Here is a 90,718-nt window from a genome sequence, read left to right as displayed (position 1 = left end):
GGGAGCGCGCCCGCCCGGACCGGCGGCAGCCGCCGGCACCCCGCGCCGACCAGCAGCGCCGCCGCGCACACCTCAGCGGTCGGCGGCCCCTCGGCCACCGCGCCCCCGCCGGCCGCCACCAGCGCCGTGCCCACCAGCGACAGCGCCGCCACCGCGACCCCCAGCCCGAGCACGTGCCGGGGGAACCGCCGCCGCAGCACCGCCAGGACCGCCGCCGCCGACCCGGAGGGCGACGCGAACGAGCCCACCACCGTCGCGAGCGTGCCCGGCGGACCGGGCGACCGCACCTGCCACACCAGGTCCACCGCGACGGCCGCGACCAGGACGGCGAGCTCGGTGACGAGCACGCCGCGCCTGGCCTGCGGTCCGGTCGAGGTCATCCGCGGATCATCCAACCCGGCCTGGCCGGGCGACTAGCGGGCCCGCCGGAAGTGCGCGGAGGAGGAGGGGAGGTAGGACAGCACCAGGGCGAGCACCGCGACGGCGGCGCCGGCGTACCCGACCCGGGTGTTGCCGTCGCCGGTGACCACCGCGGCCACCTGGAGCGCGGTGAAGACGGTCAGCGTCACCCGCGCCCAGTTGCGCCCGGCCTTGAGCTTGAACGACAGCCAGAGGTAGACGAGCGCGATGAGCACGGCCGTGCCGAGCACCGTGGCCTGGCCCAGGGTGACCGCCGAGCCCACCTGGTCCTCGGTGAACCCGGGGTTGGACCGGCGCACCGCGTCGGCCGGTTCCGCCTCCATGCCCAGCACGACCAGACCGCCGGCCAGCGCGGAGACCGCGGAGACCAGGAAGCCGAAGAACGCGGCGACGAGCGTGGCCGGGGGAGCCGTGGTGCCCTGTGTCGCAGTCATGAGCGGAACGTAGGACGCTCCGGGGGGTGGGTGCACCCCATCGGGCAGCGTTCTCGTACTTTCGGCCGAGGTCGCCGTTTAACCCTGTCCACGCAGGGTAAAACATCTTCACCCGTGCGCGCGCGTTTTGGCACGGTAGGCCCGCTCCGGCGGGCCGGGGCCGGGGTGTGCGGAACCGTTGAGCAAACCAGCGTCCGCGCGCCCCGGCCCCCCTGGCCCCGCTCCACCGGTCCTGCCCACCGCGGCGAACGGCCCGTGCGCTAGTGTCCTGAGCCGCGACGGGCGTGTTCAGCAGCGCAGCATCCCGACGGACCACTCCCGTCGTCCCGGTCGGTCGCGGCCGGGACGCGGTGGACCACCTCCGGGGGGACGCACCGAATGACACACGACGTACTGGCGCTCGCCGGCGCGCTGGCCGAGATGGCCCGGCTCAACGACGACGAGGCGTACGAGGCGACCGCCCGCCACTTCCTCGACCACCTGGTCGCGTCCGTCCCGGGGTGCGACCTCGCCTTCATCTCGGTCGGCCGCGAGGACGGGGGGTTCGAGGTCGTCGCGACCACCGGCGAGCCCCCGGTGAGCCAGGCCGACCCCGCCACGGACGGCGGCCCGCTGCTCGACGTGCTGCGCTACCGCGAGCCGCGGCGGATCGAGGACACCCGCGACGACGACCGGTGGCCGCTGTTCACCGCCCGCCTCGCGCTCCGGGAGTTCCGCGGCTGCCTGGTCCTGCCGGTGCCCTCGCAGCGCCCGCCCCACGCCGCGGTGACGCTGCTCAGCCGCGAGCCGCACCTGTTCGACGACCACGCCTACGACATCATCCTGCTGATCACCCTGCACGCCGGGGTGGCGTTCGACAACGCCCAGCTCTTCCACGACAGCCGTCGCCTGGTGGAGAACCTGACCACGGCCCTGGGCACCCGGCACACCATCGGCCTCGCGCAGGGGCTGCTGATGCGCCACTTCTCCTGCGACACCGACGGCGGGTTCGCCCTGCTCCGCCGCGCCTCCCAGCACGGCAACAGCAAGCTGCGCGACATCGCCGCCGACCTGGTGGCCGCGCACGAGCGGGGCAGCTTCCGCGAGGCGCTGATCGGCCACCGCATCGGCCGGGACCTCTCCTAGCCGGCGCTACCGCGGCGTGATGGTGACCGGCACCCGCACCGGCGTGGCGTACAGCGCGCCCGCCGTCACCGTCCCGGTGATCGCGCCGCTCACCGCCGCGGGCCCGGCCAGCACCCGCAGCACGAAGGTCACCGACTCGCCGGGCGCGAGCGCCCGCTCGGCCGTGCACGTCACCGTGCCGCGGCTCGACGGGCACCCCACCCGCGCCTGCCCGGCCGCGCCGTCGAGCGCCACCAGCCGCCTGCCCAGCAGCGACTGGCCGGGCCCGACCACGCGCACGTCGTCGGGCAGGGCCAGGGCGAGGACCGGCGGCGGCAGCGGGACCAGGCCCGTGTTGTGCACGACCACCGGCAGCTCGGTGGGCGGCCCGCCCGTGCCGGTGGCGAAGGTGGTCGGCACGATCGGCGTCAGCTCGCCGCCGACCTGCTCGACCGGGGTGGTGGTGGTCGTGCCCGTCGTGGTGGTCACGACCGGTGGCGCGACCGTCGCGGGACCGGTGGTCGACGAGGTGGTGGCGCCGGTCGTGGTGGGTGCGGTCGTGGTGGTGGCGCCGGGGGAGGGCGTCTGCTCCGGTGCGGTCGCGGTGGAACCGGCGACCCGGGTAGGGGTCGGCGTCGAGCCGGCCGTGGGCACGATCGCCTGCCGGGTGGTGTTCGTCCCGGCCAGCACGGCCACCAGTACGGCGGTGGCCGCGGCCGCCGCGCCGAGCCACTGCGCGGGCGACGTCGCGTTGCCGGAGCCAGGACCGCCCGCGCCGGAGCCGCCGCCGCCTGTCCCGGGGCCGTTACCGCCGCCTGTCCCGGACCCGCTCCCGCTGCCTGCCCCGGGGTCGCCTGCCCCGCTGCCTGTTCCAGGACCGCCCGCGCCGGAGCCGCCGCCGGTCGCGCCGCTCGCCGCCGCGCCGCCCGACACCGCCGCGGCCTGCCCGTTCCCCGCCGTCGCCAGGTAACCGGCCGCGCCGGCCCCCAGCACCAGCGGTGCGACCACCGCGCGCAGCGCGCCGCTGACGTCGGTCAGCTCGGCGGCCAGCGAGCGGCAGTCCAGGCACTCGTCCAGGTGGGACTCGACCTGCGCGGTCTCCCGCGCGGACAGCCCGCGCCGCGTCCACGCGCCCAGCCGCGAGACCGCGGCGCGGCAGCGCCCACCGGGGTCCTGCACGACGTGCGCCTGCACGTACGCCTTCCGCAGCCCTTCCCTGGCCCGGTAGGCGATCGCGGCCACGCCGTTGGTGGTCAACCCGAGCAGCGGCGCGACGTCGGCGTGCGACTGCCCCTCGACCTCGGTGTGCCACAGCACCACCCGCCACCGCTCCGGCAGGCTGGCGAACGCCCGCGCGGCCAGCGACCGCTCCAGCTCGGCCACCGCCGTGTCGTGGAACGGTTGGCTGACCGCGCGCTCCACCCCCGAGACGGCCTCCAGGTCGCCGGCCAGCTCCACCCGGCGCTCGTGCCGGGTCCGGTCGTACGCGGTGTGCCGCAGCGTGGTGAGCAGGTAGGGCCGGAACGCCTCGTCGGGCCCGCGCCCGCCCCGCAGGACCAGCAGGACCTTCGCGAAGGCGTCCGAGACGAGGTCGTCGGCCTCCACGGGCGAGCGCGACAGCTGCCGGGCCAGGTTGCGCGCGGCCGCCACGTGGCGCGAGTACAGCTGCCCGTAGGACCGCACCGCGCCGCCGCGCACCGCCGCGATCAGCTCGGCGTCCGAGACGGACGCGGCGGCCTGAGCGCCCGGGGCCGCTGGTGAGCCGGGAGCGCGCGGAGCGGACTGAGCGTCGGGTAAGCCGGGAGCGCGCGGAGCGGACTGAGCGTCGGGTGAGTCCGGTGAGCCGGGAGCGCGCGGAGCACCCAGCGCGCGGTCGAGCTCCGCGCGCAGGGCCGTCGGGCCGACGGCCCGCCACCCGGCCACGTCTCGCTCGTCGGGCTCCCCGAGCACCGATCGCCCCCTCTCGACGCGGTGGGTGGTGAGTTCTCCGCGGAAACCCTATACAGGGTCCGGGAGCCCCACCGCACGAGACTCGGATCACGTGTCAGGAGCGCGCGCCGGACCGCCGTTCCGCGGGCCGGACCACGACGCCGCCGTAGACCGCGGTGTGCACGACCGCGATCCACACCAGCGCGAGCAGCAGGCTGCCCAGCACGTCGGTCGGGTGGTGGAGACCGGTGTAGAGCCGCTGCACCGCGACGACCGCGGGCACCGCCGCGGCGAGCACCACGGCCGGCACCCGCCACCACCCCCGCACCGCGCGCCGGACCAGCAGCACCACGGCGGCCCCGAGGACCAGGGACGCCGCGACGTGCCCGGAGGGGAACGCGGAGGTGGGCGGGACGTCGCTGGGGATCCGGGACGCGGGCCGGGCCCGGTCGATGATCGACGAGGTGATCAGGAACAGCGCCACCTCGCCGAGGAGGCCGAGGACGACCAGCAGGACGGGGCGCCAGTCGCGGGTCGCGGCGAGGGCGAGCACGCACACCACGACCGCGGCGGTGATCACCGGTCCGGTCCCGGTGGCGTCGCCCAGCGGCACCAGGGCCGCGTCCCACGCCGGGGTCCGGCGCTCGGCGAACCACTCGACCACGGCGCGGTCCCACGCGGGCGGCACGTCCTCGCCCGCGGCGGTGAGCCACGAGCCCAGGGCGAACAGCGTGCCCAGCAGCAGGCCCCACGCCACCAGCAGCCGCGCCGCGGCGCGCCAGGCCCCGCCCGGCACGTGCGCCCGCTCCGGCGCGGGTTCGAGGTCGTCGGCCGCCTCGGGCACCAGGCCGTGCGACACGGGCACGTCCGGCATCCCGCGGTCGCGCCGCCACTGGCGGAACACCTCGGTGGTCAGCGCCAGCCACAGCAGGCCCAGCAGCCAGCCGCCGAGCACGTCGGTCGCGTAGTGCACGCCCAGCGCCACCCGCGTCGCGCCGACCGCGACGACGACCGCGACCACCAGCCAGGTCAGCGCCGCCCGGCCGCGCGGCACGGAGGCGAAGACCAGCAGCAGCACGCCGTAGGTGACGGTGGAGCCCAGCGTGTGCCCGCTCGGGAAGCTCGGTCCCGCCGCGTCGGCCACCTCCACCTCGACCAGCGGGCGCAGCCGCCCGACGAGTTCCTTGACCACCACGCCGAGCAGCCCGCCGCCCGCCGCGGTGACGACCACGTGCACCGCGACCCAGGGGCGCCGGCGCAGGAGCAGCCACGCCGTGGCCAGCCCCGCCACGCCGATCAGGGTGGTGGTGTCGCCCAGGGTGGTGATCCCGCGCAGCACGGCCACCGCGGTCTCCGAGCCGGCGACCCAGCGGTTGAAGGAGGTCGAGATCGCCTGGTCGGCGACGCGCACCGGGGCCCAGTCCGCCCAGACCACGGCCAGCACCACGAAGAAGGCCGCGCCCGCCGCGCTCGCGGCGATCAAGGACACCGCGCTGCGCACCGCGAACTTCTCCGCGGTGACCACCGTCCGCCGGTCCGCTCCACTGATCGTCACGACGTGTGTGGTGCCCAAACCGGCCGGCGCGCAATCCCGTCCTAGATCGACTACCCCGGTCGGCGCGGCCGGGAGTGCGCCGAACGCACCAGCGCCACCGGGACCCGGCTCAACGCAGGGTCGGCACCTCGCCGTTGCCGACCCGGACGACCTCGACGCCGCGCCACCCCGTCGTCCACCGGGCGACCAGGTCGGCCAGCACCGCCGCGCTCACCGGTCGCCGGCCGAGGCCGATCGCGAACCGCACCGCGCCCGCGTCGCGCCCGACCGGCCGGGGCCACGCGTGGACGTCCGGCGACCCCGCCGCACCCAGCGCGGCCGTCAGCGCGAGCACCCGCCCCCGCACCGGGCCGAGGAGGTCGAGCGGCACCGTCACCAGCGCCCACGCGGCGTGCGCCCGGTGCGCGTCCGGTGGCGCGGTCAGCCCGTCGCCGCCGGACTCGACGATCTCCCACGCCCGGTACAGCTCGGCCGTGAGCAGGTCGCGGAACCCGGGACTCACCTGCCCGGTGCACGAGCGCACGGGCGCGGTCGGCGTCAGGACCGCGAGGGGCGCGCCGGTCGGCTCCGGCGTGCCGGTCAGGGCGACCGGGTCGCGCCAGTCCCACGCCGCCCACGTCGCGAAGAACCCGGTGAGCGGGTCCGGCCCGCGCCACCCGGCCACCGTCCGCGCGGCGAGCACGGACCAGCCCAGGCCCGGTACGCCGCCGAACGGCGCCGAGTCCAGCCCCCGCGCCCGCGCCCACGCCTTCACCTCGCGGGCCAGCCGCGCGAAGGCGTCGACGCGGTCGCCGACGGCGGCGAGCACCGCCTCGGCGTCGGTCACCGCGCCGAGCACCACCTCCCGGTCCGCGCCACTGTCGGCCACGGCCACGTCCACGCCGAGCCCGTCCACCTCCAGCCGCAGCCCCGGCGCCCGCGTGCCGACCACCGGCCGCACCGAGGTCGCGCCCGGCAGCGCCGCGACCACCCGTGCGGCCACCTCCGCCGGGTCGGGCGCGATCGCCACCAGGTCCAGGTCGGCGTCGGGCAGGGCGCACCCCGTCCGGCGCGAGCCGACCACGCGCACGTCGTCCAGCGCGGCCGACAGCGCGGCGGCGACCCGCCCGGCCACCGCGTCCAGCGAGGGTCCCGGCGGGGTCGGCGGCTCCGGGAACCAGGTCACCTCGCCGGTGCCCAGGGCGACCGCCGCGCGGGGCAGCATCGGCCCGTCGCCGCGCCGCGACAGCACCACGAGCCGGTCCACCCGGTCCGACCACGCGCCGATCGACCCGGCCGCCCGCCGTGACCGGCCCACGGCCAGGTGCGGGGTGAAGCCCTCGCGGGCCGCGCACGCGGGGAAGCGCCGCCGCACCGCGTCGTGCAGCGCCGCCCACGGCCCGGCGCCGTCGGCGGCGGGGTCGAGCCACACCGCGTCGGGCCGGAACTCCCGCACCCCGGCCACCCGCACCGGGAAGGCGGGCACCTCCGCGACCGCGCCGGCCAGCAGCGGCACGGCGCGGTCGAAATCGGACTCCGGCACGAACACGAAGAGCACCGTCACGTGCGGCGGCCACCGGTCGGCGCGGCGGTCGTGCTCCCGGCGCACCCGCGCAACGTCCTCGCCCGCGGTGGGCAACCACACCACCGCGGTGCGGGGTGTCGGTGTGGTGTCGGTGATGTGGGTGGGTGTCTGGGTCGGTGCCGAGTGGGTCGGCATGTCGGTGTGGGGTGTCGGTGTGGTGTCGGTGATGTGGGCGGCTGTCTGGGTCGGCACCGAGCCGACCGGCACGCCGGTGCCCGGCGTCGGCCCGGCCTCGGGAACGTCGGCGGGTGCCTGGCGCGGAGCCAACCGGGCCAGCACGCCGTAGTGGTCGGAGGCGAACAGCCCGGCCGCGGTGGGCGTGGTGCCGCGCAGTTCCGCGCCCGCGCACCGCACCTCGCCCCGCAGCAGGACCCGGTCGAGCCGGGCGGCCCGCCCGGTCAGGGAGGACACGGCGGCCAGCGGGTTGGCGCCGGGGTCGAACGTCGGCGGCGCGTCGTCGCGCGCCTCCAGCCAGGCGTCGCGCATCCCGAGCGCGGTGGCCGGCCGCCGGCCGCCGTCGTTGAGATCGCCGGCCAGGACCACGTCGCCGGGCACGCCGGCCAGGGCCTCGGCGACGCGGGCCAGTTGCGCCCGCCGCTTCGCCGCGCCGTTCGCGGTGTGGTCGCTGGTGAGGTGGGTGGCGGCGACGACGAGCGGACCCGAGGCGGTCTCGACCACGACCGCGGCGACGGCCTTGTGCGGGCCCAGCGGGAACCGCCCGGCCTCCCGCACCGTCAGCCGGCTCAGCACCACCAGGCCGGTGCGGTCCACGTCCGGCCCGGTCGGGTCGACGTCCACCGCGTAGCCGTCGCGCACCCACGGCTGGGCGAGCAGCACCGCGAGCAGGTCCGGTTCGACCTCCTGGAGCGCGATGACGTCCGCGTCGGCGGTCGCCAGCTCGGCCGACAGCAGCGGCCGGCGGCCGGCCGTGTCGATGCGGTCGGTGTCGTAGCGGTCCCACAGCACGTTCCAGGTCAGCACGCGGACCTCGGTCGAGCCGGCGGGGCGGCGCGGGCGCGGGGGCGCCGCTCCCGGCCGGCGCGGGACGCGGTCCCGGCCGACGCCCCGGGGGCGCACGGGCACCCACCCGGCCACCGGGTCCCAGGCGTGCGGGGTGCTCGCGGTGAACACCGGCGGGCGCAGCAGGCGCGGCACGCGCACCCGCCCGGCCGCCGTCTCCCCGACGCGGTCCAGCCCGGCGGCCCGGTCCCACACCAGTTCGCCGTCGGCCTCCACGAACAGCACCCGGTGCCAGGGCACCTCGCCGCCGGGCGCGAACGCGGGCAGCGGCACCCGCTCCGGCGGCGCGCCGCGCTGCCCGACGCCGAGCACGAACCGGGCCGGGTCGAGCCGCGGGTCCCAGCGGACCTGGTGGTAGACCTGCTCGCTGGTGCGCATCACGGTTCCCCGTCGTCGGTGTCGTCCACGGTGCCGGCCGCGCCGACGTACCAGGTGCGGTGGGCCTGCCACGGGTACGGCGGGCTGAACCGGCGCGCCCGGTCGGCGAGGACCGCGGGCGGCACCGGTCGCGCCCTGGACCCGTTGCGCCGGGCGGCTTCGCGCTCGTCGACCAGCAGCACCGCGTGCGTCACCAGCGCGTCGTGCCGCCGGGCGACCGCGTGGACTGCGGCCCGCTGGTGGTCCGACAGCGAGGTGGCGTCCCACACGACGGTCCGGTGCTCCCGCAGCGCGGCGCCGAGCCGGTCGAGCCCGGCGCGCAGCACCCGGCCGTTGTCCCGCTGGTCGGCCCGGTCGCCGGCCTCCTCGCGCAGGTCGTCCAGCGACACGCGGGCGCCCACGTCGGGCAGCCCGGCGGCGAACGTCGTCTTGCCGCTGCCCGCGCCGCCCACCAGGTGCACCAGGACCGGGAAGTCGCCGGACCGCCACCGCCACGTCGCGGCGACCGCCTCGGCCACGTCCAGCACCCGCCCGGCGCGCAGGCTCGCGTCCCGCGCCCCGGCCCAGCACCGGTCGGCGGCCGGGCCGGTGCCCAGCCGGTCGCGCAGGCCCGAGCGCAGCGGGGCCCACGGGCCCACCTCCTCGGCGTGCAGGGCGGACCACGCCACCTGGTCGCGCGGTCCGGGCGCGTCCGCGACGGCGGCGGACACCGCGTGCAGCACCTCCAGGTCCGCGGCGGTCGACAGCCGCAGCAGCCCGGCCCGGCGGTGCTCGTCGGGGAACGGCTCGTGCGGGAGGCGGTGCAGCCCGACCAGGTCCGCGGTCCGCCGCGCCGCGGCGACCCCGACCGGTCCGGCCAGCAGCGTCGCCACCCGACCGCGCGGCACCCGGTGCCGCACCGCCGCGAGCACGCCCGCCAACCGCGCGTCCCCGGTCCGGCCCAGCTCCTCGGCCACCCGCTCGGCGGGCGCGACCTCCCCCGCGCAGCCGACCGCCGCGAGCAGCGCCGCGACGTCGACCGGCGCGCCGGACCGCGCGTCCCACAGCGCGGACGCCGCGCCCAGGCCGTTGGGCACCACCGGCGCGGTCGCCCAGTGCGCGTCGGTCCGCACGTGGTGGGGGCGCACCCACTTGGCCACCCGGCGCCCGAACTCGGCGCGCCCGAACCCCTCGGTGGTGCGCACCACGAAACCCTCCTGCCGGGCGGTGTCGACCCGCAGCGCGCGCAGCGCCCGTTCGTCGAACGCGCCGCGCCACAGCATCGGGGGAGTGGGCACGCCCAGCTCCCGCAGGAACCGCGCGGTGGCGTCCCAGTCCAGGCAGCGGTCACCGGCCCACACCGAGAAGCCGTAGAACCAGCTCTCCAGGTCGGTGTAGGCGAGGGAGTGGCGGGCGTGGACGTTCTCGCCGCAGACGCGCCACCCGGCCGGCAGCCGCGCCGCGATCCGCCCGTGCAGCCCCTTGACCCACGAGCGGGACGGGTGGTGCGCGGAGTCCGGGGACCGGGCGTGCAGCCCGTCCGGGTACAGGGTGGTGTTCTCGCCGTCGAGCTTCTCGGTGACCACCACCTCGCGCCCGCGCAACCCGACCGGGTCGACCACCCGCACGTCGTCCGACGACGCGCCCGGGGACCACGGGAGGTGCGGTGTGCGCGGGTACTGGGTGCGCATGTTCCCTCCCGGTGGCGGACGACAGGAGGACCGTAGACAGGCAGGCCGCGGGTGATCGACCGGATTTCGTCGGCCACGCGTCCGTTCGGGAACAGCCGGGCAACCGGCCCGCCACCCCCGAAGGGATGACGCCGGTCGGGTGACTTCGGGGCCCCGAAGGTCGTCATGAGCTAGATCACTCACATCGACCAACCCACGGGCCGGCCCGAGAAGTTAGGTTAGGCCAACCTAATGAACTGCTCGTCGGGGAGAGGAGTGCCGGTGACCGCGTCGGGGAACGGGGAAGCGGGCGTCGGGGGCCGGGTGGCGCTGGTGACCGGGGCCGCCCGGGGCATCGGCGAGGCCGTGGTGGACGCGCTGGTCGGCGCGGGGGCGACGGTCGCGGCACTGGACGTCGACGCCGGGGCCCTCTCGCTGGTGGCCGCGCGCCACCCCGAGCGGGTCGTGCCCCTGGTGGTGGACGTGGGCGACCCCGGCGCGGTGGTCCGGGCGGTGGCGGAGGTCGAGGAGCGGGTCGGCCCGATCGGCATCGGGGTGTCGGTCGCGGGCGTGCTGCGGCACAGGTCGGTGTGCGACACCACCGACGAGGACTGGGCGGCCACGTTCGCGGTCAACGCCACCGGCGCGTTCACCGTGCTGCGGGAGGTCTCGCGGCGGATGGTGCCGCGCGGCGGCGGCGCGCTGGTGACCGTGGGGTCGAACTCGGTCGGGGTGCCGCGGGTGGGGATGGCCGCCTACGCGGCGTCCAAGGCGGCGATCACGATGCTCACCCGGTGCCTGGGCCTGGAGCTGGCGGGCAGCGGCATCCGGTGCAACGTGGTGTCGCCCGGCTCGACCGACACCCGGATGCAACGTCTGTTGTGGACGGACGAGGAGGGATCCCGGGGCGTGCTCGCGGGCGACCCGGGGCAGTTCCGGGTGGGTATCCCCCTGGGGCGCATCGCGGACCCGGCCGACATCGCGGAAGCCGTGCTGTTCCTGGTCTCCGACCGCGCGCGGCACATCACGATGCAGAACCTGTACGTGGACGGCGGCGCGACCCTCGTCGCCTGACCGGGCGCCGGGTTCGCTGGTCGCGCTTGACCGCGGCGTTCGGTCGTCGTGCCCGATCGCCGGGCTTGATCCGTCGCCGAAGGGTTCTGCGCGCTGCCGGATTAGGCTAGGCTCTCCTAAGTTTGGTGAGGCTGGTGAAACGCCGCCGCCCCAACGATCTCCGAAAGGGACCACCCGACGTGTCCACACCCGCAATGGTCCGACCTCGACCCGTGCACCGGGCGGCCGACCTGCTGGCCGCCTACCTGCCGGGGTCCTTCTTCTACTCCTCGGCGACCGGCTCCCTGCTGGCCGACGGCGTGCACGCGCCCGTCCGGGCCGGGCACGGGTCCCGGGCCGCCGCGGTGTCCGAGGCCCTCGACGCGGCGGCGGTGCACGGTGTGGAGGACCCGGTGGTGGTCGGCGCGATCGGGTTCCGGCCCGACGCCGAGGCCAGCCTCGTGGTGCCCGCGGTGGTGCGCCGCGCGGGCGCGCCCGACGGCAGCGGCCCGGCCGGGGCCCCCGCCTCCGCCAAGTGGTCGATCACGCCGCGGCCCGAGCCGGAGGTCTACGCCGACGGCGTGCGCCGCGCGCTGGAGCTGATCGGGGCCGGCGAGCTGGACAAGGTCGTGCTGGCCCGCTGCCTGGAGGTCACCGCGGACCAGCCCGTCCCGGTGCCCGCGCTGCTGTCCCGCCTGGTGCGCCTCAACCCGGCCGCGCACGCCTTCGCCGTGGACGTCAGCGCGCCGGGCGACCCCGCGCCGCGCGCCCTCGTCGGGGCGAGCCCGGAGCTGCTGGTGTCCCGGCGCGGCACCGAGGTGGTGGCCAACCCCCTGGCCGGTTCGCTGCCGCGCGTCGCGGACGAGGCCGAGAACCGCAGGCGCGTCGCCGCACTGCTCGCCTCCGCCAAGGACCGCGCCGAGCACGCGCACGTCTCGGCGCAGGTGGCCGAGGTGCTGGGCCGGTTCTGCGTCGACCTGGACGCGCCCGCCGAGCCCTCGGTGATCGGCACGCCGACCATGTGGCACCTGTCCACCCGGATCACCGGTCGGCTCGCGGACCCGACCGACCCGGGGTCCTCCGCGCTGGCGCTGGCCGAGGCGCTGCACCCGACGCCCGCCGTGTGCGGGGTGCCGGTGGACCGGGCGCGCGCCGCGATCGCCGAGCTGGAGCCCGAGGACCGCGGTTACTACTCCGGTCTGGTCGGCTGGTCCGACCTCCAGGGCGACGGCGAGTGGGTGGTCACCATCCGCAGCGCGGAGGTGTGCGACCGGACGGTGCGGTTGTTCGCGGGCGCCGGGATCGTCGCGGGTTCGGACCCCGCCGCGGAGCTGGCCGAGACCAGCGCGAAGTTCCGCACGCTGCTGCGCGCGCTCGGGCTGGAGGGCACGGCGTGAGCGGGGGTTCGGATGCGGGGCGCGGCGTGAGCGCGGGCGCGGGGCGCGCCGTGAGCGCCGCCTCGGACTCGGGACCCGCCGTGAACGCGGGCGCGGGACCCGCCGTGGACCCCTCCTCGGACGCCGGACCCGACCACACCCCCTGGCCGCCGGCGGTCGCGGCCCGCTACCGCGCCTCCGGGCACTGGCGCGGGCAGACCTTCGGCGCCCTGCTTACCTCCCTGGCCGAGGCCCACACCGACCGCACCGCGGTGGTGGGCGAGCGGGCCGGCGCGACGGCGCGCTGGACGTTCACGGAACTGGACGAGCGGGCCCACCGGATCGCCGCCGGCCTGGTGGAGCTGGGCGTCCGCGCCGGCGACCGGGTCGTGGTGCAGCTGCCGAACGTGCCCGAGTTCCTCCCCGCGGTGTTCGGCCTGTGGCGCGTGGGCGCCTGGCCGGTGTTCGCGCTGCCCGCGCACCGCGACAGCGAGCTGCGGCACTTCGCCGAGCAGAGCGGCGCCGTCGCGGTGCTCACCGTCGGCGAGCACGAGCGGCACGACCACGCGGCCACCGCGCGCGCCGTGGCCGCCGGGGTGCGCTCGGTGCGGCACGTGCTGGTGGTCGGCTCCGCGGAGTTCGACGACCTGGCGGCCACCGCGCCGCGCGAGCTGCCCGACCCCGACCCGGCGGGCGTGGCGTTCCTCCAGCTCTCCGGCGGCAGCACCGGGCTGCCGAAGCTGATCCCGCGCACCCACGACGACTACCTCTACAGCGTCCGGGAGAGCGCCCGCATCTGCGCGCTGCGCCCGGACAGCGTCTACCTGGCCGCGCTGCCGGTCGCGCACAACTACCCGCTCAGCTCGCCGGGCGTGCTCGGGGCGCTGCACGCGGGCGCCACCACGGTGCTCGCGCCCCGCCCGGACGCGGACACCGCCTTCCGGCTCATCGAGGCCGAGGGCGTGACGATCACCGGTGTGGTGCCGCCGCTGGCCGCCGCCTGGGTGCAGGCCGCCGCGCGCACCTCCCGCGACCTGTCCTCCCTGGAGGTCCTGCTCGTCGGCGGCGCCAAGTGCGGCCGCGAGCTGGCCGAGCGGATCGGGCCCGCGCTGGGCTGCCGGTTGCAGCAGGTGTTCGGCATGGCCGAGGGCCTGGTCTGCTACACCCGGCTCGACGACCCCGACGAACTCGTGCTGACCACCCAGGGCCGGCCCATCTCGCCGGACGACGAGATCCGCGTGGTCGACCCCGACAATCCCGCGGCGGCCTCGACCGACGAGGTGCCCGCGGGCGAGGTCGGCGCCCTGCTGACCCGCGGCCCTTACACGATCCGCGGCTACTACCGGGCCGCCGGGCACAACGCGACCGCGTTCACCGCGGACGGCTTCTACCGGACCGGCGACCTGGTGCGGCGCACGCCGACCGGGCACCTGGAGGTGGTGGGCCGCGCCAAGGAGCAGATCAACCGGGGCGGCGAGAAGGTGGCCGCCGAAGAGGTGGAGAACCACCTGATGGCCCACCCGGGCGTCCTCGACGCCGCCGTGGTCGCGGTGCCCGACGAGTACCTGGGGGAGCGCACCTGCGCCTACGTGGTGCCGGTCGCGGGCGCCGCGCCCACCGCCCCCGAGCTGCGCCGCTTCGTCCGGGAGCGGGGCGTGGCCGCGTTCAAGGTGCCCGACCTGGTCCAGGTGGTCGAGGCGTTCCCGGTGACCGGCGTCGGCAAGACCAGCAAGCGCGAGCTGAGGGTGGCGCTCGCCGCCCTGGCCAAGGAGGGGTGAACCGTGTCCCTGCCGGAGATCCGGCCCTACCCGATGCCCACCGCGGCGGAGCTGCCGCCCGGTCGGGTGGACTGGCGCCCCGAGGCGGCGCGCGCCGCGCTGCTGGTGCACGACGCGCAGCGCTACTTCCTGGCGCCCTACCAGGGCGCGCCGATCCCCGAGATGACGGCGAACACCGCCGCGCTGATCGCGGCGGCGCGCGAGCTCGGCGTGCCGGTGTTCTACACCGCGCAGCCGGGCCGGCAGGAGGCCGCCGACCGGGGCCTGCTCACCGAGTTCTGGGGTCCGGGCATCGGCGGGGTCATCGACGCCGACCCGTCCGCCGCCGACATCGTGGCCGACCTGGCGCCGCGGCCGGGCGACACCGTGCTGACCAAGTGGCGCTACAGCGCCTTCCAGCGCAGCGAGTTCGCCGAGGAGCTGGCCGCGCTCGGGCGCGACCAGCTGCTGATCACCGGCGTCTACGCCCACATCGGCTGCCAGGCGACGGCCGTGGAGGCGTTCATGCGCGACGTCCGGCCGTTCCTGGTGTGCGACGCCGTCGCGGACTTCTCCCGCGAGCGGCACGACCAGGCGTGCGAGTACGTCGCCCAGCGCTGCGGCGTCGTCACCACCACCGCCGACGCGCTCGCCGCGCTGTCGGCGTCCACCCCGATCCCCGCTGGAGCGGCACGATGAGCACCACCACCCCGTCCGCCGAACTGGTCCGCGCCGACGTCGCCGACCTGCTCGGGGTCCAGCCCGGCGAGCTGGACGCCGACGCGGACCTGCTCGACCTCGGCCTGGACTCCATGCGGATCATGAGCCTGGTCGAGCGCTGGCGCGCGGCGGGCGCGACCGGGCTGGAGTTCGCGGACCTGGCCGAGGACCCGCGCCTGGCGCGCTGGACCGAGCTGGTCGCCGGGGCCGGGGCGTGAGCCGGCCGGGCCAGGGCCGGGTGGACCACCGGGGCCGCCACCTGGAGCGGATCGCCGAGGTCCGCGCGGGCCGGGTGCCGGAGAAGGTGGGCTACCCGATCCGCGTCCGCGAGGTCGAGGTGGTGCGCACCGCGGTGGTCGGGTCCGCCCTGCTGCGGGTGACCCTGGGCGGGCCCGGCACCGAGGGCTTCGAGGCGCACTCGCCCGACGAGCACGTGAAGCTGCTGTTCCCCGAACCGGACGGCACGCTGCGCCTGCCCGAGCCGGACGGGCTCATGCTGCGCTGGCCCAAGCCCTCGCCCACCTCGCGCGAGTACACCGTGCGCCGCTACGACCCGGCGACCGGCGAGCTGGACCTCGACGTCGCCCTGCACGACGGCGGGCTGGGCGCCGACTGGGCCCGCGCGGTCGAACCGGGCGCCGTCGTGCACGTCGCCGGCCCGCCCGGCGGCCTGATCGTCCCGCACCGCTACGACCGCTACCTGCTCGCCGGCGACATCACCGCCCTGCCCGCCCTCGCCCGGTGGCTGGAGGAGCTGCCGCGCACCGCGGCCGGCTGGGCGTTCATCGAGGTCGCCGGCGCGGACGAGGAGATCGAGCTGTCCGCGCCCGAGGACGTCGAGGTGCGCTGGCTGCACCGCGGCGACGCGCCGGCCGGCTCCACCGGCCTGCTGGCCGACGCCGTGCGCGCGGTGCGCGTCCCCGAGGGCGAGAGCCTCTACGCGTGGGTCGCGGGCGAGGCGGGCGCGATCAAGCCGCTGCGCCGCTGGGTCCGCGACGAGCTGGGCCTGGCCAAGGCCGACCACGACATCACCGGCTACTGGAAGCGCGGCGTCGTCGACTTCGACGACGACCACGACCACTGAAGTCCCCCGATCCCCGACGAAGAACACCGAATCCCGAGGAACGACCATGTCCATCGCCAGATCCCCCCGCCTCGTCGCCGCCCTCGCGGTCGCCCTCGCCGTGGCCACCGGCTGCGGCTCCGACGACGGGGGTGACGCGCCCGCGGCCCAGACGGGGTCCGAGACCCGGGTGTTCACCGCCGACAACGGCGACATCACCATCCCGGTCTCGCCCGAGCGGGTGGTGGCCACCGGGTACGCGGTGCCCGTCCTGCTGGAGGCGGACGCGCCGCTCGTCGGGATCTCCACCTGGAAGCGCGGCATCCCGCTGATGTCCGAGGAGGACCTCAAGAAGTACGAGGAGCTGACCAAGGTCGCGGGCGAGTCGGCCGCGGAGACCAACTACGAGGCCATCGCCCAGGCCGACCCCGACCTGATCGTCATCGGCGTGCCCAAGCCCGTGCTGGCCGACATCGACCTGGCCCGGCTGGAGGCCATCGCCCCCGTCGTGGCCATCGGCCCGTCGGTGCCGTCGATGTGGCGCGACCTGTCGAAGAAGCAGTCCGACGCGGCCGGCGCGCTGGCCGGGTTCGACGCCCTGCGCGGCGAGTACGACGCCAAGGCGAAGGAGCTGGCCGACAAGTACGCCTCCGTGCTGCCGCAGCTGAAGCTGGCCCACGTCGGCGCGTACGGCGAGGTCGCCAAGGGCAACTTCCAGCGCGAGTTCAACGGCTCCTGGGGCACCAACGTGGTCGAGGACATGGGCGCGAGCTACTACGGCCAGGTGAAGGTCAAGGGCGGCGGCTCCAAGGACGTCAGCGAGTACTCCTCGATCGAGGAGATGCCCGCCGCGTTCGCCGAGGCCGACGCGATCACCTACTCCGTGTCCGCCGACGGCTCGGTCCCCCCGCCGGTCCAGTACGTCATGGACTCGCCGCTGTGGAAGGAGCTGCCCGCGGTGAAGGCGGGCAAGACCTTCCCGTTGCGCTACACCGAGGCGGCCACCTACGGGTCGGCCCTGAAGACGCTGGAAGCCGCCGACGAGGCGTTCGCGCCGCTGCTGCGGAAGTGATGGTGACGCGCCGGCGGTCGGGCGCGCGGGTCGTGCTGCTGGTCGCCGCCCTGGTCCTGCTGGTCGGGGTGGCGGTGCTCAGCGTCGGCGTCGGCGCGCACGCCATCGCCCCGGCCGAGGTCGTCCGGGCGCTGCTGGAGCCCAACGGGTCCAGCGACCACCTCGTGGTCCGCGACATCAGGGTGCCCCGCGCCGTCCTGGCCGTCGGCGCGGGCGCCGCGCTGGCCGTGTCCGGTGTGCTGGTGCAGGTGCTGTCCCGCAACCCGCTGGCCGAGCCGGGCGTGCTCGGCGTGACCGCGGGCGCGGCCTTCGCCATCACCGTCGGCTCGGCGCTGGGCGCCACCGCCACGGCGGTGGGCGAGCTGTCGCTGGCGGTGCTGGGCGCGGTGCTGGCGGCGCTGCTGGTCTACTCGGTGGGCCGCAGCTCGCCGCTGCGCCTGGTGCTCACCGGCGTGGCGCTCAGCTCGGTGCTGACGGGCGTGTCCCTCGGGATGCGCCTGCTGCTGCCGGACGTGTTCGACGAGTACCGCTTCTGGTCGGTCGGCTCGCTGGCCGGCCGGGAGCAGGCCCCGACCGGGTGGCCGCTGCTGGTGATCGCCCTCGCGGTGCTCGGCGCGCTGCTGCTGAGCAGGCAGCTCGACGCCGTCGCGCTGGGCGAGACCACCGCGCACGCCCTGGGCGCGAACGTGGCCAGGGTGCGGCTGGCGACGCTGGTGCTGATCACCGTGCTGGCCGGGGCGGCGACGGCGGTGGCCGGGCCGATCCTGTTCGTGGGCCTGATGGTGCCGCACCTGGCGCGGCGCCTGGCGGGCGCGTCCGTGCCGTGGCTGACCGCGTACGCGGTGGTGCTCGGACCGGTGCTGCTGCTGGTGTCCGACATCGGGTCCCGCGTCCTGCTGCCCACCGGCGAGGTGCCGGTGGCGATCGTGACCGCGTTCCTCGGCGGCCCGGTGCTGGTCTGGGCGGTCCGGCGGTACGGGGCGGCGGCGCTGTGAGCACCGTGGTCCTGCGCCGGGGGAGGTTCTCGGCGAGGGCGGAGCGCCGGACGCTGCTGCTGTCGGCCGTCCTGGTGCTGGTCATCGCCGGCCTCGGCCTGCTCGGGCTGTGCTACGGCGTGACCTGGGCGAGCCCGGCCAAGGTGTTCGACGCGCTCGGCGGCGCGCGCGGCGGGTCGAACGTGGTGATCCGCGAGTGGCGGCTGCCCCGGGTCCTGGCGGGCCTGGTGTTCGGCGCGGCGCTCGGCCTGGCCGGCGCGATCTTCCAGAACCTGACCCGCAACCCCATGGGCAGCCCGGACGTGATCGGTCTCGACGCCGGCGCGTACACCGGCGCGCTGATCGCGATCACGGTCCTGTCCGGCACGTCCGCGCAGTTGGCGCTGGGCTCGGCGGTGGGCGGCGTGGTCGCCGCGGCCGCGGTCTACCTGCTGTCGCTGGGCGGCGGGCTGTCCGGGCTGCGGCTGGTGGTGATCGGCATCGCGGTCAACGCCACGCTGACCGCGGTCAACTCGTGGATCGTGCTGCGCGCCGAGCTGGAGGTGGCCATCGCCGCGGTGGGGTGGAGCGCGGGCTCCCTCAACGGCGTGGACTGGGCCGACCTGCGCATCCCGTTCGCGGTGCTCGCCGTGCTGCTGGTGCTGCTGGTCCTGCGCTCGCAGGCGGTGCACCAGGCGTCGCTGGGCGACGCCGTGGCGGTGACCACCGGCGTGGGCCTGGAGCGGCTGCGCCTCCAGCTGGTGCTGATCGGCGTCGGCTGCACGGCCACCGTGACCGCGGTGGCCGGCCCGATCGCGTTCATCGCGCTGGCCGCGCCGCAGATCGGCCGCCGGCTGGCCCGCTCGCCCGGCATCCCGCTGCTGCCCGCCGCGCTGACCGGCGCGGTGCTGCTCCAGGGCGCCGACCTGGTCGCGCAGGCGCTGCTCGCCCCCGTCCCGCTGCCCGTCGGCGTGGTCAGCACCGCCATCGGCGGCTGCTACCTCATCTGGCTGCTCACCAAGGAGGTGCGGCGGACATGACCGCTCGCCTGACCGCGAGGGACCTGACCCTGCGCTACGGCGACCGGGTGGTGTCGACGCGGCTGAGCCTCGACATCCCCGACGGCGCCTTCACCGCCATCGTCGGCCCCAACGCCTGCGGCAAGTCCACCCTGCTGCGCTCGCTGGTGCGGCTGCTGCGCCCGGCCGGGGGAGAGGTGCGCCTGGACGACCGCGAGGTGGGCGCGTACCCGACCAAGGCACTGGCCCGCGCCTTGGGCTTCCTGCCGCAGGACCCGGTGGCGCCCGAGGACATCCGGGTGCGGCAGCTCGTCGCCCGCGGTCGGTTCCCGCACCAGTCGCTGCTGTCCGCCTGGTCGGAGCACGACCAGGCCGCGGTCGCCGAGGCGATGGTGCTCGCGGGCGTCGAGGACCTGGCCGACCGGCCCGTGCAGGAGCTGTCCGGCGGGCAGCGGCAGCGCGTCTGGGTGGCGATGGTGCTCGCCCAGGAGACGCCGCACCTGCTGCTGGACGAGCCGACCTCGTTCCTCGACATCACCCACCAGTACCAGCTGCTGACCCTGTTGGCCCGGCTGCGCGACGAGGGCCGCACCGTCATCGCCGTGCTGCACGACATCAACCAGGCGTGCCGCTACGCCGACCACCTGGTCGCCATGAAGGAGGGCCGGGTCGTCGCCGAGGGCGCCCCGGCCGACGTGGTGGACGCCGCGCTGCTGAAAGAGGTCTTCGACCTGCCCAGCGTCGTCGTCCCCGACCCCGTGACCGGCACGCCCATGGTCGTGCCCGCGCTCTGAGCACCCCAGGAGCCCCGTTGACCACCGCACCCGCCCAGCCCGCCGCCCGGCCCGCTTCCGCCCAGCCCGCTTCCGCCCACCCCGCTCCGGCCGCCGCCGCGGTCCTCGACCTGACCGGCGCGCAGCTGGGCATCTGGCACGCCCAGCGGCTGGAGCCCGACTCGCGCTACTACGTGGTCGGCGACGTCGTCGAGGTGCGCGGACCCGGGCCGGTCGACACCGGGCTGCTCGCCGAGGCGATCCGCGCCACCGCGGCGGAGGCCGAGAGCCTGCGCCTGCGCGTGTTCGACACCCCGGACGGGCCGCGGCAGGTCGTGTCCGACGACCCGGTGCCGCTGCCGCCCCTGGTGGACCTGAGCGGGGAGGCCGACCCCGGGGCCGCCGCGCACGCGTTCGTGGCCGCCGAGCGGGAGCGCGTGGCCGAGGCGTGCCGGGGCATGGTGGACCGGGACCTGTTCTCCTTCACCGTGATCCGCCTGTCCGACCGCGAGGTCTGGTACACGCAGCTGGGCCACCACCTGGTGTTCGACGGCTACACCGCGGCCATGCTCGCCCGCCGCACCGCCGCCCGCTACACCGCGCTGGTCGCGGGCGAGGCGCCGCCGCCGTCGACCTTCGGCCGGTTCGCCGACCTGGTCGCGGCCGACCTGGACTACCGGGGCGGCGAGCGGGCCGAGCGCGACCGGCGCTACTGGGTGGACCGGTTCACCCCGCTGCCCGAGCTGGACGACACCGCCGCGCCCCTGCCGGACGGGGACGCGGCCGGCGGCACGCTGACCGCCCGCGCCGCCGTCGACGCCGAGGAGTTCGCCCGGCTGCGCGCCGCCGCCGAGCGGGAGGGCATCACCTGGGGCGAGGCGCTGATCGCCTGCTACGCCGCGTTCCTGCACCGCGTGCTGGGCCGCGCGGACGTGGTGTTCGCGCTACCGCTGATGTGCCGCACGGGCGTCGCGCTGCGCACCCCCGCGATGGCCGTCAACGTGCTGCCGCTGCGGGTGGAGGTGCGCGGCGACGACCGGCTGGGCGAGCTGGGCGGGCGGGTGGCGGGCGTGATGCGCGAGATGCGCGCCCACCAGCGCTACCGGGGCGAGGACCTGCCGCGCGACCTGGCCGTGCCCGGCGCGGGCGCGCTGCTGCACGGCCGGGGGATCAACCTCAAGGCGTTCGACCTGGCCATCGACTTCGCGGGCGCGACCGGGGTCATGCGCAACGTGGCCGGCGGCCCGCCCGAGGACATGGGCCTGAGCGTGCTGCCGACGCACGACGGCGGCCTGCTGCTGGGCTTCGAGGTCGACGCCCGCACCCACGACCGGGCCGCCGTCGAGGGCAAGCTGACCGCGCTGCGCCGCCTGCTGGCCGGGCTGACCGACCCCGCCGCCCCGGCGGTCGGCCGGATCGACCTGGTCGGCGACGAGGACCGGGCCCGGCTGCTGGCCGAGTGGTCGCCCGCCCCGCTGCCCGGCGCGCCGCGCGACGTGCCCGACCTGCTGGCCGACCTCGACCCGGCCGCGACCGCGCTGGTGTCCGGCGCGGACCGGCTGACCTCGGCCGAGCTGGTCGACCGGGTGCACCGGCTGGCCCGGCTGCTGCGGGCGCGCGGCATCGGGGCCGACGACGTGGTGGCGCTCGCGCTGCCCCGCTCCGCCGACCTGGTGGTGGCGCTGCTGGCGGTGCTCGACGCGGGGGCCGCGTTCCAGCCGCTGGACGTCGAGCACCCGGCCGAGCGGTTGCGGGAGCTGGTGGCCGACGCGGGCGCGGTGCTCGTGCTGGCCGTCGGGGGGACGGCCGACATCAGTCCACAGAGGACGTTGCGGCTCGACTCGCCGGACGTGCGGGCGGAACTGGCCTCGCTGAGCGGGGAACCGCTGCCCGACGTGGAGCGCCACCCCGACCACCTCGCCTACGTCATCCACACCTCCGGCTCGACCGGGCGGCCCAAGGGCGTGCTGGGCCGCGTCGGCGGCCTGGCGGCGCTGGCGCACCACCACCGCTCCACCACCGCGGCGGAGGCCGCGCGGGCCGCGGGCCGGCGGCTGCGCGTCGCGCACACCTACTCGTTCGCCTTCGACTCCGCGCTGGACCAGCTGCTGTGGCTGCTGTGCGGGCACGAGCTGCACGTCTACGACGCCGACCTGGCCCGCGACGCCGACGCCCTGCTGGCCGCCTACGCCCGCGACCGCGTCGACGTCGTGGACGCCACCCCCTCGATGGCCGCGCCGCTGGTCGACGCCGGCCTGCTGCACGGCGACCACCGGCCGGTGCTGCTCGTGCTCGGCGGCGAGGCCACCCCGCCCGGCCTGTGGCGGCGCGTGGCCGCCTCCGGGGTCGCCGCCCGCAACATGTACGGCCCCACCGAGGCCGCCGTGGACGCCACCAGCGCGCGCGTCGAGGGCGCGGAGCCCACCATCGGCTTCCCGCTGCCCGGCACCAGGGCCTACGTGCTGGACACCGCGCTGCGGCCGGTGCCGCCGGGCGTGTGCGGCGAGCTGTACCTGGCCGGGCCGCGCCTGGCCCGCGGCTACCTCGACCGCCCCGGCCTGACCGCCGACCGGTTCGTGGCCGACCCGTTCGGCGCGCCCGGCGACCGCATGTACCGCACCGGCGACCTGGCCCGCTGGACCTCCCGCGGCCTGGCGTACCTGGGCCGGCGCGACGGCCAGGTCAAGGTCCGCGGCCACCGCGTCGAGGTCGGCGAGGTCGAGGCCGCGCTGGGCGCGCTGCCCGGCGTGAGCGCGGCGGCCGCCGCCGTCCGCACCGGGACCGGCGCGGCGCGGCTGATCGGCTACGTCGTGCCCGCCGCCGGGACCGCGGTCACGCCCGAGGCCGTGCGCACGGCCCTCGCGGACCGGGTGCCCGACCACCTCGTGCCCTCGGCCGTGGTGGTGCTGGAGGAGCTGCCGGTCACGGTCAACGGCAAGCTCGACCGCGCCGCCCTGCCCGAGCCCCGCGCCGCGGGCGGCGGGCGCGCCCCGGGCACCGAGCGGGAACGCGCGCTGTGCGCGGTCGTCGCGGAGGTGACCGGCGCGGAGCGGGTCGGCGTGGACGACGACTTCTTCGCCCTGGGCGGCGACAGCATCACCGCGATCAGCGTCAGCAGCCGGCTGCGCGCGCACGGCCTGGAGCTGCGCCCGCGCGACCTGCTCGCCCGGCGCAGCCTGGCGTCCCTGGCCGCGGCCGCCCGGGAGACCGGTGCCGCCGACGCCGCCGGGACCGTCGTGGACGAGCCCACCGGGCCCGTGCCCGCGCCGCCCATCGTGCGCGCCCTGCTCGACCCGCACCCCGACCCGGCCGCGATCGCCGGGTACGCGCAGTGGACCGCGCCGCACGTGGGCCCCCTGTCCGTCGACGACCTGGCGCGCGGCATGCGCCGGGTCGTCGACCTCCACGACGCCCTGCGGCTGCTGGTCACCGCCGACGGCGGGCTGGTCGTGCGCCCGCGCGGCTCGGTGACCCCGGACGTGCGCGAGCTGACCGGCGACGTCACCGCGGTGGCCGAGCGGCTGGCCGCGTCGCTGGACCCGCGGGCGGGCGAGCTGACGCGGGTGGCGCTGGTGCGCACCCCCGCCGGCGAGCCGGACCGGCTGGTCGTGGTGCTGCACCACCTGGTGGTCGACGGCGTGTCGTGGCGCGTCCTGCTGCCCGACCTGCACGCCGCCTGCGCCGGCGCCGGGCTCGCCCCGGTCGGCACGTCCTGGCGGCGGCACGCGCTGCTGCTCGCCGAGCAGGCCGAGCGCGGGACCCGGCGCGGCGAGCTGGAGCACTGGCGGCGCGCGCTCGACACCGCCCGCCTCGGGCACCGGCCGCTGGACCAGGCGGTCGACACGGTCGCCACCGCCGACCGCACCACCACCGTCGCCCCGCCGGAGGTGACCGCCGCGCTGCTGACCACCCTGCCCGCCGCCTACCGCGCGAGCGTGGACGAGGTGCTGCTGGCCGGTCTCGCGCTGGCCCTGCGGCGGCACGGCGTGCGCGGCGACGTCGCGGTCGGCGTGGAGGGCCACGGCCGCGAGCACCCGGGCGCGGACCTGTCCCGCACGGTCGGCTGGTTCACCGCCGAGTACCCGGTGCGCGTGCCCGCCGCCGCGCTCGACGGCGGCGACGTCGACCGCCTGCTGCGCGCCGCCAAGGAGGCCAAGCGCGCGACCCCCGACCAGGGCCTGGGCTACGGCGTGCTGCGCCACCTCGACCCGGTGACCCGCGCGGAGCTGTCGGCCACCCCGCCGCCGGACGTGCTGCTGAACTACCTGGGCCGGTTCACCGCGGAGCCCGGCGAGGGGTGGCGGCTGCCGGAGGGCGAGGCGTTCGCGGTCGTGGAGCCGCCCGCCAAGGCCCTGGAGCAGGTGCTCGCGCTGAACTGCTTCGTGCGCGAGGACGGCGAGCCGCGGCTGGCCGTCGAGTGGACCGCCGCCCGCGCCGTGCTGCCGCCCGATGCCGTGGCGGACCTCCAGCGCGCCTGGGGCGGGGCGCTGGCCGAGCTGGCCGCGCACGCCGACCGCATCGGGCCCGACGGCGGCGGCCTGACCCCGTCCGACCTGCCCCTGGTGGACCTCGACCAGGACGCGATCGACGCCCTGGAGCGCACCGGCCGCGTCGCCGAGGTGCTCCCGGCGACCCCGCTCCAGGTGGGCCTGTCGTTCCAGTCCCTGGTGCGGGCCGAGGGCGAGGCCGACGTCTACGTGGTGCAGGCGGTGACCCTGCTGCGCGGCGCGCTGGACGCCGACCGGATGCGCGCCGCCGCCGCCGAGCTGCTGCGCCGCCACCCCGCGCTGCGCGTCCACCTGCACACCACGGCGGCCGGCGACGTGGTCCAGGTCGTGCCCGCCGACGTGCGCCTGGACTGGCGGCACGTGGCGGTGGGGTCGGAGGAGGGCGCGGCGGCCGAGTGCCGTGCCGAGCTGGAGCGCCCGTTCCCCACCGACCGGCCGCCGCTGATCCGGTTCCTGCTGTGCTCGCCGAACCCGGACGCGTCGGCCCCGGACGCGCCGAACCCGGACGCGCCGAACCCGGACGCGTCGGCCCCGGACGCGTCGGCCCCGGACGAGCACCGCCTCGCCATCACCATCCACCACGCGCTGCTCGACGGCTGGTCCATGCCCGTCGTCGGCCGCACGCTGCTGGCCACCTACGCCGAGCTGGGCGGCGGCCCGGCCGCGCCCGTCGCGCCCTCGCCGGCCGAGTTCTTCCGGTGGCTCGCCGACCGCGACCGCGAGGCGGCGCTGGACGCGTGGCGCGAGGCGCTGGCCGGCGTCGAGGGCACCCTCCTGGCCCCGGCGGGCACGGCGTCCGCCGCCGGCCGCCCGGAGCGGGTGCTGGTCGGGCTCGGCCCGGACCTCAGCGAGCGGCTGCGCGCGTTCGCCCGCGAGCGGGGCACCACGCCGACCACCGTGCTGAACGCCGCCTGGGGCGTGCTGCTGGGCCGGCTGACCGGGCGCCGCGACGTGGTCTTCGGCTGCCCGGTCTCCGGCCGGCCCGCCGAGGTCGACGGCGTCGAGGGCATGATCGGCCAGCTCGGCGGCACCATCCCGGTCCGGGTCCGGCACACCGCCGCCGACACCGCCGCCGACCTGCTCGACCGCGTGCACGCCGAGGCCGTGGCGCTGGGCGAGCACCACCACGTGGGCCTGCCCGACATCCAGCGGGCGGCGGGCGCGGGCGAGCTGTTCGACACCATGCTGGTGATGGAGAACTTCCCGCTCTCCGACCGGCGGCGCTTCCCCGTCGCACCGGGCCTGGAGCTGACCGGGGTGGACATCACCGACGCCACGCACTACCCGCTGACCGTCGTCGTGCTGCCCAGCGACGAGATCACCCTCGGCCTGGGCTACCAGCCGCACCTGTTCGACGAGGGGACCGTCCGCTCCTACGGCCGCTGGCTGCGCAACCTGCTGGGCGAGATCGTCACCCACCCCGACCGGCCGGTGGCCCGGCTGCGGGCGCTCGACACCGACGAGCAGGACCACCTGCTGCGCGTGGGCGCTGGTCCCGAGCCGACCCGGCCGCGCGGCGGCGCGCTGGCCGAGTTCGGCGCGTGGGTGCGCCGCACCCCGGACGCCGAGGCCGTGGTCTGCCGCGACCGCTCGCTGACCTACGCCGAGCTGGACCGGCGCGCCAACCGGCTGGCCCACGCCCTGCTGGACCGGGGCGTGCGGCCCCAGGACCCGGTCGCGGTGCTGCTGGACCGCGACGTGGAGCTGGTGGTGGCGCTGTTCGGCGTGCTCAAGGCGGGCGCGGTGTACGTGCCGATGGACCCGACCTACCCGCGCGACCGGCTGGCCTTCATGCTCGACGACGCCGCGCCGACCGCCGTGGTCGCCACCGGTGACGTCCCGGTGGACCTGCCCGTAGTGGATCCGTCTGGGGTGGATCCGTCTGGGGTGGACCCGTCCGAGGCGGGCGGTCCGGCGGGGTGGGACGCCGACCCGGCGCACGCGCGCCGCGACCTCACCGAGGACTCCCTGGCCTACGTCATCTACACCTCCGGCACCACCGGTAGGCCCAAGGGCGTCGCCCTGCCCCACCGCGGTGTGCCGAGCCTGGTCTCCCTCCAGGAGGACGTCGTGGGGATCGGCGGGCGCGAGCGCTACCTGCACTTCGCCTCGACCAGCTTCGACGTGGCGTTCTGGCAGTTCATGCTGCCGCTGCTGTCCGGCGGCGCCTCGGTCATCGCGCCCGAGGAGGTGCGGGTGCCCGGCGACGAGCTGCTGGACTACATCGCCGAGCACCGGGTGACCGGGGTGAACCTGCTGCCGTCGTTCCTGGCCGCCGTGCCCGACGACCGCACCGTGCCGCCGGAGGTGTTCTTCGTCGTCGGCGCGGAACGCCTCGACCCCGAGCTGGCCCGCCGCTGGGGCACCGGCCGCCGGGCGCTGTTCAACGCCTACGGCCCCACCGAGGTCACCATCAACTCGGTGACCTGGCACTACGACCCCGACGACGCGGGACCGCTGCCGATCGGCCGGCCGGACCCGGAGGTGCGGGCCTACGTGCTGGACGCCGGCCTGCTGCCGGTCGGCGTGGGCGTGACCGGCGAGCTGTACCTGGCCGGGCCGAAGCTGGCCCGCGGCTACCTCAACCGGCCGGGCCTGACCGCCGACCGGTTCGTGGCCGACCCGTTCGGCCCGCCCGGCGAGCGCATGTACCGCACCGGCGACCTGGTGCGGTGGCGGCCGGACGGGCAGCTGGTGTTCCTGGGCCGCGCCGACCACCAGGTCAAGCTGCGCGGGTTCCGCATCGAGCTGCCGGAGGTCGAGACCGTGCTCACCCGGCACCCCGACGTGCGGGCGTGCGCGGTGGTCGTGCGCGAGAACCGGCTGGTCGGCTACGTCATCCCCACCGACGGCGCGGAGGTCGACCGGGCGCGGCTGCGCGAGCACCTGGCCGCGGCGCTGCCCGACCACATGGTGCCGAGCGCGCTGGTGGTCCTCGACCGCCTGCCGCTGGGCCCCGGCGGCAAGCTGGACCCGGCCGCCCTGCCCGCGCCCGAGGTCGCGCCCACCGCGGCGCGGGAGCCGGCCACGCCCGCCGAAGCCGTGCTGCTGCGCGTGTTCCGCGAGGTGCTGGGCACCGACGAGGTCAACCTGGACGACTCGTTCCTGGAGGTCGGCGGCGACAGCATCGTGTCCCTGCGCGTGGTCTCCCGGGCCCGGCGCGAGGGGGTCGTCCTGACCGCCCGCGACGTGTTCGAGGGCGGCACGGTCGCCGGCATCGCGGCCCGCTGCGGCGGGCCGGCGCGGGCCGACGAGGCGCCCGCCGTGGGCGACGCGCCGCTCACCCCGGTGATGCGGGACCTGCTGCGGCGCGGCGCGGCCGACGGGTTCTGCCAGTGGGTCGAGGTGTGCGTGCCCGCCGGCGGCGACGCGGCGACCTGGCGCGCGGTGCTCGACGCCGTGCTGGCCCGCCACGACGTGCTGCGCGCCCACCTGGTCGAGGACGCGCTGCGCGTCCCCGCGGTGGGCGCGGTGACCGGCGCGGACGTGCTGACCGCCGTGCGCGCGGGGGAGTCCGACGACCTGCGCGCGCTGGTCGACGCCCACGTGTCCGAGGCCCGCGCGGGCCTGGACCCGCGGACCGGGCCGGTGCTGCGCGCGGTGTGGGTCGACGCCGGCCCGACCCGGCTCGGCCGGCTCGTGCTGGTCGCCCACCACCTCGTCGTGGACGCGGTGTCCTGGCGGGTGCTGCTCGACGACATCGCGCACGTGCACGCCACGGGGGAGGCGCTGCCCCGGCACGGGCAGTCCTTCCTGGGCTGGGCGCGGTCGCTGCGCGCGGCCGGGCCCCACCGGGAGGCGGAGCTGCCGCACTGGCGGCGGGTGGCCCAAGCACCCGCCGCGCCGCCGGCGCGCACCCCGCTCGACCCCGCCCGGGACACCGCCGCCACCGCGGCGCACCACCAGGTCGCGCTGGACCCGGCGACCACGCGGGCCGCGCTCACCACCCTGCCCGCCGCCTACCGCACCACCCCGGACACCGTGCTGCTCACCGCGCTCGCGCGGGCGGTGGCGGACTGGCGCGGCGGCGAGCCGGACCTCCTGGTCGCGCTGGAGGGCCACGGCCGCCCGCCGCACGCCCCGGACTTCTCCGGACCGGTCGACCTGTCCCAGACCGTCGGCTGGTTCACCGCCGTCCACCCCGCCCGGATCACGCTCCCCGAGGGCGGTGCCGCCGCGCGGCTGCGGTCCGTCCGGGACCACCTGCGCGCCGCGGGCGACGGGCTGGGCCACGGCATCCTCGCCGGCTCCCGCGCCGACCTCGGGCGCACGCCCGAGATCAGCTGGAACTACCTGGGCCGGTTCCCCGCCGCCCCGGCGGCGGAGACGGCGTGGCAGGCGCCGCCGGACGCCGACCCGCTGGGCTCGGGCGGCGGTGACGACCTGCCCCTGCCGCACGCGCTGATGGTCAACGCCCTGGCCCGCGACACCGGCGACGGCGACGCGCTGGGCGTCCGCTTCACCTGGCCCGCCGCGCTGTTCACCGAGGAGGAGGTCCGTGACCTGGGCGAGTGCTTCCGGCGCGCCCTCGTCGACCTCACCGCCGACGTGCCCGCCGGCGAGGTGCTGCCGCTGACCCCGTTGCAGGAGCTGGTGCTCGAACAGTCGCGCCTGCACGGCCCGGCGGACCCCTACACCGTGCAGGCCGCGTTCTCGCTGTCCGGCGCCCTGGACGTGGCGGCGCTGCGCGCGGCGGGCGCGGACCTGCTGCGGCGGCACCCGAACCTGGGCGCGGTGTTCCCGCCGGGCCACGACGTGCAGGTGGTGCCGGTCGACCCGGAGCCCGCGTTCCGGGTGCTCGACGCGCCCGACGACGCCGACGTGGACCGCGCGCTGGCCGCGGACCTCGCCGAGCCGTTCGACCCGGCGACCGGACCCCTGGTGCGCCTGACCGTGCTGCGGCGCGGCCCCGACCGCCACGAGTTCGTGCTGACGAGCCACCACGTGCTGTCCGACGGGTGGTCCGCGCCGCGCATCCTGACCGGGCTGTTCGCCCTCTACACCGCACGGGTGGGCGGGACCGCGCCGCTGTCCGGGCACGGCCCGTCGTCCGGCTCCGCCCCGTCGTCCGGCTCCGCACCGCTGTCCGGCCCCGCACCGCTGCCCGAGCCCGTGCCGTTCTCCCGCTACCCGCGCTGGCTGGCCGCCCGCGACCACACCGCCGACCTGCGCGCCTGGCGCGCCGAGCTGGCGGGCCTGCCCGAGGGGGACCACCTCGTGGCCGGCTGGCCCGAGGCCGTCGGCGCGACCGACCCCGTGCTGTTCGAGGTCGACGAGCCGGTGGTGACCGAGCTGACCCGGGCCGCCGCGGCGCGCGGGCTGACCCCGAACACGCTGCTCCAGGGCGCGTGGGCGGCGGTGCTCGCGGCCCGGTCCGGGCGGCGGGAAGCCTGCTTCGGCGTCATGGTCTCCGGCCGCACCGCCGACGTGGACGGCATCGAGGAGATCATCGGGCTGCTGGCCAACACGGTGCCGGTGCGCGCCCGCCTCACCGGCACCGCGGCGCAAGCGCTGGCGGACCTCCAGGCGCGGCAGCAGGCGATGGTGGAGCACCACCACGTCGGCCTGGCCGAGCTGGAGGCGCTGACCGGCCGCCGGCGGCTGTTCGACAGCCTGGTGGTGTTCGAGAACTACCCGGTGGACCCGGCGCGGCTGCGCGAGCCCGCGCCCGGCCTGACCGTCACCGGCACGCGCTTCCGGGAGCGGACGCACCACCCGGTGACCCTCACCGTCGTGCCCGAGATCGGCGGCGGCTGGACCGGCGTCCTCGGCCACCAGGCCGGGCTGTTCCGCCCGGACGAGGCGCGGGCGCTGGTCGACGACCTGCTGGCGGTGCTGCGCGGGCTGCCGGACCGCTTCGACGACGACGCCGCCTCGCTGCTCGACCTCGTCGCGCCGGCGGGTGGGCGGTGAGCGCCGCCCCGAAGGTGGACGCGGCGCTGTGGCGCACCGCGTTCGTCCTGGTGCTCGGCACGTTCATGGCGACGCTGGACAGCACCATCGTGTCCGTCGGCGTCGAGGTGCTGGCCGACCGGTTCGACGCGGCGGTCACCGACGTCCAGTGGGTCAGCACGGCCTACCTGCTCGCGGTGGTCGCCGCCGTGCCCGCGTCGGGCTGGCTGGCGAACCGGTTCGGCGGTCGCCGGACCTGGCTCGCCGCCGTGGTGGTGTTCGTGCTCGCCTCGGTGCTGTGCGCGCTGGCCTGGTCGCTGCCGAGCCTGGTCGCGTTCCGCGTGCTCCAGGGCCTGGCGGGCGGGCTGCTGCCGCCGACCGGGCAGGCGCTGCTGGCGCGGGCGGCCGGGCGCGAGCGGATCGGCCGCGTGCTGGCCGTCGTCTCGGTGGTGCCGCTGCTGTCGCCCGTGCTGGGTCCGCTGGTCGGCGGTTCGGTCCTGGCCGTGGCCGACTGGCCGTGGCTGTTCGCGGTGAACGTGCCGATCGGCGCGGTCGCGGTGCTGCTGGCCCTCCGCGCGGTGCCCGCCGCGCCGCCGGCCGCGACCCGCACCCCGTTCGACGCGCGCGGCGCGCTGCTGCTGTCGCCGGGCCTGGCGGTGCTGGTCTTCGGCCTCACCGGCCTGGAGGGCGGCACGCCGCCGGCCGTGTCGGCGGGGTCCATCGCGGTGGGCGCGGCGATGCTGGTCGGGTTCGTCGTCCACGGCCTGCGCACCACCCGCGCCCCGCTGGTCGACCCGCGCCTGTTCGCCCGCCCGCCGTTCGGCGTCGCGGCCCTGGCGCTGGTCCTGCTGGGAGCGTCGGTGTTCGGCACGATGTTCCTGCTGCCGCTGTACCTCCAGGGCGCGGGCGGCCTGACCGCCTGGGAGACCGGCCTGCTGCTCGCCCCGCAGGGGGTGGGCGCGGCGGTCGCGGCCATCGCGATCAACCGGGCCGTCGTCACCGCCTCGCCCCGCACCCTGGTGCTGACCGGCATCGTGCTGGTGGCCGTCGGCACCGCGCCGTTCACCCAGCTGCACCACGACCTGCCGGACGTCGCCGTCGCGCTGTCCCTGCTGGTGCGCGGCGCGGGCGCGGCCATGATCGGCGCGCCGGTGATGAACATCGTCTACAGCCGCATCGAGCCGGCCCACCTGCCCGGGGCGGCGAGCGCGCTGAACCTCCTCAGCACCTTGGGCGGGTCCCTGGGCACCGCGGCCCTCGCGGTCGTCCTCCAGGCCCGCCTGGACACTCACGGCTCCGACGCGTCCGCCGCGTTCGCCGACACCTTCTGGTGGGTGCTGGCGCTGGCCGTCGTCGCTGCGCTGGGCGCCACCAGGCTGCCCCGCCCCGAAGCACCGGGCCGAGCCCGGATCCCGAACGAGCCCACCACCGCGAGCGCGTCCCGGAACCCGAGCGAGAAGGACCCCGCAGATGCCTGAGGACACCCTGCCCCCGCCGGCCGAGTTCGCCGCGCACCGCGTGGCCGACGCGGTGACCGGGCACCGCGACACCGTCACCGGCGTCCTGTCCCGCCGCGACCCCCGGCTGCTCGTGGTCGTCGGCCCCTGCTCGGTCCACGACCCGGGCGCGGCGCTCGACTACGCGGCCCTGCTGGCGGGCGCGGCCGAGCGGTACGCCGACGACCTGGTGGTGGTGCTGCGGGCCTACCTGGAGAAGCCGCGCACGGTGTCGGGCTGGACGGGCCTGCTGCCGGACCCCTCCCTCGACGGCAAGGGCGACATCGGGACGGGCATCCGCCGCGGCCGCGCGTTCCTCGCCGAGGCGGCGGCCACCGGCCTGCCGCTGGCCTACGAGTTCGTGGACCCCGTGCTGGCCCACTACGTGGCGGACCTGATCAGCTGGGGCGCGGTGGGCGCGCGCACGGTGGCGTCCCAGCCGCACCGGCACCTGGCCTCGTGGCTGCCGATGCCGGTGGGCATGAAGAACTGCGTGTCCGGGCACATCGGCACCGCGGTGGACGCGGTCCGCGCGGCCGGGCTGTCCCACGCGTTCCCGGGGGTCGCGGCGGACGGCAGGCTGACCACCCTGCGCAGCACCGGCAACCCCGACGCCCACCTGGTCCTGCGCGGCGGTCCCACGCCCAACCACGACGCCGCGAACGTGGCCGCGGCGCTGGCGGCGCTGACGGCGGCCGGGCTGCCGCCCCGCGTGGTGGTCGACGCCTCGCACGGCAACAGCGGCAAGGACCACGACCGCCAGCCGGCCGTGGTGGAGGACCTGGCGGAGCAGGTGGCGGGCGGCAACCGGGCCCTGGTGGGGGTGATGGTCGAGTCCTACCTGTCCGACGGGCGGCAGGACCTGGCGGTCGGGCGGTTGCGGCCGGACCTGAGCGTGACCGACTCGTGCCTGGGCTGGGACCGCACCGTCCCGCTGCTGGAGACCCTGGCGCGGGCCGCCCGGCGGCGGCGGGGCTGAGGGCGGCGAGGCGTCCGACAGTCCGTCGGACGCCTCGCCGGACCTCCCCGGACCAGGAGGTGCGGACTAGGAGGTGCGGACTAGGAGATGCGGTCCAGGTAGGAGGTCCGCATCCAGCCTTCCCCGTCGGTGGCGCAGGCGCAGTGCACGGCGGTGTACCACTCGCCGCTGGAGTGCTGGCTGCTGACGCACGGGCCGGTCACGATCGACCCGTAAGCCTTGGTCTTCCTGGCCACGGAATCGGGGCTGGGGTTCTCCCGGACCGCGAGACCGTCGTAGCGCACGGCGTAGGTGCACGTCGCGAAAGCCGCCACATCGGTGGTCGACCCGGCCGCCGGCGCCGCCGCGGCGACCCCGCCGCCGAGGGCGAGCACACCCAGCACCGCGCCGGAGACGAGCGCGGCTCGTGAAATCAGCTTCCGCATAAAATTTCTCTCCCGTCGCTTCGGGAACGCCCGCCATCGCTACGGGAACGAACCCGGTCGTGAGCCGCACGACCGTGCGGCTGTTGAGACAGTGGTCCGTGCACCGACCCGGAGGAAGGCTCCACGGGACGTGGTACGACGAGACGGTCCTGACCTGCGGGTTCTCATACACCGGCTGGGATGGGGTGAGACAGCGTGGGAGAGGCGCCCGAACCGCCGCGGCACGCCGGGCGGGTGTCGCGGTCCGAGGGCGAGGCGTTCCACGTCCTGCTCCGCGAACTCGCGCGGCGGACCGGCAAACCGACCCGGGGACAGCAGGCCGACGCGCTCGGCGTGAAACCGCAGAGCTTTTCGCGGTGGATGGCCGGTGACGGATTGCCGAATGTGGAGAACCTCGACGTGATTTTGCGGAACGGCGGGGTTCCGGCGAAGGAGTGGGACCGTATCCGCGCGCTCCGCCGAAGGGCCGATGACGAACGCAGGAGGCGTGGCGGCGATTCCTCGAACGGTTCGAACGGTCACCACGGCACCAACGGCAACAACGGTTCGGGCGCGGGGGGAATACCGCCATTACCCCGGGAGGCGCCGGAGGGGAATTCCCCGGCGCCTCCACCCCCGGGGTCCTGGTGGGCGCGCGAGCGGTGGAAGGTGGCGCTCGGCGGCGTCACCGGCCTGCTCTGCCTGGCGGGCGTGCTGTTCACCCTCTACCGGGGCGACCCCGAGGACGCGCTGCCTCCCGTCGACCCGGCCTGCGACCTGTACGAGGTCACCGCGAAGACCCTCTTCCGGCGGGACGCCGAGGGCCAGGTGATCGACCAGTTCGTCCGGGACGAGCGCCTGGAGGTGCTGCGCCGCAACGGCTCGGTGGACAACAGGTACTGGTACGTCTCCGGCTCCGGCGGGAAGCGGGGCTGGGTGGACCCCGATCCCCGCTGGATGCGGCCGCTGTGCTGAGGCGGGCGGCCCGCCGGCCACCCGCCCCGCGCTCCCCGGGTCAGAGGTAGCCGAACACCGGCGGGAAGACCAGCACCACGACCCACGCCCACACCGCGTACACCGGCAGGTAGTTCGTCTGCCAGCGCTCCAGCGCCGCGAACGGCGCGCGTCGCCGGACCAGGCCCAGCACCAGCCAGGCCGACCAGGCGAGGTTGACCAGCAGGACGGCGTTCTCCCCGAGCGCCGCCGCCTTGTTGGGCGTGGTGCCGTACTCGGTGATGCGCCCGGTGATCTCCACCAGCACCACCACGTCGATCGCCAGCGCGGCCGCCACGAGCGCGAGTTGCAGCCGGTCGAACGGGCCGGGCGGGGCCAGCGGGTCGCGGGCCGAGGTCGAGTAGAGCAGCAGGCCCAGCACCACGACCAGCAGCAGGTCGAACAGGATCAGCACCTCCCGCTCGACGTCGATGCCGTCGCCGGTCACCACGAGGGCGACGAGGAAGGCCAGCAGCGCCGCGGTGAACAGCGGGGTGAACAGCCGGGTCAGCACCGGGGCGATGTTCTCCACCACGCCCTGCTTGACCTCGACGAGCCACCCGGCCACCACCACCGCGGCCGCCGCGCCGCAGGGGAGGAGCCACCGGCTGACGAAGCCCTCGGGGGAGATGCCGATGGCCTCGAACGTGCCGAACGTGAAGGCCGTGAGCACCCCGCCGCCCAGCGCGATGAGCACGGAGTAGACGAACCACTCGCCGGTGAAGCGGATGAAGTCCATGCGCCGCCGCGGTGAGCGCGGGTCGTCGGCCACGTACGCCAGGCCGACCGCGAACCACAGCGCGAGGGGCAGGTGGACGCAGGTCACGACCAGCGACTGGGAGTCGTCCGCGAGCGGGTAGGCGTTGGCCGCCACCGCGCCGAGCGCGAACCACGCCACCAGCAGACCGACCAGCGCCCTCCCGGCCCGGCGGCGCCAGGCCAGGAACCCGGCCAGCCAGGGCAGCGTCAGCAGCCCGGCGTTGAGCGCGTAGAACGCCCCGTCCCGGTCGAGGTCCAGGCCGAACAGCTCCGGCGCCTTGACCGACACCGCCGCGCCCGCCGCGCAGAGGACCATCGCGCGCAGGTCCCGCCGCGCCCGCCCGCCCGAGGCCGGGTCGTCGTCCCCGCCGGTGAGCACCAGCTGCTTCCACAGCCGTTCCGAGTGCTCCCGGGCGAACTCGCGGGACAGCTCGTCCAGGCTGCCCATGCGCTTGACCGCGACCAGGAACGCCTCGTCGGCGCGGAGCCCGGCGGCGACCAGCTCGTCCACGGACCCCCGGAGGTGGTCCTCCAGCTCCTCGACGTCGGTCGACCGCAGCGCGCGGCGGCGCCGCACGTAGTGGCGCCACTGGGCGAACTGGCCCTCCAGCTCGTCCTGGTCGCCCGTCACGCGTGACCCCCCAGCGGGAAGTTCGCGGTGAACGGCCCGGGTTCCCGCCAGACCTCCTTGAGCGCGGACACGACCGCGGTCCACTGGCGGCGCTGCTCGGCCAACTCGGCCAGGCCGCTGTCGGTGATGCGGTAGTACCTGCGCCGCCGCTCGCCGGCGACCGCCCGCCAGCCGGACTCCACGTGCCCGAGGCGCTCCAGCCGGTGCAGCAGCGGGTAGAGCAGGCCCTCGGTCCAGTCCAGCTCGCCGCCGGACAGCTCGTTGATCCGCTTGAGGATGGCGTAGCCGTAGCTGTCGGCCTCGGCCAGGATGCCCAGCACCATCGGGGTCGCCGAGGCGGCCACGAGATCCTTGGTGAGTTTCACGCGCTCTCCATACCCTAGAACTGCGAGGCATAGTAGAGCTAGGTATTCGGTGCGGCAAGCGGCGGGGGTCGGGACCTCCGGGTTCGAGACTTCGCTGGTCCGCCGGGACGACCTTCGCCGAGCTGGTCCGGCGGGCTGGTTCGCCGGATCGGAGGACCGGGGTTCCGGCGCCCGCCGTCGTACGCGGATCGCGGTCCGGCGGCAAGCCGATCGGGCACGGATCGGCTTGCCGCGAAGGAAACCCGCGCTGCGGCCCGCCACGTTCGGGCGGCGATCTGCGTGCCGGGCGGCGATTCGCGTGCCTCACCCCGTCCGAACCCGCCGGTCCTGCCTCGCCGTGCCCGAGGCGCCGCGCCCACCCCCCGTGGTCACAGCGAACACGCCGAGGTGCCGCCCGCGGCGGGGATAGATTGGCGCGGTGCGCTTCGAGGACGCGGTCAAGCTGGTGGGTCGGCAGCAGAGCGGGGCCGTCAAGGCGCTCGACTACCTGCTCGGCGGGGTGCTCGCCGTCGCTGCACCCTTCACCGGCGGCGCGACCATCGGGCTGTTCGACCCCAAGAACGACCTGGTCCGAGGTCTGGGCGACCTGCACGCGCAGTGGTCGGAGAAGGTCCGCGGCACGCGCAACCGGCACCGCGGCGAGCTGCTGGTCGCGGCCCACACGATCGTCGTCGTCTCCGCCTATTTCGACACGGTCGCCGCACAACCGCTGCTGGCGGGTGTGACGCTGCTGCCCCGCGAACGGGACCTGCTCGCCTCCGCGGCCGCGGAGGACCCCGAGCGGGCCGACATGGTGGGCGGGCTGCTCCGGATGGAGGTGCCCGCGCCCGGACCGCACCGGCCGTTCGACGTGCTGATGGACCACGTCCACGAGCACTACTCGCAGATGTCCCGACGGCTGGCCGACTTCCTGCGCGGTCTCGCGTACTGGGACGGGCTGGACGAGACCCGCCGGGGAGCCGTCGACGAGCTCCTCCGCGACGAACTGCCCGCCGCCGCCATGGCCGGCTACCGGGGACGCCTGGGCCAGTTCGCCGCCGAGTGCCCGGAATTCCTGTTCTGGACCTCGGTGTGGGAGCACACCAACACCCGGGAGCAGGTCCGGCGGGCCGTCCCGCCCGAGGTCTACGCCAAGCTGGACGACATCGTCGCGGTGCTCCGCGAGACCCGCACCGGCCTGGACGGGCTGGGCCGCCTGCTGCGCAGGCTCCAACCGCGCGGCGCCGCCGCGCCGGAGAGGTGGGGCGAGCTGGCGCACGCCTACCGCGACGACTTCCAGCGCCAGTTGTTCGAGGCCGTCGAGCACGGCGCCGCAGCGGACCTGGACATCCCGGTGCTGGCGCACGGCTACGTCAACCCGGCGTTCCGCGCCGTGGAGCACGGTCCCGGCGCCAGCCCGTCGGAGGACCGCTGGTGGCGCGCGCACGTCACCGAGGTGCGCCAGGACATCCAGGGGTTCTTAGCCGGCTACCTGGGCTCACCCGTGGCCACCGAACTGCCGCTGGTGCTGCTCGGTCACCCCGGTGCGGGCAAGTCCGTGCTGACCAGGGCGCTGGCGGCGCAGCTCGGGGCCTCCGGCTACCGGCCGATCCGCGTCGACCTGCGCAGGGTGCCCGCCGACGCCCTCATCATGGACCAGATCGAGCACTCCCTGCGCGACGCGCTGCACCGCGACGTCAAGTGGGACGACCTGGCCGACACCGCGGGCGACTCGATGCCGGTCGTCCTGCTCGACGGCTTCGACGAACTGCTCCAGGGCAGCTCCAGCAGCCGCTCCGACTACCTGGAGCGCGTCCGCGAGTTCCAGCACGTCGAGCGCCGCCAGTCCCGGCCGCTGGCCGTCGTGGTGACCAGCCGGACCGTGGTGGCGCACCGGGCCCGCATCCCGCGCGGAGCCACCGTGCTGCGCCTGGAGCCGTTCGACGAGCCGCGCGTGAGCGCTTGGCTGGAGCGGTGGAACGAGGCCAACGCCGGCTACTGCGCCTCGCTGGATCTGCAACCCCTGCGACTGGACACCGTGTGGCGGCACCGCCACCTCGCCGAGCAGCCGTTGCTGTTGATGATGCTCGCCCTCTACGACGCCGACGGCAACGCGCTCCAGCGGGAGAGCACCCAGATCGACCAGGCGGAGCTGTACGAGCGGCTGCTCACCACGTTCGTCCGCCGCGAGGTGAACAAGACCCGGGCGGGCGCCTCTGAGGACGAGGTGGCGAGGTTGATCGACCACGAGCTGAACCAGTTGTCGTTCGCCGCGTTCGCGATGTTCAACCGGGCCAGCCAGTTCGTCAGCGAGAAGGGGCTCCAGCAGGACCTGGAAGTGCTGCTGAGCGATCCCGGTGGACAGCGCCGCGACGACGTCGGCATCGGCCAGGCCCTCACCGCGGCGCAGCTGCTCGTCGGCCGCTTCTTCTTCGTGCACGTGGCCAGGGCGTCGTTCGCCGACCCGACCGCGCGGACCCCCGGGATCGGGACCGACGAACTGCGCACCTACGAATTCCTGCACGCCACGTTCAGCGAGTACCTGGTGGCGCGCCTGGCGGTGCACGCGGCGGTCGACCTGCACAACGCGCACGCAGCGGGGCGCAACCGGTTGGTTCCCACCAGGGCCGAGCCCGACGATTCGGTGCTCCACGCCCTGCTGTCGTTCCAGCCCCTCACCGCCCGCGCCCCGATCGTCGGGTTCGTGGTGAAGCTGGCCCGCCGGGACCGCGCGCTGGCCGCCCGGGTCCACGCCACCCTGGTCGAGCTGTTCCGGGTCAGCCGTCGTGCCGTGACGACCCGCCGGTTCGACGCCTACCAGCCGGCGGACCCCGAGCTGCCCACCCGGATGGCCGTGTACAGCCTCAACGTCCTGCTCCTGCTGCTCGCCACCGCGGAGGGCGGCGTGCGGCTCGCGGACCTGTTCGGCGAGCCGGAGGACGCGCCGACCCGGTGGCGCCAGCTCGCCCTGTCCTGGTGGGCGTGCCTGGACGACGAGGCGTGGCGCTCGCTGCTGGACGAGGTCGGCCTCGTCACCGACCACGGCGGCGCCCCGGTCGGTGTCGAGCTGCGCCCCGCGGCCGAGCGCCCGGCCGCGGTGGACCGCCGGGGCGTGGCGGACGTCCACCGCAGCACGGGTTTCGTCGGGGACCGCGCCCTCGACCGGGTGCTGGCCGGCGTCCTGCCGTTGGCGGAGCTGAGCGACGCGCTGTTCCACCCCGCGCGGACCGGTGGCGCGCCGCCGGTCGCCGACGTGCTGCGCCTGCTGCTCGACCCCGAGGTCCCGATCCGCCGCTTCACCGACGTCGTCGGCGTCCTCGACCCCGTGCCCGAGCCCGAGCGGTCGGCGCTGATCGGGGTCCTGCTGCGACAGCCGGTCGCACGAACCGCTCGCGACCCGCAGGACCTCCCCGAACTCCTCGACCGGGTGACGGGGGAGCGGCCGCGGGTGGCCGCCGAGGCCATCAGGCTCGCCGCCGCCCACTTCGGTCGGGACGTGATCGTCGACGCCGTGCTGCGCGACCGCGTCGCCGTCGTGGCGCGTGCGGCCGACATGCGCGAACTGCTGCGGCTCGAACCTGCCCTCTACCTGGAGGTGGTACTCGCGCTGGAGGTGATGCGCCCCGCCGGGCTGCCGCCGGCCTACGGGCTGGAGGTCGCGCTGGCGCGGGTCGACCTGGCCCCACTCGCGCGGAGCGCGTCCGACCTCGTGCGGCGAACGCTGTCCGCGGCCCGCCGGCGCGGCCTGGCCCCGTTCCCCCTCGGGCGCGGAGCCGCCGTGCTGGGGGAGCTGCCCAGCGGCGTGCTCGCCGTGTTCACCCCGGCCGAGTGGGCGTACCTCACCGACGCGGCGGGCTCCACCGACACCGGGGACCGGTTGGCGCTGCTGACCGCGCAGTGGCGCCGGATCCGGCAGGAGGCGGGCCTGCCGGTCACCGCGCCTCAACCGCGTCGCTGAGCCGTCCGGGCCAGCCGCACCTCGGAGGTCGTGCCGTCGTGGTCGACGAGGACGCCCCGGCCCGGTGACCGGCGCACCGGCGCCTGGTCGGCCAGCACCGCGCCCTCGTCCGGGTCGCCGCTGAGCACCACACCGGGCGTGCCCATCCGGTGCAGGGCCGCGAGCACGGTCTCGTACCTGGCCTGCGCGGCGCCCCGCGCCCGTCGCGCGATCACCACGTGCAGACCGATCTGCGCACCGCGCGGCAGCAGCCGGGCCAGCGGGCGCAGCGGGCTGACCCCGCCCGGCGGCGTCATCGCCTCGTAGTCGTCGACCAGCAGGAAGTACCCCGGGCCCGACCACCCGCCGTCCTCGCGCCCGCTCAGGTCTTCGACCACGGAGGCGATCTCCTCCGCCGACGGCGGTGAGCGGCGGTCCCAGCGGAGCACGCGTGCCTCCCCGGGACGGTGGCGGCCGGCGAGCGCCTCGGCGACGAGCCCCAGCAGGGTCGACTTGCCCGAGCCGCGGTCACCGAACACCAGGAAGTGGGCGGCGGCGGTGAAGTCGACGAACACCGGCCGCGCCGACCGGCCACCGATCCCGATCGGGATCGCGCCGCCCGGCGGCACCGCGGGCAGGTCGGCGGCGTCGAGGCGGTCCGGCAGCACCGGCGGCGCGGGGGCGTGCGGACCGGGCCACGCGCCGCGGATCCGCGAGACCAGCGCGGCGAGCCCGGCGGGCAGGTCCTCCGACGTCGTGTGGCCGTCGGCGCGGGGCAGCGCCGTGACGAACCGCAGCCCGGAACCCTCCACGCCGTGCCCGGGGCGGTTCTCCGGCACCCGCGCGGCGTACCGCGGGCCCACCTCCGACGTCGCCGGGTCGGCCAGGCGCAGTTCGAGCACCGACCACAGCGCGGACCCGGACCGGTGCGGTGCGTCCTCCCACGCCGTCGCCGTCACCACCAGGTGGATGCCGTGGTCGGCGGCGCGGGCGGCCGACGCGGCGAGCCCGTCGGCGACACCGGGGTGTTCCCGCCGCAGCCGGCCCCAGTCGTCGACCACCACGAGGACGTCGCCGTACGGGGCCTCGCCGAACTCGCCCGCCGCGCGCCGCGCCCGGTAGTCCGCCATCGAGTCCACGCCGACCCGGAAGAACAGCTCCTCGCGCTCGGCCAGCAGGGTCGAGACCAGCTCGGCGGTCCGCCGCACCCGCTGGGTGTCCGGGGCGCCGGCCACCACGCCGACGTGGGGCAGCCCGGCCACGTCGCCCAGTGCGCCGTCCTCACCGAGGTCCAGGCAGTACACCTGCGCCTCGCGCGGTGTGTGCGTGAGCGCCAGGGACATCACCAGCGCGCGCAGCACGGAGCTCTTGCCCGACCTCCGCCGGCCGACCACCACCACGTGCCCCGACAGATCGACGACCAGCGTGTCGTGGCGGTGCTCCCGGACGTCGTCTACCTGCCCGATCGGCACCAGCAGCCCGCCGCCGCCCGTTTCCGGGCACAGCCCGCGCGCGGGGTCCTCCCGCAGCGGACCGAGCAGCTCGGTCAGCCCGGCCGCCGCGTCCAGCGGCGGCGTCCAGACCGGGCGCGCCCGTGGCGCGCGACCCACGAGCCGCCCGACCACCGCGGCCAGCAGGCTGGTCCGGTGGTCCGGAGCCTCGATCGCCGTCACGGGCACGTGCTCACCGGTGAACGGGAGGACCGGTCTGGGCGACCCGCCCGCCCCGCCCACCGGCCCGGACACCGGCGGCACGACGAACCTGCCGGTCCCGCTCCGGTGGACCAGCAGGCCCTCGCCCGGGTAGAGCTCGTGCGCGTCGTCGGTGCCGATCGTCGCCCGGCTCTCCTCGGGTGAGTCGGCCCTCATCGCGATCCGGTAGGACGCGAACCGGTCCAGGCCGCGCGGGGAGTTCCCGCCCACCTGCCGCACCGCCACCAGCAGGTGCACCCCGAGCGAGGTCCCGGTCCGGGCCAGTTCGAGCAGGACCGCGTGCAGTTCCGGCACGTCCGGCAGGGCGTCGAACCGGTCGAGCACGATCAGCAGCGCCGGCACCGGCTCCAGGTCGGCGCCGAGCGCGCGGGCTCGTTCGTGGTCGCGCCGGTTCCCGTGCTCGCCGAGCACGTTCCGCCTGCGGTGCAGCTCGCCGGTCAGGGCGTGGCCGAGGCGTTCGAGCAACGCCACCTGCGTGGCGTCGGTCCCGTGCACCGGGACGACGGAGGTGGTGTGCGGCAACGCGGTGAGGTCGAGGAACTCGGGACCCCCGACCAGCAGGAGGTTCACCTCGTCCGGCGGGTGGGTGACCGCCAGCGCCAGCACCAGCGCGCGCAGCAGCTCGGTCTTGCCCGCGCCGGCCCGGCCGACCACCAGGCCGTGCGGTCCGACACCGGTCCCGGCCTTGAGGTCGAGCTCGACGGGCCGGCCGCGGTCGTCGTACCCGATGGGCACCCTGAGCAGTTCGCGCTCGCCGCGCAGGGCCCACAGCCGGTCCACGTCCAGCGCGTCCACGTCGTCCAACCCCAGCAAGCCGGGGAACGAGTCGGCCCGCGTCGGGCCCCCGAGCGCCGCCTGCCCGGTGGACAGCCGGTACGGCGCGAGCTGCCGGGCCAGCGCCCCGGCCTGCGCCCTGCTCAGGTGGTCCGGCCGGCCGAACCGTTCCGCACCGGTGGAGGACAGCGCCTCCAGCGCGTCCGGGGCGACGGCGAGGGCCAGCGAGCGCGAGCGGGGCAGCCCCACCCCCGACACGTCGAGCACCGCGACGTCGCCGAGGCCCTCCGGGGTCAGCAGGAAGTCGTGCTCGGGCGTGACGCCGTCGAGCACGCCCACCAGGTGCCGCCGGTCCTCCAGCGGCGGCGCCCCGCGCTTGAAGGCGGGGCGGCGGGCCAGGTCGTCGCCCAGGAGCCGTTCCAGCTCGCGGATCGAGCCCACGATCAGGCGCGCCGGTCCCGCGCCGTCGGCGCGCGTGGGGTCCAGGACGTGCGGCAGCCACTTCACCCAGTCCCACTCGGCCAGTTCCCCGGGCCCGGCGGCGACCGCGATCCGCAACACGTCGGGGCCGTGGAAGAAGGCCAACGCGCACAGCATCGCCCGCACGACCCCGCGCACGCTCTCCTCGTCGCCGCTGAAGCGGATGCCGGCGAAGCCCCGCGTCGCGACCGAGATCGGCAGGTCCGGCACCAGCGAGTAGCGGCGGACGAACCGGCGCAGCGCCAGCGTGGACAGCGGTTCCAGCTCCTCGACCGGCCCGGTCTGCGGCGGGACCAGCCGGGTGGCCAACCGCTGGGGACCCGTGCCCACCCGGACGTGCCCGAAGGAGGAGTCCGCACGCACCCGTTCCCACATCCGGGGTGTGCCCACCAGGGACCACAGGGCATCGGGCGGCGGGTGCACCCAGGTTCGCTCGGCCCGCTGCGCGGTCGCGGCCTCCCGCGCCCGTTCGCGCATCTGGTCGAGGTACCGCTCGAAGTCGACGCGGTCCTGGTCGACGGAGCCGCGCCGGTCGCGAGACGACCGCACCGCGCCGCCCACCGCACCGGCGATCAGCGCGACCCCGACCAGGGTGAGCGGCACCTGGCCGCGCCCGACCAGCAGCAGCGCCGACCCGGCGACGGCCGCGAGCACCGACAGCACGAGCAGCAGGTCCGCGGTGACCAGGCTGATGGGATCGGCGGCGGAGGGCAGTTCCGGTGGCGGTTCCAGGTGCACTTCACCGCCGGACACCTCCGGGGCGGCCAGGCGCCGTCGGCGGAACGGCACGCTGCTCATGGGCGGCGAGCCTACTGACGGGGCGGGGTGGATGGGTAGGCTGCTCCTCCGGGCTGTTCGGGTGGAGGTGCGGGTGGGCGGCGAGGTCGACCGGGAGGTGTGCCGGGTCTCCGTGATCACTCCGGGCGGGCTGGTCGACCTGGTGCTGCCGGTGTCGGTGCCGGTGGCGGACGTGCTGCCGGCCATCAGCCGCCACACCGCCTCGGAGCACCGCGGCCTGCTGATCTGCGACCGGGAGGGCGAACCGCTCGACACCGCCCGCAGCGCCGCGGAACTCGGCCTGCGCCACGGTGACGTGCTGGTGTTGCGCACCCCCTCGTCGCTGGTGCCGGAACCGGGCTTCGACGACCCGGTGGAGGCCGTCGCCGCGGCCACCGCGCTGCGGCCCGACCACTGGCGGATCGAGCACACCAGGACCGCATGGGCCGTGCTGGCGTTCGTGGCGCTGACCGCGCTCGCCGCGCTGCGGTTGCCCGCCGTGGTGTCGGGCGCCGGTGCGGTGCTCCTCCTGCTCGCCGGCCTGCTCGCTGCCCGTGCGCCCCGCGGCGCGGCGGCGTCGGCGGCGTTGCGCGGCGGGGCGGTGCCGCACGCGGCCGCGTGCGCCGCGGCGCTGGTGCCCGGAGCGCCGTCGCAGGTGCTCGCGGCCTCGGTGGCCGCGGGGGTGACGGCCGTCCTCGCCGCGCTGTCCGCGTCGTCGTCGCGGTCGGTCTTCGTCGCCGCGGGTACCTGCGCGGCGGTGACCGCGGGCGCGGCGGCCGCGTGGGCCGCGGGCGTCCCGCCGGCCACCGTCGGCGCGGTGCTGGCCGTCACCGGTGTGCTCGTGCAGCCGCTGCTGCCGGGGCTCGCGCTGAGGGCCGCGCGCATCACCGTCCCGCCGATCCCGGAGGACATCGCCGATCTCAGGGCCGCGGACGACGACCCGCACGCCGACGTGACCGCCGAGTTCGCGCACGACGCGCAGCGGTTCCTGACCGCGGGTCTGGTCGTCGCCGACATCGTGGTGCTCGCCGCGATCCCGGTGCCGGTCTTGGCTGGTCCGCCGGGCGCGGTGCTGTGCGCGGTGCTCGCGGCACTGGTCCTGGTGCGGGCGCGGCGGTTCCGCCTCCTCCCGCAACGGCTCGCGGGTGCGGTGACCGGCACCCTGCTGCTGAGCGCGGCGCTGGTGGGCGCGGCCCTCCACGCGCCGCCCGCCCTCCGGTGGCCCGCGGCGCTGGTGGTCGCCGCGGCGGCCACGGCACTGGCGCTGGGGGGCGACCGGCCGTCGCCGGCCACCCGGAGGTGGGTGGCGCTGGGCGAACTCGGGCTCGTGGTGGTGCTGCTCCCGGTCCTCGCCTGGGTCTGTGGCCTGTACGGCTGGATCGCGGCATGAGCACCCCGTTCGGCGGCGGCGCACACCGGCACCTCGCGTCCCGGTTGTCCTCCGCCCTGGTCACCGGTAGCCGGTGGCGGGTCGACTCGTCGGAGCGGCGGCTGCGCCTCGGTCTGCTGGCCGGCGCCCTGGTCACCGCGGCCGTCCTGGCGGCGTTGTCGCTGGGCGTCGCCGGCCGTGCCACCACGGTGGCCGCCCCGTGGTGGCACGAGGGCGCTTTCCTGGCCGAGGGCGAGACCGGCGCCCGCTACGTGGTCCTCGACGGACGCCTGCGCCCCGTGCCGAACCACGCGTCCGCGCTGCTGGTCCTCGGCCGCTCCGACGTGAGCCCGAAGGTCGTGCCCCGGGCCGAGCTGCCCGTCCCCGGCCCGGCCCTGGGCATCCCGGGCGCGCCCGACCGCCTGCCGCCGCCGGACCAGTTGCTCGCCCGGTCGGAACTGGACCTGGCGCGGACGTCCGGCATCCCGGCGGGCCGCGGTGCCCTGGTCCGGAGCGGGCGGGCACACCACCTCGTCACCGACGACGGCACCGCCTTCCCGCTCACGCGGGGTGCGGGCGGCGACGCGCTCATCGCCCTGGGCTACGCCGGAACCACCCCCGTCGAGGTCGAGGCCGGGTGGCTCGCCTCCTTCGCCTCGGGACCGACGCTGGACCCGGCACGGGCCAGGGCGGGGCTCTGACGCGGCGGGACTTCGACGGGGCGGGGTCCCGGCCGCCTGTCTCCCGCCTCGAACCGCGTGGCTCGCCCAGCCGGCCCGGCGCGAACCGTGACCGGTCGTGGACCCCGCGAGTGGCCTGCCGGCAGCCGGTCGGGCAGTCTGTCCACATGGGGATGAATCGGACACTGATCGTGGTCGGGGCGGTGGCGGCGCTCGTCGCCGGTCCGGTGACGGGGATCCAGGCGAGTCCGGGCTCGCCGGTGCGGGACGCGCTGGAGCAGGTGGTCGCCGCCGGCGTGCCCGGTTCCTACGCGGCCGTCGTCGACGGGGGCGCCACCTGGCGCGGTTCGGCCGGTGTCGGGGACCTGCGGACCGGGCGGGCGCCCGACCCGCGCGGCCGGGTGCGCGTCGCGAGCGTGACCAAGACGTTCGTCGCCGTGGTGGTGCTGCAACTCGTCGGTGAGGGCCGGCTCGGGCTCGACGACCCGATCGCCGACCACCTGCCCGGCCTGCTGCCCTACGCCGAGCCGATCACCGTCCGCCAGCTGCTCGGGCACACCTCCGGCGTGCCGCGCGACATCGCGCACTGGCAGACCCTCGAAGAGGTCGACACCAAGCGCTGGGAGGGCTTCGAGCCGGCCGAGCTGGTGCGGCGGGCGACCGACGGCGTGCCGCTGCTGTTCGCGCCCGGCACCGGTTTCTCCTACTCCAACACCGGCTACACCGTGCTCGGCCTGCTGGTCGAGCGGATCACGGGCCGCTCGCTCGCCGGCGAGCTGGAGCGGCGCGTCTTCCGCCCCCTGCACCTGCGGGACACGTCCTTCCCGAGCCACCAGCCGTTCCTGCCGCGCCCGGCGGCGCGCGGCTACGAGCGGCTCTACGGCGAGCAGGCCCCGCTCACCGACGTGACGACGTACGTGTGGTCGCGGCTGTGGGCGTCCGGGAACGTGATCAGCTCCCCGGACGACCTGAACCGCTTCTTCCGCGCGCTGCTCGGCGGGCGCCTGCTGCCGGCCGAGCAGCTGGCGCGGATGAAGGAGTTCCGCGAGGGAGCGCTGGGCCCCATCGGCTACGGCCTGGGCCTGATGCGCCTGCCCAGCCCCTGCGGCGGCCCGGACCTGTGGGGCCACGGCGGCGACCTGCCGGGCTACAACACGTGGAGCCTGCACACGACCGACCTCAGCGGCCAGGTGTCGGCCGGCATGAACCAGGACATCACCGCCCCGGTCGCGGCGCACCAGCACGTGCTGCTCACCGTGGTCCCGGCGGCGCTGTGCGGCGAGGCGCCGACGGCGGTGGCGTCGACCGGCACCGAGATCCCGTACCTCGGTCCGACGCTGCCGTAGCGCGAGGGGCTCGCCGCGCGGTGGTGGTCCACACCGCGCGGCGGGCGTTCCGCGCACGACAGCGCGAAGATCCCCGGCGCCGGTGGACGGGATGAGGTTCTCGCGCGCCCGGTAGCCTCCTGTGCCGTGGACCTTCTGCCGTTCGAGGAGTACGCCGCCTCGCTGAACCGGAAGCGCGCGTCCGCAGGCGTCCTCTTCCGGGACGCGGAGAGCCGGGTGCTCCTGGTCGAGACCACCTACAAGCGGACCTGGGAAATCCCCGGCGGCTCCGTCGACGCGGACGAGGCACCCTGGCGAACAGCCGTGCGCGAGGTGCTGGAGGAGATCCACATCAACCGTCCGCTCGGCCGGCTCCTGCTGATCGACCACATCCCCACCGACGGGCCGATGCCCGAAGGGCTGGCGTTCGTCTTCGACGGCGGAGTGATCACCGAGGAAGAGGTGACGGGGATCGAACCCACCGATCCCGAGATCCGCTCGGTCGGCCTCCACACCCTGGACGCCGCCCGTGACCTGGTGAAGCCGGGCCTGGCACGCCGGATCGAGGTGGCTCTCGACGTCCTTGTCGTGACGGGCGAGCCGGCCCTGTGCGAGTCGGGCTACCGCGTCACCGCACGAGAGCGCCGCTGACCAGCCGCGGCCGCCGCGGGCGAGTCGGCACAGCGGAACGCCCTGCCGCCCGGACCATTCCGGGTACCCAAACGGTCCAGGTGAATATTTACCGCTTAAGCCCTGACACAGCCAACCAATACGCCGACCTCACCTGTTGACGCTTAACCGGTTAACTGGTTGTATCCGAGAACAGGCCGAGTCCCGCCGCCCGCCCGGCGGACCGGATGTCAACGATGTCAACGACGACATGGTGAGGTAGACGTGGTCAAACGATGGGCCCTGGTCGCGGTGGCGACCCTGCTCGCGGCGCTCGCACCGCTGCTGAGCGCACCCGCGGCGTCGGCCGCGAACGGCTTCTACGTCAGCAACGGCCGGCTCTACGACGCGAACGGCAGCGAGTTCGTGATGCGCGGGGTCAACCACGCGCACGCCTGGTACCCCGACCGCACCGCCCAGGCGCTCAAGGACATCAAGGCGCTCGGCGCGAACACCGTCCGCGTCGTGCTGAGCACCGGCGCCCGCTGGACCTGGACCAGCACCTCGGCGGTGTCCACGATCGTCTCGCAGTGCCGGTCGAGCAAACTGGTCTGCGTGCTGGAGGCGCACGACACCACCGGTTACGGCGAGCAGAGCGGCGCGGTCGACCTCAACAAGGCGGTCGACTACTGGCTGGGCGTGAAGAGCGCCCTGGTGGGCCAGGAGCGCTACGTCATCGTCAACATCGGCAACGAGCCGTACGGCAACAACAACTACGGCAACTGGGCCAACGACACCCGCAACGCCATCTCCCGGCTGCGGTCCAACGGCTTCACCCACACCCTGGTGGTCGACGCGCCCAACTGGGGTCAAGACTGGTCGAACACCATGCGCGACAACGCGTCCTCGGTGTTCAACGCCGACCCCCAGCGCAACACCGTCTTCTCGATCCACATGTACGGCGTGTACGACACGGCCGCCGAGGTCACGTCCTACCTGAACACCTTCGTCAACAACCGGCTGCCGATCGTGGTGGGCGAGTTCGGCGACAACCACTCCGACGGCAACCCGGACGAGAACACCATCATGGCCACGGCCCAGTCCCAGCGCATCGGCTACCTGGGCTGGTCGTGGAGCGGCAACGGCGGCGGGGTCGAGTACCTGGACATGGTCTCCGGCTTCAACCGCGCCAGTCTGACCACCTGGGGCAACCGCATCTTCAACGGCTCCAACGGCATCAGGGCGACGTCCCGGCAAGCCACCGTCTACTGAGGACGGTGAAGCGCGGGGTCGGCCGTCAACGGCGACGACCGGCCCCGCGCGCCGCACCCGGCCGGCGGTGGTTCAGTCGCCCCACCGCGCCGGGATGTCCGCCGACGCGCTCGGAGTCCGCACCGAAGTCCAGGGCCGTGCCGGCGGCGACCAGCCGGCACAGCGGGCCGCGGCGGAGAACACGGCCCGCGGGTCGTACTCCTCGTGCCCGCACGCGTCCCACTGGTCGACCAGGAACTCCGCGGAGGCGTGGGCGCGGATGCTGTGGTTGGCCGCGGCCGGGGAGACCGAGGAGCGCGGGAAGTCCAGCGTGTCCCGGGCGAAGGGTTCTGCCGGCAAGGGCGGAGTGGTGATCACGACGTCGATCCTGACGCCGCCGGGCAGCGCGGAACAGTGGCTGGAAGGCCAACCCTCAACGGGTTCCGGCCAACTCCCGTCGCGGGGTGCGGAACGCGGTCCGGTAGGACTGGGGACTGGTGCCCGCCACGCGCTTGAACCGGTCGCGGAAGGCGGTGGGGGAGCCGAACCCGACCTGGGTGGCGATGCGGTCGACCGGGTGGTCCGTGGTCTCCAGCAGGTGCTGGGCCCGGCGGACCCGCGTGCGCAGCAGCCACTGGAGCGGGGTGGTGCCGGTCTGCTCCCGGAAGCGCCGGTTGAGCGTGCGGATGCTCGTGCCCGCCCGAGCGGCGATGTCGTCGAGGGTCAGCTCGTCCGCGCAGTTGTCCTCCAGCCACCGCAGCAGCGGCTCCAGCTCCGAGCCGCGCGGCGCGGGCGGGAGGTCGTGCGCGATGAACTGCGCCTGCCCGCCCTCGCGTTCCAGGGGCATGACCGACAGCCGGGCGGCGTCGGCGGCCACCGCGGAGCCGTGGTCGCGGCGGATCAGGTGCAGGCACAGGTCCAGGCCCGCCGCCGCCCCGGCCGAGGTGAGCAGCGGGCCGTTGTCGACGTAGAGCACGTCCGGGTCCACCAGGACCAGGGGGTGGCGGGCGGCCAGCTCGGCGGCGGCGACCCAGTGCGTGGTGGCGCGCAGCCCGTCGAGCAGCCCGGTGGCGGCCAGGGTGAACGCGCCGGTGCAGATCGAGGCGATCCGGGTGCCCCGCGCGGCGGCCCGCCGCAGGGCGTCCAGGACCTCCTCGGGCACGGGCCCGAGGTCGGAGCGGCCGGGCACGACGATCGTGTCCGCCTCGGCCAGCGCCTCCAGCCCCCACGGCGGGCGCAGCGTGAACGCGCCCGCGTCCACGACGGGCTCGGGCCCGCAGACCTTCACCCGGTAGGCGGTCCTGCCGTCGGGCAGGCGGGTGCGGGTGAACACCTCGATCGGGGTGGACAGGTCGAACGGGACCACCTTGTCCAGCGCGAGAACGGCCACCGTGTGCATGGCCGAACCGTACCCGGCCGGAACGCGGTGGGGGATGGTGATCCGGCCACTTCCGGTGCGGTCGTCCCTCGCCCCAGCTTCGCCACGACGGTGGCGTAGTGCGAGGATCCGCGGTGTGGAGGCGGAGATGGTGTCGCGTGCGGTGGCCGCGGCGACAGCACTGGCCGGAGAGCTGCGCCTGCCGGTGGACGACGCGGTCGTGATCCACGATTCGAACATGCTCGCCCTGCGCCTGCTGCCGTGCGGCGTCTTCGCCCGGGTGGCACTGGTGGGACGGGAGGTGGCCGCGTTCGAGGTCGAGCTCGCCGGCCGACTCGCCGCAACCGCGAGCCCCGTCGCAGCGCTGGAGCCCCGGGTCGAGCCGCGGGTCCACGAACGCGACGGCTTCGCCGTGACCCTGTGGACCTACTACGACGTCGTGACTCCCGGCCCGGACTTCGCGGGCGCGTACGCGGACGCGCTCCAACGCCTGCACGCCGGCATGCGGAGCGTCGAGATGGCAACCCCGCACTTCCTGGACCGGGTCGCGGAGGCCGAACGGCTGGTCGCGCACCGGGATGACACCCCCGCGCTCACCGAGACCGACCGGCATCTCCTCCTCGGCACCCTGAGGAGTGCTCGTGAACGCATCCGCGGCCGCGGTGCCGCCGAGCAGCTGCTGCACGGCGAACCGCATCCCGGCAACCTCCTCAGCACCCGTGACGGCCTGCTGTTCATCGACTTCGAGACGTGCTGCCGCGGACCCGTCGAATTCGACGTGGCCCACGTGCCCGAGGAGGTCGGCGCGCGTTATCCGGCCCTCGACCACGTCCTGCTCGCGGAATGTCGGCGGCTCGTGCTCGCGCTGGTCGCCGCCTGGCGTTGGGACGTCCGCGATGAATTCCCGGATGGGCGTCGGCACGGCCGCAACATCCTGTCCCTGCTCCGCAAGGGTCCGCCGTGGCCCGCGCTCGGTGCTCTCGTCACCGAGTAGCGGAACGCGCCCCCATGCCGCCGAGTGCGATGATCGACGTGGTCAGGACGGTCAACCGGGCCGGTTGCCGGCGCCACCCGGTTCGGCGCGGGAGTCCGACAACGAACCCCACTCTGTCTCAGCAAAGATCGAGAGGAAGTTCTGTGAAGTCGAGAACCCGAGTTTTCGCGCTCGTCACGTTCACCGTGTCCGTGTTCCTGGTCGGTACCGCGCCGGCGTCCGCCACCCCCGCCCGGACCGTGGAACTCGCCGCACCGGCCGGCAGTGGTCTCCCGCCCTACGTCGCCGTCATCAAGCCGGTCACCGCGAAGCGGCTCGCTTCCAGCCGGCGCGAGGGCTGCCCCGTCGGGCCTGATCGGCTGCGGTTGATCAGCCTGAACTTCGTGGGCTTCGACGGTGCGGTGCACCGCGGCGAGCTGGTGGTCAACGCCGATCTCGCGGTCGAGGTCGCCCGCGTCTTCGCCGACCTGTACTTCGCCCGGTTCCCCATCCAGCGGATGGAGACGATCGAGAAGTACGACTCCGACGACGACGCGTCGATGGCGGCCAACAACACCTCGGCGTTCAACTGCCGGGCGATCACCGGCGGCACCGCCTGGTCCAACCACTCCTACGGACGGGCCATCGACATCAACACCGTGCAGAACCCCTACATCTCCCGCAGTGGCGCGGTCTACCCGCCCAACGGCGCGCCCTACGTCGACCGCACCCAGGACGTGCCCGGCATGATCCACGCGGGCGACGCCACCGAGCGGGCGTTCACCACACGCGGCTGGACCTGGGGCGGCTTTTGGGACACGCCGATCGACTACCAGCACTTCGAGAAGCCCTGACACCGGCCCGAGAGGTCCTCGCGCCGCACCGAGCAGTACGAACAGCGCCCGCGATCACCGCCGGAGGAGTGACGGCGTCCCGACCCGCCTGCGCCGTGCGGTCGTTCGGTTCCAGGCCGCGGAGTGCCCCGCGCCCGGCCCGCGGACGCGGGGTACTCCCGACCGGTCAGCCGGTGACGCTGTTGAGCAGCGCGAGGTAGCCCGACCGGTACCCGGTCGTGTTGGGGTGGAAGGACTCCACCAGCCGCAGCAGCGAGAACTGGTTGATCCACGGCGACGAGCCGCACGCGCCGTGGCCCGCGAAGTGGGCTCGGGCGTCGACGTAGCGGACGCCGGCGGCCGCGGCGCGGGCCGCGATGACCGCGTGAAGGGCGTCCGCGCCCCGGTTGAGCGCGGCGCGCTTGGTGGCGTTGAGGCAGTTGCCGTTGGGCTCGACCAGGCGCGGGTAGCCCAGGACGACCACGGTGGCGTTCGGGGCGCGGTTGCGGATGGTCGCGTAGGTGGTGTCGAGCCTGGCGGGCAGGACGGTGTTGGCCTCGTCCACGCCCTCGTCGACCGCGTTGAGGCACGCGCTGTCGCTCGCGGTCACGCAGGTGATCATCGTGTTCGCGAAGCCGACGTCGTTGCCGCCGATGGTGAGGGAGACCAGGTCGGTGCCCGCGTCGAGCGAGGCGAACTGGTTGGTCATGCTCTGGGTGGTCGCGCCGCCGCAGGCCGCGTACCGGAACGAGGACACCTCGTGGCTGTCGGCCCACAGCTGGGCGTACCCGCGGGGGCTGCGGAAGCACGTGCCGCCGGTGTAGGGCGGGGCCCCGGTGCCGGAGGAGTACGAGTCGCCGAGGGCGACGTAGTCGACGGGTGCCTCGGCTCGCGCGGTCGGGGCGGCGACCACGGCCGCCAGCACCGCGCACAGGGCCCCGAGAAGACGTTTGCGCACGCCCGCTCCTTCCTCGATGTCGCCCACGGAAGGGCGTCAAGTCCGGCAGGTTACGGACGGGTACCGAGGGATCACACCCGGTGCTACTCTCATTACCTACGGGTAACATCGGTTGGTTGCCGGGGTGGCGGCATGGCAGGTCCGCGACGCAGCGACGCCCGGCGCAACCGGGCGGCCATCCTGGCGGTGGTGGGCGACTCGGTGCGCCACGGCCTGCGGATGCCCTCCGCCACGCGGATCGCGCACCTCACCGGCCTGGGTCAGGCGACGGTCTACCGGCACTTCCCCGACCGGCGCAGCCTCCTGCTCGCGGTGACCGACGAGCAGCTGGACCTGCTGCGGCAGGCGGCCGGGCGCGACCCCGACGACCCCGCCGCGTTCCCCGCGCTGCTGCGGGAGGTGATGGTCCACCAGGTGCTGATGCGGCCGCTGGTGGAGGAGCTGCGCGGGTTCCCGGTGGCCGACCAGCGCGGGTGCGCCCGCCGGCTGCTCGACGCGCTGCGCGTGCCGTTCGCCCGCTCCCGGGCGGCGGGGCACCTCCGGCGGCACGTCGTGCTCGACGACGTGGCGGTGGTGCTGGCCATGCTCCAGGGCGCGGTCGAGGCCACGCCCACGCCGGAGGCGGCCCGGCGCGTGATCCCGGTGCTGCTGGACGGGTTGTTCCGCGCCGGGGTGGGCGAGGAGGGCGACGCGGTGCCGGGAGCTTGAGCGACGGCTCGGGCTTCGAGCGGGTCGGCCGGATCAGCATTTAAATCAGTCGCTTGACTTACCATATGGGCCTCGCTTCACTGTGGGGCACCGAACGTCGATCAACGAGGAGGGCGTCCCGTGGCGCACGAGTCGCTGCCGAACTACCCGATCCCCAACCCGACGGCGCTGGAGCCGCCCGCCGAGTGGGCCGAGCTGCGGCGGGGGTGCCCGGTCGCGCCCGTGCGCCTGCCCAGCGGCGACCGGGCCGTGGTGCTCACCCGCTACGCCGACGTGAGGCAGGTGCTGTCCGACCCGCGCTTCACCCGGCAGCTCAACGCGCCCGACGCGGCCCGGATCTCCGACAGCGAGTCCGGCGGCGTGTTCAACAACGAGATGGCCGTGGTGCTCCCGGACTCCGGGACCGCGCACCAGCGGTGGCGGCAGCAGGTCGGCCGCTGGTTCACGGTCAAGCGCCTCAACGCCCTGCGGCCCGCGATCGAGGCCATGGCGGACCGGCTGGTCGACGAGCTGGTGGCGGGGGAGCAGCCCGCGGACCTCAAGGCGGCGCTGGGCTTCCCGCTGCCGGTGTGGGTGATCTGCGACCTGCTCGGCGTGCCGGACGCCGACCGGGACCGGTTCGCCCACTGGTCGGACACCCTGCTCAACCTGACCCGCTACACCGAGGCCGAGATCGGCGCGGCCCAGGCGGAGTTCGTGGCCTATATGGGCGAGCACGTCGCGGCCAAGCGCGCCGAGCCGAGGGACGACCTGCTCAGCGCGCTGATCGCGGGCGGCGAGCTGTCGGACGCGCAGCTCGTCGCCACCGGTCAGGCGCTGCTCGTCGCCGGGCACGAGACCACCGCGAACATGATCGGCAAGATGGTCGGGATGCTGCTGGCCGACCGCACCCGGTGGGAACGCCTGGTCGCGGACCCGTCGCTGGTGCGCCCCGCGGTGGAGGAGGTGCTGCGCTTCGACGCCAACCCGGGCCTGGGGATGCCGCGCTACATCCCGGAGGACACCGAGGTCGCCGGCGAGACCGTGCCGGCCGGCACCACCGTCATGTGCAGCACGGGCGCGGCCAACCGCGACGAGACCGCGTTCGAGCGGGCGTCCGAGATGGACCTCGCGCGCAGCCCCAACCCGCACCTGGCGTTCGGCGCGGGCGCGCACTCGTGCCTGGGGCAGGCGCTGGCGCGCACCGAGCTCCAGGTGGTGCTGGAGGTGTTGGTGCGCAGGCTCCCCGGGTTGGAGCTGGCGATCGCGCCGGAGGAGCTCCGCCGGGTCGAGGGGCTGGTGGTCGGGGGGCTGCGTGACGTGCCGGTACGGTGGTGACCGTGGTGACCGACGTCGGCAGGACCCCGCGCGCGGAACAGGTCGGCGCCACCCGCCTGCACATCCTGGCCACGGCGGAGCGGCTGTTCGCCGAGCAGGGGCTCTACGCGGTCTCGAACCGCCAGATCAGCGCGGCCGCGGGCCAGGGGAACAACGCCGCCGTCGGTTACCACTTCGGCACCAAGGCCGACCTGGTGCGGGCGATCGCGCGCCGGCACGTGGAGCGGATCGAACCGCTGCGGCGGGAGCTGGTGACCGCCGCCGAGGGGTCGGCGGACGTGCGGGACTGGGTTGACTGCCTGGTGCGGCCCTTCACCACCCACCTGGCCTCGCTGGGCGACCCCACGTGGTTCGCCCGGTTCGGCGCGCAGGCCATGACCGATCCGGCGTTCCGGGCGATCATGGTCGACGAGGCGCTGGCGACGCCCTCGCTGCGGGACGTGCTGGACGGGTTGGACCGGTGCCTGCCCGACCTGCCGGCCGACGTGCGGGCGGAGCGCGGGGACATGATCCGGGACCTCGTCGTGCACGTGTGCGCGGAGCGGGAACGCGCCGTCGCGGAGAACGCGGTCGTGGCGCGGTCCACGTGGGACGAGGCGGCCGGCGGGCTGGTCGACGCGATCACGGGGTTGTTGCTGGCGCCGATCTCGCGCCGCGCCTGAGGGTGGCCGGGCCGGGGTCGCTGGCCCCCACCCGACCCGCGACATACCGTTACGGACCGGTTACCAGCGGTTTTAAGTCAGTCGCTTGACTGAACTGCTCGGGCTTGCTTGGCTGGGTGGTGATGAGCGGCAGGGCAGCGGGGGCCGAGCGGTCCTCCGAGACGCGGGAGCTGATCCTGGCGACGGCCGAGAGGCTGTTCGCCGAACGCGGCGTCCACGCCGTGTCCAACCGGCAGGTCGGTGAGGAAGCGGGCCGGGGCGACAACTTCGCGGTGGGCCACCACTTCGGCTCCCGGGCCGAGCTGGTTCGCGCGGTGGTGCGCCGCCACGCCGGGCCGGTGGAGCGGGCGCGGGCGCGGATGCTGGCCCGGGTCGGGGCCGGCGCCCAGGTGTGGGACTGGGTGGCGTGCCTGGTGCGCCCGTTCACCGAGCACCTGGCGGCGCTGGGCAGCCCCTCCTGGTACGCCCGGTTCGGCGCCCGGGTGATGACCGACCCGGCGCTGCGGCGGGTCGTGGTCGAGGACGCGCTGGGCGCCGAATCGGTGCGGCGCGTCCTCGACGGGCTCAACCGGTGCCTGCCCGCCCTGCCGCTGCCGGTCTACCTGGAGCGCGGCGCCATGACCCGCCACCTGGTGACGCACACCTGCGCGGAACGGGAGCGGGCGCTGGCCGCGGGGGTCCCGACGGCGCGGGCGTCCTGGGACGACGCGGCCACCGGTCTGGTCTCGGCGGTGGCCGGCCTGTGGCTGGCGCCGGTCACCGCGACCGGCGAGCGAACGAGTGAGGAGCACGGGTGATGAAGGTTTTCGTGGACGAGGAGAAGTGCTGCGGCGCGGGTTCGTGCGTGCTGGCCGCGCCGGACGTGTTCGACCAGCGCGACGAGGACGGCGTGGTGGTGCTGCTCGACCCCGAACCGGCCGAGCACCTGCACACCGCGGTGCGCGAGGCCGCCGACGTGTGCCCGGCGGCGGCGATCACGCTCGGCGAGCGGGCGTGACGACGCCGGACCAGGTGCTGGTCGTCGGGGCCTCGGCCGCCGGCCTGGCCACGGCGGAGGCGTTGCGCCGCAGGGGTTACCCGGGTGGGCTGACCCTGCTCGGCGACGAGCCGCACCCGCCCTACGACCGGCCGCCGCTGTCCAAGCAGGTCCTGGCCGGCGCGTGGGGGCCCGAGCGGGCCCGGCTGCGCGGTGACGAGGTGCTGGAGGCGCTGGGCGCGCGGCTCGTCCTGGGCGACCGGGCCGTGGCCCTGGACCTCGACGCCCGCGCGGTGACCACCGCCGGCGGGCTCGTCCTGCGGGCGGACGCGATCGTGGTGGCGACCGGTGTGCGACCCCGGACGCTGCCGGGCCAGGCCGGGCCTGGCCAAGACCGGCCGGGGCAAGACCGGCCGGGGCAAGACCGGCCGGGCCAGGGCTGGCCGGGCCAGGGCTGGCCGGGCCAAGGTCAGTCGGGCCAAGGTCAGCCGGGCCGAGATCAGCCCGGCCAAGATCAGCCGGGCCGGAACCAGCCCGGCCAGGGAGCCCTGGCCGGCGTGCACGTGCTGCGCACCCTCGACGACGCCCTGGCCCTGCGTTCCGACCTGCTGCGTTCCCACCCGCTCCGCCCCGCCCCGCCGGGCGGGACGCGGCTCGTGGTCGTCGGTGACGGCGTGCTCGGCGCCGAGGTGGCCGTGACCGCGCGCGTCCTCGGCCTCGACGTCACCCTGGCCGGCCCCCAGTCCGCACCCCTGGCCGCCCAGCTCGGCCCCCTCGTCGCGGGCCTGCTCGCGGACCTGCACGCCGAACGCGGCGTGCGGCTGCGGCTCGGGTCCGCCGTGCTCGGCCTGGAGTCGCGCGACGGCCGGGTGACCGGCGTGCGGCTGGCGGGCGGCGAGGTGCTGCCCGCCGACGTCGTGCTGGTGGCGCTCGGCGCGGTCCCCAACACCGAGTGGCTGGCGGGCAGCGGGCTGACCCTGGACAACGGCGTGGTGTGCGACGCCCGGTGCCGCGCCGCCGACGGGGTCTACGCCGTCGGCGACGTCGCGCGCTGGCGCCACGAGCGGCTGGACGTGCTGCTGCGGTTGGAGAACCGCACCAACGCCACCGAGCAGGCCGCCGTCGTGGCCGACAACGTGCTGGGCGCGGACCGCGCGTACGCGCCCGTGCCCTACTTCTGGACCGACCAGTTCGACGCCAGGCTGCACGTCCACGGCGTGCCGACCGACGAGGCCGAGGTGCTGGCGGGCGACCCGGCCGCGCGCCGCTTCGTCGTCGCCCACCGCCGCGGCGGCGAGACCATCGGCGTCCTCGGCTGGAACATGCCCAAGCAGGCCCGCCACCACCGCCAAGAGCTCCTGGAGCCCCGGCTCCTGACCGGAGGAACGCGATGACCGGCACCACCGAGACCTCCGGGCACGACACCTCCGAATACGACACCTCCGAATACGACATCCCCGACTACCCGATGCCCCGGGCGGAGGGCTGCCCGTTCGACCCGCCACCGCCGCTGCGCGACCTCCAGGCGGCCACGCCGCTGACGAGGGTCCGGCTCTGGGACGGCAGCACCCCGTGGCTGGTCACCCGCTACGCGGACCAGCGCGCCGTGCTCACCGACCGGCGGGTCAGCGCGGACATGACGCACCCCGACTACCCCAGCCAGGCCGAGCGCAACGGCGGGACGCTGAGCTTCATCGGCATGGACGACCCCGAGCACGCCCGGTTGCGGCGCATGGTCGGCGCGGCGTTCGCGGTGAAGAAGGTCGAGGCCCTGCGGCCGATGGTGCGGCGGATCGTCGACGAGGCGGTGGAGGGCCTGCTGGCCGGGCCGAAGCCGGTCGACCTCGTGGAGGCTTTCGCGCTGCCGGTCCCGTCGCTGGTGATCTGCGAACTGCTCGACGTGCCCTACGCCGACCACGAGTTCTTCCAGCGCAACAGCAGCACCCTCATCAACCGCGGCTCCACGCCGGCCCAGCGCGGCGAGGCGATGGGCAGCCTCGGGGAGTACCTGGGGCGCCTGGTCGTGGCGAAGCTCGACCACCCGGGCGACGACCTGCTGTCCCGGCTGGGCGAGAAGATCCGGGCGGGCGAGCTGACCGTCGAGCAGGCCACCCAGATGGGCGTGCTGCTGCTGATCGCCGGGCACGAGACGACCGCCAACATGATCGCGCTGAGCACCCTGGTGCTGCTGCGCCACCCGGACCAGCTCGCGCTGCTGCGCGACTCCGACGACCCGGCGGTGGCCACCCGCGCGGTCGAGGAGCTGTTGCGCTACCTCAACATCACCCACGGCGGTCGCCGCCGCTTCGCCCGGGAGGACATGGAGGTCGCCGGCTGCCCGGTCCGCGCGGGCGAGGGCTTCGTGCTGCCGAACGAGATCGCCAACCGCGACCCCGGGGCGTTCCCCGACCCCGACCGGCTGGACCTCACCCGCGAGGCGCGCCACCACGTCGCCTTCGGGTTCGGCGTGCACCAGTGCCTGGGCCAGCCCCTGGCCAGGCTGGAGCTGGAGGTCGTCTACCGCACCCTGTACCGGCGGCTGCCCGGCCTCCGGTTGGCCGCGGACCTCGCCGAGATCCCCTTCAAGCACGACGGTTTCGTCTACGGGGTGTACGAGCTGCCCGTGACCTGGTGACGCGGGTCCGGTGGGTCGTGCCGGCCCACCGCCCGGCGTCGCCGTCCGACGGACACGACGGGGTGACCCCGAACGAGCATCCCGGAACTCCGGTCAATCCGGCGGTCCCGGCCCTCCCGAGCCGGTAGACAGTGGCGAGCGCCACTCCGCCCACCACCGGACCCCGGGAGCGACCGTTGACCCGACGCGCGCGCATCGACGACCTGACCTCGCTCGCCGTGCCGGAGCAGCCGGCGCTGTCGCCCGACGGCGCCCACGCCGCGTACGTGCTGCGCACCAGCGACGTCGACGCCGACGTGACCACCCGCTGCCTGTGGCGGGTCGGCACCGGGGGCGGTCGGCCCGAGCGGCTCACCCGCGGCCGGTCGGACACCTCGCCCGCCTGGTCGCCGGACGGGCGGCACGTGGCGTTCCTGCGCGCCGAGGACGGCCCCGCCCAGGTCTGGCTGCTCCCGGCGGCCGGGGGCGAGGCCACACCGCTGACCTCGCTGCCGCTGGGCGCGGGCCCGCCGCAGTGGAGCCCGGACGGCACGCGGCTCGCGTTCAGCGCCCCGGTCGACCGGCACGCGGGGGACGACCGGGCGACCGCGCCCGTGGTGGTCGACCGGCTGGACTCCCAGGTCGACGGCGTGGGCCTGCTGCGCACGGTGCGCCGGCACCTGCACGTGGTCGACGCGGCCTCCGGCGAGTGCCGCCAGGTCACCGACGGCGACTGGCACGCGGGCGCGCCGGCGTGGAGCCCGGACGGCACGCGGCTCGCCTTCGCCGCCGCCACCGCGCCCGACGCCGACCTGGTCGAGCGGACCCCCGCGCACGTCGTGGACGCACTCGGCACGTCCCCGCCGGAGCAGGTCGGCCCACCCGGCGGCACGGTGCTGCGCGTCGGGTGGACCGCGGACGGGACCGCGCTGCTGGCCGTGGGCACGACCGACGGCCCGGTGGGCTTCGACCGCCTGCTGCGCCTGCCGTCGGCCGGTGGCGCGCCCGTCGACCTGGGCGCGGCCCTGGACCGCAACGTCATGCCCGGCAGCCCCAACTACCCCGGCGCGCCGCCCGCGCTGTCCGACGACGGCCGCGCGGTGCTGTTCTGCGTCCGCGTCCGCGGCTGCACCCACGTGTGGGCGGTCCCGGTCGACGGCGGCGCGCCGGCCCCGGTCCTCACCGGCGCGGGCCGGTCGGTGTCCGGGATGGCCGTCGCGGGCGGTGTGGTGGTCGTGGTGCTCGGCACACCGACCTCCTTCGGCGAACTCGTCCGCGTCGACCCGGCCACGGGCGCCGAGGTGGTGCTGACCGACCACGGCGCCGGCGCGCCCGAGCCCCACCCGCGGGAGGAACGCGAGTTCACCGTCTCGGACGGCACCGTCGTGCCGGGCTGGCTGGTGCGCGACCCGTCGTTCACGGGGCCGCGGCCGCTGCTGCTGGACATCCACGGCGGCCCGCACAACGCCTGGTGCGGCGCCGCCGACGAGCACCACCTCTACCACCAGGAACTGGTCGCCGAGGGCTGGGTGGTGCTGCTGCTCAACCCGCGCGGCAGCGACGGCTACGGCGAGGAGTTCTGCTTCGCCGCGCTCGGCGCGTGGGGCACCGGCGACGCCCGGGACTTCCTGGAGCCGCTGGACGAGCTGGTCGCCGAGGGGCTGGCCGACCCGGAGCGGCTGGCCGTGGCCGGCTACAGCTACGGCGGTTTCATGACCTGCTACCTGACCAGCCGGGACGACCGGTTCGCCGCCGCCGTCGCCGGTGGCGCGATCAGCGACCTCACCAGCATGGTCGGCGTCTCCGACGGCGGCCACTTCATCGGCACCCACGAGCTGCGCGGGCGGCACTGGGAGCGCGACTACGCCGCGATGTCGCCGCTGGCCCGCGTCGAGCACGTGCGCACCCCCACCCTGCTCCTGCACGGCCTGGACGACCTGCGCTGCCCGGTCGGGCAGGCCCGGCAGTGGCACACCGCGCTGCGCGAGCGCGGCGTGCCGACCCGGCTGGTGCTCTACCCGGGCGGCAGCCACCTGTTCTTCCTCGACGGCACGCCGTCGCACCGCGTCGACCTCAACCGGCGCGTGGCGGACTGGGTGCGGCGGCACGCGGTCGGGTCCCGGCCGAACGGGACCGGCCGGGTCAGACCGCCGCTGGACGCCGCGCACTGGCGGCGCAGGCTGTCCGCGCTGGCCCGGCGGCACGGCGTGCCCGGCGCGGTGCTCGGCGTCCTGCGGCTGCGCCCGGACGGCGAGGACGAGCTGGTCCGGGCCGCGCACGGGGTGCTCAACCGGGACACCGGCGTGGAGGCCACCACCGACTCGGTGTTCCTGATCGGCTCGATCACCAAGGTGTTCACCGCGACGCTGGTGGCGCGGCTGGCCGACGACGGCCTGCTGGACCTCGACGCCCCGGTCACCGACGTGCTGCCCGGCCTGCGGCTGCCCGACCCCCGGGCGCGGATCACCGCGCGGCACCTGCTCACCCACACCAGCGGCCTCGACGGCGACGTGTTCACCGACACCGGCCGCGGCGACGACTGCGTGGCGCGGTACGCGGACCGGCTGTCGGAGGTCGCCCAGCTCCACCCGCCGGGCGCCACCTGGTCCTACTGCAACTCCGGCTTCGTCCTGGCCGGCCGGCTGGTGGAGGAGCTGACCGGCGGCACCTGGGACGCCGCGCTGCGGGACCTGCTGATCACCCCGCTGGGCCTGGCGCGCACCGGCACCCTGCCGGAGGAGGCGCTGCTGCACCGCACCGCCGTGGGCCACCTCGACGTCGACGGGACCGAACGCCTCGCCACCTGGGCCCTGCCCCGCTCGGTGGGCCCGGCCGGGCTGGTCCACTCGACCGCGGCCGACGTGCTGGCCCTCGCCCGCCTGCACCTGACCGGCGGCCTGGCGCCCGACGGCACCCGGCTGCTGAGCGCGGCGGGCGCCGCCGCCATGGCGGCCCACCAGGCGGACCGGCGCGGCGCGGTCGAGCCGGGGTGCTCCGCCGGGCTGGGCTGGTTCCGCGACGAGTGGGACGGGCGCGGTTCCCTCGGCCACAACGGCGCCGCCGCGGGCCAGCGGGCCTTCCTGCGGCTGCTGCCCGACGAGGGGCTGGCGGTGGTCCTGCTGACCAACGGCGACAGCTCCCAGCCCCTCGCGGACGAGCTGTTCCGGGAGGTCTTCGCCGAGCTGGCGGACGTCGCCGTGCCGCGCGGACCGCGCCCGCCGGCCGACCCGGCGCCCGTGGACGCCCGGCGGCACGTGGGCGCCTACGAGCGCGCGGGCACGTGCCTGGAGGTGTTCGAGGACGACGGCCCGAGGCTGCGCGTCACGATGACGGGCCCGATGGCCCACCTGGTGCCCGACCGGGTCCGGGAGTACGAGTTGATCCCCCGGGGGGAAGACGTGTTCCTGGTGTGGGAACCGCGGTCGCGCGACTGGGTCCCGGTGACGTTCTCCGCGCTGCCGGACGGGCGTCGGTGCGCGCACTTCCTGCTGCGCGCCGTCCCGGAGGTGGGCTGAGGTGGACCCCCTGGACCTCGTGGGGCGCCTGCGGTCGGCGTTGCCCGCGGTGCTGGCCGACGTCGAGGAGCTGGTGACGTGCGAGTCGCCGTCCGGAGACCTGGCGGCCGTGGCCGCGAGCGCGGACGTCGTCGCCCGGGTCGGCGGGCGACGCCTGGGCGCGGCCCCGGACCGGGTCGTGGTGGCCGGCCGGACGCACCTGCGCTGGCGGTTCGGCGACGGGCCGACGCGCGTGCTGCTGCTGGGCCACCACGACACGGTGTGGCCGCTCGGCTCGCTGGCCACGCACCCGTTCACCACCGCCGGGGGAGTGCTGCGCGGTCCCGGCTGCTTCGACATGAAGGCGGGGCTCGTCCTGGCCCTGCACGCCCTCGCCGCGCTGCCCGACCGCTCCGGGGTGGCGCTGCTGGTCACCGGGGACGAGGAGATCGGGTCGCCGTCCTCGCGCGAGCTGGTCCAGGCCGAGGCGGCGGGCTGCGCGGCCGCCCTGGTGCTGGAGGCGTCCGCGCCGGGCGGCGCGCTCAAGCTGGAGCGCAAGGGCGTGTCGCGCTACGAGGTGCGGGTCCGCGGCCTGGCCGCCCACGCGGGCCTGGAGCCCGAGCGCGGCGTCAACGCGGCCGTCGAGCTGGCGCACCAGGTGCTCGCGGTGTCCGGGCTGGGCGATCCGGGGCGCGGCACCACCGTGACCCCGACCCTGGCGTCCGCCGGCGCGTCCGCGAACACGGTGCCCGCGGCGGGCGCGTTCGCGGTGGACGCCCGCGCCCGCGACACCGCCGAGCAGCAGCGGGTCGACGCGGCGATGCGCGGGCTGCGCCCCGTGCTCGACGGCGCGGGGCTGGAGGTGGTCGGCGGGCCCGACCGCCCGCCGATGCCCGCCTCCGCGTCCGCCGCGCTGTTCGAGCGCGCCCGGGAGGTCGCCGCCTCGCTCGGCCTGCCGCCGTTGGCGGGGGTGGCCGTGGGCGGCGGGTCGGACGGCAACTTCACCGCCGGGGTGGGCACCCCGACCCTCGACGGCCTGGGCGCGGTCGGGGGTGGCGCGCACGCCGACGACGAGCACGTGCTGATCGAGCACCTGGCGCCCCGGGCGGCGCTGGTGTCGGCGCTGGTCGCGGACCTCCTCGCCCGGCCCGCGCCCTGACTCGGCCGCCGGCGGTGGAGGGGTTCGAACGGATGCGGATGCGCCACATCGTGTGGGACTGGAACGGCGCCCTGTTCGACGGTGCCCTGTTCCACGGTGCCCTGTTCGACGGCGCCCCGTCGGTGGCACCCGCCACCGACGAGGCGTTCGCGCGCGACGGTTGGCCCGAGGGGGTGACCCCGGCGAGCCTGCTCACCTGGCCGCCCGCCGACCACCACGACCGGCAGGCGGGGTGGACCTCGACCGGGGCCGGGCGGTCCGCCGCGGACCGGCACGTCCGCCCCGACCGGGCGCGGCCCGCCGTCGCGGACGCGGTCGGGGCGCTGACCGCGTGGCGGGACGCCGGCCGCACCCAGTCGCTGCTGTCGTCGCGCCCGCACGCCGACCTGCTCGCGGCTGCCCGGCGCGCCGACATCGCCCGCTTCTTCTCCCACGTGGACGGCCTCCGGACCACCGAGACCCCGGGCAAGGCGGCCCACCTGCGCGGCCACCTCGCCGCCGTCGGGGTCGACGCGCGGGAGGTGCTCGTCATCGGCGACCGGGTGGACGACCTGCACGCGGCCCGGACCTGCGGCGCGCGGCCGGTGCTGCACCGCCCGGACGAGCGGGTGCCGGTCGGCCGCACCGGGGCGCGGGACCTGGGCGTCCCGGTGGCCCGGACGCTGTCAGAGGCGATCCGCTGGGCCCTGGACCAGCGGCCCGGCGGGTGACCCGGGGCGGCTACCAGCGCCCGAAGCGCACGACCTCGTCGAACGGCCGGCGGGCGCGGGTCCGCGGCGAGGCGCCCTCGGACACGTCGTCATCGGCCCCGTGCCCGAGCGCGACCGCCCCGATCGGCACGTGGTCCCCGGGCACGCCGAACTCCGCGCGCAGCGGGTCGAAGTCGTCCGCGCCGATGCCGAAGTAGACCGCGCCCAGCCCCTCGTCGACCGCGGTCTGGAGGATCAGCAGCACCGCCATGCCGGTGTCGACGTACCAGAACGGCACCGGCCACCGCTCCTCGGCGCGGTCGGTCCACCCCTTGTCGGGCTGCGCGTACCGGTCGAGGTAGGCGTCCTTCACCGCGAACGGGACCACGACCACCGGCGCGGTCCGGACCGACTCCAGCGTCCAGAGCCGGACCACCTCGTGGAACCGCGCCAGCTCCGCGCCCCGCAGCACCAGGAACGCCTGGCCCTGCGTGAACCCGGCGGACGGGCCGCGCAGCGCGTTGCGCATGATCCGCCGCACGCTCTCGTCCGGCACGGGCTCGTCGGTGAACCGGCGCACCATCCGCCTGCGCCGCACCACGTCCTGGAACTCCACGCGACCACCCCCGCCCCGATCGTAGGCCGGCGGTCCAGGGCCGGGCGGCGACCGCGAGCACGGACACGACCAGCCGGTTCCCGCCCCGGAGCGCGGCCGGGCCTGATATCCCTGACCCCGCGCGCGGGTGCCCGTCGAGGAGAGGTCGGTCGTGGTGGAGCTGAGGGTGCTGGGACCCGTCGAGGCGTGGGCCGGGGACCGCCGGCTGGACGTGGGGCACGCCCGGCAGCGGTGCGTGCTGGCCGCGCTGCTGGTCGACGTGAACCGGGTGGTGCCGGTCGACCAGCTGGTGGACCGCGTGTGGGGCGCGGAGGTCCCGCTGCGCGGCAAGGGCGGTCTGCACTCCTACGTCTCCCGACTGCGCACCGCGCTGGCCGACCTGGGTGATGTGGCCATCGTGCACCGCTCGGGCGGCTGGGCGCTGGAGACCGACCCGGACCGCGTGGACCTGCACCGGTTCCGCGGCCTGCTCGCCCGCGCCCGCTCGGCCCCGGACCCGGTCGACGGGCTGGCGGCGGTCGACCGGGCGCTGGACCTGTGGCGGGGCGAGGCGTTCACCGGCCTGGTCACCCCGTGGGCCGTCACCGGGCGCGAGACCCTGGCCGTCGAGCGGTGGACCGCCGAGCTGGAGCGCACCGACCTGGCGCTGAGGCTGGGCCGCCACACCGACCTGCTGCCCGAGCTGGCCGCCCGCACCCGGCGGCACCCGCTGGACGAGCGCCTGGCCGCCCAGTACGTGCTCGCGCTGGCCCGGAGCGGTCGCCAGGCCGCCGCGCTGAGCCACTACGAGCAGGTCCGCGCGCGGCTGGCGGACGAGCTGGGCGCCGATCCCGGTCTGGCGCTGCGGGACCTGCACCAGCGGCTCCTCGCCGCCGACCCGGCCGTGCTCGCCGGCCGCCCCGCCGCGGCCGCCCCCGCCACCCCCGCGCCGACCGCCGGGGCCCCGAGGCAACTGCCCGCCCCGCCCCGGTCGTTCATCGGCCGCGCCGACGAGCTGTCCGCGCTGACCGCCGCCCTCGACGACGTGCCCGCCGGCGCGGTGGTGATCTCCGCGATCGGCGGCGCGGGCGGCATCGGCAAGACGTGGCTGGCGTTGCACTGGGCGCACCGGCACGCGGACCGGTTCCCGGACGGCCAGCTGTTCGTGGACCTGCGCGGGTTCAGCCCGGACAGCGAGCCGATGCCCGCGTCCGTGGCGGTGCGCGGGTTCCTCGACGCGCTCGGGGTGGACCCCGGCCGCATCCCGACCGACCCGGACGCCCAGTCCGCCCTGCTGCGCAGCACGGTCGTGGACAAGCGCCTCCTGGTGGTGCTGGACAACGCCGCCGACACCGCCCAGGTCGTGCCGCTGCTGCCCGGCGGCGACACCTGCACCGTGCTGGTCACCAGCCGCAGCAGGCTGCTGGGCCTGATGACCGCGCACGGCGCCCGCCACCTCAACCTCGACGTGCTGACCGACGAGGAGGCGCGCGTGCTGCTGGCCCGCCGGCTCGGCGCCGCGCGGGTGGCGGCCGAGGCGGGCGCGGTGGACGAGCTGATCGCCTCCTGCCAGGGCTTCCCGCTCGCGCTGGGCGTCATCGCCGCCCGCGCGCACACCCACGCCGACCTGCCCCTGGCCACCTTCGCCGCGGAGCTGCGCGAACTCGGCCTGGACGCGCTGGCCGACAGCGACCCCGCCGCCAGCCTGCCCGCCGTGCTGTCCTGGTCCTACCGGGCGCTGACCGCCGAGCAGCAGCTGGTGCTCGGCCTGCTCGCCACCGCGCCGGGCCCCGACACCGGCCTGCCCGCCGCGGCCGCCCTCACCGGGCTGTCGCCGGTCGCCGTCGGGAGGGTGCTGCGCGGGCTGGAGCAGGCTTCGCTGATCAGCCGCGACGCCCGCGGCCGGTACTCGATGCACGACCTCGTCCGCGCCTACGCCGCCGACACCGCCCGGGAGCAGCCGCGCGAGGCGCGGACCGCGGCGCTGCGGCGCGTGGTCGACTTCTACCTGCACACCGCCCACGCCGCCGACCTGTGCCTGGACCCGCACCGCGAGGTCGTCCCGCTCGACCCGGCCGCCGCCGCGCCCCTCGCGCCTGCCGACACCGCCGAGGCCCTGGCCTGGCTCGACCTCGAACAGCCCGCCCTGCTCACCGCCCAGCAGACCGCCGCCGCGCACGGGTGGGACCGGGCGGTGTGGCTCCTGGCCTGGACGCTCACCACCTTCCACAACCGCAGGGGGCACCTGGCCGAGCAGCTCGCGGTCTGCCGGGCCGGGCTGGTCGCGGCCGAGCGGCTCGACGACCCCTCCGCGCGCCTGCGCGTGCACCGCCTCCTCGGCCGCACCCACGCCGCGCTGCGGCAGCACGACGAGGCGGTCGGGCACCTGGACCGGGCGCTCGCGCTGGCCGAGCGGCACGAGCCGACCACGCGGGCGCACATCCACCAGGCGCTGGCCTGGACGTGGTCGCGGCAGGGCGACGAGGCGCGGGCGCTGGAGCACGCCACCCGGTCCCTGGAGTCCTACCGCGACCTCGGCAACCCGGCGTGGGAGGCCAACGCGCTCAACATGGTCGGCTGGTACGCCGCGCAGAACGGCGAGCACGACCGGGCCCGCGAGCACTGCCGGGCGGCGCTGGACCTGCACCGCCGCCACGACAACCCCGAGGGCGAGGCGGACACCCTCGACAGCCTCGCCTACATCGACCACCGGACCGGGCGGCACCGGCAGGCGGTGGCGCACTACCGGCAGGCCCTGGCGCTGTTCCGGGACATCGGCAACACGGTCCAGGTGGGAGACACGTTGGAGCACCTGGGGCACCCGCACGCCGCCCTCGGGCAGCACGAGGAGGCCCGCGCGGCGTGGGAGGAGGCGCTGGAGCTGTTCCGCGCGCAGGAGCGCGACGACGATGCCGACCGGGTTCGGCGGGCGCTCGACGCGCTGGACGGGGACACGACTGGGTGACGCGCTACCGGGTGATGTGGGACGGGGCAGGGAGATGCGGGGCGCGGCAGGGAGACGCGGTGCTGGGCGTGGTTGGTGTGGGGCGGGGTGATGTGGTGCGCGGCAGCGAGACGCGGGTGCCGGTCGGTGCGGAGCGGGTGACGCGTCACCGGGCCGTCCGCGGGCGCCGGGCATCCCTGCCGCCCCGGGACCGGGGTGGGAGGATGAGCCCGTGAGCCTTCCCGCGCCGCAGGGCCGCCCGCCGGGTTCCGCGTCGTCGCGGTTCCTGCGGTTCGTCGTGGTGGGCGTGGTGCTGGGGTGGAGCGCCCTGATCGCCGTGGTGATCGCGCGGGAACCGGAGCGGGGCGCGGCCTCACCGGACGAGCTGGCGCGGGCCTGCGAGGCCGCGCTCAACGACCGCGACGCCGAGTCGCTGGCGAGGCTGTTCGGGCGGCCGCTGTCCGGGGACAGCGCCGCGGTGGCGGAGTCGGTGGTGGCCGGGGCGGGCTCGCCGAGGGGCCGGTGGTCCGTCGAGCCCACACCGGGCGCGGACGGGGCGGTGCTGGTGATCGCCGACGCGACCGGTCCACGCGCCCGCTGGCGGGCCGCGGAGGACGACGGGCGCTGGCTGGTCGACCCGATCGCCTCGCCCTCGGCGGGCTGACCGGGCACCGCCCCTCCCACCCCGGAGCCGGACCGGGGTCCGCCCGCGCCCGGCACGGCGTGGTCCGGACCCCGGCCGGGTGCCGGGACCACATCACGAGCCCTTCCCGCCCCGCCGGCTCCACAGGCCGAACGCCAGCCCGACCACCACCACGGACATCCCCGCCCACACCAGCGGCCCCGGCACGCGCGTGCCCAGCGCGACACCGGCCAGCGCCGCCGCCACCGGGGCCACCCCGGTCAGCAGACCGACCCGACCGGACCCGAGCGCGGCCACGGTGGAGTACCACAGCACGAACGCCACCGCGGTCACCAGGACCGCCAGGTAGGCGATCGCGGCCCAGTCGCCGGGGGTCAGCGCGGCCACCGCGCCCACGCCCTCGGTGGCCAGCCCGAGCCCGACGAACACCACCGCGCCCAGCCACACCGAGTGCAGCGACACGCCCCACGCCCCGTGCCGGGCCAGCACCGGGACGGCCAGCAGCGTGAACGCCGCCTCGCACAGCATCGCCACCGCCGCCCACGCCACGCCCTCCGCGTCCGCCCGGCCCGCGCCCTCCACCAGCACGCTCCCGGCGGTGACCACGACCGCCGCCGGCAGGACCCGGGCCTGCGGCGCGCGGCGCTCCAGCAGCGGCCCGACCACCCCGATCAGCACCGGCACGCACGCCACCGCGACCGCGATCACGGCGGGCTCGGCGTGGGCCACCCCGCGCACGACGGCCACGTTGAACAGCACCAGTCCGGTGGCCGCGATGCCCGTCAACCACAGCCACTCCCGGCCGCGCGGGCGCACCACGGTCACCCGCAGCGCCCGCGCCAGCAGGACCAGGACGACGATCGCGGCGAGGTAGCGGACCGCCTGGGTGGTGAACAGCGGTGCGGTGACCAGGGTGTGCGAGACCCCGACGCTGCCGCCGACGAAGACCATGGCGAGGGCGCCGGCGGCGAGGCTGTGCAACGGGGGTCGGGCCGGTGCGGCGGCGGGTGCCGGGGCACCGGCCGCCGGGCTGCCGGGCGTCGCGGTGCCGGCCGGTGCGGCACCGGGTGCCCTGGTGCCCGTCGGTGCCGGTGCCGGTACCGCTGCCGGACCGGCCGGTGTGGGTGCTGTGCGCATGGCCCCACCCTCCCGCCACAATGGTCCGGTGAGCAGGTCCAAAACCACTCCGGTCGACAGGTCCACAACGGGCGCCGACTTCCTCCAGCTCAACCTGGCGGACGCCCCGCCCGGCGGCCTGTCGGAGTGGCTGGCCGGCCGGCTGCGGCAGGCCGTCTCCGACGGCAGCCTGCCGGTGGGCAGCAGGCTCCCGGCCACCCGCGTGCTGGCCGCCGAGCTGGGCGTGTCCCGGGGCGTGGTCACCGAGGCGTACCAGCGGCTCACCGAGGACGGCCAGGTCGTCGGGCGCGGGCGCGCCGGGACGGTCGTCGCGGCCCCCGTCGCGCCGCCGCCCGCCAGGCCCGCTCCCGCGCCGACCGCCCCACCCGGCGACGTGTTCGCCGCGCCGGCGGGCACCGGGGTGTTCGAGGCGCTGCGGTCGGCCCCCGCGCGGATCGACCTGTCCCCGGGCGTGCCGGACCTGGCCGCGTTCCCGCGCACCGCGTGGCTGCGCGCCGAGCGCGCGGTGCTGGGCACCCTGTCGGCGGCCGACCTCGGCTACGGCGACCCGCGCGGCGCGCCCGCGTTCCGGCTGGCGGTGGCCAACTGGCTGGCCCGCAACCGGGGCGTCCGCGCCGACCCGGACGAGGTGGTGGTCGTCGCGGGCGTGGCGCAGGCGCTGGCCCTGCTCGCCAGGGTGCTGCGCGGCGACGGCGTCGACCGGGTCGCGGTGGAGGACCCCGGTTCGCTGGGCGCCCGGCAGCAGCTGGCCAACTGGCACGTGGGCGTCGACCCGGTCCCCGTGGACGCCCACGGCGTCCGGGTCGACGAGCTGCGGGCCTCCGGCGCGGCCGCCGTGCTGCTCACGCCGGCGCACCAGTTCCCGACCGGCGTCGTCCTGGGCGGCCGGCGGCGGCGCGAGCTGGTGCGGTGGACCGACGAGGGCGGCCTGGTCATCGAGGACGACTACGACGCCGAGCACCGCTACGACCGGCCGCCGGTGCCCGCGCTGCGCTCGCTGCGCGCCGACCGCGTCTGCTACGCGGGCAGCGTGTCGAAATTGCTGGCCCCAGCTCTGCGCACCGGCTGGCTCCTGGTGCCGCGCCGCTACCAGGAGGCCGTCGTCGCGGCCAAGCGCGACGCCGACCTGGGCAACGCCGTGCTGCCGCAGCTCGTGCTCGCCCACCTCATGGAGTCCGGGGAGCTGGAGCGCCGGCTGCGCCTGCTGCGCCGCCGCCACCGCGCCCGGCGCGACGCCATGATCACCGCGCTGCACCGCCACCTGCCGGGCGCCCGCGTGCACGGCGCGGCCGCCGGTCTGCACCTGGTGGTCACCTTCGAGACCGGGGTCGGCGACGTGGAGGTGGCCGCCGCGGCGCTGGCCCGGGGCGTGAAGGTCCAGCCGCTGTCCTGGCACCGCCACCGCGAGGGCGAGCCCGGCCTCGTGCTGGGCTACGCGGCCACCACCGCCGGGGGGATCGAGGAGGGCGTCTCCGTCCTCGGCGAGGTCCTGGGCGGACCCGTCCGGCGGGGCCGGAGGAGCTGACCCGCCGTCGCTCAGCCCGCGGGTCGCGGGCGCCAGCGCTTCCACAGCGCGACCGCCTCGGCGCGGGTCTTGCCGTCCCACACCAGGGAGACGTCGACGGTCATCTCCGCCTCCGACGCCTCGCGCACCGCGGCCCGCAGCTCCACCGGCTCGTGCAGCGGCGACGGCCGCAGGTAGCGCACGTCCAGCCCGGCGGTCACGTAGGACAGGGGTGCGTCCCCGAGCGGCGGCCAGCCCCGCCGGTCCGCCTCCAGCATCACGGCCGCGGCGCTGTGGCAGTCGAGCACGGTGCCGATGATCCCGCCGTTGAGGAAGCCCAGCCCGTTGTCGTGCTCGGGCCACGGGGTGAAGGCGGCGGTCACCACGCCGTCCTCGCCCGGGTGGCTGCGCAGCCGCAACCCGCGGGGGTTGGCGTGGCCGCAGCCGAAGCACGGCAGCTCGGGGTAGAGGCGTTCCTGGATGCTGAGCACCGGCCCACGGTAAGCGGGCCCCGGACACGCCGGTGGGCCGCCCCGCGAAGGGACGGCCCACCGGGGGGAGCGGACTACGAGACGGTGAACTCGTAGAGCTTGGTCACCTGGCCCGACTTGAGCGTGCAGTTGGAGGTGAAGGTGCCCAGGCCCGTGGTCGAGCCGTCGGCCTTGCGCGGGGTCAGGGTGGTGCTGAAGTTCCCGATCGAGATGGTCGTCAGCCCGGCCTTGGTGAGGGTGAGGGGCGGCGTGCTGCCGGTCGCGACCGTGTTGAACGCGCCGGACGACGGCACGTTCGTCTTGGCCACGACCAGGTTCGGCGTGACCGCGATGGCGGTGCCCGCGTTGTTCACGGTGGTCTGCGCCTTCGCCGTGCCCTCCACGGTCTTGGCGCCGACCAGCGCCAGACCCAGGGTCGCGGCCGCGGGCACGGTCGCGGTGGCGGTCACGTTGGTCGCCGGGATCGGCGTGCCGACCGTCGCGGACGCCGGCAGGTTGGCCACGTCGATCCTGACGCTCATGTCCTGCGACCCGATCAGCGGGAACGGGCAGTTGTAGACGAGCGTCAGCGACGCGGTCGCCGCCTGGCCCACGCCCGCTCCGGCGGTCAGGATGGTGCCGGCGACCGCGGCGGCCGTCGCGAAACCACCGAGAACCCTGCGCGAAGTGGCATTGAGTTTCAGCATGCTGATCTCCTCGTCGAGACTGTGCGGGAAAATACGGCAGCGGCGGCGGGATCGCTGGTGTACCCGTCAGTAATGTACGTTTCCCCGAACCTGTTGGGCAAGCATTGATTTCGTCCTCAGCAGATTTCGTCAACCTGCCTACAAAATGATTGTTCGTTTTTGTCACGCAGGTGAAACCTCTCGCTCAGCGTGTTCGGTGGAGCGATGAACACCCGTTGGGGCTCAACCGTTCGGGCGATGGGCGGGAAGCGCGGTGGACCGACCGGTGGTTCCGGCGCGCGCCGCCGGCCACTGGTCAGGGGCGGGAGTTCCGGCGGAGTGCGGCCGAGGGGGAGGCCGCGCGCGTCCCCGGCGGCATTGCGGGTTCGTGTCCCGGTGGACTCCGGTGATCCCCCGGCGCTGCTTTCCCGTCTCTTTTCTCGCGGGCGTGGACTTCGTCCGTGGTGGATCGATTCCACCTCTCCCGCTCCGCGCGCCCGGTGCGCCGACCGGGTTTGCCCCCCGTTAGGCGGTACCCGTTCCGAGCGGTCCGGCGCGACCCTGCTTCGGCCGGCGGAGACGGGGGAAGGTCGGGGCGCATGGGGGATTTGTTCGCCCGCTGGCGGGGGATGGTCGCCAGGCACAGCAGGCGCGCGGTGGACGCCTACGTCCGGGAACTGCCCGATTTCCACCTGATGTCGACTGATGCCCGGTCGCGGGCCGAACTGCTGGATTTCGCGTTCTTCCTCCGGGAGCGGACGGTCGCGCTCGCCGCCGAGGACAGGCCGTTCGGGGAGGACGACCTCGACGTGGTGGTGGCGGTCGGCCGGGAGCGCGGCGCGGCGGGGGTGTCCCCGGTCGCGCAGCGCCGCGTCCTCGCGCTGCACACCTCGCTCACCCTCCGCGAGGTGCACGAGGCCGCCACCCCGGTGGACGTGATCGAGGTGATGCGCGCCCTGCGCTGGCTGCCCGACCAGGGGGCGGTGGCGCAGGCGGCTTACACGCGGGGCTACCTGCGCGGCCAGGAGGCGCTGCGGCCGGTGGTGGACCGCGTGCGGTCGCTGGCCCAGCTGCTGCTGGCCGGGGACGCCTTCGCCGACGACGTGGCCGCCGGGCTGGCGATGCCCCGGCACGAGCACGTCGTGGTCGCGGTGGCGCGGATGCCCGGACCGGTGCCCGACCCCGCCGGGCGGGCCGACCTCCTGACCGACCTGCTGGCCCACCACTGGCTCCCGGTGTGCTGGGAGGAACCGGGCGAGTTCGTGGCGCTGGTCGGGGCGGACGAGCCGGCGCGGGCCGAGGAGCGGACCCGCGAGGTGGTGCGGGACTTCGTCCACCGGGTCGGGGTGCCGTGCGCGGTCGGCGCGGCCCGGGGCGCGGCGGCCGGGCCGGCCGCCGCGCTGGAGGAGGCGCGGCAGGTCGGCCTGGTCGCGCCACCCGACCACCGCGCCGACGCGGTGCGCTACCGGGCCGACCTGTTCGCCGAGCTGGGCGCGGCGGCGGTGCCGCCGGTCGACCGGTGGCTGGGCGAGACGGCGCGCCGGCTCGCGGACGGCCCCGACCTGATCGCCACCCTGGACGCGTTCTACCGCAACGACCTGCACCGCGCCCGGACCGCCGCCGCGCTGGCCGTGCACCCCCGCACCCTGGACTACCGCCTCCACCGGGTCCACCGCCTCACCGGCCTCGACCCCGTCTCGGCGCGCGGCGTCCTGGTGCTGAGCACGGCCGTGACCCGGGCGCTGGCCGGCGCCTACACCTGACGGAGCACCGTGGGAGACCTCTTCGACGCCCTGCGTAGGCGTGCCGGCGACAACGGCGAGCGCGTCGTGGCCCTCTGCGTCGACGCGCTGCCCGAGTACCGGGCGACCGCGACCACCCCCGCCGACCGCGACCGGATGGTGGAGTTCGCCGTCCACATCCGCCGCCGCACCCTCGCCTGCGTCGCCGCCGACGAGCCGATGACCGGGGCGGACCTGGCCGTGGTGACCGCCATGGGCGAGGAACGGGGCCGCAGGGGCCTGTCCCGCGCGGTCCACGACCAGGTGCTGGCGCTGCACGCCACGGCGACGCTGCGGGAGGTCCACGAGGCGTGCGGCCCGCACGACCTCGGTGACGCCATGCGGATGCTGTCCTGGCTCGCCGCGCGCACCCCGCCCGTCCAGCGCGCGTACACCGCGGGGCTGCTGGCCGGGCAGCAGGAGCTGATCTCGTCGGCGGGGCGGGTGCGGCGGCTCGCGGACCTGCTGGTGGCCGGGGACCCGGTGGCCCTCGACCACGCGCGGACCGCCGGCCTCGCCGTGCCCGAGCGGTACCTCGTGGTCGCCGTGCGGGTCCTGCGCGAGCCGGGTGACCCGGTGGTCGGGCCTGGCGGGGCGGTCGGGCCTGGCCGGGTGGTCGTGCCCGGTGGGGTGGCCGTGCCCGGCGAGGTGGCCGCGGCCCGGCGCGAGGACGTCCTCGACGCGCTGTGGCGGCACCACCGCGTGCCCGCCACCTGGCCGGGCGGGGCCGAGCTGGTCGCCTTCCTGGCGCCGGGCCCGGACGGGCGGGCCGCCGCGGTGTCCAGGGCGGTCGCGGAGATCACCGGGTGCGCGTGCGCGGCCGGCGCCGCGGCCGGCCCGCCGGCCGCGCTCGGCGAGGCGGTCGAGCTGGCGCGCCGGATCAGCCGGGTGGCGCGCCCCCTGGCCGTGCCCGACCACGTGCCCACACTGGCCGACGTGGCGATCGAGGTCGGCGTGGCGGAACTGCCCGAGCTGGACCGCTGGCTGCGCCACGTCGCGGCGCGCCTGGCCGCCGGGCCGGAGCTGGTCGGGACGCTGGAGTGCTACTACCGCAACGACATGAGCCGTTCGCGCACGGCCGCCTCCCTCGGCGTGCACCCGCGCACCCTGGACTACCGGCTGCGGCGGGTCCGGGAGCTGGCGGGCCTCGACCCGCGCTCGACGGCGGGCATCCGCGTCCTGGGCACGGCGGTGTCCAGGTTCCTGGCGGACCGGCCCGCCCGTCGTCACGACCGGTGAGCGGTTCGCGGGTGGGACCGACCCGCTGAACGCGCGAGCACTGGTGGGGTCGCGGCCCCGCGCCCCGGTGCCCTGGACTCCGACGATCGTCCCCCTCGCCCGAACGGGTGCCTCCGGCGCGTCGAGTTGCAACGTTTTTGAATCGAATTTAGGGTAGGGTGGTCACGGGGACGCCTGGAGGAGGACGTGGTCACATGCCCGAACTGTCACGACTGCCCGAGCCGGTCGCGGAGTCCTGGGACTGGCAGCTGCGAGGTCTCTGCCGCGGCATGGACAGCACCCTGTTCTTCCACACGCCCAACGAGCGCGGCTCGGCCCGGCGGAGCCGGGAGGAACGCGCGAAGGAGGTGTGCCACCGCTGCCCGGTGATGAGGAAGTGCCGTGAGCACGCCCTGGCGGTGGAGGAGACCTACGGCATCTGGGGCGGGCTCGGCGAGAGCGAGCTGCGCACGCTGATCGCACAGCGGCACAGGAGGGCCTGAGCCGAGGAGCGCGACCGTCCACCGAGGACGGCCCCGGGTGTTCGGTGTCGAGACTGCGCCCGGTGGCGGGCGCCGCGGTCGGAGGGTGATGGTCGAGCAGGGCAGCGGGATGACGCCGGGGGCGCTGGCCGGGATGCTCGGCATCTCGCCCACGACGCTGCGCACGTGGCACCGCCGGTACGACCTCGGGCCGTCCGCCCGGACCAGCGGCCACCACCGCCGTTACACCCCGGAGGACGTCGAGCGGCTGCGCCGCATGGTCGCGCTGACCGCCAGGGGCCTGGCCCCGGCCGCCGCGGCCCGGGTCGTGCTGGGCGAACCGGCCCCGGCCCCGGCCGCGGACCCGCGCCCGGCGCTCGGCGAGGCGGAGGCCCGCACGGCGCGGCGCGGCTTCCTGTCGGCGGCGAACCGCCTCGACGAACCGCTGATGCGGGACCTGGCCGCCAAGCTCGTCGCCGAGCACGGCGTGGTCGACGCCTGGCAGCACGTCTTCATGCCGATCCTCGTCGAACTGGGCGGTCGGGCCGTCGCGCTCGGCCGGGGCGTGGAGGTCGAGCACGTCACCAGCGCCGCGATCCTGCACGTCCTGCGCGGCGTGCCGCTGCCGGCCGAGGAGGGCAGGCTGGCCGCACTGCTGGCGTGCGCGCCGGACGAGCAGCACACCCTGCCGCTGGAGGCGCTGGGCGCGGCGCTGTCCGAGTGCGACTCGACGTGGCGCAACCTGGGGGCCCGCCTCCCGGCCGGTGCGCTGCTCGCCGCGGTGGACAAGCTCCGCCCGGCCACCGTGGTGGTCTGGGCGCACCGCGCCGACCTGGCCCGTGGGGTGCCGCTGGACGGGTTGGTGACCCGCTTCGACGCGGTGGTGGCGGTGGCCGGGGCCGGGTGGGAGGAGGTCGACGTGCCGCCCGCCGTGGAGCGGTTGACGTCGCTGCGGCACGGGGTGCGGATCGTGTTGGGGGCGACGGGGCGCGGCGGCTGAGCCGGTGGTGGCGGGGTGGTGGCCGGTGAGGTGGGTGGCCGGTGAGGTGGGTTGGCCGGTGGGGTGCGCCGGCCGGTGGGGTGACGTGGCCGGTGCGGTCGGGTGCGGCTGTGCGGCTCGCCGGGCGCTCCCGCCCCGCGTCGGCGACCATGGCGGCCGTGGAAGTCAGCACGCGAGCCCCGGGCCGGGCCCCCGCCGAGGTGGTCTGGGAGCGGTACGCCCACATCCACCGCTGGCCGGAGTGGGCGCCGCAGATCACCGGCGTCGAGCCGTCGGCGCCGCGCCTCGCGCCCGGCGTCACCGGCCGGGTGCGCGGCCCGCTCGGGGTGCGCGTGCGCTTCACCGTCACCGAGGTCGACGACGCCGCCCGCACCTGGGCCTGGCGCGCCCGCCTGGGCCCGCTGCGGCTGGCCCTGCGCCACGGCGTCGAGCCGGACGGGAGCACCTGGGTGACCGTGCGCGGTCCGGCGCCGGTCGTCCTCCCGTACCTCCCCGTGGCCCACATCGCCCTGCGCTGCCTCACCCGACCGTGAGCCGGACGGGTGTCTTCGGCCGCGCGGGTCGCACGGGCGCGTGGTAGTCGTTGGAAGGTGAACGACAGCGCCCCCTCGGCCCCGCTCGACGACGTCCCGGCCCTGCTCGCCGCGCTGACCCGCGAGGAGAAGGTGGACCTGCTCGACGGGTCCGACTTCTGGCGCACGCGGGCCGTGCCGAGGTTGGGCGTCGGGCGGGTCGTGCTGTCGGACGGGCCGCACGGCCTGCGCAGCCAACCCGAGGACGCCGACCACCTCGGGCTGCTCGGCGCGACCCCGTCGGTGGCCTACCCGGTCGCGGCGGCCACCGCCTGCTCGTGGGACGTCGACCTGCTGCGGCGCCTCGGTGAGGCGCTGGGGGCGGAGGCGCGGGCGCTGGGCGTCTCGGTCGTGCTCGGGCCGGGCGTGAACATGAAGCGGTCGCCGCTGTGCGGGCGGAACTTCGAGTACCTCTCCGAGGACCCGCTGCTGGCGGGCGAGCTGGGCGCGGCCCTGGTGCACGGGGTGCAGAGCCGGGGTGTCGGCACCTCGGTGAAGCACTTCGCGGCCAACAACCAGGAGACCGCGCGCATGTCGGTGTCCGCGGAGGTGGACGAGCGGACGCTGCGCGAGATCTACCTGCCCGCGTTCGAGCGCGTGGTGACCGGGGCCCGCCCCTGGACGGTCATGTGCGCCTACAACCGGGTGAACGGCGAGTTCGCCTCCCAACACCGCTGGCTGCTCACCGAGGTGCTGCGCGACGAGTGGGGCTTCGACGGCGTGGTGGTCTCCGACTGGGGCGCCGTCTACGACCGGGACGAGGCCCTGGCCGCCGGGCTCGACCTGGAGATGCCGTCGTCGGGCGGGGTCGGCCGGGACGCGGTGCTGGCCGCCCTCGACGCCGGGACGCTCGACGAGGCCGACGTGGACCGCGCCGCGGCGCGCGTCCTGGAGCTGGTCGCCAAGGCGCGACCCGCCCTCGGCCCGGGGCAGTCCTACGACGAGGAGGCGCACCACGCGCTGGCGCGCGAGGCCGCGGCGGCGTCCGCGGTGCTGCTGAAGAACGACGGCGTGCTGCCGCTCGACCCGGCCGGTGACGTGCCGCTCGCGGTGATCGGGGAGTTCGCCCGCACGCCGCGCTTCCAGGGCGGCGGCTCGTCCAAGGTCACGCCCACCCGCGTGGAGGACGCCCTGACCGCGCTCCGGGCCCGCGCCGGGCGCGGGGTCCGGTTCGCCCCGGGCTTCACCCCGGACGGCTCCGGTGACGCCGCCGCCCTGCTGGACGAGGCGGTGGCGACCGCCCGGGGCGCGGTCGCCGTGGTCTTCCTCGGCCTGCCGGACGAGTGGGAGTCCGAGGGCTACGACCGCACCCACCTGGGCCTGCCGCCGGAGCAGGTCGCCGTGCTGGAGGCGGTGGCGGGCGCCGCCGAGCGGGTCGTGGTGGTGCTGTCGAACGGCGGGGTGGTGGAGGTCGCGGCCTGGCAGCACCACGCCGACGCCCTGCTGGAGGTGTGGCTGCCGGGCCAGGCGGGCGGCGGCGCGGTCGCGGACCTGCTGCTGGGCGCGGTGAACCCGTCCGGCAAGCTCGCGGAGACCGTCCCTGTCGCCCTGGCGGACAACCCGACCGTGGGCAACTTCCCCGGCGAGCACGACGTGGTCCGCTACGGCGAGGGCCTGCTCATCGGCTACCGCTGGTACGACGCGCACGCGCTCCCGGTGGCCTACCCGTTCGGCCACGGCCTGTCCTACACCTCGTTCGACTACCGCGACCTGGAGGTGGAGGCGGAGGGGAACACCGCGCGGGTGTCGCTGACCGTCACCAACACCGGCGAGCGCCGCGGCGCGGAGGTCGTCCAGCTGTACGTGGCGGACCCGGAGTCCTCGGTGTTCCGGCCGGAGCGGGAGCTGAAGGCGTTCGCGAAGGTCGACCTCGCGCCGGGGGAGTCGGCCCGCGTGGACCTGGCGCTGGACTCCCGGGCCTTCGCCTGCTGGCACACCGCGTTGCGCCGCTGGGTCGTCGAGCCCGGCGCCTTCGCGGTCGAGGTGGGCGCGTCGTCCCGCGACCTCCGCCTGCGCGCGGTGCTGGAGCTGCCCGGTGAGGCGGTGGTCCCGCCGCTGTCCGCCGACTCGACCGCCGAGCAGTGGTTGGCCCACCCGTGGGCGGCGGGGCGGTTGCGCGAGGTCGTCGCCGGTACGGGCACCGACGCCATGCTCACCGACCCGGAGGCGGGTCGGATGGTGCGGGCCATCCCGCTGCGCCGGCTGGCCCGGTTCCCCGGCTCGCCGCTGGACGAGCGCTGGCTGGAGGAGACCGCGGCAGCCGCGAACTCCCGCTGAGCGGGCGCTCCCGCCGGCCGGCGACTTCCGGGAGCGGCACCTCCCGCCGGCCGGCGAACTCCCGCCGACCTGCGCTCGCGACAGCGCCGGCCCCGAGCCCTACCTCCTCCTGGCCCGGTAGGCGGCCACCGCGATCCGGTTCCCGCACGTCGTGCTGCAGTAGCGGCGCGAGCGGTTGCGCGACAGGTCGAGCACGAGGCCGTCGCACGCCTCGTCCGCGCACACCGACAACCTGCTCATCTCGTCCGACCGGATCACGTCGATCATCGCCATGGCGGTCTCGGCGGCGATCCGGTCGGCCAGCGGCGTGTCCGGGTGCACCACGTGGATGTGGTAGTCGAGCCCGTCGTGCCGGACCAGCCTCGGCACCGCCCGGTGCGCGGCCAGCACCTCGTTGACCAGGTCGACCGCCGCGTCCCGGTCGCTGGTCAGCAGCCTGCGCAGCAGGGTCCGCAGGTCGCGGACCGCGTCCAGCTCGCGCGCGTCGCCGGCGTGGGACCCGGTGTAGCGGTGCCTGGCGTAGAACGCGTCGAGCCACGGCCCGGTCAACGTGTCCGGCTCCACCGCCGAGTTCACCAGCTCGACCGCCGCGAGGAGGGAGGCGGTCGTGTCATGGGTGAAGACCATGTTGACAGATTACCGCGCCGGTCCATAGCGTCATGCGCCATGGCCACGATGACTCATGACAGCCGGGTGGGCGCACGACTGGGCCCCGGACTCGGCCTGGCGGTGGTGTCCGCCTCGTCGTTCGGCCTGTCCGGACCGCTGGGCCGGGGCCTGATGGAGGCGGGCTGGTCCTCGGCGGCCGCGGTGGCGGTCCGCGTGCTGCTGGCGGCGGTCGTGCTCGTCCCGGCCGCGCTGGTCCAGCTGCGCGGCCGGCGGCACCTGCTGCGCCGCAACGCGCCGGTGGTCGTGGCGTACGGCCTGGTCGCCGTCGCCGGGTGCCAGCTGTCCTACTTCAACGCGGTGGCGCGCATGGACGTCGGCGTGGCGCTGCTGGTCGAGTACACCGCCCCGGTCGCCGTCGTGCTGTGGCTCTGGCTGCGGCACCGGCAGCGCCCCGGCCGGCTGACCGCGCTCGGCGCGCTGCTGGCCGTGCTGGGCCTGCTGCTGGTCCTCGACCTGCTCTCGGGCGCCGCCGCGAACGTCCCCGGCATCCTGTGGGCGCTGGGCGCGATGGTCGGCGCGGCGGTCTACTTCGTCCTGTCGGCGCGGGAAGAGGACGGCCTGCCGGGCACCGCGCTCGCCGCGGGCGGCCTCCTGCTCGGCGGCCTGGTGCTGCTGCTGGCGGGCGCGGTCGGCCTGGTCCCGTTCACCGCGACCACCCGACCGGTGGCCTTCGACGGCTTCACCACGCCCTGGTGGGTGCCGGTGCTGCTGCTCGGCGTGGTGACCGCCGCCCTCGGCTACGTCGCGGGCATCGCGGCGACCCGCCGCCTGGGCGCGCGCCTGGCGTCGTTCGTGGCGCTGACCGAGGTGCTGATGGCCCTGGTCTTCGCCTGGCTGCTGCTCGGCCAGCAGCCGCGCCCCGTGCAGCTGCTCGGCGGCGTGCTCACCCTGCTCGGCGTCGTGGTCGTGCGGCTGGGGGAGCGCCGGTCGTAGGCGCGGCCGTCACCGGACGCCCCGGAACTCCCGGAACAGCTCGGGCAGGTAGACCAGGAGCAGCTCCACGGTGCCGATGACCCCGGAGATCGGGTCGAGCCCGGCGTAGGCGTAGGCGATCTCGGAGCCCTTGTAGGAGGGCGTCGACTCGCGCACGTCGGTGAACCAGTCCAGGAACGGCACCCGCCGCACCGCCAGCTCGGGGTGCGCCAGCACGCCGTAGAAGAGCAGCAGGTCCTGCGCCACCGGCCGGTTGCGCAGCGTCCACCGGTAGAACTCGGAGAACAGGAAGAAGCGGCGCTCCACCGCGGTGGGCCGCAGGCCGTGCACCTCCTCGGCGATCGCGACGCCGTGCTCGGTGGACGCCTGCTCGGCCTCGCTCCACGCCCGGTCGTGGGCGTCGCGGGCGGTCAGCTCGCCGCGGTGCAGCCTGGTCAGGTAGGCGGCCCAGCGCGCCGAGCCGGGGTTGCCGAAGCCGTCCGGGGAGCGGCCGAGGGCGAGGGCGACGCCGCGTTCGATCCCCTCCAGGATGGCCGCGTCCACGTGCGACACCCAGGTGCCGGGCGCGGCCAGGCCGCGGTCCCGGAAGAACGCGATGACGCCCTCGATGTTGCGCCACCGGTCGGGCGCGCCCAGCAGGGCCGCCGGGCCGCGCTGGAGGGCGCGCAGGAACTCCAGCCGCTCGTCCGCGGTCATCCGGTCGAACTCGGCCGCGGTGCAGTCCAGTTCGGCCGCGCACCGGTCGGGCGCCCGCGCCGCCGCCGACGCCGGGGTGGGCGCGACGAGACCGGCGAGGAGCGCGAGGACGACGAGCCACCCGAACCGCTGCACACCGGCAAGGTAACGCCTCGGGGCCGCCGAACGAGCCCGAAACCACTCGACCGGAGGAGCGAGGTCCAGACCAACCGGCCACAGCGCTCCGGGGTGCCGCAGTTCCGGGCCGTCCGGGTGGGCCGAACGGTGGAACGTGCCCGCTCCAGCCCGTCGGCAGCTCCGGCAGCTCCCTCTCCCACGTCGGCCCCTACGACTTCAGGCGAGTCGAATTGAGCTGTCCGGAACTCCACCGGCGGCACCCACCACCTCGGTGGACCATGATTGACCGACCTGACGACGGCGGGCGCCACCGCCGTGATCACGAGGGAGAACCGTGACCTACCTGGCCGCTGAAGCGCGGTACGAAGCCATGCCCTACCGCCGGTCCGGGCGCAGCGGGCTCAAGCTGCCCGCCGTGTCGCTGGGCCTGTGGCACAACTTCGGCCACGACAAGGCCCTGGACGGCCAGCGGGCGATCCTGCGCCGCGCGTTCGACCTGGGCGTGACCCACTTCGACCTGGCCAACAACTACGGTCCGCCGCCCGGCAGCGCCGAGGAGAACTTCGGTCGGATCTTCGCCCGGGACTTCCGGCCGTACCGGGACGAGGTCCTGGTGTCGACCAAGGCGGGTTACCTGATGTGGGAGGGCCCGTACGGGGAGTGGGGGTCGCGCAAGTACCTGGTGGGTTCGCTGGACCGGTCGTTGGAGCGCCTGGGTCTGGACCACGTGGACGTCTTCTACCACCACCGGCCGGACCCGGACACGCCGATCGAGGAGACGATGGGTGCGTTGGACCACGTCGTGCGGTCGGGCAAGGCGCTGTACGTGGGGGTCTCGAACTACTCGGCGGAGCAGACGCGGGAGGCGGCGCGGGTGTTGCGCGAGCTGGGGACGCCGCTGCTGATCCACCAGCCGTCTTACTCGATGGTGAACCGGTGGGTCGAGGACGGGTTGTTGGACGTGCTGGAGGAGGAGGGCGTGGGCAGCATCGCGTTCTCGCCGTTGGCGCAGGGGGTGTTGACGGACCGGTACCTGGGTGGCATCCCGGAGGGGTCGCGGGCGGCGGGGTCGTCGCCGTTCCTGAACGCGGGGAACCTGGACGAGGCGACGTTGGCGCGGGTGCGGGCGTTGGACGGGATCGCGCGGGGGCGTGGTCAGACGTTGGCGCAGATGGCGATCGCGTGGGTGTTGCGGAGCGTGACCTCGGCGTTGGTGGGTGCGTCGAGCGTGGGGCAGTTGGAGGACAACGTGGCGGCGACGGCGAACCTGTCGTTCGACGAGGCGGAGTTGGCGGAGATCGAGCGGCACCTGTGAGTGGTCCGGGCCGTCGGTGGTGCGCCGGCGGCCCGGGTTCGGTGGGGTTGTCGGGCGAAGGCGGCGACGTCGTCCTGGTGGACGGCGGTGCGTCGAGGTCGCGGTGGGCGTTGCGGAAGAGGGGCCGCGGGGGTCATCCGTGGGCGAGTTGGGTGAGGAATTGGGTGTTGGTGCGGGTTTTGCGGAGGCTGTCGAGGAGGACGTCGACGTCGCGGCCGTCGAGGGCCCGGCGCAGTCGGTGGGTGATGGCGAGTTCCCGGGGTGACATGAGGAGTTCGTCGCGGCGGGTGCCGGACCGCTCGACGTCCACGGCGGGGAAGACGCGTCGTTCGGCGAGTTTGCGGTCGAGTTTGAGCTCGGCGTTGCCGGTGGCCTTGTACTCCTCGAAGATGAGGGTGTCGCCGGCGGAGCCGGTGTCGACGAGGGCGGTGGCGAAGATGGTGAGCGATCCGCCGCCTTCGACGTTGCGGGCGGCGCCGAGGAAGCGCTTGGGGGGCAGGAGGGCGCCGGGGTCGACGCCGCCGGAGAGGGTGCGGCCGGAGGTGGGGGCGGCGAGGTTGTAGGCGCGGCCGAGCCGGGTGAGGGAGTCGAGGAGGACGACGACGTCGCGGCCTTGTTCGACCAGTCTTTTGGCGCGTTCGACGGCGAGTTCGGCGATGGCGGTGTGGTCGGCGGGGGAGCGGTCGAAGGTGGAGGCGATCACTTCGCCGGGGGTGGTGCGGCGCAGGTCGGTGACTTCTTCGGGGCGTTCGCCGACGAGGACCACGAGCAGGTGGCATTCGGGGTGGTTGCGGCTGATGCCGTGGGCGATGGCCCGGAGCACGGAGGTCTTGCCGGCTTTGGGTGGTGCGACGACGAGTGCCCGTTGTCCTTTGCCGACGGGCATGACGAGGTCGATGACGCGGGTGGTGAGTTCTTCGGGGGTGGTTTCCAGGCGGAGGCGTTCGGTGGGGTGGACCGGGACGAGGTCGGTGAAGGCGGGGCGCCGGTCGGGGCCGGGTGGGAGGTCGTTGAGCCGGTGGACGTGGGTGAGGCGGGGGTGGCCGCGGCGTGCGGCGGGTGGGGTGGCGGTGCCGGTGACGAGGTCGCCGCGGCGCAGGTCGAACCGTTCGAGGAGCGGTCGTGGTACGAGGACGTCGGCGGGGCCGGGCAGGTAGCCGCGGGTGCGGAGGTGGGCGGTGTCGCCGGTGGTGTCGAGCACGCCGGTGACCGAAGTGGACGGTGTGGTGGTGTCGGGCCGGGACAGGGTCGCGGTCATGGTGGGTGGGTGTCCTTTCGGGACAGAGGTGGTCCGTGCGGGCACGGTCCGGTGTGAAGGCGGTGCGCCACGGGTGGTGGGCTCGCGCCTGGGGATGTTCCGCGGGAGGCATGGCCAACGTCCACGGATTGAGGTCATGGTAGCCCGCTGTGGTGGCGGTGCGCAACGCTGGATCGGGTGAGGTCCGGTGCCGGGGTGTTCGGGTGCGGGGTGTCCGGCGGTGCGGGTGGGTGCGGTGTGGGTGGCGCGGGTGTGGTCGGTCAGCCCCGGCCGCTGCCCAGGCACACGAACGGGCGGCGCATCGGGTCGACCGCGATCGCGTCGGCGAGGGCGACGGCGGGGCGGGCCCCGGCGGCGAGGCGGCGGTGGTAGTCGTCCATGGCGGCGGCGCACGCCTGGTCGCCGACCCGGCTCAGCGGGGCGATGACGGTCTGGGCGCCGCTGGCGAGCAGCGCGCTGGCGAAGCCCAGTGGTTCGTCGCCGGGTCGGATGCGGTTGAGCGCGAGTTCGCAGGCCGCCAGCACCACGTGCCGCGGGGGTTTGGCCAGGCCGGTGATCTCGTGGGCGTAGAGGGGCCCGTCGCTCAGTTCGAGGCGGGAGAACAGGGCGTTCTCGGGTTCGTGGACGCCGTGGGCGGCGAGGTGGGCGATCTCGGCGCCGTCGAGGGCGGAGAGGACCTCCGCGACGGCGGCGCCTCCGCCGGACATGAGGGTGGCGGTGCTGTAGTGCGCGCCCAGTTTGTCGATCTCGCCGACGGCGGCGGGCAGGCCGGGGCCGCGGACCAGGACGGTGCGCTCCTCGGCGCGTTCCCCGGCGTGGCTCTCGGCGCGGTCGGCGGCCAGCCAGGCGGTCGCGGAGGGGGCCACCACGGCGGGGCGGGCGTGCAGCGTGGGCAGCACGCCCCAGGGCACCGCGTACAGGGCCCCGGTCGGCACGACGACGAGTTCGCGGCCGCCGATGAGTTCGGCCAGCGGGCGCACCAGTTGGGCGTCGAGGCGGTCGGCCTGTTTGCGCGCGGACGCGGTCATGACCCGCACGAGGGCGTCGGGGAGGTGGTCGGGTGCCAGGGCGTTGAGGTCGGCGTTGAGCATCCGGGCGCTCTCCGCGGCGGCGTCGGCCGAGCCGAGCCGGACCAGGCGGACGCCGGAGTCGACGACGACGACGGCGACCAGGGAGTCCTCGGAGGAGGCGTAGCTGACCAGGGCGCGGTCGCCGAGTCGCGCCATGACCTCGGCCAGGCCGGCGACCGGGCGGGGCCTGCCCCAGCGGCCGGTGTGCCAGCCGAGGCGGTTGGCCTCGCGCAGGCGTTCGGCGTGGCGGCTGCGCAGGGCGGCGGTGGGGTGGCCGTGGTGCTCGGCCTGGTGGATGGACTGCACGAGGCCGCGGACCTCGGCGATGCGTTCGGCCAGTTCGGGGTCGTCGACGCGGGTGAGCGGTTCGTAGCGGTAGGTCTGGGCGCGGGTCCGCTCCAGCCAGGAGAACAGTTGGCGGGCGTTGCCGCCGTCGAGGACGAGGTGCACGGCCAGTTCGGTCAGTTCCCGGCCGTGCAGCGCGGTGCCGGACAGCAGTTCCAGGCCGCCCATGCGGTTGCGGACGTGGTCGAGGTCGACCAGGCCGGCGCGGATCTCGGTGAGGGCGGCGGCCCGTCCGCCGCGGGCGGCGGCGAGTTCGGCCCGGCACAGGCGGCGCAGCATCCGTTGGTCGATGGGGGTGAGCTTGCCCGGCCGGGGGACGCGTTCGAGGACGCCGGCCGCGGCGTCGACGTCGCCGCGGCGGATCTCCAGGCGGGCGGCGAGCATCCGGGCCTGGGCGGCCTGCTCGGCGAGCCTGGGTGCGGGCAGCCGGTCGGCGAAGGCCAGGACCCGGGTGGGCAGGGAGCGATGGACGCGGCCGGAGCGCAGTGCCCGGACGGTGTCCACGCGCAGGCCGATGAGGGTGGCGTTGGCGACGCAGGTCTCGCAGCCCCACCGGCGCATCCGCCGCCGCGCGGAGGAGGCCATCTCGCGGGCCAGGGCGAGGTCGCCGGTCATGTAGGCGGCGACGGCCCGGTACAGCTCCACGTCGGCCAGGTTCCGGGTGATGCCGCGTTCGGCGCGCAGGGCGGGCAGCGCGCCGTCGAGCTGGCTGCCGGCCTCGTCGACCAGGCCGGCGGCCATCAGCGCCTGTGCCCGGTGCATGTTGAGCAGCACCGGGACGTCGAAGTCCTGTTCGCGGTAGGAGCGCTCGCTGTGCTCGTAGCGCCGCAGGGCCGCCGGCACGTCCCCGATCCGCAGGTCCAGCAGGCCCAGGGCGTGGCTGGCGTCGGCGGCGCGGGACAGCAGCCCGTGCTCGGTGGCGAGGGTGACGGCCCTGGTGAGGACCTGGCGGGCGGGGCCGATCGCGCCCAGCCTGGTGTGCGCGGCGCCCTTGCTCCACAGCGTCTTGACGACGGGTTCGACCAGGGCCGGCACGGGGTCACCGGCCGCGAGCCGCCGTTCGCCGTGCTCCAGCGCGGAGTCGAAGACGAGCAGCGCGTCCTCGAAGAAGCCCGCGTTGAACAGCAGCAGGCCGCGGTTGTGCTCGACGCTGGCCCACAGCTCCGCCCGTTCCAGGGGGTCCACCACGTGTTCGACCAGTTGCCGCACCTGTGCCAGCCCGGCGAGGCCCGCGGTCGGTCCGGTGGCCTCCGCGGTCAGCGCCGCGAGGGTGGACAGCAGCCGGATGCGGGTCACCAGCCACTCGGCGCGGGTGCCCGGGTCGGCGGGGTCGATCGAGTTCGCCAGGGCCGATCCCCGGCGCAGCAGCCGCACCGCCTCGCGATGTCGTCCGGAGCACGACGCGTCCACCCCCCTGCGGTGGAGTTCGCGTGCTTCACGGACGACTCCGGCCTCGTCGTGCGATGCGGTGCCAGGCACCCACCTATGACATCACAAGACAGGAGCGGGCAAAGCCCGCCGACCGGTAGACGGTCGGCGGGCTCCGCCATCACCGTTGACGCGTCAGACGCCGGTCTTCTGGACGCAGCCGCCACCCGTGCACAGGGGCGACATGTCCCCGTCGTCGTGGGTGTGCCCCTCGTCCGGCAGACCCGGCTGTTCCTCCGGGCGCCCGTCCCCCACGGTCGGGACCGTGGTGATGTCGCTCGGGATGCCGTCCCCCAGGAATTCGGTTTCGGTACTCGTGGACATGGCGATCTTCCTCCCCTGATGATCATCCATCTCACCGTGCAAGTGACTCAGCTCACTGCGCTGAGTCAGTTCGCGGGCCCCCTGCCCTCACGAACGGACTAATTCTGGCACAACGGAGTAATGATCGGAGTGCTTTTTCCCGACAACCCGTAGCGAACACCGGTTGACGTGGGAGAACAGGCCGTCGTTCATCCGGTCCGGTACCGCTCGGGCCGCCCTCGACAACGCCCGGGACGACCCGTCCGCGAGCGCCCCGGACCGGCTCGTCCGGACAAAGCGGATACCCGTTCAGCGGTCGCGTGGAATAACGTCCCGCACCGGCAGTCGGGGTCCGCACCACGGCGCCGTGGTGCGGACCGACCGCTTTTCCGGCGCTATCGCACGGGCCGCCGGTCGGCCTCGCCGCACGCGTGGCGCACCGGCGCGCGCGGCCCCGCCCCGGCCGGCTCCCCGCCGCCCGCCACCCCGCTCAGCAGCGCGCCGAACAGGCACAGCCCGGCCACCCACCACGCCCACAGCACCCCGTCGACCACGGCCACCACGGCGTTCGTGGCGCCCGCCAGCAACAACGCCAGCAGCACCCAGCGCATCGCCCGTTCGTCGCGTTCGGCCCTCGTACCCGGTCCCTCCATGCCCTGCCCCCAGTCCTCACCGGCTCTATCGGCCGATCGGACGCGCCGGTTACACAGGGGCACCGGTCGGGTGACGGGAGTGGCGTTCGGCCCAGTGCCGGTTCGTCCCGGGGCCTGGTTGACCCCGCGCCGGTCCACCCGGGGCCTGGTCCCGGGGCCTGGGTGACCCGGGGCCCGGTTCACCCCAGCGCCTGCGCCACGTCCGCCCACAGGTCGTCGGCGTGCTCGATGCCGCACGCGATCCGCACCGTGCCGGGACCGATGCCCGCCGCCGCCAGCGCCCGCTCGTCCAGGTGGCGGTGCGAGGTGGTGGCGGGGTGCATGGCCACCGTCTCGGTGCCGCCCAGCGAGCCCGCGTTGAGCACCAGCCGCAGCCCGCCCAGGAACGCGTGCGCCGCCTCCCGGTCGGCCAGGTCGAACGCCGCCGTGCCGCCGTACCCGTCGAGCAGCGCGGTCGCCCGCGCGTGGCTCGGGTGCGACGGCAGGCCGGGGTGGTGCACGGCGGTCACCGCCGGGTGCTCCGCCAGCAGCGCCGCCAACCGGCCCGCCGTGTCGCACTGCCGGCGCACCCGCAGCGCCAGCGTCTTCACCCCGCGCAGCACCAGCCACGCGCCGAACGGGTCCGCCACCGTGCCGAACCTGACCGCCTGCTCCCACGTCCGCCGGTAGCGGTCGTCGTCGGCGAACACGGCCACCCCGCCCACCACGTCGTGGTGACCGCCCAGGTACTTGGTCGCGGAGTGCACCACCACGTCGGCGCCGTGCTCGATCGGCCGGCACAGCAGCGGGGTGGCGAACGTGTTGTCCACGACCCCCAGCAGCCCCGCCCCCCGCGCCACGCCCAGCAGCCCCGGCAGGTCCGGCACGTGACCCGTCGGGTTGGCGATGGTCTCCAGGACGAGCACCCGCGAGGTCGGCCGCAGCGCGGCGGTCAGCTCCGCCGGGTCGGCGGCGTCGATGTGGGTGACCTCCACGCCCCAGTTCGAGGACAGCTCCCGCAGCACGGAGTAGGTGCCGCCGTAGAGGGCCCTCTGCGCGATGACGTGGTCGCCCCGGCGCAGCGCCCCGAGCAGCACCGAGGACATCGCGCTCGACCCCGAGCCCGTCGCCAGCGCGGCCGCGCCGCCCTCCAGGCCGGTCATGGCGTCCTCCAACGCCCGCACCGTGGGGTTGGCGTAGCCGCTGTAGGAGAAGGCGCCCGTCGGACCGCTCATCGCGTCCGCCACGTCGGCGGGCCCGTCGAAGGCGAAGATCGAGGTCTGGTGGATCGGCACGGCCACGGGCCTGCCGCCCGGGTCGGGCGCGCCGATGCGGACGGTCCTGGTGTCGGGGTGCGTCGTCATGCCGCCCATCCTCGGACGGGGGCGAACCGGACCCGCTACCGGCCCGGACCGCCACCGGTCCGGAACCCGCCGCCGGCCCGGGGCCACCACCGGCCCGGAACCCGCCATCGGTCTGGACCGCCACCGGCCGCCGCGCCTGGCGATGCGGTGGGCGGTGCGGGCGAGGCGCCAGGCAGTGCGGACGAGCCTGCCCCGAGCACCCCTCGGGCCCGGCGCGGAGGCGATCAGCCTCCCCGCCGGGCCCGGGGGAAACGGGAACTACGAGGCGGAGCAGGTGGGCGTCATCCCCGCGCCGCTGCCGGTCGCCTGGAACCCGAACTCGGTCGACTGACCCGCACCGAGGTTGCCGTTGAAGCTGACGTTGGAGAACTGGACCGTGCCGGTGGTGCCGCTGCGGGTGGAGTTCCACGAGTTCGTGACGCTCGCACCGGACGGCAGGGGCATCGACACCGTCCAACCGGTCAGCGGCGACGCCCCCGCCGTGACCCGCACCGTGGCCACGAAACCACCCGTCCACTGGTTCAACGACACCGACGCCGCGCAGGCCCCCACGGGCGGGTTGCCCGTCGTGGTCGTCGTCGTAGTGGTCGTGGTCGTGTCCGTGGTGGTGGTCGTCGTGCCGGTGGTGGTCGTCGTCGTGGTCGGGCCGTCGGTGAGGGTGGGGGTGGTCCAGTCGCGCCACTGGGAGAGGGTGCCGGTGGCCTTGCTGTGCATGGTGATGCCGCCGGTGAAGCTGCC

General features: G+C 75.8%; 67 protein-coding genes and 2 pseudogenes. 44 read left to right on the top strand and 25 right to left on the bottom strand.

Going from position 1 to position 90,718, the window contains the following annotated elements; all coding sequences use genetic code 11:
* Both ACFP3R_RS25210 and ACFP3R_RS25205 read right to left on the bottom strand, forming a co-directional pair.
* Positions 1 to 380 (bottom strand): annotated as a pseudogene (locus ACFP3R_RS25210) (sensor histidine kinase); the annotation flags it as partial.
* 33 nt (positions 381 to 413) lie between these two features.
* Positions 414 to 854, bottom strand: coding sequence for a hypothetical protein (locus ACFP3R_RS25205; RefSeq protein ID WP_380638935.1), 441 nt, complete (start codon positions 852 to 854; stop codon positions 414 to 416).
* A 378-nt stretch (positions 855 to 1,232) separates the two neighbouring features.
* Here ACFP3R_RS25205 and ACFP3R_RS25200 point away from each other — a divergent pair, with 378 nt between their 5' ends.
* Complete coding sequence (locus ACFP3R_RS25200; RefSeq protein WP_380638933.1) at positions 1,233 to 1,979, top strand: GAF and ANTAR domain-containing protein; 747 nt, start codon at positions 1,233 to 1,235, stop codon at positions 1,977 to 1,979.
* 6 nt (positions 1,980 to 1,985) lie between these two features.
* Here ACFP3R_RS25200 and ACFP3R_RS25195 read toward each other — a convergent pair whose 3' ends face one another.
* The 4 genes from ACFP3R_RS25195 to ACFP3R_RS25180 all read right to left on the bottom strand — a co-directional run bounded on the left by ACFP3R_RS25195 (position 1,986) and on the right by ACFP3R_RS25180 (position 10,074).
* Positions 1,986 to 3,656 (bottom strand): sigma-70 family RNA polymerase sigma factor, encoded by a 1,671-nt coding sequence (locus tag ACFP3R_RS25195; RefSeq protein WP_380638931.1) that lies wholly within the window; start codon positions 3,654 to 3,656, stop codon positions 1,986 to 1,988.
* Between the two features lie 346 nt (positions 3,657 to 4,002).
* Positions 4,003 to 5,442: a phosphatase PAP2 family protein gene (locus tag ACFP3R_RS25190; RefSeq protein ID WP_380638929.1), complete on the bottom strand. Its 1,440-nt coding sequence runs from the start codon at positions 5,440 to 5,442 to the stop codon at positions 4,003 to 4,005.
* Positions 5,443 to 5,551: 109 nt separating this feature from the next.
* Positions 5,552 to 8,404, bottom strand: coding sequence for an RNA repair domain-containing protein (locus ACFP3R_RS25185; RefSeq protein ID WP_380638927.1), 2,853 nt, complete (start codon positions 8,402 to 8,404; stop codon positions 5,552 to 5,554).
* Positions 8,404 to 10,074, bottom strand: a complete 1,671-nt coding sequence (locus ACFP3R_RS25180) for an RNA ligase family protein (RefSeq protein WP_380638925.1) — start codon at positions 10,072 to 10,074, stop codon at positions 8,404 to 8,406. The genes ACFP3R_RS25185 and ACFP3R_RS25180 overlap by 1 nt, the downstream gene beginning before the upstream one ends.
* Positions 10,075 to 10,305: 231 nt before the next feature.
* Between ACFP3R_RS25180 and ACFP3R_RS25175 the strand changes: the two genes are divergently transcribed.
* The 13 genes from ACFP3R_RS25175 (at position 10,306) to ACFP3R_RS25115 (ending at position 32,735) form a co-directional block, all read left to right on the top strand.
* The gene (locus tag ACFP3R_RS25175; protein ID WP_380638923.1) at positions 10,306 to 11,127 is read left to right on the top strand and encodes a 2,3-dihydro-2,3-dihydroxybenzoate dehydrogenase; all 822 of its coding nucleotides are present in this window, start codon (positions 10,306 to 10,308) and stop codon (positions 11,125 to 11,127) included.
* 179 nt (positions 11,128 to 11,306) lie between these two features.
* Positions 11,307 to 12,503: an isochorismate synthase gene (locus ACFP3R_RS25170; RefSeq protein WP_380638921.1), complete on the top strand. Its 1,197-nt coding sequence runs from the start codon at positions 11,307 to 11,309 to the stop codon at positions 12,501 to 12,503.
* A gap of 104 nt (positions 12,504 to 12,607) precedes the next feature.
* Positions 12,608 to 14,260, top strand: coding sequence for a (2,3-dihydroxybenzoyl)adenylate synthase (locus tag ACFP3R_RS25165; protein ID WP_380638943.1), 1,653 nt, complete (start codon positions 12,608 to 12,610; stop codon positions 14,258 to 14,260).
* Positions 14,261 to 14,263: 3 nt separating this feature from the next.
* Positions 14,264 to 14,938, top strand: coding sequence for an isochorismatase family protein (locus tag ACFP3R_RS25160; RefSeq protein WP_380638919.1), 675 nt, complete (start codon positions 14,264 to 14,266; stop codon positions 14,936 to 14,938).
* On the top strand, positions 14,935 to 15,177 hold the full coding sequence (locus ACFP3R_RS25155; RefSeq protein ID WP_380638917.1) for a phosphopantetheine-binding protein: 243 nt from the start codon (positions 14,935 to 14,937) through the stop codon (positions 15,175 to 15,177). The genes ACFP3R_RS25160 and ACFP3R_RS25155 overlap by 4 nt, the downstream gene beginning before the upstream one ends.
* Positions 15,174 to 16,043 (top strand): siderophore-interacting protein, encoded by an 870-nt coding sequence (locus tag ACFP3R_RS25150; RefSeq protein ID WP_380638915.1) that lies wholly within the window; start codon positions 15,174 to 15,176, stop codon positions 16,041 to 16,043. The genes ACFP3R_RS25155 and ACFP3R_RS25150 overlap by 4 nt, the downstream gene beginning before the upstream one ends.
* A 46-nt stretch (positions 16,044 to 16,089) precedes the next feature.
* A complete protein-coding gene (locus ACFP3R_RS25145; protein ID WP_380638913.1) occupies positions 16,090 to 17,094 on the top strand; it encodes an ABC transporter substrate-binding protein in 1,005 nt (334 codons plus the stop codon).
* Positions 17,094 to 18,089, top strand: a complete 996-nt coding sequence (locus ACFP3R_RS25140) for a FecCD family ABC transporter permease (protein ID WP_380638941.1) — start codon at positions 17,094 to 17,096, stop codon at positions 18,087 to 18,089. The genes ACFP3R_RS25145 and ACFP3R_RS25140 overlap by 1 nt, the downstream gene beginning before the upstream one ends.
* Positions 18,086 to 19,108 carry a FecCD family ABC transporter permease gene (locus ACFP3R_RS25135; RefSeq protein ID WP_380638911.1) on the top strand — a complete coding sequence of 341 codons (1,023 nt, stop codon included), beginning with the start codon at positions 18,086 to 18,088 and terminating at the stop codon, positions 19,106 to 19,108. Before ACFP3R_RS25140 ends, ACFP3R_RS25135 begins: the two co-directional genes overlap by 4 nt.
* On the top strand, positions 19,105 to 19,881 hold the full coding sequence (locus tag ACFP3R_RS25130) for an ABC transporter ATP-binding protein (RefSeq protein ID WP_380638909.1): 777 nt from the start codon (positions 19,105 to 19,107) through the stop codon (positions 19,879 to 19,881). Before ACFP3R_RS25135 ends, ACFP3R_RS25130 begins: the two co-directional genes overlap by 4 nt.
* Before the next feature lie 17 nt (positions 19,882 to 19,898).
* Complete coding sequence (locus tag ACFP3R_RS25125; protein ID WP_380638907.1) at positions 19,899 to 30,281, top strand: amino acid adenylation domain-containing protein; 10,383 nt, start codon at positions 19,899 to 19,901, stop codon at positions 30,279 to 30,281.
* The gene (locus ACFP3R_RS25120) at positions 30,278 to 31,738 is read left to right on the top strand and encodes a DHA2 family efflux MFS transporter permease subunit (protein WP_380638905.1); all 1,461 of its coding nucleotides are present in this window, start codon (positions 30,278 to 30,280) and stop codon (positions 31,736 to 31,738) included. Before ACFP3R_RS25125 ends, ACFP3R_RS25120 begins: the two co-directional genes overlap by 4 nt.
* Positions 31,731 to 32,735, top strand: coding sequence for a 3-deoxy-7-phosphoheptulonate synthase (locus tag ACFP3R_RS25115; RefSeq protein WP_380638903.1), 1,005 nt, complete (start codon positions 31,731 to 31,733; stop codon positions 32,733 to 32,735). The genes ACFP3R_RS25120 and ACFP3R_RS25115 overlap by 8 nt, the downstream gene beginning before the upstream one ends.
* Before the next feature lie 80 nt (positions 32,736 to 32,815).
* Here the strand turns inward: ACFP3R_RS25115 and ACFP3R_RS25110 are convergent, their stop codons facing one another.
* Positions 32,816 to 33,160: a hypothetical protein gene (locus ACFP3R_RS25110; protein WP_380638901.1), complete on the bottom strand. Its 345-nt coding sequence runs from the start codon at positions 33,158 to 33,160 to the stop codon at positions 32,816 to 32,818.
* A 648-nt stretch (positions 33,161 to 33,808) separates the two neighbouring features.
* Here ACFP3R_RS25110 and ACFP3R_RS25105 point away from each other — a divergent pair.
* A complete protein-coding gene (locus tag ACFP3R_RS25105; RefSeq protein ID WP_380638899.1) occupies positions 33,809 to 34,114 on the top strand; it encodes a hypothetical protein in 306 nt (101 codons plus the stop codon).
* Positions 34,115 to 34,154: 40 nt separating this feature from the next.
* Here ACFP3R_RS25105 and ACFP3R_RS25100 read toward each other — a convergent pair whose 3' ends face one another.
* Together ACFP3R_RS25100 and ACFP3R_RS25095 are read right to left on the bottom strand one after the other, a co-directional pair.
* Entirely contained in the window at positions 34,155 to 35,522 is a 1,368-nt protein-coding gene (locus ACFP3R_RS25100) for a permease prefix domain 1-containing protein (RefSeq protein WP_380638897.1), read from the bottom strand.
* Positions 35,519 to 35,887, bottom strand: a complete 369-nt coding sequence (locus ACFP3R_RS25095; protein ID WP_380638895.1) for a PadR family transcriptional regulator — start codon at positions 35,885 to 35,887, stop codon at positions 35,519 to 35,521. Before ACFP3R_RS25095 ends, ACFP3R_RS25100 begins: the two co-directional genes overlap by 4 nt.
* Before the next feature lie 418 nt (positions 35,888 to 36,305).
* Here ACFP3R_RS25095 and ACFP3R_RS25090 point away from each other — a divergent pair, with 418 nt between their 5' ends.
* Positions 36,306 to 39,824, top strand: coding sequence for an NACHT domain-containing protein (locus tag ACFP3R_RS25090; protein WP_380638893.1), 3,519 nt, complete (start codon positions 36,306 to 36,308; stop codon positions 39,822 to 39,824).
* Here ACFP3R_RS25090 and eccCa read toward each other — a convergent pair.
* Entirely contained in the window at positions 39,809 to 43,567 is a 3,759-nt protein-coding gene (gene eccCa, locus ACFP3R_RS25085; RefSeq protein ID WP_380638891.1) for a type VII secretion protein EccCa, read from the bottom strand. The genes ACFP3R_RS25090 and eccCa overlap by 16 nt on opposite strands.
* Before the next feature lie 31 nt (positions 43,568 to 43,598).
* On the opposite strand from eccCa, the gene eccD reads away from it, so the two are divergent.
* The 5 genes from eccD (at position 43,599) to ACFP3R_RS25060 (ending at position 48,801) form a co-directional block, all read left to right on the top strand.
* A complete protein-coding gene (eccD, locus tag ACFP3R_RS25080; RefSeq protein WP_380638889.1) occupies positions 43,599 to 44,936 on the top strand; it encodes a type VII secretion integral membrane protein EccD in 1,338 nt (445 codons plus the stop codon).
* Positions 44,933 to 45,616 carry a type VII secretion protein EccB gene (locus ACFP3R_RS25075; RefSeq protein WP_380638887.1) on the top strand — a complete coding sequence of 228 codons (684 nt, stop codon included), beginning with the start codon at positions 44,933 to 44,935 and terminating at the stop codon, positions 45,614 to 45,616. Before eccD ends, ACFP3R_RS25075 begins: the two co-directional genes overlap by 4 nt.
* Positions 45,617 to 45,768: 152 nt before the next feature.
* On the top strand, positions 45,769 to 46,941 hold the full coding sequence (locus tag ACFP3R_RS25070; RefSeq protein ID WP_380638885.1) for a serine hydrolase domain-containing protein: 1,173 nt from the start codon (positions 45,769 to 45,771) through the stop codon (positions 46,939 to 46,941).
* 126 nt (positions 46,942 to 47,067) lie between these two features.
* A complete protein-coding gene (locus ACFP3R_RS25065; RefSeq protein ID WP_380638883.1) occupies positions 47,068 to 47,571 on the top strand; it encodes an NUDIX domain-containing protein in 504 nt (167 codons plus the stop codon).
* Positions 47,572 to 47,814: 243 nt separating this feature from the next.
* Positions 47,815 to 48,801, top strand: a complete 987-nt coding sequence (locus ACFP3R_RS25060) for a cellulase family glycosylhydrolase (protein WP_380638881.1) — start codon at positions 47,815 to 47,817, stop codon at positions 48,799 to 48,801.
* A 72-nt stretch (positions 48,802 to 48,873) separates the two neighbouring features.
* On the opposite strand, the gene ACFP3R_RS25055 is transcribed toward ACFP3R_RS25060, so the two are convergent.
* Entirely contained in the window at positions 48,874 to 49,140 is a 267-nt protein-coding gene (locus ACFP3R_RS25055) for a hypothetical protein (protein ID WP_380638879.1), read from the bottom strand.
* 73 nt (positions 49,141 to 49,213) lie between these two features.
* Positions 49,214 to 50,179, bottom strand: coding sequence for a GlxA family transcriptional regulator (locus ACFP3R_RS25050; protein WP_380638877.1), 966 nt, complete (start codon positions 50,177 to 50,179; stop codon positions 49,214 to 49,216).
* Positions 50,180 to 50,306: 127 nt separating this feature from the next.
* Between ACFP3R_RS25050 and ACFP3R_RS25045 the strand changes: the two genes are divergently transcribed.
* Positions 50,307 to 51,152: a phosphotransferase gene (locus tag ACFP3R_RS25045; protein WP_380638875.1), complete on the top strand. Its 846-nt coding sequence runs from the start codon at positions 50,307 to 50,309 to the stop codon at positions 51,150 to 51,152.
* Between the two features lie 143 nt (positions 51,153 to 51,295).
* Complete coding sequence (locus ACFP3R_RS25040) at positions 51,296 to 51,985, top strand: M15 family metallopeptidase (protein WP_380638873.1); 690 nt, start codon at positions 51,296 to 51,298, stop codon at positions 51,983 to 51,985.
* Between the two features lie 166 nt (positions 51,986 to 52,151).
* On the opposite strand, the gene ACFP3R_RS25035 is transcribed toward ACFP3R_RS25040, so the two are convergent.
* Positions 52,152 to 52,922: an SGNH/GDSL hydrolase family protein gene (locus ACFP3R_RS25035; RefSeq protein ID WP_380638871.1), complete on the bottom strand. Its 771-nt coding sequence runs from the start codon at positions 52,920 to 52,922 to the stop codon at positions 52,152 to 52,154.
* 132 nt (positions 52,923 to 53,054) lie between these two features.
* Between ACFP3R_RS25035 and ACFP3R_RS25030 the strand changes: the two genes are divergently transcribed.
* The 10 genes from ACFP3R_RS25030 (at position 53,055) to ACFP3R_RS24985 (ending at position 64,562) form a co-directional block, all read left to right on the top strand.
* On the top strand, positions 53,055 to 53,630 hold the full coding sequence (locus ACFP3R_RS25030; protein ID WP_380638869.1) for a TetR/AcrR family transcriptional regulator: 576 nt from the start codon (positions 53,055 to 53,057) through the stop codon (positions 53,628 to 53,630).
* Positions 53,631 to 53,750: 120 nt separating this feature from the next.
* Positions 53,751 to 54,947 carry a cytochrome P450 gene (locus ACFP3R_RS25025; protein WP_380638867.1) on the top strand — a complete coding sequence of 399 codons (1,197 nt, stop codon included), beginning with the start codon at positions 53,751 to 53,753 and terminating at the stop codon, positions 54,945 to 54,947.
* Positions 54,941 to 55,609, top strand: coding sequence for a TetR/AcrR family transcriptional regulator (locus tag ACFP3R_RS25020; RefSeq protein ID WP_380638865.1), 669 nt, complete (start codon positions 54,941 to 54,943; stop codon positions 55,607 to 55,609). The genes ACFP3R_RS25025 and ACFP3R_RS25020 overlap by 7 nt, the downstream gene beginning before the upstream one ends.
* A 122-nt stretch (positions 55,610 to 55,731) precedes the next feature.
* Positions 55,732 to 56,406, top strand: a complete 675-nt coding sequence (locus ACFP3R_RS25015) for a TetR/AcrR family transcriptional regulator (protein WP_380638863.1) — start codon at positions 55,732 to 55,734, stop codon at positions 56,404 to 56,406.
* Complete coding sequence (locus tag ACFP3R_RS25010; protein WP_380638861.1) at positions 56,406 to 56,606, top strand: ferredoxin; 201 nt, start codon at positions 56,406 to 56,408, stop codon at positions 56,604 to 56,606. Before ACFP3R_RS25015 ends, ACFP3R_RS25010 begins: the two co-directional genes overlap by 1 nt.
* Complete coding sequence (locus ACFP3R_RS25005; protein WP_380638859.1) at positions 56,603 to 57,979, top strand: NAD(P)/FAD-dependent oxidoreductase; 1,377 nt, start codon at positions 56,603 to 56,605, stop codon at positions 57,977 to 57,979. The genes ACFP3R_RS25010 and ACFP3R_RS25005 overlap by 4 nt, the downstream gene beginning before the upstream one ends.
* Positions 57,976 to 59,220 (top strand): cytochrome P450, encoded by a 1,245-nt coding sequence (locus tag ACFP3R_RS25000; RefSeq protein ID WP_380638857.1) that lies wholly within the window; start codon positions 57,976 to 57,978, stop codon positions 59,218 to 59,220. Before ACFP3R_RS25005 ends, ACFP3R_RS25000 begins: the two co-directional genes overlap by 4 nt.
* A gap of 176 nt (positions 59,221 to 59,396) precedes the next feature.
* Complete coding sequence (locus ACFP3R_RS24995; RefSeq protein ID WP_380638855.1) at positions 59,397 to 62,714, top strand: serine hydrolase; 3,318 nt, start codon at positions 59,397 to 59,399, stop codon at positions 62,712 to 62,714.
* Between the two features lie 40 nt (positions 62,715 to 62,754).
* Positions 62,755 to 63,852 carry a M20/M25/M40 family metallo-hydrolase gene (locus ACFP3R_RS24990; protein WP_380638939.1) on the top strand — a complete coding sequence of 366 codons (1,098 nt, stop codon included), beginning with the start codon at positions 62,755 to 62,757 and terminating at the stop codon, positions 63,850 to 63,852.
* Between the two features lie 38 nt (positions 63,853 to 63,890).
* On the top strand, positions 63,891 to 64,562 hold the full coding sequence (locus ACFP3R_RS24985; protein ID WP_380638854.1) for an HAD family hydrolase: 672 nt from the start codon (positions 63,891 to 63,893) through the stop codon (positions 64,560 to 64,562).
* Between the two features lie 10 nt (positions 64,563 to 64,572).
* Here ACFP3R_RS24985 and ACFP3R_RS24980 read toward each other — a convergent pair whose 3' ends face one another.
* Entirely contained in the window at positions 64,573 to 65,157 is a 585-nt protein-coding gene (locus ACFP3R_RS24980; RefSeq protein WP_380638852.1) for a nitroreductase family protein, read from the bottom strand.
* Between the two features lie 151 nt (positions 65,158 to 65,308).
* Here ACFP3R_RS24980 and ACFP3R_RS24975 point away from each other — a divergent pair, with 151 nt between their 5' ends.
* Positions 65,309 to 68,101, top strand: coding sequence for an AfsR/SARP family transcriptional regulator (locus ACFP3R_RS24975; protein WP_380638850.1), 2,793 nt, complete (start codon positions 65,309 to 65,311; stop codon positions 68,099 to 68,101).
* A 211-nt stretch (positions 68,102 to 68,312) separates the two neighbouring features.
* The gene (locus ACFP3R_RS24970; RefSeq protein ID WP_380638848.1) at positions 68,313 to 68,744 is read left to right on the top strand and encodes a hypothetical protein; all 432 of its coding nucleotides are present in this window, start codon (positions 68,313 to 68,315) and stop codon (positions 68,742 to 68,744) included.
* 93 nt (positions 68,745 to 68,837) lie between these two features.
* On the opposite strand, the gene ACFP3R_RS24965 is transcribed toward ACFP3R_RS24970, so the two are convergent.
* Positions 68,838 to 69,704, bottom strand: a complete 867-nt coding sequence (locus tag ACFP3R_RS24965; RefSeq protein ID WP_380638846.1) for a DMT family transporter — start codon at positions 69,702 to 69,704, stop codon at positions 68,838 to 68,840.
* Positions 69,705 to 69,888: 184 nt separating this feature from the next.
* Here ACFP3R_RS24965 and pdxR point away from each other — a divergent pair, with 184 nt between their 5' ends.
* Complete coding sequence (pdxR, locus tag ACFP3R_RS24960) at positions 69,889 to 71,385, top strand: MocR-like pyridoxine biosynthesis transcription factor PdxR (protein WP_380638844.1); 1,497 nt, start codon at positions 69,889 to 69,891, stop codon at positions 71,383 to 71,385.
* Between the two features lie 11 nt (positions 71,386 to 71,396).
* Here pdxR and ACFP3R_RS24955 read toward each other — a convergent pair whose 3' ends face one another.
* Together ACFP3R_RS24955 and ACFP3R_RS24950 are read right to left on the bottom strand one after the other, a co-directional pair.
* Positions 71,397 to 71,855, bottom strand: coding sequence for a PaaI family thioesterase (locus ACFP3R_RS24955; RefSeq protein ID WP_380638842.1), 459 nt, complete (start codon positions 71,853 to 71,855; stop codon positions 71,397 to 71,399).
* Between the two features lie 74 nt (positions 71,856 to 71,929).
* Positions 71,930 to 72,541, bottom strand: coding sequence for a DUF6801 domain-containing protein (locus ACFP3R_RS24950; RefSeq protein ID WP_380638840.1), 612 nt, complete (start codon positions 72,539 to 72,541; stop codon positions 71,930 to 71,932).
* Positions 72,542 to 73,119: 578 nt separating this feature from the next.
* Between ACFP3R_RS24950 and ACFP3R_RS24945 the strand changes: the two genes are divergently transcribed.
* From ACFP3R_RS24945 to ACFP3R_RS24920, 6 genes are all read left to right on the top strand, one after another.
* Complete coding sequence (locus tag ACFP3R_RS24945) at positions 73,120 to 74,283, top strand: helix-turn-helix domain-containing protein (protein ID WP_380638838.1); 1,164 nt, start codon at positions 73,120 to 73,122, stop codon at positions 74,281 to 74,283.
* Between the two features lie 9 nt (positions 74,284 to 74,292).
* Complete coding sequence (locus ACFP3R_RS24940; protein ID WP_380638836.1) at positions 74,293 to 75,540, top strand: PucR family transcriptional regulator; 1,248 nt, start codon at positions 74,293 to 74,295, stop codon at positions 75,538 to 75,540.
* 194 nt (positions 75,541 to 75,734) lie between these two features.
* Positions 75,735 to 76,022, top strand: coding sequence for a WhiB family transcriptional regulator (locus ACFP3R_RS24935; protein WP_380638834.1), 288 nt, complete (start codon positions 75,735 to 75,737; stop codon positions 76,020 to 76,022).
* Between the two features lie 88 nt (positions 76,023 to 76,110).
* Positions 76,111 to 77,001 carry a MerR family transcriptional regulator gene (locus ACFP3R_RS24930; protein WP_380638937.1) on the top strand — a complete coding sequence of 297 codons (891 nt, stop codon included), beginning with the start codon at positions 76,111 to 76,113 and terminating at the stop codon, positions 76,999 to 77,001.
* A 158-nt stretch (positions 77,002 to 77,159) separates the two neighbouring features.
* Positions 77,160 to 77,534 (top strand): SRPBCC family protein, encoded by a 375-nt coding sequence (locus ACFP3R_RS24925; protein ID WP_380638832.1) that lies wholly within the window; start codon positions 77,160 to 77,162, stop codon positions 77,532 to 77,534.
* A 57-nt stretch (positions 77,535 to 77,591) separates the two neighbouring features.
* Positions 77,592 to 79,850 (top strand): glycoside hydrolase family 3 C-terminal domain-containing protein, encoded by a 2,259-nt coding sequence (locus tag ACFP3R_RS24920; protein WP_380638830.1) that lies wholly within the window; start codon positions 77,592 to 77,594, stop codon positions 79,848 to 79,850.
* A gap of 99 nt (positions 79,851 to 79,949) precedes the next feature.
* On the opposite strand, the gene ACFP3R_RS24915 is transcribed toward ACFP3R_RS24920, so the two are convergent.
* Positions 79,950 to 80,477 (bottom strand): CGNR zinc finger domain-containing protein, encoded by a 528-nt coding sequence (locus tag ACFP3R_RS24915; RefSeq protein WP_380638828.1) that lies wholly within the window; start codon positions 80,475 to 80,477, stop codon positions 79,950 to 79,952.
* Positions 80,478 to 80,516: 39 nt separating this feature from the next.
* Here ACFP3R_RS24915 and ACFP3R_RS24910 point away from each other — a divergent pair, with 39 nt between their 5' ends.
* Positions 80,517 to 81,452: an EamA family transporter gene (locus tag ACFP3R_RS24910; RefSeq protein WP_380638826.1), complete on the top strand. Its 936-nt coding sequence runs from the start codon at positions 80,517 to 80,519 to the stop codon at positions 81,450 to 81,452.
* Positions 81,453 to 81,461: 9 nt separating this feature from the next.
* Here the strand turns inward: ACFP3R_RS24910 and ACFP3R_RS24905 are convergent, their stop codons facing one another.
* Positions 81,462 to 82,283: a hypothetical protein gene (locus ACFP3R_RS24905; RefSeq protein WP_380638824.1), complete on the bottom strand. Its 822-nt coding sequence runs from the start codon at positions 82,281 to 82,283 to the stop codon at positions 81,462 to 81,464.
* A gap of 316 nt (positions 82,284 to 82,599) precedes the next feature.
* Between ACFP3R_RS24905 and mgrA the strand changes: the two genes are divergently transcribed.
* The gene (gene mgrA, locus ACFP3R_RS24900; RefSeq protein ID WP_380638822.1) at positions 82,600 to 83,580 is read left to right on the top strand and encodes an L-glyceraldehyde 3-phosphate reductase; all 981 of its coding nucleotides are present in this window, start codon (positions 82,600 to 82,602) and stop codon (positions 83,578 to 83,580) included.
* Between the two features lie 133 nt (positions 83,581 to 83,713).
* Here the strand turns inward: mgrA and rho are convergent.
* The 6 genes and pseudogenes from rho to ACFP3R_RS24870 form a co-directional block, all read right to left on the bottom strand.
* Positions 83,714 to 84,790: pseudogene (gene rho, locus ACFP3R_RS24895) on the bottom strand (transcription termination factor Rho); the annotation flags it as partial.
* Between the two features lie 308 nt (positions 84,791 to 85,098).
* Positions 85,099 to 87,663, bottom strand: a complete 2,565-nt coding sequence (locus tag ACFP3R_RS24890) for a CHAT domain-containing protein (RefSeq protein ID WP_380638818.1) — start codon at positions 87,661 to 87,663, stop codon at positions 85,099 to 85,101.
* A 153-nt stretch (positions 87,664 to 87,816) separates the two neighbouring features.
* The gene (locus ACFP3R_RS24885) at positions 87,817 to 88,005 is read right to left on the bottom strand and encodes a hypothetical protein (RefSeq protein WP_380638816.1); all 189 of its coding nucleotides are present in this window, start codon (positions 88,003 to 88,005) and stop codon (positions 87,817 to 87,819) included.
* Positions 88,006 to 88,379: 374 nt separating this feature from the next.
* Positions 88,380 to 88,637, bottom strand: a complete 258-nt coding sequence (locus ACFP3R_RS24880) for a hypothetical protein (RefSeq protein ID WP_380638814.1) — start codon at positions 88,635 to 88,637, stop codon at positions 88,380 to 88,382.
* A gap of 179 nt (positions 88,638 to 88,816) precedes the next feature.
* The gene (locus tag ACFP3R_RS24875) at positions 88,817 to 89,980 is read right to left on the bottom strand and encodes a trans-sulfuration enzyme family protein (RefSeq protein ID WP_380638812.1); all 1,164 of its coding nucleotides are present in this window, start codon (positions 89,978 to 89,980) and stop codon (positions 88,817 to 88,819) included.
* A 258-nt stretch (positions 89,981 to 90,238) separates the two neighbouring features.
* The coding region (locus ACFP3R_RS24870) for a cellulose binding domain-containing protein (protein ID WP_380638811.1) at positions 90,239 to 90,718 on the bottom strand (480 nt) is incomplete at its 5' end.

The sequence above is a fragment of the Saccharothrix lopnurensis genome (assembly GCF_042658445.1).
GTDB lineage: Bacteria > Actinomycetota > Actinomycetes > Mycobacteriales > Pseudonocardiaceae > Actinosynnema > Actinosynnema lopnurensis.
The sequence above is the reverse complement of the archived record's forward strand: the minus strand, read 5'-3'. Positions and strand labels throughout refer to the sequence as shown.

What these genes read in the sequence shown, in the direction of transcription:
- ACFP3R_RS25205 (WP_380638935.1), bottom strand. Translation starts at nt 854, where the DNA reads ATGACTGCGACACAGGGCACCACGGCTCCCCCGGCCACGCTCGTCGCC.
- ACFP3R_RS25200 (WP_380638933.1), top strand. Translation starts at nt 1,233, where the DNA reads ATGACACACGACGTACTGGCGCTCGCCGGCGCGCTGGCCGAGATGGCC.
- ACFP3R_RS25185 (WP_380638927.1), bottom strand. Translation starts at nt 8,404, where the DNA reads ATGCGCACCAGCGAGCAGGTCTACCACCAGGTCCGCTGGGACCCGCGG.
- ACFP3R_RS25180 (WP_380638925.1), bottom strand. Translation starts at nt 10,074, where the DNA reads ATGCGCACCCAGTACCCGCGCACACCGCACCTCCCGTGGTCCCCGGGC.
- ACFP3R_RS25175 (WP_380638923.1), top strand. Translation starts at nt 10,306, where the DNA reads ATGAACTGCTCGTCGGGGAGAGGAGTGCCGGTGACCGCGTCGGGGAAC.
- ACFP3R_RS25155 (WP_380638917.1), top strand. Translation starts at nt 14,935, where the DNA reads ATGAGCACCACCACCCCGTCCGCCGAACTGGTCCGCGCCGACGTCGCC.
- ACFP3R_RS25145 (WP_380638913.1), top strand. Translation starts at nt 16,090, where the DNA reads ATGTCCATCGCCAGATCCCCCCGCCTCGTCGCCGCCCTCGCGGTCGCC.
- ACFP3R_RS25140 (WP_380638941.1), top strand. Translation starts at nt 17,094, where the DNA reads ATGGTGACGCGCCGGCGGTCGGGCGCGCGGGTCGTGCTGCTGGTCGCC.
- ACFP3R_RS25130 (WP_380638909.1), top strand. Translation starts at nt 19,105, where the DNA reads ATGACCGCTCGCCTGACCGCGAGGGACCTGACCCTGCGCTACGGCGAC.
- ACFP3R_RS25115 (WP_380638903.1), top strand. Translation starts at nt 31,731, where the DNA reads ATGCCTGAGGACACCCTGCCCCCGCCGGCCGAGTTCGCCGCGCACCGC.
- ACFP3R_RS25110 (WP_380638901.1), bottom strand. Translation starts at nt 33,160, where the DNA reads ATGCGGAAGCTGATTTCACGAGCCGCGCTCGTCTCCGGCGCGGTGCTG.
- eccCa (WP_380638891.1), bottom strand. Translation starts at nt 43,567, where the DNA reads ATGAGCAGCGTGCCGTTCCGCCGACGGCGCCTGGCCGCCCCGGAGGTG.
- eccD (WP_380638889.1), top strand. Translation starts at nt 43,599, where the DNA reads ATGGGTAGGCTGCTCCTCCGGGCTGTTCGGGTGGAGGTGCGGGTGGGC.
- ACFP3R_RS25075 (WP_380638887.1), top strand. Translation starts at nt 44,933, where the DNA reads ATGAGCACCCCGTTCGGCGGCGGCGCACACCGGCACCTCGCGTCCCGG.
- ACFP3R_RS25070 (WP_380638885.1), top strand. Translation starts at nt 45,769, where the DNA reads ATGAATCGGACACTGATCGTGGTCGGGGCGGTGGCGGCGCTCGTCGCC.
- ACFP3R_RS25050 (WP_380638877.1), bottom strand. Translation starts at nt 50,179, where the DNA reads ATGCACACGGTGGCCGTTCTCGCGCTGGACAAGGTGGTCCCGTTCGAC.
- ACFP3R_RS25045 (WP_380638875.1), top strand. Translation starts at nt 50,307, where the DNA reads ATGGTGTCGCGTGCGGTGGCCGCGGCGACAGCACTGGCCGGAGAGCTG.
- ACFP3R_RS25030 (WP_380638869.1), top strand. Translation starts at nt 53,055, where the DNA reads ATGGCAGGTCCGCGACGCAGCGACGCCCGGCGCAACCGGGCGGCCATC.
- ACFP3R_RS25015 (WP_380638863.1), top strand. Translation starts at nt 55,732, where the DNA reads ATGAGCGGCAGGGCAGCGGGGGCCGAGCGGTCCTCCGAGACGCGGGAG.
- ACFP3R_RS25010 (WP_380638861.1), top strand. Translation starts at nt 56,406, where the DNA reads ATGAAGGTTTTCGTGGACGAGGAGAAGTGCTGCGGCGCGGGTTCGTGC.
- ACFP3R_RS25000 (WP_380638857.1), top strand. Translation starts at nt 57,976, where the DNA reads ATGACCGGCACCACCGAGACCTCCGGGCACGACACCTCCGAATACGAC.
- ACFP3R_RS24985 (WP_380638854.1), top strand. Translation starts at nt 63,891, where the DNA reads ATGCGCCACATCGTGTGGGACTGGAACGGCGCCCTGTTCGACGGTGCC.
- ACFP3R_RS24950 (WP_380638840.1), bottom strand. Translation starts at nt 72,541, where the DNA reads ATGCTGAAACTCAATGCCACTTCGCGCAGGGTTCTCGGTGGTTTCGCG.
- ACFP3R_RS24945 (WP_380638838.1), top strand. Translation starts at nt 73,120, where the DNA reads ATGGGGGATTTGTTCGCCCGCTGGCGGGGGATGGTCGCCAGGCACAGC.
- ACFP3R_RS24935 (WP_380638834.1), top strand. Translation starts at nt 75,735, where the DNA reads ATGCCCGAACTGTCACGACTGCCCGAGCCGGTCGCGGAGTCCTGGGAC.
- ACFP3R_RS24930 (WP_380638937.1), top strand. Translation starts at nt 76,111, where the DNA reads ATGGTCGAGCAGGGCAGCGGGATGACGCCGGGGGCGCTGGCCGGGATG.
- ACFP3R_RS24915 (WP_380638828.1), bottom strand. Translation starts at nt 80,477, where the DNA reads ATGGTCTTCACCCATGACACGACCGCCTCCCTCCTCGCGGCGGTCGAG.
- ACFP3R_RS24910 (WP_380638826.1), top strand. Translation starts at nt 80,517, where the DNA reads ATGGCCACGATGACTCATGACAGCCGGGTGGGCGCACGACTGGGCCCC.
- ACFP3R_RS24885 (WP_380638816.1), bottom strand. Translation starts at nt 88,005, where the DNA reads ATGTCCACGAGTACCGAAACCGAATTCCTGGGGGACGGCATCCCGAGC.
- ACFP3R_RS24880 (WP_380638814.1), bottom strand. Translation starts at nt 88,637, where the DNA reads ATGGAGGGACCGGGTACGAGGGCCGAACGCGACGAACGGGCGATGCGC.
- ACFP3R_RS24875 (WP_380638812.1), bottom strand. Translation starts at nt 89,980, where the DNA reads ATGACGACGCACCCCGACACCAGGACCGTCCGCATCGGCGCGCCCGAC.